This is a genomic window from Pseudooceanicola nanhaiensis DSM 18065 (genome assembly GCF_000688295.1).
GTDB classification, from domain to species: Bacteria; Pseudomonadota; Alphaproteobacteria; order Rhodobacterales; family Rhodobacteraceae; genus Pseudooceanicola; species Pseudooceanicola nanhaiensis.
Genome location: NZ_JHZF01000018.1, coordinates 57,672 through 139,568, shown reverse-complemented (window position 1 = coordinate 139,568; position 81,897 = coordinate 57,672). Strand labels below are relative to the sequence as shown.

At 61.4% G+C, this 81,897-nt stretch carries 80 protein-coding genes (1 of these 80 cut by a window edge); 39 read left to right on the top strand and 41 right to left on the bottom strand.

The window, feature by feature from the left end; genetic code table 11:
* Positions 1–286: 286 nt before the first annotated feature.
* Positions 287–1,264 carry an FAD-binding oxidoreductase gene (locus tag Q344_RS25780; protein ID WP_169739214.1) on the bottom strand — a complete coding sequence of 326 codons (978 nt, stop codon included), beginning with the start codon at positions 1,262–1,264 and terminating at the stop codon, positions 287–289.
* On the opposite strand from Q344_RS25780, the gene Q344_RS24700 reads away from it, so the two are divergent.
* Positions 1,215–1,871, top strand: a complete 657-nt coding sequence (locus Q344_RS24700) for an SDR family NAD(P)-dependent oxidoreductase (protein ID WP_051630973.1) — start codon at positions 1,215–1,217, stop codon at positions 1,869–1,871. The genes Q344_RS25780 and Q344_RS24700 overlap by 50 nt on opposite strands.
* A 10-nt stretch (positions 1,872–1,881) precedes the next feature.
* Here the strand turns inward: Q344_RS24700 and Q344_RS0121465 are convergent, their stop codons facing one another.
* Genes Q344_RS0121465 through Q344_RS0121455 form a run of 3 tightly spaced genes read right to left on the bottom strand, consistent with a single transcriptional unit; the run spans position 1,882 to position 5,108 of the window.
* Positions 1,882–3,048 carry an acyl-CoA dehydrogenase family protein gene (locus tag Q344_RS0121465; protein WP_036051588.1) on the bottom strand — a complete coding sequence of 389 codons (1,167 nt, stop codon included), beginning with the start codon at positions 3,046–3,048 and terminating at the stop codon, positions 1,882–1,884.
* Between the two features lie 16 nt (positions 3,049–3,064).
* Positions 3,065–4,303: a thiolase family protein gene (locus Q344_RS0121460; protein ID WP_027264384.1), complete on the bottom strand. Its 1,239-nt coding sequence runs from the start codon at positions 4,301–4,303 to the stop codon at positions 3,065–3,067.
* Between the two features lie 16 nt (positions 4,304–4,319).
* Positions 4,320–5,108 (bottom strand): enoyl-CoA hydratase/isomerase family protein, encoded by a 789-nt coding sequence (locus Q344_RS0121455; protein ID WP_028288592.1) that lies wholly within the window; start codon positions 5,106–5,108, stop codon positions 4,320–4,322.
* A gap of 113 nt (positions 5,109–5,221) precedes the next feature.
* On the opposite strand from Q344_RS0121455, the gene Q344_RS0121450 reads away from it, so the two are divergent.
* Positions 5,222–6,325: a CaiB/BaiF CoA transferase family protein gene (locus tag Q344_RS0121450; RefSeq protein ID WP_036540260.1), complete on the top strand. Its 1,104-nt coding sequence runs from the start codon at positions 5,222–5,224 to the stop codon at positions 6,323–6,325.
* Positions 6,326–6,350: 25 nt separating this feature from the next.
* On the opposite strand, the gene Q344_RS0121445 is transcribed toward Q344_RS0121450, so the two are convergent.
* The 18 genes from Q344_RS0121445 to Q344_RS0121360 all read right to left on the bottom strand — a co-directional run bounded on the left by Q344_RS0121445 (position 6,351) and on the right by Q344_RS0121360 (position 27,097).
* Complete coding sequence (locus tag Q344_RS0121445) at positions 6,351–7,139, bottom strand: SDR family NAD(P)-dependent oxidoreductase (RefSeq protein ID WP_028288590.1); 789 nt, start codon at positions 7,137–7,139, stop codon at positions 6,351–6,353.
* Positions 7,140–7,152: 13 nt separating this feature from the next.
* The gene (locus Q344_RS0121440; RefSeq protein ID WP_028288589.1) at positions 7,153–7,944 is read right to left on the bottom strand and encodes an ABC transporter ATP-binding protein; all 792 of its coding nucleotides are present in this window, start codon (positions 7,942–7,944) and stop codon (positions 7,153–7,155) included.
* A gap of 61 nt (positions 7,945–8,005) precedes the next feature.
* Positions 8,006–9,244, bottom strand: coding sequence for an ABC transporter substrate-binding protein (locus Q344_RS0121435; RefSeq protein ID WP_051630972.1), 1,239 nt, complete (start codon positions 9,242–9,244; stop codon positions 8,006–8,008).
* 34 nt (positions 9,245–9,278) lie between these two features.
* Positions 9,279–10,331 carry a branched-chain amino acid ABC transporter permease gene (locus Q344_RS0121430; protein WP_028288587.1) on the bottom strand — a complete coding sequence of 351 codons (1,053 nt, stop codon included), beginning with the start codon at positions 10,329–10,331 and terminating at the stop codon, positions 9,279–9,281.
* A 3-nt stretch (positions 10,332–10,334) separates the two neighbouring features.
* Positions 10,335–11,219 carry a branched-chain amino acid ABC transporter permease gene (locus tag Q344_RS0121425; RefSeq protein WP_028288586.1) on the bottom strand — a complete coding sequence of 295 codons (885 nt, stop codon included), beginning with the start codon at positions 11,217–11,219 and terminating at the stop codon, positions 10,335–10,337.
* Between the two features lie 15 nt (positions 11,220–11,234).
* Positions 11,235–13,232 carry an AMP-binding protein gene (locus tag Q344_RS0121420; protein WP_234163364.1) on the bottom strand — a complete coding sequence of 666 codons (1,998 nt, stop codon included), beginning with the start codon at positions 13,230–13,232 and terminating at the stop codon, positions 11,235–11,237.
* A 4-nt stretch (positions 13,233–13,236) separates the two neighbouring features.
* Entirely contained in the window at positions 13,237–14,016 is a 780-nt protein-coding gene (locus Q344_RS0121415) for an ABC transporter ATP-binding protein (protein ID WP_028288584.1), read from the bottom strand.
* 211 nt (positions 14,017–14,227) lie between these two features.
* The gene (locus Q344_RS0121410; protein ID WP_028288583.1) at positions 14,228–15,067 is read right to left on the bottom strand and encodes an HTD2 family dehydratase; all 840 of its coding nucleotides are present in this window, start codon (positions 15,065–15,067) and stop codon (positions 14,228–14,230) included.
* A 10-nt stretch (positions 15,068–15,077) separates the two neighbouring features.
* On the bottom strand, positions 15,078–16,241 hold the full coding sequence (locus Q344_RS0121405) for an acyl-CoA dehydrogenase family protein (protein WP_028288582.1): 1,164 nt from the start codon (positions 16,239–16,241) through the stop codon (positions 15,078–15,080).
* Positions 16,242–16,244: 3 nt separating this feature from the next.
* On the bottom strand, positions 16,245–17,039 hold the full coding sequence (locus Q344_RS0121400; protein ID WP_036540258.1) for a citryl-CoA lyase: 795 nt from the start codon (positions 17,037–17,039) through the stop codon (positions 16,245–16,247).
* Positions 17,039–17,953: an SDR family NAD(P)-dependent oxidoreductase gene (locus Q344_RS0121395; RefSeq protein WP_028288580.1), complete on the bottom strand. Its 915-nt coding sequence runs from the start codon at positions 17,951–17,953 to the stop codon at positions 17,039–17,041. Before Q344_RS0121395 ends, Q344_RS0121400 begins: the two co-directional genes overlap by 1 nt.
* A 12-nt stretch (positions 17,954–17,965) precedes the next feature.
* The gene (locus Q344_RS0121390) at positions 17,966–18,925 is read right to left on the bottom strand and encodes a hydroxymethylglutaryl-CoA lyase (protein WP_028288579.1); all 960 of its coding nucleotides are present in this window, start codon (positions 18,923–18,925) and stop codon (positions 17,966–17,968) included.
* Between the two features lie 4 nt (positions 18,926–18,929).
* Positions 18,930–20,936: an acetyl/propionyl/methylcrotonyl-CoA carboxylase subunit alpha gene (locus tag Q344_RS0121385; protein ID WP_028288578.1), complete on the bottom strand. Its 2,007-nt coding sequence runs from the start codon at positions 20,934–20,936 to the stop codon at positions 18,930–18,932.
* Between the two features lie 10 nt (positions 20,937–20,946).
* Positions 20,947–22,554 carry an acyl-CoA carboxylase subunit beta gene (locus Q344_RS0121380; protein WP_028288577.1) on the bottom strand — a complete coding sequence of 536 codons (1,608 nt, stop codon included), beginning with the start codon at positions 22,552–22,554 and terminating at the stop codon, positions 20,947–20,949.
* Positions 22,551–23,942, bottom strand: coding sequence for a phenylacetate--CoA ligase family protein (locus tag Q344_RS0121375; protein WP_028288576.1), 1,392 nt, complete (start codon positions 23,940–23,942; stop codon positions 22,551–22,553). The genes Q344_RS0121380 and Q344_RS0121375 overlap by 4 nt, the downstream gene beginning before the upstream one ends.
* A 27-nt stretch (positions 23,943–23,969) precedes the next feature.
* Positions 23,970–25,130, bottom strand: a complete 1,161-nt coding sequence (locus Q344_RS0121370) for an acyl-CoA dehydrogenase family protein (RefSeq protein WP_028288575.1) — start codon at positions 25,128–25,130, stop codon at positions 23,970–23,972.
* Between the two features lie 9 nt (positions 25,131–25,139).
* Complete coding sequence (locus Q344_RS0121365; protein WP_028288574.1) at positions 25,140–25,919, bottom strand: enoyl-CoA hydratase/isomerase family protein; 780 nt, start codon at positions 25,917–25,919, stop codon at positions 25,140–25,142.
* Positions 25,916–27,097, bottom strand: a complete 1,182-nt coding sequence (locus Q344_RS0121360; protein WP_028288573.1) for an acyl-CoA dehydrogenase family protein — start codon at positions 27,095–27,097, stop codon at positions 25,916–25,918. Before Q344_RS0121360 ends, Q344_RS0121365 begins: the two co-directional genes overlap by 4 nt.
* A 126-nt stretch (positions 27,098–27,223) precedes the next feature.
* Between Q344_RS0121360 and Q344_RS0121355 the strand changes: the two genes are divergently transcribed.
* Both Q344_RS0121355 and Q344_RS0121350 read left to right on the top strand, forming a co-directional pair.
* A complete protein-coding gene (locus Q344_RS0121355; RefSeq protein WP_036540255.1) occupies positions 27,224–29,224 on the top strand; it encodes an NADPH-dependent 2,4-dienoyl-CoA reductase in 2,001 nt (666 codons plus the stop codon).
* Between the two features lie 26 nt (positions 29,225–29,250).
* On the top strand, positions 29,251–30,771 hold the full coding sequence (locus Q344_RS0121350; protein ID WP_028288571.1) for a class I adenylate-forming enzyme family protein: 1,521 nt from the start codon (positions 29,251–29,253) through the stop codon (positions 30,769–30,771).
* A gap of 461 nt (positions 30,772–31,232) precedes the next feature.
* On the opposite strand, the gene Q344_RS0121345 is transcribed toward Q344_RS0121350, so the two are convergent.
* Together Q344_RS0121345 and Q344_RS0121340 are read right to left on the bottom strand one after the other, a co-directional pair.
* Positions 31,233–31,937: a glutathione S-transferase family protein gene (locus Q344_RS0121345; protein ID WP_028288570.1), complete on the bottom strand. Its 705-nt coding sequence runs from the start codon at positions 31,935–31,937 to the stop codon at positions 31,233–31,235.
* A complete protein-coding gene (locus tag Q344_RS0121340; RefSeq protein ID WP_028288569.1) occupies positions 31,934–32,368 on the bottom strand; it encodes a DoxX family protein in 435 nt (144 codons plus the stop codon). Before Q344_RS0121340 ends, Q344_RS0121345 begins: the two co-directional genes overlap by 4 nt.
* 98 nt (positions 32,369–32,466) lie before the next feature.
* Between Q344_RS0121340 and Q344_RS25775 the strand changes: the two genes are divergently transcribed.
* A complete protein-coding gene (locus Q344_RS25775) occupies positions 32,467–32,895 on the top strand; it encodes a MarR family winged helix-turn-helix transcriptional regulator (RefSeq protein WP_043753647.1) in 429 nt (142 codons plus the stop codon).
* A gap of 43 nt (positions 32,896–32,938) precedes the next feature.
* Here Q344_RS25775 and Q344_RS25770 read toward each other — a convergent pair whose 3' ends face one another.
* The 6 genes from Q344_RS25770 to Q344_RS0121310 form a co-directional block, all read right to left on the bottom strand.
* Positions 32,939–33,484 (bottom strand): DNA-3-methyladenine glycosylase I, encoded by a 546-nt coding sequence (locus Q344_RS25770; protein ID WP_425311632.1) that lies wholly within the window; start codon positions 33,482–33,484, stop codon positions 32,939–32,941.
* A 305-nt stretch (positions 33,485–33,789) separates the two neighbouring features.
* Positions 33,790–34,245: a PaaI family thioesterase gene (locus tag Q344_RS0121330; protein ID WP_027264411.1), complete on the bottom strand. Its 456-nt coding sequence runs from the start codon at positions 34,243–34,245 to the stop codon at positions 33,790–33,792.
* A gap of 21 nt (positions 34,246–34,266) precedes the next feature.
* Positions 34,267–34,971 carry an AraC family transcriptional regulator gene (locus Q344_RS0121325; RefSeq protein WP_229669253.1) on the bottom strand — a complete coding sequence of 235 codons (705 nt, stop codon included), beginning with the start codon at positions 34,969–34,971 and terminating at the stop codon, positions 34,267–34,269.
* Positions 34,972–34,975: 4 nt separating this feature from the next.
* The gene (locus Q344_RS0121320; protein WP_028288567.1) at positions 34,976–35,830 is read right to left on the bottom strand and encodes an SDR family oxidoreductase; all 855 of its coding nucleotides are present in this window, start codon (positions 35,828–35,830) and stop codon (positions 34,976–34,978) included.
* Positions 35,827–37,764 (bottom strand): AMP-binding protein, encoded by a 1,938-nt coding sequence (locus Q344_RS0121315; protein WP_028288566.1) that lies wholly within the window; start codon positions 37,762–37,764, stop codon positions 35,827–35,829. Before Q344_RS0121315 ends, Q344_RS0121320 begins: the two co-directional genes overlap by 4 nt.
* A gap of 113 nt (positions 37,765–37,877) precedes the next feature.
* Positions 37,878–38,639: a glucose 1-dehydrogenase gene (locus Q344_RS0121310; RefSeq protein ID WP_027264415.1), complete on the bottom strand. Its 762-nt coding sequence runs from the start codon at positions 38,637–38,639 to the stop codon at positions 37,878–37,880.
* Positions 38,640–38,808: 169 nt separating this feature from the next.
* Here Q344_RS0121310 and Q344_RS25765 point away from each other — a divergent pair, with 169 nt between their 5' ends.
* The gene (locus tag Q344_RS25765; protein ID WP_244881797.1) at positions 38,809–40,131 is read left to right on the top strand and encodes a TetR/AcrR family transcriptional regulator; all 1,323 of its coding nucleotides are present in this window, start codon (positions 38,809–38,811) and stop codon (positions 40,129–40,131) included.
* Here Q344_RS25765 and Q344_RS0121305 read toward each other — a convergent pair.
* Genes Q344_RS0121305 through Q344_RS0121280 form a run of 6 tightly spaced genes read right to left on the bottom strand, consistent with a single transcriptional unit; the run spans position 40,113 to position 45,098 of the window.
* Positions 40,113–40,514, bottom strand: coding sequence for a PaaI family thioesterase (locus tag Q344_RS0121305; RefSeq protein WP_028093915.1), 402 nt, complete (start codon positions 40,512–40,514; stop codon positions 40,113–40,115). The genes Q344_RS25765 and Q344_RS0121305 overlap by 19 nt on opposite strands.
* Positions 40,514–40,996: a PaaI family thioesterase gene (locus Q344_RS0121300; protein ID WP_027264417.1), complete on the bottom strand. Its 483-nt coding sequence runs from the start codon at positions 40,994–40,996 to the stop codon at positions 40,514–40,516. Before Q344_RS0121300 ends, Q344_RS0121305 begins: the two co-directional genes overlap by 1 nt.
* Before the next feature lie 12 nt (positions 40,997–41,008).
* Entirely contained in the window at positions 41,009–41,812 is an 804-nt protein-coding gene (locus tag Q344_RS0121295; protein ID WP_028288565.1) for an enoyl-CoA hydratase-related protein, read from the bottom strand.
* Complete coding sequence (locus Q344_RS0121290; protein WP_028288564.1) at positions 41,805–42,659, bottom strand: SDR family NAD(P)-dependent oxidoreductase; 855 nt, start codon at positions 42,657–42,659, stop codon at positions 41,805–41,807. Before Q344_RS0121290 ends, Q344_RS0121295 begins: the two co-directional genes overlap by 8 nt.
* An 11-nt stretch (positions 42,660–42,670) precedes the next feature.
* The gene (locus Q344_RS0121285; RefSeq protein WP_028288563.1) at positions 42,671–43,870 is read right to left on the bottom strand and encodes an acyl-CoA dehydrogenase family protein; all 1,200 of its coding nucleotides are present in this window, start codon (positions 43,868–43,870) and stop codon (positions 42,671–42,673) included.
* Positions 43,871–43,883: 13 nt separating this feature from the next.
* On the bottom strand, positions 43,884–45,098 hold the full coding sequence (locus Q344_RS0121280) for an acyl-CoA dehydrogenase family protein (protein WP_051630981.1): 1,215 nt from the start codon (positions 45,096–45,098) through the stop codon (positions 43,884–43,886).
* 133 nt (positions 45,099–45,231) lie between these two features.
* Between Q344_RS0121280 and Q344_RS0121275 the strand changes: the two genes are divergently transcribed.
* The 5 genes from Q344_RS0121275 to Q344_RS0121255 are packed head-to-tail and all read left to right on the top strand — an operon-like array spanning position 45,232 to position 51,433.
* Positions 45,232–46,017 carry an enoyl-CoA hydratase-related protein gene (locus Q344_RS0121275; protein WP_028288561.1) on the top strand — a complete coding sequence of 262 codons (786 nt, stop codon included), beginning with the start codon at positions 45,232–45,234 and terminating at the stop codon, positions 46,015–46,017.
* Between the two features lie 21 nt (positions 46,018–46,038).
* Entirely contained in the window at positions 46,039–47,838 is a 1,800-nt protein-coding gene (locus Q344_RS0121270; protein ID WP_028288560.1) for an acyclic terpene utilization AtuA family protein, read from the top strand.
* A gap of 12 nt (positions 47,839–47,850) precedes the next feature.
* Complete coding sequence (locus Q344_RS0121265; protein WP_028288559.1) at positions 47,851–49,320, top strand: acetyl-CoA carboxylase biotin carboxylase subunit; 1,470 nt, start codon at positions 47,851–47,853, stop codon at positions 49,318–49,320.
* Positions 49,308–49,823: an acyl-CoA carboxylase biotin carboxyl carrier protein subunit gene (locus Q344_RS0121260; protein WP_028288558.1), complete on the top strand. Its 516-nt coding sequence runs from the start codon at positions 49,308–49,310 to the stop codon at positions 49,821–49,823. Before Q344_RS0121265 ends, Q344_RS0121260 begins: the two co-directional genes overlap by 13 nt.
* A gap of 2 nt (positions 49,824–49,825) precedes the next feature.
* Positions 49,826–51,433: an acyl-CoA carboxylase subunit beta gene (locus Q344_RS0121255; RefSeq protein WP_028288557.1), complete on the top strand. Its 1,608-nt coding sequence runs from the start codon at positions 49,826–49,828 to the stop codon at positions 51,431–51,433.
* Between the two features lie 111 nt (positions 51,434–51,544).
* On the opposite strand, the gene Q344_RS0121250 is transcribed toward Q344_RS0121255, so the two are convergent.
* Positions 51,545–52,156, bottom strand: coding sequence for an acyltransferase (locus Q344_RS0121250; protein WP_028288556.1), 612 nt, complete (start codon positions 52,154–52,156; stop codon positions 51,545–51,547).
* Between the two features lie 253 nt (positions 52,157–52,409).
* Between Q344_RS0121250 and Q344_RS0121245 the strand changes: the two genes are divergently transcribed.
* The 11 genes from Q344_RS0121245 (at position 52,410) to Q344_RS0121200 (ending at position 63,780) form a co-directional block, all read left to right on the top strand.
* The gene (locus tag Q344_RS0121245; protein WP_028288555.1) at positions 52,410–53,594 is read left to right on the top strand and encodes a lipid-transfer protein; all 1,185 of its coding nucleotides are present in this window, start codon (positions 52,410–52,412) and stop codon (positions 53,592–53,594) included.
* A gap of 48 nt (positions 53,595–53,642) precedes the next feature.
* Positions 53,643–54,449 carry an SDR family NAD(P)-dependent oxidoreductase gene (locus Q344_RS0121240; protein WP_229669249.1) on the top strand — a complete coding sequence of 269 codons (807 nt, stop codon included), beginning with the start codon at positions 53,643–53,645 and terminating at the stop codon, positions 54,447–54,449.
* Positions 54,450–54,629: 180 nt separating this feature from the next.
* Positions 54,630–55,259 (top strand): TetR/AcrR family transcriptional regulator, encoded by a 630-nt coding sequence (locus tag Q344_RS0121235; RefSeq protein WP_028288553.1) that lies wholly within the window; start codon positions 54,630–54,632, stop codon positions 55,257–55,259.
* Between the two features lie 4 nt (positions 55,260–55,263).
* The gene (locus tag Q344_RS0121230) at positions 55,264–56,862 is read left to right on the top strand and encodes an acyl-CoA carboxylase subunit beta (RefSeq protein WP_028288552.1); all 1,599 of its coding nucleotides are present in this window, start codon (positions 55,264–55,266) and stop codon (positions 56,860–56,862) included.
* Positions 56,863–56,871: 9 nt separating this feature from the next.
* A complete protein-coding gene (locus Q344_RS0121225; RefSeq protein WP_028288551.1) occupies positions 56,872–57,666 on the top strand; it encodes a crotonase/enoyl-CoA hydratase family protein in 795 nt (264 codons plus the stop codon).
* Positions 57,663–59,666: an acetyl/propionyl/methylcrotonyl-CoA carboxylase subunit alpha gene (locus tag Q344_RS0121220; protein WP_229669248.1), complete on the top strand. Its 2,004-nt coding sequence runs from the start codon at positions 57,663–57,665 to the stop codon at positions 59,664–59,666. Before Q344_RS0121225 ends, Q344_RS0121220 begins: the two co-directional genes overlap by 4 nt.
* Positions 59,663–60,829, top strand: a complete 1,167-nt coding sequence (locus Q344_RS0121215) for an acyl-CoA dehydrogenase family protein (RefSeq protein WP_036540250.1) — start codon at positions 59,663–59,665, stop codon at positions 60,827–60,829. Before Q344_RS0121220 ends, Q344_RS0121215 begins: the two co-directional genes overlap by 4 nt.
* A gap of 48 nt (positions 60,830–60,877) precedes the next feature.
* On the top strand, positions 60,878–61,444 hold the full coding sequence (locus Q344_RS25760) for a biotin transporter BioY (RefSeq protein WP_043753595.1): 567 nt from the start codon (positions 60,878–60,880) through the stop codon (positions 61,442–61,444).
* A 201-nt stretch (positions 61,445–61,645) separates the two neighbouring features.
* Entirely contained in the window at positions 61,646–62,464 is an 819-nt protein-coding gene (locus Q344_RS0121210) for an MBL fold metallo-hydrolase (protein ID WP_028288548.1), read from the top strand.
* A gap of 211 nt (positions 62,465–62,675) precedes the next feature.
* Entirely contained in the window at positions 62,676–62,924 is a 249-nt protein-coding gene (locus tag Q344_RS24695) for a hypothetical protein (protein ID WP_036540248.1), read from the top strand.
* Between the two features lie 109 nt (positions 62,925–63,033).
* Entirely contained in the window at positions 63,034–63,780 is a 747-nt protein-coding gene (locus Q344_RS0121200) for a hypothetical protein (protein WP_211249941.1), read from the top strand.
* A gap of 242 nt (positions 63,781–64,022) precedes the next feature.
* Here the strand turns inward: Q344_RS0121200 and Q344_RS0121195 are convergent, their stop codons facing one another.
* Both Q344_RS0121195 and Q344_RS0121190 read right to left on the bottom strand, forming a co-directional pair.
* The gene (locus Q344_RS0121195; RefSeq protein WP_028288546.1) at positions 64,023–64,280 is read right to left on the bottom strand and encodes a helix-turn-helix domain-containing protein; all 258 of its coding nucleotides are present in this window, start codon (positions 64,278–64,280) and stop codon (positions 64,023–64,025) included.
* 157 nt (positions 64,281–64,437) lie between these two features.
* On the bottom strand, positions 64,438–64,758 hold the full coding sequence (locus tag Q344_RS0121190) for a hypothetical protein (RefSeq protein WP_229669247.1): 321 nt from the start codon (positions 64,756–64,758) through the stop codon (positions 64,438–64,440).
* A 144-nt stretch (positions 64,759–64,902) separates the two neighbouring features.
* Here Q344_RS0121190 and Q344_RS0121185 point away from each other — a divergent pair, with 144 nt between their 5' ends.
* The 17 genes from Q344_RS0121185 to Q344_RS25300 all read left to right on the top strand — a co-directional run bounded on the left by Q344_RS0121185 (position 64,903) and on the right by Q344_RS25300 (position 77,564).
* Complete coding sequence (locus Q344_RS0121185) at positions 64,903–65,259, top strand: hypothetical protein (protein WP_028288544.1); 357 nt, start codon at positions 64,903–64,905, stop codon at positions 65,257–65,259.
* A 43-nt stretch (positions 65,260–65,302) separates the two neighbouring features.
* Positions 65,303–65,908: a lytic transglycosylase domain-containing protein gene (locus tag Q344_RS0121180; RefSeq protein ID WP_028288543.1), complete on the top strand. Its 606-nt coding sequence runs from the start codon at positions 65,303–65,305 to the stop codon at positions 65,906–65,908.
* Between the two features lie 5 nt (positions 65,909–65,913).
* Complete coding sequence (locus Q344_RS0121175; protein ID WP_028288542.1) at positions 65,914–66,213, top strand: TrbC/VirB2 family type IV secretion system protein; 300 nt, start codon at positions 65,914–65,916, stop codon at positions 66,211–66,213.
* Positions 66,214–66,225: 12 nt separating this feature from the next.
* Entirely contained in the window at positions 66,226–66,504 is a 279-nt protein-coding gene (locus Q344_RS0121170) for a VirB3 family type IV secretion system protein (RefSeq protein ID WP_028288541.1), read from the top strand.
* Positions 66,494–68,857, top strand: coding sequence for a VirB4 family type IV secretion/conjugal transfer ATPase (locus Q344_RS0121165; protein WP_028288540.1), 2,364 nt, complete (start codon positions 66,494–66,496; stop codon positions 68,855–68,857). The genes Q344_RS0121170 and Q344_RS0121165 overlap by 11 nt, the downstream gene beginning before the upstream one ends.
* The gene (locus tag Q344_RS26435; RefSeq protein ID WP_169739213.1) at positions 68,854–69,021 is read left to right on the top strand and encodes a hypothetical protein; all 168 of its coding nucleotides are present in this window, start codon (positions 68,854–68,856) and stop codon (positions 69,019–69,021) included. The genes Q344_RS0121165 and Q344_RS26435 overlap by 4 nt, the downstream gene beginning before the upstream one ends.
* Positions 69,022–69,169: 148 nt before the next feature.
* Positions 69,170–70,162: a lytic transglycosylase domain-containing protein gene (locus tag Q344_RS0121155; RefSeq protein WP_418789237.1), complete on the top strand. Its 993-nt coding sequence runs from the start codon at positions 69,170–69,172 to the stop codon at positions 70,160–70,162.
* Complete coding sequence (locus tag Q344_RS0121150; protein WP_051630970.1) at positions 70,162–70,989, top strand: type IV secretion system protein; 828 nt, start codon at positions 70,162–70,164, stop codon at positions 70,987–70,989. Before Q344_RS0121155 ends, Q344_RS0121150 begins: the two co-directional genes overlap by 1 nt.
* Before the next feature lie 10 nt (positions 70,990–70,999).
* On the top strand, positions 71,000–71,653 hold the full coding sequence (locus tag Q344_RS0121145) for a VirB8 family type IV secretion system protein (RefSeq protein WP_156954780.1): 654 nt from the start codon (positions 71,000–71,002) through the stop codon (positions 71,651–71,653).
* The gene (locus Q344_RS0121140) at positions 71,654–72,349 is read left to right on the top strand and encodes a TrbG/VirB9 family P-type conjugative transfer protein (RefSeq protein ID WP_036540246.1); all 696 of its coding nucleotides are present in this window, start codon (positions 71,654–71,656) and stop codon (positions 72,347–72,349) included.
* Entirely contained in the window at positions 72,346–73,740 is a 1,395-nt protein-coding gene (locus tag Q344_RS0121135) for a TraB/TrbI/VirB10 family type IV secretion system protein (protein WP_028288535.1), read from the top strand. The genes Q344_RS0121140 and Q344_RS0121135 overlap by 4 nt, the downstream gene beginning before the upstream one ends.
* A gap of 1 nt (position 73,741) precedes the next feature.
* Complete coding sequence (locus Q344_RS0121130) at positions 73,742–74,731, top strand: ATPase, T2SS/T4P/T4SS family (RefSeq protein ID WP_028288534.1); 990 nt, start codon at positions 73,742–73,744, stop codon at positions 74,729–74,731.
* On the top strand, positions 74,728–74,919 hold the full coding sequence (locus Q344_RS0121125; RefSeq protein WP_028288533.1) for a hypothetical protein: 192 nt from the start codon (positions 74,728–74,730) through the stop codon (positions 74,917–74,919). The genes Q344_RS0121130 and Q344_RS0121125 overlap by 4 nt, the downstream gene beginning before the upstream one ends.
* Positions 74,916–75,320, top strand: a complete 405-nt coding sequence (locus Q344_RS0121120) for a hypothetical protein (protein ID WP_028288532.1) — start codon at positions 74,916–74,918, stop codon at positions 75,318–75,320. The genes Q344_RS0121125 and Q344_RS0121120 overlap by 4 nt, the downstream gene beginning before the upstream one ends.
* 6 nt (positions 75,321–75,326) lie before the next feature.
* Entirely contained in the window at positions 75,327–76,406 is a 1,080-nt protein-coding gene (locus Q344_RS0121115; protein ID WP_028288531.1) for a TrbL/VirB6 family protein, read from the top strand.
* Positions 76,407–76,738: 332 nt separating this feature from the next.
* Complete coding sequence (locus Q344_RS25755; protein WP_084178533.1) at positions 76,739–77,008, top strand: hypothetical protein; 270 nt, start codon at positions 76,739–76,741, stop codon at positions 77,006–77,008.
* Positions 77,001–77,564: a hypothetical protein gene (locus Q344_RS25300; protein WP_051630968.1), complete on the top strand. Its 564-nt coding sequence runs from the start codon at positions 77,001–77,003 to the stop codon at positions 77,562–77,564. The genes Q344_RS25755 and Q344_RS25300 overlap by 8 nt, the downstream gene beginning before the upstream one ends.
* Before the next feature lie 70 nt (positions 77,565–77,634).
* Here Q344_RS25300 and Q344_RS0121105 read toward each other — a convergent pair whose 3' ends face one another.
* Positions 77,635–79,659, bottom strand: coding sequence for a type IV secretory system conjugative DNA transfer family protein (locus Q344_RS0121105; protein WP_028288530.1), 2,025 nt, complete (start codon positions 79,657–79,659; stop codon positions 77,635–77,637).
* On the bottom strand, positions 79,659–81,897 hold the 3' portion of the coding sequence (locus tag Q344_RS0121100; protein WP_028288529.1) for a relaxase/mobilization nuclease domain-containing protein. It continues 89 nt past the right edge of the window; only the last 2,239 of its 2,328 coding nucleotides appear in the window; its start codon lies off the right edge, out of view — the gene reads right to left on this strand; it ends in the stop codon at positions 79,659–79,661. The genes Q344_RS0121105 and Q344_RS0121100 overlap by 1 nt, the downstream gene beginning before the upstream one ends.

Here is an 81,897-nt window from a genome sequence, read left to right as displayed (position 1 = left end):
CCTCCGAATAAAACACGTGCATAACGACGTCGTTATGCACGTGTCTTACCTCGGAACCCCAGCCTCAGGCAGGCGGCCACAATCGGTCGGTTACCTTTTAGCCGACACTGGCACGCGGGTTTTCGTGGACCCAAGACTTTCAACTTGGCGGAGGTCTTGGGGATCCCGGCCCCGCGCGCCCGTGGGGTGTCGCGGAAAGCGGCACAGGTCAAACGTGGTCGAAATCGACTGTCAGTTTTTTGGTTTTCGGACGGGCCTGGCAGGTCAGGACAAAGTTCTCCTTCAACTACCGAGGCTCCAAAGCATAGTTCAGCGTCATCTCTGCCTCGCCTTCGATAACTTTGGCGCGGCAGGTGGAACACATTGCGCCCTTGCAGCAATAGGGTAGTTCGATACCTGCTGCGGCGGCGGAGACCACGCTTTCCTGATCAGGTGTCATCACAAAGCTGCGGGCGGTGCCATCAAGGATCGCCGTGACCTGAACTCCTTCTCCAGTGGCGGCTTCCGCCGTAAGCGGCGCAAGCGTGACGGTGGCGGTATTGTCAGCATCGGCGGGAGCGAACAGCTCGTCATGAAAACGGTTCTCTTCAACGCCGAGGTCGCGGAGCGCGGTCTTGAGTTCCTGAATCATCTCGGCGGGGCCGCAAAGAAAAGCATCTTCTATTTCTGCCGGAGCGAACAGGGCACCGGAGAACTTGCGCAGCTTTTCCGCATCAAGCCGGCCCGAGAATAGTGGGGAATCGGTGCCTTCGCGCGTCAGTGTATGAAAAAGAGAGAACCGTCCGGGATAGGTATCCTTGAGATCGTTCAATTCGTCGCGGAAGATGATGGAACTTAGCGTTCGACTGCCGTAAAAAAGGATGAAGTTGGCCCCGGCCTCGGTGGCAAGCACCGAGCGGATGATCGAAATGATTGGAGTAGTTCCACTGCCCGGGGCCAGGGCGAGATAGGTGCGTGGTCCGCCTTGTCGTATCTTTGATCCGAATGTGCCTTCGGGCGTCATGACATCAAGTTCGGTGCCCGGTGGCAGTTCGCTATGAACGAAAGAGGAAAACGCTCCGCCTTCCAGCAGCTTGACCAGAACGCGCAACTCGCCATCGTCTCGGCCGGAGCTGACCGAATAGCATCGCCGCACACCATCGATATCACCGGCACGGCGCAGCGTGACGTACTGGCCCGGGATGAATTGATAGTCGTCCGCCAGATCTTCGGGATTGGGCGAGCATTTCGCCGAACTGCTGGCGGGGCAGGATGTCGACGTCACATTGGCCGCCCGCCGCGTCGCCCGCTTGTCTGAGCTTTCCGCAAAGATAGCGGCGGAAGGGGGGCAGGCCGATGTGATAGAGATGGACGTGGCGGACCCGGAGTCGGTGGAAGCCGCGCTGAAGGGACGGGTCTTTGACACTGTCATCAACAATGCCGGAACGACGGCATCTCTTCCCGCATTGGAACACGGGCCGGCCGAAATCGACGCGATCATAGACACAAATCTCAAGGGCGCATTTCATGTCGCACGTATCGCCGCCAAAGCGATGATTGATGCCGGACGCGGGGGCTGTATCGTCAATGTCGCCTCGATTCTGGGCACACGGGTGGCCAGCCATGTGTCCGCCTATGCCGCGTCCAAGGAAGGGCTGATTCAACTGACCCGGTCTCTGGCGCTTGAATGGGCGCGGAATGGCATCCGGGTGAATGCCATCTGCCCCGGTTATATCGAAACCGACCTGAACCGTGAGTTTTTTGCCACTGACGCGGGACAGGCATTGATCAAACGCGTCCCGCAGCGCCGGTTGGGGCATGATCCGTTGGCCGCCCCCCCGGACCGGGGGCCTACGATAAGGCGACCGGGAATCCCCGGCCGCAATTCTTAGAGTCACGATTTCAGAACGCGTTAAGCCCGGTCAGGTTGCGCCCGATGACCAGTTTTTGGATTTCGGTGGTGCCATCGGGAATCGGCATGACCTTTGCATTGCGGAAGTGCCGTTCAACGGGGAACTCTTTGGTGATGCCGTTGCCGCCGTGGATCTGCACCGCTTTGCCGGCGATTTCGACGGCCATTTCGGTTGCATACCATTTCGCCATCGAGGTCTGGGTGTCACAGCGCACGCCCAGGTCCAGAAGTTGCAGCCCGCGCTGGCACAACAGGCGCGCGGCATCCAGGTGCGTGGCCATGTCGGCCAAGTAGCCTTGAATCAACTGGTGCCCGCCGATCGGCTTACCATGTTGTTGGCGATCCTGCGCATATTTGACGGCACATTCCAACGCCGCCTGCGCTATGCCAATGCTCGTCAGGCCGACAAACACGCGAGCGCTCTCAAACAGTTTCAATGTCTGGAACAGGCCGCCGCCTGCATTACCCAGAACATGGTCAGCGCTGGTTTCGGCACGGTCGAAAAACAATTCGCAGGTCGATGCACCGACAAGCCCCAGCTTGCGCAATTCGCGGCTCTCGTAGTTGCCGGTATCGCGGTCGACGATGACCATGGAAATACCGTCGTCCAGATTGCAGACAACGATGGCGAAATCCGACTGGGCCCCATTGGAAATCCAGAGCTTCTGGCCAGTGACGAAAATCTTATCGCCCTCGCGGTCCGCACGTGTCTTGACCTCGCGTACGTTCGAACCGACCTCTGGTTCGGAAATACAGGTGGCACAGATCCGTTCGCTGCGCAGGAGCGGCTTCAGATAGGCCTCTTTCTGCGCCACATTTCCCAAGAGGTTGACCGCGAACACGGCATGACCCTGAATCAGCACCGCGATTGCCAGATCGGCCCATATCCGGGCCAGTTCCTCGTATAGGATGCCATAGGTCATGCGGTCGATTCCGGCACCGCCGTCCTCTTCGGGGATCAGGCCGCTGATCAGCCCGAATTCCTCGACCTTGGCGAACAGGGACTTCAGGGTTTTCGCATCGGGGGGGTGGCCGAGGTTCTCGTATTTCTCGGCCAGCGGCGCGAACTCTGCCTCGGCCATCTTGCGGAAGTTTTCCAGCAACATGCGTTGCTCATCTGTATAGATTGCCTGAGCGGCGGCGATCACGTTTTCCATGGTTCGTCTCCTTGTTTCAACGGCCCAGAATGGTGACGCAGGCGGCCGCTTCTTCTACCCCGTGCAACCCCCCGCCGTTTTCGGCGATGGCGTTCTTTGCCCCTTCGACCTGACGCGCGCCAGCTTCGCCGCGCAGTTGCGTGACCAGTTCGAAAACCTGCCCTATCCCTGTGGCACCGACCGGGTGGCCCTTGGATTCCAACCCGCCCGAGGGGTTCACCGGAATGCGTCCACCGATCTTTGTCTCGCCGCGCAGACTGGCGGGACCGCCCTCGCCGAATTCGACAAATCCGAGGTTCTCGATCTGGATCACTTCGCCCACGGCCGTGGCGTCATGCACTTCGGCCACCGATATATCCTCGGGGCCGATCCCGGCCTGTTCATAGGCCTCAAGCGCGGCAAGCCGGGTCAGGTGGTTCTTGTAATCTTCCGGCGGACGATCGGTGCCCGAGCGCAGGATCGCGGCCTTGACCTTGATCGCGCGCGCGGGATCTAGGCCCAGACGTTTTATCCCCTCGCCGGTGCATAAAACGGCCGCAGCGGCCCCGTCCGAGATCGGGGCGCACATCGGCAGGGTCAGCGGATAGGTGATCGGCGGCGCGGCCAATACCCGATCGACGCTCATGGCTTCTCGGTATTGCGCCAGTGGATTATGCACGGAATGCGCATGGTTCTTGGCGGCGACGGCGGCGAACTGTTCCTGAGTTGTGCCAAAGGTCTTCATGTGCAGCCGGGCGAAGCCTGCGTAGACATCCATGAACACGCTGTAGGGCTTGGGCGATTTCGATCCTTCGGGTTCCTCGACCCCTGCACCCAGATCGGCCAGCCGTTGCGCGACTTCTTCGCTGTTGCTGACGTCCCAGCCGCTGTCGAAGGCCGAAAACATCAACGCACGGTCGTCAGAATACATCTTTTCGGCGCCCACGGCGAGACAGCAGTCGCCATTGCCGGCCTTGAGGAAATCGACTGCCAGTTTGAACCCGGTCGAGGCGCTGGCGCAGGCGTTTTCGACATTCACCACCGGAATGCCCTGAATGCCCATTTCACGCAGCGCGATTTCGCCGCGGATCATGTGCTGGCCCTCCATGTGGCCCTGCACCGCGTTCGAGAAGAATGCGCCGTCGATACGATCTGCCGTCACTCGGGCATCGGAAAGCGCGGCGGCGACGGCCTCGCCGGTCATGTCCTTGATGGTTTTGTCCCGGAACTTTCCGAACGGCGTCATCCCGATGCCAACGATGTAAATGTCCTGCATCGTTTGTCCTCCTGACCTAGTATCCGCGAAACTGCGGTTTTCGTTTTTCATTGAACGCCGACAGACCCTCGTGCATGTCCCAGGATCGCATGTGCGCGCGCAGGTTCAGCATCTCTTCGGAAAGCGCGGCGGTTTCGTCCACGTCCAGCGACCGATTGGCAACCGTCTTCATGCGGCGTAAGACCGCCGGGCTTTTTTCTGCCAGCCTGTCGGTAAAGGCCTGCACCGCTTGTCGCAGGTCTTCGTCCGCGATGACCTTGTTCACCAGTCCCCAGTCCATCATGTCCCGTGCCGAAACGTTCTCGCCCGAGAACAGCAGGTATTTCGCGCGGTTCAGGCCAATCCTACGCGGCAGGATCGCCGCACCGCCGGCCCCGGGAAAGACGCCAAAGTTGGAATGTGCGTCGCCCAGTTGCGCGCTTTCGGCGGCAAAGACCAGATCGCAGGCCATCACCATTTCCAAACCGCCCGCCATCGCCAGCCCGTTCACTGCGGCGATCACCGGTTTCGGGCCATGTCGCATCAGCCCAAACGTGTGATCGACAAGATCCAGAAGATCCGGCTCGCCTGGTGCATGTTTGGCGCCAGCAACTTCTTTCAGATCGGCACCGGCGCAGAATGCCCGGCCAGAGCCGGTCAGGACAATTGTACGCACCCCATCGTCGGCCAGCGCCGATTCCAGTGCTGCCGCCATCTCGCGCAGCATCTGCGTTGACATTGCGTTGAGCTGTTCGGTGCGCTGGAAGGTAATCCATTCAGTTTTTGCGACCCGCTCAACGAATAGCGTCTGCTTTGCTTCACTCATGCTAAGCTCCTGATAATTATACATATTATTGGTTTTTCGCCTTGTCTTTTGCGGCGATTTGCGCTGCACTCGGGCGGACCCGCACGTGGAAAACAAAAGAGCTGGAGATTGATATGAGCACTGCACCCCTGGCCGGCCTGAAAATTCTCAGCCTTGCCGAACAGTTTCCCGGTCCCTATGCCACAATGCTGTTGTCCGACATGGGAGCCGAGGTGATCATGATCGAACGACCGGGTGTCGGCGATCCGGCCCGGCAATTTCCGCCCTTGTTCCGGGCACTGAACCGAGGCAAGCGCAGCGTTGCGTTGGATCTGAAATCGGCCGAGGGGCTGGCACGGTTTCGCGAACTGGCCAAGGAATCGGATGTCATCGTCGAAGGGTTCCGCCCTGGCAAGCTTGCGGCCTTGGGTGCCGGTTTCGAGGACATGCGTAGTGTCAACTCGCGGCTGGTTTATGTATCGATTTCGGGTTACGGGCAGGACGGCCCCTATCGTGACAGGGCTGGCCATGACCTGAGCTATGAAGGGGTTGGCGGTTTGCTGGCCGATCAGGCCGATGCAAAGCAGCCCGGCCCTGTGCCGCCGATCCCCCTTGCGGATGTTGGCGCGGCGTTGTTCGCGGCGATCGCAATCCTGTCGGCGGTCGTGTCGAGCCAGCGCACAGGGCAGGGGCGTTACGTGGACGTGTCCATGTCGGATGCGGTGGTTTCGATGTTGACCGCATTCCTCGTTCCCGCCGCCAATGGAACACCGCTGGGCGAATTTATCGCCGAGCCGGGCTATGGCGTGTTCACCTGCAAAGACGGCAAGCTCTTGACCTTGTCCATCGCGCATGAGGACTGGTTCTGGAAACCGTTCTGCGATGTGATCAACAGGGCGGATCTTGCGCCGTTGACAGGCCGCGACCGTGTCGCCCGCAAGGCCGCGCTGCGCGAAGAAATCGCGGCGATTTTGGTCAACAAGACGCGCGCCGAATGGGGCGACCTTCTGGATAAGGCGGGGGTGCCATGGGGTCCGGTCAATTCCCTGGTCGAAACGTTGGACGACCCCCATGTGCGTGCGCGCCAGCTGCTGCGCAAGATTACGCATGACGGCGGCAAGGCCGAGACTTTTATTGTCCAGCCGTTGAAATTCGATGGTTTCGAAACCGCGATACCGGATCTGCCCCCCGAGCTCGGGGCAGATAATGACAGCGTTTTTTCGGACAGCTCCAACTAGAGGCGGCAGCCGTCCGATGGCGGCTCTAGCAGGCAAAAGAATACCCGCCATTCACCGGATAAGTTTGACCGGTGATCCAGCTGGCAGCATCCGAGCAGAGGAACAGGATCATTCCGGCGGGGTCTTCCGGCTCGCCCAGACGGCGGATCACGTATTGCGACAATGCCCGCTTCTCGGTCTCTGCATCCGGGATCAGGTCGGCGACAGCCGGAGTTCTTGTGCCCCCCAAGGCGACGCAATTCGCGGTGATCCCGAACCGACCACCGGCTTTTGCAATTGCCCGCATGAAGCCGGCCGCGCCGGCCTTGGCGCCGGAGTAGACCGCCAGATGCGGCTCGCCCACGCGGCCCGCGTCGGAGATGACCGTCACGATGCGCCCATAGCCGCCCTTGACCATCAGGGGCATTGCGTGACGGGTGCAGTTCAACACGCCGTCGAAATTGGTCGCCATCCAGCGCTTCCATTCCGATGGGTCTGAGTCCCAGAAGGGCACCAGATCATCGAGCCGCGAGGTCGGCCCCGCGTTCCCGGCGTTGTTGACCAGGATATCCACGCCGCCGAACGCGGATTGCGCCTCGGCGAAAGCTGCGCCGACCGCCTCGAAGTTCGAGACGTCAAAGGCGATTGGCAATGCCTTGGCGCCAGCTGCTTCAACTTCTGCGGCAACGCTTTCCGCCCGATCGGCGTGAAAATCATTGATCACAACAGCGCCTGCGCCATGTTCCGCCAGATAAAGCGCGACCTGCCGGCCCACGCCCTGTCCGGCGCCGGTCACCAGCGCGGTGCGGCCCTTGATATCCAGGATGGTGCTCATGAATTCCTTCTCCTCAGCCCAGCCATCTCTTCCGGCGGCGATAGTGTTTGATATCTCGATAGCTTTTGCGCTCGCCCGATGCGGTGACGCCGAGATAGAATTCCTTGATGTCCTCGTTGTCAGCGAGCTTGTCGGCAGGGCCGTCCATCACGATCCGGCCGTTCTCCATCACATAGGCATAGTCGGCGATCGATAGCGCCGCGGCGCTGTTTTGTTCGACCAGGAAGAAGGTCGTGCCTTCTGACTTGAGCTGCTTGAGCACTTCATAAACATCCCGGATCATCATCGGGGCCAATCCCAACGACGGTTCGTCGATCGCGATGATCTTGGGGCTGGCCATCATGGCCCGGCCGATCAGCAGCAGTTGTTGTTCGCCACCAGACATGAAGCCAGAGGTGCGGTTGCGCAGGTCCGCAAGCCGGGGCATCAAGGTGTAAACATGGTCCAGGCGCTTTTTCAGCTCGGCGGAGTTGGGCACCATGTGCCCGCCGACGATCAGGTTTTGCTCTGACGTCAGATGCCGCAAAACGCGCCGCCCTTCCATCACATGGATGAGACCGTTCTTCACGACTTCCGAGGCTTCCATGTTCTGAATGGGAGTTCCGTCCAGAACGATGGACCCCGCCGAAACGGTTCCATCCTCGGATTTGAGCGTTCCCGAGATGGCTTTAAGCGTCGTGCTTTTTCCTGCGCCATTGCCACCGAGCAGAGCAACACATTGTCCCGCACGGACTGTCATGGACACGCCTTTGAGCGCCAGGATGACGTCGGAATATGTCACCTCTACGTTGTTGAGTTCCAGCATGGTCATATTGCCCGGGGCTAAGGATCAGAACGGGCGCCGCGACTGCGGCGCCCGGATTAATTCACCATTTCTCAACTTGCGGAACGTCGACACCCGTTGCCGCGATGGTGATTTTCCCATCTTTGACGGTGCCCACATTCACTTTGAGGCCTTCCAATGGGAACGGCGCTTCTGGCGTAAAGGACAAGGTCGGCAGGAACCCATGGGTTTCTTCGGTGGTGATCGGTTTGGCAAAAAGCGCCTCACGTACCATCTCTCCGGTCAGGCCCTCGGCGCCGTTCGCCTCGATCGCGTGATCGATCACGGTCACGGTATAGAGACCCTGAGATACGCCCATTGCGGTCACGACGTTCCAAGGTGCTTCGAGTCCGTAATCGGCAACCAATGTCTCGTAGAATTGTCGCGCGGGAGTGTCCTCATCGGCCGCAATCGCCATGCCGTAGGCTTCAAAGTCCCCCTCCATTTGCTCAAGCCCGCCAAGCGCGCCACCCGAGGCTGGAAGCCCGTTATGCGAACTCATCATGATCGGGATGTTCGCCCCGTTGGCCTGCAGCCCACGTTTCGCGGCAACCACGATAGAGGTGTTCGTTTGGATTACCAGCGCCTCGGCCCCGGCTCGTACAACGCGGCGCATTTGCCCCGTCAGATCGGTGGGTTGAACTTCGGTATAGATGACCTCGACGAGGTCGATCTCCTCGGGGTGCTCTTCGGCATAGAGTTCAAGGCCCTTTGCCATGTCGACATAGGCAGGCGATGCTTCGGAGGCGAGGATCGCAACCTTGAGCGGTTCGTCTCCTCCGCGCTGTTCACGCATCCAGTTTAGAAAGCCGACACTTTCGTGCGAATAGGTCGGGCGTGGGTTGAAAATCCAGGCATCCGGTTGCCAGGCAAAACCGTAGGCCGCTGTGGCCATGAACATCGGGATTTTGTCTTCCGGCAGGCGTTCGGAAAGGGCCGCGACGTCAGGCCCGCCGAGGCCGACAACCGCAATCGGGTCCAGTTCCGATTTGATCCCGGGCCAGAGACTTGCCACCTGTGCCGCGTCATAGCGGGTTTCGTAGTTTTTGTAGTTCAGCGTGACGCCAAGTTCCTTGCCGCGGGTTTCATTCCACCAGGTGAACACAGCTTCGCGTCCGCCTGCCAGGATGGGCATGATGTCAGCATAAGGGCCGGAAAAGTCCGACAGCAGGGCCAGATTATAGGTCTCTTCGGCCTGCGCCTTCAAAGGCATGGTCGCCGCGGCCGCCAAGGCAGCCGCTGCCAGTAAGCCGCGAAGACCTCGATTCGATTGGTAAGTCATATTCTTCCTCCCAGGTTTAGAGCCGCTCTATTTCTCAGTAAGGAAACGGCCAGATACGGTATGACGACTTCAGGATGTTCCAGCGGTGCATCAGCCCCTTGGGTTCGAGGATCATAAACAATGCGATCACGCCGCCAAGAACGACATTCATGCCAGCGAACACGATGTCACCGCCAAGGAATGATACCGAGTCGGCGATATTGGGGCCGACCGTCGCGATAATTTCCTGGATGATGCGGATAATGAAGACGCCGATCAGGGCCCCCACGATTGAACCCATCCCGCCGACGATGATCATCGCGACGAAGAAGATCGAGTGAAACAGGGTGAACTGGTCTACCCCCACGAAGCGGATCAGATAGGCCCAAAGCGCCCCGCCGACGCCCGCATAGAAAGCGCCGATCAGGAAGGCATTTGCCTTTGTGGCCGCGACATTGATCCCCATTATACCCGCGGCCACGTCATCATCCCTGACCGCCACGAAGGCACGGCCGAAGCGTGACCGAACGATCCCGAACGCGCCCGCCACCATGATCGCGGTCACGGCGAAATTCAGATAGAACTGCGAAGATTCGCTGACAAATCGCTGCCCGAAAAGCTCGGCCGGGGGCACGGTGATACCGTTCGATCCACCCAGCCAGGTTGACGGCAGGTTCAATACGGCAAAGTGGAACAGGAACTGAGCTGCAATCGTGGTCAGTGCCAGATAGAACCCCTTGATCCGCGCCGCGGTCAAGCCAAAGAGAAAGCCGAACAGCGCAGCCGAGAGCCCGGCCAGAGGAATGGTCAGCAGAAACGTAAGGCCGGTCTTCGAGGCCAGTATCGAGGCCGTATAGGCGCCGACCCCCATGAACGCCGCCTGACCCAGGTTGATCTGGCCCGCATAGCCGGTGCAGATCTGAAGCCCGACGGCGATGACGGCGCTGATCATCATCATATTCAGGATAGCGATGATACGGCTGCTCACCAGGTAAGGCGCCAACAGCAGTAGAGCCATGAATACGACGAGGGCCAGAAACTGCCAGCGCGTTCGGATCAAACGTCTGTCACTGCGATAGCTTGTCGGGAATACGCCAGAAGGATCCATGGATTACACCCGTTCGATTGTGCGCCAGCCGAACAGGCCGGTCGGCCGGATCAGCAGAATGGCAAGCATTATGATATATGGAACGACACTGCCGAGCGAGCCACCGATCAACGGATCAAGGTAGTTGGTGGTCAAGCTCTGCGCGATGCCGATGATTATTCCTGCCAGGATAAGCCCGCCGATGGATTCCAGCCCGGCAAAGAGCGCCACCGGCAGGGCCGCGAACCCGATATCCGAGGCCAGGAAGGTCAGCGATTTGCCGCTGAGAAAGATCATCGCACCAATTGTGGACAGGATTGCCCCGAGAACCCAGGCAACGGCAATCGAGCCTTTCACCGAAATGCCCATCGAGGAAGCTACGACGTGGTCCTCCGCCACAGCGGTCATACGGAGGCCGGACCGGGTCCGGTTGAAGAACCACGACAGGCCGACGGCCGCGACAATGGTGATGATCCCACCTATCAGGAGGTTCATCGGGATCAACATATCGCCGAGGAACAAGGGTTTCAGCGGAAAAATGATCGGGAAGGGTCTTACCGCGGGACCGAACACAAGCAGCACCAAACCGCGCAGCAGGATCAAAAGGCCGACGGTGACCATGACCATCGAGAAAACCGATTCACCGATCAGCTTTGTCAGGAAAATCCGTTCGATTGCGTACCCGACCAGCCCGGCCAGAACCAGCGAAAGGGGTATCGACAACCAAAGGCTAAGCCCCGCTTGCATCGTTGTGAACCAGACGATGAACCCGCCGATGATCACAAGCTCGCCCTGCGCGAAGTTGAACACCTTGCTGGCGCGGTAAATCACAACAAAGCCCATGGCCACCAGCGAATACAGAAGGCCGATCAAAGCCCCGGTAATGATGTCATTGATGAAATAGACCATTGTCGCCGACCTCCTTTAAGATTTGGACTGCCGCTTGGCAGCCTTCGATGCGTTTTCAACATCCGACACGCGAACCGTGGTCTTGAGAACGCCTTGACGGCCGTCCTGATAGGTCACAGCGATTTCGAGATCTGTCTCGTCATCGCCAGCATAGATCGCCTCGACGAGCTTGGCATACCGTTCCTCCAGAAAGGCCCGGCGAAGCTTTCGGCTGCGGGTCAACTCGCCTTCATCCGGGTCGAGTTCCTTGGGAAAATTCGCAAAACGTGCCACGCGCGAGCCTTCGGGCAGGAGCGCATTGATGCGCGCCACTTCGCCTTTGATAAGGTCCAGAACTTCGGGTTTCTGCGAGAGATCGGTGTAGGTCGAAAAGCTGATCTTGTTCTCTTCCGCCCAACGCCCGAGAACTTCCATATCGATATTGATAAGCGCGCTGACGAAGCTCCGGGTTTCGTCGCCCAAGGTCATGAGATCCTTGATGAAGGGGCTATACCGCAACCGCGTTTCGATGAATTGCGGCGGATAGCTGTGCCCATTTGCCAGGCGGCGCATATCCTTGACACGGTCAAAGAACAAAAGCTCGCCGTCGTCGGTCATCGACACCGCGTCACCGGTCTTGTACCAACCGTCTTCGGTCAATTCCTCTGCGGTCTTTTCGGGCTTGCCGTGATAGCCACCGAAGCCCGATCCGCCACGCACCTGAAGCTCCCCTTCGTCCGAGACCCTGTATTCCAGCGGTTCGCCGTAGTTCGTGTTGCTTTGCATCCAGCTGCCGCTGGTTTCCAGCTGATAGCTTTCGCCGACATGCGCGGTCAGAAGGCCGATTTCGGTCGCGCCATACACGTTGCGCAGCTTAACCCCCATCGCGTGGAACATACGAAAGACGTCAGGTGCCATCAGGGCGCCGCCGCTCATTGCGTTTTTGGCCTTACCAAGGCCAAGATTGTCGCGCAGGTGATGCAGCACCAGAGCTTCGGCAAAGGGAAGCTGCAGGCGTGCGGCAAGGCTGGGGCTACGCCCCTCCAGCCGTTCCACATAAACGTCGTGGCCGACCTTCATACCCCAGTTGTACATCGCATTGCGGATTTTACCCGCCCCCAGCATCCGGGCCTGAACGATGGAGGCGAGATTTTCCCACTGGCGCGGGCTGAACACCAGTGCGTCGACCGCCAGTTCGCGAATGTTGGTCAGTACGTCTTCAGGGCCTTCGGGGAAGTTGACGACCATGGGCGCGATCAAACCGATCGACAGGCCGAAAATCTGTTCCGTGACCCAGGCCGGCGAAATGTAGGTCAGGTATTCGGTGCCCGGCGCGATTTCGATTGCCCCCATCACCCGCGAGCAATTGTCGAACAGGTAGCGATGGCTGATGACAACGCCCTTGGGTTTTCCCGTGGTACCCGAGGTATAGGACAGCAAGGCGGTATCGTCCGCCCGTCCACGTTTTACGTGTTCTTCAAATCTGGCGGGTTCCTTGGCGTGGATCTGACGCCCTGCCGCGCTCACACTTTCAAACGAATGCAACAGGGGATGATCATAGCCCCACAGACCGGAATCGTCCCAGTAAACGACCGCCAGGGCGCCCGAGTACTTGCCCGCAATCTCGATGCATTTATCGACCTGCTCCTGATCCTGTGCCAGAAAAATCCGCGTTTGCGAGTCTTCGGCCAGATACAGAATCTCTTCAGCGTTTTGATCCGGATAGACAGACAGGACTTTGCCGCCTAACGACTGGACGGCGTATTCAGCCCAGAAATGTTCGGGTTCGTTTTCGCCAATCATCATGACGGATTCGCCAGCCGACAAGCCCAGGTTCTCCAACCCGAGAGCCAGGGCGCGAACCCTGTCAAGAACATCGGCCCAGGTGAATTCACGCCAGATGCCCAGGCGCTTGTGCCGTTCGGCGAGGTTGGTCGGTGTGGATGTCGCTCGCGCGAGCAAAACCTGCGGCAGGGTTTCGCTATGTGTCACTGCTGGGTCCGAAAAGACCATTGCTGTCCGTTGTTTGACCATGCCGCTACCCCAGATATGCCTTTATGACAGCCGGGTCCTTCTGGATTTCTTCCGGGGTGCCTTCAGCGATGACCCGCCCGAAATCCAGCACCACGATCCGGTCGGCAAGGTCCATCACGACGCCCATGTCGTGCTCCACCAGAACTACCGGAATCTTGCGCGCCTCGCGCACATCGAGAATGAAGCGCGCCAGGTCTTCTTTTTCCTCCGAGTTCATGCCGGCCATCGGTTCATCCATCAGCAGGATCGACGGTTCCTGCGCCAATGCACGGCCCAGATCGACACGCTTGCGCAACCCATACCCCAACGTGCCCACGGGCCGGTTGCGGATTGCCTCGATCTCGAGAAAATCGATGATCTCCTCTGCGGCTTCACGATGTTCCGATTCCTCGCGCATCACGGGACCGAACTGGAAAAAAGCCTGGACTACATTCGATTTCATCAGCATGTGGCGGCCGATCATAATGTTTTCCACCACCGTCTGCCCGGCAAAAAGATGGGTGCCCTGAAACGTCCGCGCCAGACCGCGCCGGGCGATCTGGTCAACACGCAGGCCGGTCACGTCCTGCCCGGACAATTCGACACGGCCCTTCTGCGGACGGTAGAAGCCCGCAGTCACGTTTAGAAGTGATGTTTTTCCGGCTCCGTTCGGTCCGATAATTGCAAGCAATTCATCGTCGGCCACAGAAATGCTCACATCGTCGAGCGCGGTCACACCGCCAAATTTCAAAGTTGCACCACGCACCGCAAGCGGTGAGGATACGTGCCCGTTATTCGTGGTCATGTTGCGGCCCGTGCTTTTGCCCCACACCTCATGGAGGCGCGCATAGCCTGACCGCACGGTTTTTCGTTGGTTACGAGTTTTCCTCGCATTGTTCCTCCTCCCACCTCTAAATTCAGAGGTTTGCCTGGTTTATTTACCAAGTCTCTCCGCGAAGCCTAACAGATGTTAGAAAAATTGGTCAACAACTGAATTCGCTACCGAAGAAGACCGATCAGACGGCCGCGTACTCTGCGGAAAAGCTTCGAAGACCTTTTTGATCCTGACACCAGACTGTCCCGGAGGTGCCGGTCCCTTCATTGTGCAGTTGCAATTCGCAGGGCAGGGTGAGTGGCGCGAGGCCACGGAACGAAAACCGGTGGGGCGATGTTTTCAACGCACCCGCCGCCAGATTCAGAAGCAGCGTGGCCTGCAATGGGCCATGCACAACAAGTCCGGAATAGGCTTCGGTTTCGGTGGCGTAGACGTAATCATAGTGAATGCGATGGGCATTGAACGTCAGCGCCGAATAGCGAAACAGAAGAACAGGATCCGGTGTCAGCGTCGATCTAAGCGTGTTGGGGTCACCCGCGTCAGCTGCGCTCTCGCCCGTGCGGGGGGTGGAAATCTCACGATAAACGATCGTTTGCTGCTCCCGGATACAAAGCCGGTTGCCACTCAGATACTCATGTTCGACGGTCACAAAGACCAATGGTCCACTACGGCCCTGCTTGGCCACAATATTCCTGATCGAAGAGCGTCGGGTGATGGTTTCGCCGATTTTCAGCGGCGCGATATGCGTAACATCGCCGCCAGCCCACATGCGGGCGGGCAGCAGAACAGGGGGCAGAAATCCACCCCTCGCGGCGTGGCCATCTTCTGACAGGGCGGCAGCTGGCACGGTATCAAGGGCAAGGCACCAATGAACCCCCAGCGGGACATCGCCGGCTTCGTCCCAAAGATGCGGACCGAGCGTGGCGCGGAATTTGTCGATCAGCCCCTGCGTCAGAACATCTTCCTTGGTCTCGGTGCGTCCCAGCCAGGGCGCCAGCGCGTCAAGGTCGATCTCACCCATGTTTCTGGCCTCAGAAGGATCGGGGCATGCCGAGGATATGTTCGCCGACATAGGAGAGGATCAGGTTGGTCGAGATCGGGGCGACCTGATAGAGGCGCGCCTCGCGAAACTTGCGCTCAACATCGTACTCCCGTGCGAAACCGAAGCCGCCGTGGGTCTGGATGCAGGCATTGGCCGCTTCCCAGCTGGCTTCCGAAGCCAGCAGCTTGGCCATGTTCGCCTGTGCACCACAATCCAGTCCGGCATCGAACCGCCTGCAGGCTTCAAAGCGCATCAGATTGGCGGCCTCGATGTTCACATAGGACCTGGCGATAGGGAATTGCACACCTTGGTTCTGGCCGATGGGACGGTCAAAGACCACGCGGTCGCCGGCATAGGCGCGGGCCTTGTCAACGAACCAGTATCCATCACCGATGCATTCCGCCGCAATCAGGGTCCGTTCGGCGTTCAGCCCGTCAAGAATATGGTAAAACCCGCGCCCCTCGGTGCCGATCAGGTTCTCGGCGGGGATTTCCAGGTTGTCGAAAAACACTTCATTGGTTTCGTGGCCGGGCATGTTGGCGATGGGGCGGACCTCCATCCCGTTGCCGATTGCCTCTTTCAGATCGACCATAAAGATCGACAGGCCCTGCGACTTTTTCTTGACCTCGCTCAGCGGCGTAGTGCGGGCCAGCAAGATCATCAGGTCAGAATGCTGGATACGGCTGATCCAGACCTTCTGGCCATTGATCTCATACCGGTCACCCTTCTTGACTGCGATGGTCTTCAGTTTGGTGGTGTCGGTCCCGGTTGTCGGTTCGGTCACGGCCATGGATTGCAGGCGCAACGCGCCGCTGGCAATACCGGGCAGGTATGTCTGCTTTTGCTCATCCGAACCATGCCGCAGCAGCGTGCCCATGTTATACATCTGCCCGTGGCAATGGCCCGCGTTTCCGCCGCAGCGGTTCACCTCCTCCATGATGATCGAGGCTTCGGTCAACCCCAGACCCGAGCCACCGTATTCCTCTGGGATCATCGCGGCAAGCCAGCCCTCGCGGGTCAGCGCATCGACGAATTCCTCGGGGTAGGTTTCGTCTTCGCCGAACTTGCGATGATACTCTGGCGGAAACTGCGCGCAAAGTGCGCGCAAGGCATCGCGCAGATCGGTGTGAGTGTCTGGGGCTGACGTCTGCATCGTTCAAGCCGCTCCCGGGCCGGAGGTTTCGAGGATTTCCTCTTCGGCGCGCTGCCACAATTCATAGGAGATCGGGTTTTCGCTCTCTTCGAGGATATGACCGACCAGGCCGATGGCGCGCGCCATGACGCCAAAGCCCCGCACGATCTTCCAGGGAAAGCCGAATTCACAGCAGATCGCTCCGATCGCACCAGTGGCGTTAATCGGCAGCATCTTACCCGATTTTTCTTCGGCAACGGCCTGAATTTTCTGGATCAACTCGATGTATTCACCGGACTTGCCGTTCTCGGCAGCGATCTGGAACAGGCGCGGGGTGCGCGGATCGACCGGTTTGTGCACCGGATGTCCGAGCCCCGGCACGATCATCTTGCGGGCGCGGAATTTTTCTACCGTCTCGACGGCCAGCGCATCCAGATTGACACCGGTGCCCAACTTGTCCTGTGGCAGTGCCTCGTAAAGCATTTTCGAGGCACCTTCCATAGAACCGACAAAGACGGTGCCCAGCCCACACAAGCCAGCCGCCACAGCCGCCTGAAGCGATTCCGGCGCCCCCATATAGGTCATCCGCGCCGCCAGGGCCGAGGGCGTGATACCATGTTCGACCAGGGTAATGACGATGGCGTTGAACACCCGGCTTTCCTCGGGTGTGGCCTTGCGGCCCGTCAGTTGCAGGAACGCCAGATCGCCGAGGTTCATGTGGCCCAGGATCTCGTTGGGCAGGTCGAGGCCACGCACGCTGATCTTGTCAGGGGTGCTCCAGGCAATGCTGGAGCTGATTTTTTCTTTGCGTTTTCCCATTAGACCGGATCCCATGAAAAGACATCCGCCGAAACTTCGAGCGGCGTGAACTGCGATTTGAGCGCGGGAATGGCGCGATCGGCGATTTCATCGGCGGTCCAGCCATCACCGGAATGAACCGACCGCACCGGGCGGGGCTGGTTGAACAGGAAGATCTCGTTCTTGCGAACCGCAAAGATCTGTCCTGACACGTCAGCCGCGCGGTCGCTCATCAGGAAACAGGCCATCGGTGCAACCTTGGCCGGTGTCATCTCCTTGATCTTTTCGACCCGTGCCACCTGTTCCGGGGTGTCTGTCTTGATCGACGAGATCATCCGGCTCCAGGCGAAGGGCGCGATGCAGTTTGACCGCACGTTCCAGCGCTTGAGATCAAGCGCAACAGATTTTGAGAAGGCCGCGATGCCCAGCTTCGCGGCAGAGTAGTTCGCCTGGGCAAAATTGCCGATCAGCCCCGAGGTCGAGGTCATGTGCACGAGCGCGCCGCTTTCCTGTTCGCGGAAATAGTCGGCGGCCGCGCGGCTGGTATTGAAGGCACCATAAAGATGGACCTTCACCACCGCGTCGAAATCCTCATAGGTCATCTTGTGGAAGTAACCGTCGCGCAGAATGCCGGCGTTGTTTACCACCGCGTCGATGCGACCGAATTCCTTGACCCCGGCTTCGATCATCGCGCGCGCGGCATCGGGATCGGTGACAGAGCCGCCATCGGCAATGGCATCGCCCCCAGCGGCCCTGATCTCTTCGACGACTTTCTGCGCCGCAGTTTCTGTCTGACCGGTGCCTTTCAGGGATGCGCCCAGATCATTGACCACCACGGCGGCGCCTTCGGTAGCTGCCATCAAGGCGATATCACGCCCGATCCCACCGCCGGCCCCGGTGACCAGAACGACCTTTCCGTCAAGTGCTTTTGTCATCTTCTTGCTCCCTCAGAGTGACTTGCGGTATTTGTCCAACCCGCCGGTGTGCATGACCCGGCCCATGAGCGGCACACCGATGATCTCTTCTGCTTTGACCGCCGCTGCGATCAGCTTGTCCAGATCAATGCCGGTTTCGATGCCGAGCTCGTGACACAGGAACACTGCATCCTCGGTGCAGACATTTCCTGCGGCGCGCGCGTGGCCGTGGCCCGCGAAAGGACAGCCGCCAAGACCGGCGACGGAGCTTTCGAACATGTCCACGCCCATCGACAGGGCCGCATAAACGTTGGCGATCCCCAGCCCACGTGTGTCATGGATGTGCATACCGATGCGCGCCTCGGGCGCCAATTCGCGCAGGGCGCCGATCATCCGTTTGACCGCCTCGGGGTTTCCCCAACCCATGGTGTCGGCGACCACGAGGATCGGCACGGGGATGTTCTCTTCTTCGCATAGCTGAAGGATAAAGCGGAAATCGTCCAAGATGCGTTCTTGGGGGATGGGGCCCTCGAGGTTGCAGCCGAAAGCGGTCATCACATAGGCCGCGTCGACGGTATATCCCTCTTCCTTGTAAAGACGGACCCAGTCACGTTGTTTTTCCCGCATCTCGGCCGAGGAACAATTGTTGTTCGATTGGGCGAATGCTTCGGAAGGATAGAACAGCAGACGCGGGTCGATATCGACCTCATGCGCGGTCAGGGCCTTGCGAAACCCTTTGTCGTTCAGCCACAGCGATGTGTAGTTCACGCCCGGTTTGCGCTTGATACGCTGGAACAACTCGCCGGTGTCCGCCATCTGAGGAACGTATTTCGGGCTGACAAAGCTGCCGACCTGAATGCGTTTCAAGCCGGTTTCGCTGAGCATGTCGATCAGTTCGATCCGCTCTTCGATCGGGTAAATCTTCTTTTCGATCTGAAAACCCTCACGCGGGCCTTCTTCACGAAATTCTACGAATTTGGGAAAGTCGCTCATTTCATCACTCCTCGGATGGCAGGATCTCGGCGATGACCTGGCCGCGATCGACCATGTCCCCATTCGAGACGGATATATTGCTGGCGATCCCGGCCGCGGCCGCCCGGATCGAGATTTCGAGTTTCATGGATTCCATGACCGCGACCACGTCGCCTTCGGCCACGCTCTGACCATCGGAGACCTTGATTTCGACAATCATGCCGGTCAGCGGAGAGGTCACGGCGCGATCCGCCGCGGCATCGCCGCCGGCAAAGGCAAGGGGCGCGGCGGGCCGAAAGACCAGGCGGCCTTCGGGCGTATCCAGTTCGATCACGCCCGCGTGCAGGCGCGCGTCGATCAGATGGACGGTGTCGCCTTCGCCGACACGCCAACGGCCCGGGGTCAGTTCACGTGCCGACAGTATCAGCGCCTCGCCTTTCTCCGAATGGATGGTGTACTTGGCACCCGGTTTGACTGGACTGACGCGCAGTTCTTCGGATACCTCGTCAGAATCGGTAAGCGTCACGCGCTGCCCCGCTTCAATCGCATCGCCGCCCAGTCCAAGCCGCCAGCCGGTAAAGGCATCACGGTTGGTCCAGGGATTGGCGTCTGTGTCGCTGCGCGACTGGGTCACGAAGAGAATGGCAGCGGTCGCCTTCCACAGATCTGGGCGGGTCAGGCCGGGTGCCTGTGTCAGCTCATCCAGCCTGCCGTCGATCCAGCGGGTATGCACCTGCATCCGTTCGAATTCATGGTTTCGCGCCAGCGCCGTTAGAAAGGCGCGATTGGTCTCGACACCTTCGACCGCGACATGATCAAGCGCCGTGGCCAGACGTGCCAATGCGGTTTCCCGGTCGGGCGCGTGCACGATCAGCTTGGCGATCATCGGGTCGTAGTAGGGCGTGACGGCATCGCCTTCTTCGACGCCGCTGTCGACGCGCAGGCCCGATGGCAGGCTGAGCGTGGAGAGCGTGCCCGTCGACGGGGCGAATTGCATCGCCGGATCTTCGGCGTAAAGCCGCGCCTCGACCGCGTGGCCGTTGATCGTCAGATCGTCCTGCACCAGTCCAAGGCCCGCGCCTTCGGCAATCCGCAGGTGAAGCGCGACAAGGTCCAGCCCGGTGATCGCTTCGGTGACGGGATGTTCCACCTGAATGCGCGGGTTCACCTCAAGGAAGAAATACTCGCCACCCGCGACCAGAAATTCGACCGTGCCCAGCCCGCGATAGTCCAGCGTTTCGCCCAAGCGCACCGCGTCGTGTGCGATGTCGTCCAGAAGCGTTCGGGGCAGACCCCAGGCCGGGGCTTCCTCGATGACCTTCTGGTGGCGGCGCTGAAGCGTGCAATCGCGTTCGAACAGATGCACCACATGGCCCTTGCCGTCACCTGCGATCTGCACTTCAACATGGCGCGCCTCGGGCAGGAAACGCTCCAACAGCAGCCCTTCGGAGCCGAAGGTGGATTTTGCTTCGCGCAGCGCGCCTTCGATGTCCTCGACCAGCGTGGTCTCGTCAGTGACGAGCCGTTGTCCGCGCCCACCACCGCCGCCGACCGCCTTGAGCAGCACCGGCAGGCCCATTTGGCGCACCTCCTCGGCAATCTGCTCGGGATCGGACCGCGCACCTTCGGCGCCCGAAATCACCGGGACGCTGGCCGCCACGGCGGCCTCTTTGGCGCTGGCCTTGTCGCCGAAACGTTCAAGCGTTTCCGGCGTCGGCCCCATGAAGATCATGCCGGCGGCTTCGACCGAACGAGCAAAATCCGGGTTTTCGGCCAGAAAGCCATAACCGGGATGGATCGCATCCGCGCCCACTGATTGCGCAGCGGCAATCACCGCGTCGATTTTCAGATAGCTCTCGGATGCAGGCCCGGCACCGATACAGACAGATTTGCCGATCTCGCGGACATGCAGGGCATTGGCATCGGCCTGCGAATGCACGCCGACAGGGGTGATACCGCTGGCCCGCGCGGTGCGCGCGATCCGGCAGGCAATTTCGCCGCGGTTGGCGATCAGAAGCGTTTTGATTTTCACGGTTCGCTCCTCACATCCTGAACACGCCGAAGTTGGTATCGACCTTGGGTCTGCGCGATGTCACATCCAGCATCAGCGCCATGACGTCACGGGTCTCACAGGGCTCGATCACGCTGTCGATCCAAAGGTTGGAAGCAAAATTATAGGCTCCCTGAAAATCTTCGTATTCCTTGCGGATCGGTGCCTTGAAGGCTTCCTCCTCCTCGGGGGTCCAGCTTTTGCCTTCGCGTTCGTTGATCTGCGCGCGGACCTGAGCCAGCACGCTGGCGGCCTGTTCCGGCCCCATGATTGCCGACCGTCCCGTCGGCCAGGCGAACATTGCGTCCGGCTGGAACGGGCGGCCCAGCATCGCCAGGTATCCGGCCCCGTAAGAGCCACCGGTGATGATTGTGAATTTCGGCACCCGGGCCGAAGACATGGCCGTGATCATCTTGGCGCCAGCCTTGGCAATGCCCATCTGCTCGACCTCGCGGCCCACCATGAAGCCGTTCACATCGGCCAGGAACAGCAGCGGAATATCACGCTGGACGCAGAGATTGATGAAATGCGTCGCCTTCAGCGCGGCTTCGACGAAAAGCACGCCTGTATTGGCGATGATCCCGACCTCGTGGCCGTGGATGCGCCCCCAGCCGGTCATGATCGTGTCGCCATAAAGCGGCTTGAATTCGTGAAAATCGCTCTCATCGACCAACCGAGCCACGATTTCGCGGTTGTCGGTCGGCACCTTGGGGTCGCGGCTGATGAGCCCATAAATCTCTTCGACCGGGTAGGCGGGCGCACGGGGCGTTTCGGGCGTCTTGCGGGGTTGGGGTTTTTCGCCAAGATGGCTGACAATTTCGCGCGTGATGGCCAGAGCGTGGGCGTCATCTTCGGCCAAATGGTCGGTCACACCGGAAACGGACGAATGCATCTTGCCGCCACCCAGTTCTTCGGCTTCGACCTTTTCGCCGGTTGCGGCAAAGGTCAATTCCGGTCCGCCCAGATACATAAAGCCCTGACCGCGCACGATCACCACTTCGTCACAGAGCGCGGGGATATAGGCACCACCCGCGGTGCAGGGCCCCATGACCACGGCGATTTGCGGCACACCATCGCCAGACATGCCGATCTGTTGGTGAAAGATGGAGCCGAACTGGCCTTCGTCGGGGAAAAGGTTGGCCTGGTCGGGCAGGAAGGCACCGCCGGAGTCCACGAGGGTGATGACGGGCAGGCGGTTTTTCCAGGCAATTTTCTGTGCCCGGACGTGTTTGCGGCAGGTGATCCCGAAATAGGTGCCGCCCTTTACGGTGGCATCATTGGCGATGATCATGCACTGACGGCCTTCGATCACGCCAATACCGGTAATGATGCCGGCGCCGGGTGGAACTCCCTTGTGCATATTCAGTCCGGCCAACTCGCCGAGTTCCAGAAATGGTGTGCCCGGGTCGATCAGCCGTTCGATCCGTTCGCGCGGCAGGATTTTGCCTTTGTCCACATGACGTTTGCGCGCCATTTCGGGGCCGCCGACGCGCTGTAAGAGCCGGAGGGCATGTAGTTCATCGACCTTTTCGCGGTAAGACACGTCGTTGGCGCGGAAGTCGTCCGACCCGCTGTCGAGAAGGGATTTCATTCTAGTCATGGCAGGTCTGGATATTTCCTGAGAACGAAGGCGACCTTAGCGGCGCCAGGTTTTTCGAAAGTGTCGGCCGCAACCAGGTGAACGTCGGCCTTGAAGACCAAGGAGTCGCGAAGCCGCTGCTCAATTTTCTTTTTGAGGGTGACGTCATCGGCCGGATCGCGATCGGGGCCCCGTTCGACAATCACCGTCAGCGCGCCCTGCGTGGTATGGCCCTCGAAATCGGCCACGATGCGCATGACGCCGTTGGTGTCCGGCACCATTTCGGTAACGATGCTGTTGATCGCCGACGGGAAGACATTGGCCCCGCGCACGATCAGCATGTCGTCGGTGCGGCCGGTGCAGCGGATCTTCGGTCCGGTGCGGCCGCAGGAGCATTCGGTATCGATCACTTCGATATAATCGCCTGACCGGAACCGCACGAGCGGGCTCGCCTGGCGGCCGAGCGCGGTATAGACCATCTCGCCTTCTGCGCCTTTTTTCCAGGGAATGATCCTGCCGCTCTCCGGGTCGAGCAGCTCGGTCAGGACATAATCCATGTTGACCATGTGCATACCCGACTGGGCGTCGCACTCGGCCCAGTATGTCACGCCCAGATCGGTGCCGCCCAGCATCTCGGTGCATTTCGCACCCCAGGCCTTTTCGATCTTTGCCCGAATTGCGGGAATGCCGCCGCCGGGTTCGCCGCCGACGATCACGCGCTCGATACCCAGTTCGCTGGCCTTGCAGCCAAGTACCTCGGGAGCCTTTTCGGCCAGGTGCAGCACAAAGTTCGGGGCGCCGACCACGCAACGCGTGCGGGTGTCGGCGCAGGCGCGCAGCAGCCGTTCCGCACCGCCATCGGCGCCCACCGGGACATCGATCGTGCCCATGTACTGCAATCCCTGCATCACGGGGATGCCGCCGACAAAGCCCTTGGCGAGCGAAAACGCGTGCAGCACCATGTCGCCCGGCCGCACGCCATTGGCAAAGAAACAGCGTGCCGTCATCTCGTGCCACATTTCGGCGTCGGATTCGGTCAGGGCCACATATGAGGGGCTGCCGGTCGTGCCCGACGATGCCTGCATTTGGATGATCTCGTACATGGGCGCGGCGCGGTGTTTGCCGAACGGCGGATCGGCGGCCAGGCTTTCGCGGATCTCGGTCTTGTAGGTATAGGGCAGTTTCTGCAGGTCTTCGATGGTGCGGATATCGTCGAATTCCACACCGGCTTTCGCGAACTTCTCCTGATAGAAAGTCGAGTTTGCCTTGAGATAGGCCATCTGATCGCGCAGTCGCTCTTCCTGAATACGGCGCACCTCGTCGAGCGGCGTGCCCTCGATCGCGTGCCAGAAGCGATCATTTACCTTGTCGGCGGCATCTTCCCGCCGGAAGCGCATTCCAAATTGCATGTCGTTCTCCGTTCCTAGCCGTGGCGATCAATAGGATCGTGGCAGGCCCATGACCTTTTCGCCGATAAAGCTCAGGCACAGTTCGCGGTTCACCGGCGCTGTGCGCAGCAGGCGGACCAGCGGGTACATTTCGTAAAGTCCCGTATCTTCGGTAAAGCCCGATCCACCATGCGCCTGAAGCGCCGCGTCGACCGCTTCGATCCCGGCTTCGGCGGCGGCATATTTCGCCATGTTCGACGACGCACCGGCAGGCAGCTTGTTGTCGAACTCCCATGCCGCGCGCCGGGTCATCAGACTGGCCATTTCGACTGCCGTATGCGCCTTGGCCATCGGATGCTGCACGCCCTGGTGCGCACCGATGGGTTGGCCGAACACATTGCGCTCGGAGGCATAGGCCACGCCCTTGTTCAGGGCGAACCGGCCGATGCCGCAGCACAAGGCGGCCAGGATAATACGCTCGGGGTTGAGGCTGTCGAACAGGATCGAGAACCCTTCGTCCACCTCGCCGACCACATCCTCGGGGCCGAGATCCACATCGTCGAAGAACAGTGTCCACTGCTCCTCGGGCAGGGGGATCGAGATCTTCACCCGCTGCTTGTGGACGCCTTTTTTCTTCAGATCCACGGCGAACAGGGTAAAGCCGTCGGTCTTGCGGCTGACCTCGGTATGCGGTTTGGTCCGCGCCACCACGAGGCAGTAGTCGGCCACTTCGGCCCCGGTGATGAAGGTCTTTTCGCCCGACAGGCTGAACCGGTTGCCTCGACGCTTGGCCAGCGTAGTGGCCTTCATCGTGTTCGACCCGGCCCCCGGTTCGGTGATCGCGAAACAGAACTGGATATCACCGCGGCAGGCGGCCGGCAGCAGTTCTTTCTTGTGGAACTCGCTCCCGTGGCTGGCGATATGGGCCAGCGACATGGTCGGCCCGACCACCATCATCAAAAGCGGAATGCCGTGATTGGCGGTGCCCTCCATGAACAGGGCCATTTCAGTCATACCAAGGCCCGCGCCGCCGAATTCCTCGGGCACCATGATGCCCAGGAAACCGTCATCGGCAATCTGCTTGAACATCTCGTGCGGGAACTCATGCCTGCGCGCGTGGTCCAGCCAATACGCATTGTCGTATTTCTGCGCCAGCTGGCCGCCATACTCGTAAATCTGGCGTTGTTCGTCGTTCAAAATGAAATCCATGTTTCGTCCTCAGGCCTTGAATTCGGGGGCGCGCCGGTTCTCGAATGCGTCGAGGCCCTCGGCCACGTCATCGCTGGGCAGTGCACGCACCGCGGCATCGCGCTCAAGCCGCATCTGCTGGTCGATACCAAGGTCCGCACCTTCGCGCGCCAACCGCTTCATCTCGGCGATGCCGGGACGCGAGCGGGTGGCGATCTTCTGGCAGTATTCCAGCGAGATCTTGTGCAGGTCCGCATCCGGCACGATGTAGTTGACCAGGCCGGCCTCTTTGGCCTCGTCCGACTTGAGCCAGCGGGCCGAGAACATCAGGTCGAGCGCCCGGCGCTGCCCCATCAACCGCGTCAGCCGCTGCGAGCCACCCCAACCGGGAATCAGCCCGAATTGCGCATGCTGATCGCCAAACTGGGCGCTTTCGGCCGCAAAGCACACGTCGCAGGCCAGCATCAGTTCGATCCCGCCGGCCAGACACAACCCCTGCACTGCGACTACGACAGGGAGGGAGGAGGTTTCGAGCGCACGCAGGTTTTTCATGCCAAAGGCGATGAAATGGTCCAGCGCGGCGGGATCGTTCAATTTACCTTTCACTTCCACCAGATCGGCACCGGTGCAAAAGTGCTTGCCCTGCGCCCGGATGAGGATCGCCCGAATAGCGGGGTTCGCCTCGAATTCCGCACGCGCGACAGAAATACGCTCATGCACCTCAAGTGACAGGCAATTGAATTTCTCGGGGCGGGCCAGTTCGATGATGCCGGTGTTGCCCTCGGAAGTGACGAGGATGGGGTCGCTCATTTCGAGGCTCCCTTCGCCTTCTTGTCATACTGCAGCGCCATGCGACCGACCTTCTCGCGGGCGATCACCAGCTTCTGGATCTGCGCGGTGCCGTCACCGATCTGCAAGCCGAGCACATCGTTGTAGCGCTGGTGGTGGGGCAGGTCGGTGGTGTAGCCGTAATGTCCGTGCAGGATCAGGCACTGGTGCAGGATCTCGCAGGCGGTTTTGGGCAGGTACCATTTGCACATGGCGGCCTGAGAGGTGTGGGGCAGGCCACGGTCGCGCAGGTCCAGCGTGTAATAGCAAAGCTGGCGCATCATGGTCAGTTGGGTCTCGGCCTCGGCCAAGGGAAAGCTGACACCCTGATACTGCACGATCGGGGCTCCGAATGCCTCGCGCTCCTGAACGTAGGCCCAGGTTTCATCCACCGACGCTTGCGCGGCCCCCAGGCACTCCAGCCCGATCAGTGCGCGGGAATAGTCGAAGCCCGCCATGATCGTGCCAAAGGCACGGTCCTGTTCCGCCATCATGTTTTCAGCCGGCACGAAAACATCGTCAAAGAAAACCGAGCCGCGCCCGACAGGCTTGGTGCCGATGTCGTCAAAATGGGTGCGCTTGATGCCTTCCTGGTTCAGATCGACGAAAAAGGCGCTGACCCCGCGTGAGCCGCCGTCAGGATCGCCGGTACGGGCAAAGACGACCGCCGCATCCGCCTGACTGGCAAAACTCATGGATGTCTTTTCACCGTTCAGCCGCCAGCCGTTGCCGGATTTCTCGGCCCTCAGAATCAGGTTCGCCGCATCCGAACCGCCGCGCGGCTCTGTCAGGCCCAGGCCAATGACCGCATCACCCGAAACAACCTTGGGCACCCATTCCGACGCGATGTCCTTGGAGGCATGTTTGGCAACCATTCCGCCCATGAGAGAGCCCAGAAGCTGCACGTAACTTGCGTTGAAATCGGCATAGGCGATCTCTTCGACGATCAGCCCTGACGTGACAGAGCTTTCGCCGAGACCCCCGAATTCCTCGGGCAGATCGGCCCCGATCAGCCCCAGTGCGCCCATCTCCTTGATCAGCGCACGGTCGAATGTATGGCCGCTGGCGCGTTCTTGATATGTGGGCGAAAGCCTTTCAGTTGCGAAGCGCTTTGCGGTCTCGCGAAACGCCTTCTGATCGTCTGTAGGCTGGAATTGCATCGGTGCTCCTCCTCGTGAGCGAAAATCTTCTTTCCAAAAATCTAACAAATGTTAGAATGTATATCAAGTGCAGTTTTGAGGAGGAGAACCAAAGTGAAAAATAGACCAGATGGAAGCTTTGAAACCATGCTCTCGCCCATCCGCGCAGGCCAGCATACATTGCGAAATCGTGTCATCATGGGGTCGATGCACACGCGGTTGGAAACCGAGCCTGACGGCATAGCCAAACAGGTCGCTTTTTACTCTGAGCGGGCGCGGGGGGAGGCGGCGATTCTGGTCACCGGCGGGTTTTCGCCCAATGCCGAGGGCATATTCGATCCAGAAGGTCCGAGAATCGATGACCCGGAAGAAGCGCTTGACCTGCGCCCGATCTGCGAGGCGGTGCAGGCCGAAGGCAGCCTGATCTGCGCGCAACTCCTCCACGCCGGGCGCTATGCCAAGATCGAAGGGTGTGTGGCCCCGTCGCCGATCCGCGCCCCGATCAACCGTTTCATCCCGCGTGAAATGACCGAAGCCGACATTCTCCGTACCATCGAGGATTTTGCCGTGGCGGCCGCCAATGCGCTGGCCGCAGGCTTTGATGGCGTCGAGATCATGGGGTCCGAGGGATACCTGATCAACGAATTCACCGTCACCCACACCAACAAGCGCCAAGACGACTGGGGCGGCAGCGCCGCGAACCGCCACCGATTCCCGGTCGATATCGTGCGCGCGGTGCGCGAACGTTGCGGCCCCGACTTTCTGGTCATCTACCGGATTTCGGCGGCCGATCTGGTCGAGGGCGGCGCGCCCGCCGATGAAATTGCCGCACTGGCCCGCAAGATCGAGGCTGCGGGTGCGGATATCCTGAACACCGGCATCGGCTGGCATGAGGCCCGCGTGCCGACGATCGCCTACCCGGTGCCGCGCGGTGCCTGGCGCAAGGCGGCAGCCAACGTCAAAGCGGCGGTGTCGATCCCGGTAGTCGCCTCGAACCGGATCAACACACCCCAGCTTGCAGAAGACATACTTGCCTCTGGCGATGCGGACATGATCTCGATGGCGCGCCCGTTTCTGGCCGATCCGCATTTCGTGAAAAAGACGCGCGAGGGCCGCGCAGACGAGATCAACACCTGCATTGCCTGCAACCAGGCCTGCCTGGATTTCATTTTTTCGGACCGGCCGGTCGGATGTCTGGTCAATCCAAGGGCCGGGCGTGAAACGGAATTCCGGGATACGCCAACCGACACGCCAAAGAAAGTGGCCGTCGTTGGCGGTGGTGCCGCGGGCATGGCCACAGCCGCCGAGGCGGCACGGCTGGGCCACGATGTCACCCTGTTCGAAGCGCAGGACAAATTGGGCGGTCAGCTGAATCTGGCCCGCGCCGCACCAGGCAAGGACGAATTCGACGAAACCCTGCGGTATTATGCCGGTCAGATGCAGAAACACGGGGTCACGCAGCGTCTGGGACAGCGGGCAGAGGCGAGCGATCTTGAGGGATTTGACCATGTGGTCATCGCCACCGGGGTCACGCCGCGCATTCCCGACCTGCCGGGTATCGACCATCCCAGCGTCGCGACCTACGCCGAAATTCTGTCCGGTGACCGCGAGGCGGGCGACCGTGTCGTGGTGATGGGGGCGGGGGGCATCGGTCATGATGTGGCCGAGTTCCTAGTGACCAAACCCGCCGAGACCGCGAATTCCGACGTCTTTTGCGAAACCTGGGGAGTGGACCCCGAATTTGTCTCCTCGGGTGCCCTGGCGGGCGACCCTCTGGCACCGAAGCCGTCGCGCCGCAAGGTCGTCATGCTGCAGCGCAAGACCGCTAAACCGGGCGCGGGGCTTGGTGTTTCGACAGGGTGGATCCTGCGCAACGCGCTGCGCAAACATGGGGTCGAGGCAATGGGCGGGGTGACCTATGAACATATCGACGATGCGGGGCTGCACATCGTCGCGGACGGAAACCCGACGGTCATCGCAGCCGATACAATTGTGCTGTGCACCGGTCAGGAACCGGAACGGGCCCTGGCCAAAGAGGTTGTAGCGCGCGGCGTCCTGGTTACGATGATCGGCGGGGCAAAGGAGGCCGCCGAACTGGATGCGCTGCGCGCCATTGATGAGGGCGTGCGCCTGGCGCAGGATCTCTGAACCGAGGCTCGGGCAAGGGGGAAACTATGCTGACCGGCGTCATCCGCGCGGGGCGCGCTGATCTGTATTCGATCTTTCGAACCCGCGCACATGACTGCGCCCGCGCCCTCGCCATCGAGGACGGCAGCAGGAAACTGACCTATGCAGAACTGCTGGAGCGGGTCGATCGTCTGGCGGCTGTCTTTCTGGCACGAGGCGTGGCGCCCGGAGACAGGATCGCGATCCTGTCGCATAACCGCTCAGAATACCTGGAGGTCGAACTTGCAGCAGCGGGAATCGGCGCGATCGTCGCCTGTCTGAACTGGCGGCTTGCCCCCGATGAACTGCGGCACTGCATCGATCTGGTCGAGCCGGTTCTCGCGGTTGTCGAACCGGAACTTTCAGAAGCTTACCGCGCCGTCGCGTCGACACCCTGTCTAACCGTCGGGCCAGACCTGGAAACGGCCATTGCCGGGGTCGAGCCGGACCCGCGCACCGGAACCATGGTTGACGACCCCGAGGCCGGTCTGACGATCCTCTATACCTCGGGGACCACGGGCCTGCCCAAGGGGGCGCATATCAGCCACCGCGCGCATATCGCCCGATCCATGGTTTTTGCGGCCCAGCTGGCGCTGGATCCCGGCGACGGGTTCATCGCCTGGGCGCCGATGTTCCACATGGCCTCCACCGATCATGCGCTGGCAACGATCCTGCGGGGTGGGACCGTGGTGATGGTGGACGGGCTGCAGCCCGCCGTCATCAACGAGGCGCTGTCACGCCACAGGATCGGCTGGTTCGTGATGATGCCCGGGGCACTGGAGGCTTTTATTAACGAACGGCACGCCAACCCTTTGCCGCTGAAGGGGATCAAGGTTTGCGGCGCAATGGCTGATCTGGTGCCGCCGCATCAGATCGCGGAACTGACCGGTCTTCTGGACACGCCCTATCTGAATTCCTTCGGGGCGACCGAAACCGGCCTGCCGCCGGGAACCGCCGATCTGATCGCGCCGGGTGTGACCCCGGACCGGCTGTCCAAGCGCATCAGCGCCTTTTGCGAGGTGCGGCTGGTCGATCCCGACGACCGCGAAGTCCCCGATGGAACGCCGGGCGAAATGGCGCTTCGGGGTCCGACGCTGTTTTCCGGGTACTGGAACGCCGACGACACCAATGCCCGTGACTTTCGCAACGGCTTTTTCCACATGGGCGATCTGTTCCGGCGCAATGCGGACGGCACCGTCGACTTTGTGGATCGGGCGAAATACCTGATCAAGACCGGAGGTGAAAACGTCTATCCGGCGGAAATCGAACGTGTGCTTCTTTCTCATCCCGATGTGATCGATGCCGCCGTGGTAAGGGCCTTCGACGCGAAATGGGGGGAAAGCCCGGTGGCCTTTGTCGCCTGTGACGATGACGGGCCGGATGCCGAGGCGCTGCTGAACTTGTGCCGCGAAAGCCTCGCTGGCTATAAGCGACCACGCGAAATTCGCTTCATCGCGTTCGAGGATTTTCCCAGATCGACCAGCGGCAAGATCCAGCGGCATATCCTCGAAGCCCGGCTCGCAGATTAATTTTCGCTCTGACCCGATCGTCAGCCAGCCACGCCAGTTCGCCCCAATAGCGATAAAAGCGTTCTTATCCTCGTTGCCACGAGTTTCTTATCCCCGCCCTTTGGAGTAACCCCCTGAAAGTGATCCACCATCTGGGATAGATTGACCCGCGATTGAAGCGCAGCCCTCTGTCGGACTACACGGCTAGGGTTTTCCGGGTGTTTGAGCTCAGGAGGATTCGTAGATCCCTGAGCCATTCATCAATGCGATCGGTGGTTTGTTCCCGGTTTCGCTGTGGGGGCAGCAGTAACCCTGCGCATCGCACGGACGGGCATGGACTGCCGGCAATTGCCGGTTGGGGCTGCTGCGGGCCTTCAAGGGAAAGTCGGCGACTATCCGATGTGCGGGACAAAGCGGACATTCGCCAAGCGACCTCAAACGTCCGGTTCTGTACTGCGGCCCGACAAAACGATATCAAGTGATCAGCGGTCAGCCGATCGCACCTGTGTAACTGTCTTCTTCGGCCCTCCTGTCTGCATGATCTGGGACAGGTAAGAATTGCGCCGTCTGATGAAGTCACGCAGAAGGGTCGGGTAATCTTCACTGACGGCATTCTTCACAGAAACCCGACGCTCCAGTTCATGTCGCCAGGCCCTTACACGGGCAAGCCCTGTGAAGACGCCAAACTCTCCGATGGTGTCAAAAACGTCGAAATAGCGGAAGACCGGGCCGAATACGATATCGACGAGGCTGAACCGGTGGCCATCGAACCATGGTCCCTCCCCAAGCTCCGCGTCCAGCCGAAGGAACTTTGCGCGGAGCGCCGCCACTTTTTCTTCCAACGCTTTCTCGTTCGGCGCCGAGTAGAACCCCGCAATGTCGTTCAAGACAGCAGATCCAAATTCAATCCAGGCACGGTGGCGGGCGCGATCGAGAGCGTCGTGCGGATGAAGCGCGTGGGGTTGTGTATCCTCAAGATATTCGAGGATAACCGCAGATTCGAAAATCGGCGTCCCGTCCACAACCAGGACAGGCGTCTTGCCCAGCGGAGATATGGCAAGAAACCAGTCGGGCTTGTTCGAAAGATCGATGTCAGTTCTCTCGAACGTGACACCTTTCTCAGTGAGCGAGATCGCCGCGCGCTGCACATATGGGCAGAGCGCATGGCTAATGAGGTGGAGGCTCATGTTGTCTCTCCCTCCATCTGCACGTTACCGGGCGCGAAGGAAGGGCTGAGGGCGAAACGGCCGTCGCCCAGAAGCCCTTGCACGATGGCAAGCAGCGTCAGATAGGCCGGGTATTCCCACCCGCCGTTCTCGTATCCGAACATCCAGCCGTTTCCGGAGTGAGCCCAGGTCGCTCCGGCCAGGATGGGCACGGTCGCCGACGCGACCCACCGCGCCTGTATGCCGAGGACCAAAAAGGCACCGGCAATCGCCTCGACTGCAAAGACCATATAAGCAAACCAGCCGGGCAGCCCGATCGAAATGAAGAACTGCGCCGTTCCGGGAAGTGTGAAAATGAAGAGCTTGAGAAACAGGCTGTGCGCCAGGAACATGATACCGAGTGCTATACGGAGCAGGAATATCCCAAATTCTGTGAGGTGCGATTTTGACATGATATGATCCTATATGTCGATGCACTTGCATCTATATATAGCGCGTTACATGCGACGTCAAGGTTGATGCACTTGCATGCACATGATAGGTGCTGGATATGAACGAGATTGACCATGCTACTGAGGCCGCCTGGACAGCCCTCATGACTAAAAGCCGCGTTTTGCTTGAGGCTGTCGAATCGTCTCTGAAATCGGCAGGATACCCGCCACTTGCATGGTATGACGCGCTTCTCGAACTCGAGAAGGCAGGCCCGGACGGACTCCGTCCATTCGAACTCAAAGACCGGATATTGTTACCCCAATACGGTACGTCGCGGTTGCTGGACCGCATGGTGAAAGCAGGGCTGGTGGACCGACGGGACTGCTCGGAAGATGGGCGAGGTCAAAACATTTCTATCTCTGAAAAGGGTAAATCTGTCAGGAGGGCGATGTGGCCGATCTATGAACGGGTTCTGTCGGAAAGGATCGGCGCAAAGCTGAAACCCAAAGACGCCGCTCAATTGGCCACGCTACTCTCAAGGCTCTGAAGTCTCGGTCGACTGACGCGAAACCTGTCTGTGACTTTCCACGCTAAGTGGCCTTGAATTTTTTCACGTTAATTGGCCGACAGTTGCCTATGTCGGTGTGCGAAGGGTATTTCGGGCTGTTTCGACGTCCTTTCGCATCCAACAGACTTCTGCGTGATCGTTGATACATCCCATGGCCGGCATGAATGCATATACGGTGGTCGGTCCCACGAATTTGAAGCCAAGCTTTCGTAGGTCTTTGGAAAGGGTCTCGGACGCTGTTGATTTGGACCGCATTTGTGGCAGTGCGTCGTCCTTGGCAGGGTTCATATAGCCAGATGAATGCGGCGAAGGAGCCTTCCTCTTGGACGACCTCGAAAGTACGGCGAGCGTTGTTGATCACGGCTTCGATCTTGCCTCGATAGCGAACAATTCCTTCATCGGCAAGTAGGCGCTCAATGTCGTTGTCGTCAAAGTTCGCAACTCCCCGAAAGTCGAACCCGGCGAAGGCAGCACGAAAGTTCTCGCGCTTGGCCAGAATGGTGCGCCAGCTCAGCCCTGACTGGAAACTCCGGCGTGACGGCAGCCCATCGGCACCGTGGGCGTCCATCCGTTCCAATTACGGTTGCAGCATCAGGCCGCTGCCGCATAAACTTGAACAGAAACCGAACCAGATCCTCCGTTACGATACAGTCTCAGCTCTCCGAAAAACCCTGACGACGGACAATCGGCGACCGCACTGCTAAAAGCTAACATTCCCGCTTGACAGGTCTGAGCCTGCTGGCGGCGACCTGGATACCGCGCGCGCCTACGGGAAACGGTTGGCCGAGGTCGCGAGCCGCTGGAACAGCTGATCCAGCTGTCTGAATAATCGGCCCGGCCGCCCGGATCGGATGTGCTGCGGCCGGGTTGCGCTCAGTCCGCGACCCCCGCCCGCCCGATCAGCGCCATGAGCGTTCCGGTCATCGTTGCGACGAGCTTTTCATCCTGGCCCTTCACGGCATAGGCACGCGCCTCGCATATGGTCAGCGTCCTGCCTGGTTTCACCACGTCAGCGACGAAGCGAAACCGTTCGCCGTCCGCCGGGTTGAGTAGGTTGATCTTGAATTCGGCCGTCAACACTGCCGCGTCCGCTGGCATCAGCGAAAAGGCCGCGTATCCGCAGGCGCTGTCCAGCGCTGTCGACACGATTCCGGCATGCAAAAACCCATGCTGCTGGGTCAGTGCAACCTGATGTGCCATTTCCAGAACGATGCGGCCGGGTAACAACTCGGCAATGCTGATCCCCAACGTGTTCATCACCTTCTGGCGATCGAAACTGTTGCGCACGCGTGCGTCATAGTCGGGGTTTTTCGGTTTGAATTGTGTCATGGCGGGTCTTCCTCTTCGATTTCATTCGTCAATGACCAATCTTAGGCGGTCTTTGAGGCGCGTATCTTGTAGCGAAAGGTCAAAACGACGCGGAATAGACAGAGCGCGCAACGCGCCGGGCGGTTTGCCGGCGAAGATCCGGCAAGCGGCGGACAAGTGAGATTGATCGTAATATCCGGCGTCCAGCGCCAGATCGCTCAGCGGCAGGGTCTTTGACGCAAGCTGCCCGAGAGCCCGGCGAAAGCGTCGCAAGGTCGCAAGCCGCCGCCGCGACACGCCGGTTTCCGCCCGCACCTTTCGACGTTTGGTCCGGTCGCTGTAAGCTCCGGGTGGTGCGGCAAAGCGCAGGTCTCTCGCAAGGCCGTCAAGCACCGCGATGAGCGCAGGCAGGTCATCGTCCCCGGTCTGAACCCGGGCCAGTTCTGAGGCCAGCATGTCCAGCCCTTTGGAGTCGGGAAATCGCTGCGGTCGTGACGACAGTCGCAGCCCGGCCACGACACCCTGGAATGGCCTTGGGCGGGGCGAAAAATAGGGGCGCGGTTCTGCCAGCGATACGCGCCCGCCGCCGCTGTCGTCGCGCGTTACCGAAAGGGTAAAGAGGTCGGTTGCGAACCGCCCGCGTCCACCACCGCTCAGCACACCGGTATCGCGGAACACGAACAAATGGTCGATCTGTTTGGCCGCTTCCTCAGGCGGCGCCAGTTCGAGATAAAGCGGCGCCGCCATCAGGTTACTTGACGAAAGCATCCCGGTTCTCGGGGACGAAATCGGCAAATCGGCGCGCCGGGCGTCCCATCACATCGCTGACCGTGGTCTCGATGCCGGCAAGGTAGCCCTTGGGCGCGATGGAAGCCAATTCGACCATGGCTCTGGCGACCTCGTCCTGCATTCCGCCAGCCACCATGCCCGCCTTGGCATTTTCGGCCGACAGGGGTGCGCAGGTGACAGTGCGCCCGGTCACCCTGGACAGGAGGGCGGCGATATCTTCTCCGGTAAGAGCTTCGGGCCCGGTCAGACCAAGAGCCTTGCCTTCGTAACCCGGAGCGGTCAGCGCCTCGGCGGCGACATCCGCGATGTCGCGGGCGTCGATCCAGGCCACGGGGCCGCCCAGATCGTCATAGTACACGGCGTCCTTTGCAATGTTACCGGCCTGCCACAGCAGGTTCTGCATGAAATAGGTCGGCTGGACAAAGGTCCAGTCAAGGCCGCTTTGCTTCAGCAGCTCCTGGGTTTCGGAATGCCACTTTCCAAAGGTCAGCCCCGCCTTGGGCGACGCGCCAAGCCCCGTGGCCACAACGATATGGCGCACGCCCGCGGCCTTGGCCGCCTCGATCACGTTCGCCTTCCACTGGCGCATGTTCAGATGGGCAGGCGTGACCAGGTATATCTTTTCTGCCCCGTCACAGGCCCGCGCCAGCGCGGCAGGGTCCGTGAAATCCGCGACGACCGCCTCGCATCCTTTGGCCTTTAGCGCGTCTAACTTTGAGAGGTCGCTGGTGACAGCGCGCACGGTCGCGCCTTTTGCCAGAAGCGTGTCGACGAGGGGCGCACCAGTCGTGCCCGTGGCTCCGAAAACAGTGATCATGACTTTTCCTTTTGCAGGTCTGCGATGGGCTGAATGGTTTCCGGGTTGCTGATCGACGACAGATCGCCTGGATCTTCACCGAGAAAGGCGGCGCGCACGACACGGCGCATGGTTTTCATGCTGCGGGTCTTGGGCAGCGCTTCGACAAAGTGGATCTCGCGCGGGCGGAAGGGTTTCGAGACGATTTCCCCGACACGATCCTTGAGCCGGTTCACGAGCTCCGCGTCCGGCGACACATTTGGTGCCGCCACGCAGACGCAGACGACAGCCACGCCCTTGATGTCATCAGGTGCCGCGATGGCCGCGGTGTCCACCACCTCTCCGGTTTCGGTCAGGGCCGCCTCGATCTCGGGCGGGCCGATGCGTTTGCCGGCGATGTTCAGCGTGTCGTCCGACCGGCCCAGGATATACCATGTCCCGTCCGGATCGCAGCGCACCCAGTCGCCGTGCCGCCAGAGGCCGGGGAAGGTGGACCAGTAGGTGTCAAGGTAGCGATCGCGGTCCCCCCTGATGGCCGGGGTCAGACCCAGAGGCGGCTGGGTCACGACCAGTTCGCCGACCTCGCCCGGTGCGGCTTCGCTGCCGTCCTGGCGCAGAACCTTGGCCCCGACACCCAGGGCCTGGGCCGAAAATCCGCCGGGCTTGAGCTCGTGCAGCACGGTCGAGGTCAGGATCGCGCCAAAAAGCTCGGTCCCGCCCGAGATGTTCAGCGGCACGGCGCGGCGGCGACAGATATGATCGAGCTGCCAGAGCCAGGCATCCTCGGTCCAGGGCTCGCCGGTCGAGGCGAGGATGCGCAGGGACGACAAGTCGTAGCCCGACAAAGATTCAGTATCCTGCGTCATGAACTGCCGTACCAGGGTCGGGGCCACGCCGAGATGCGTGACCTCCATCTCGGACGCAAGACGCAGCAGCCTGAAGGGATCGCCGGGCATTGATGGTGCGCCCTCGGCCAGCACCAGAGTCGAACCGGACAAGAGCACCGATAAAAGGGTGAGCGGTCCCATGACCCACCCCATGTCGGTCATCCAGAGGTGCCGGTCATCCCGTTTCATGTCGAGGCAAAGCAGGAAATCGGCCGTGGCCTTGGCCTGCACGCCCAAATGGGTATGCACGACACCCTTGGGCCGCCCGGTGGTGCCCGATGTGTAGGCGATGAGAAAGGTGTCATCGGCACTGACGGGAACGGCGGCAAACTCCGGACTGGCGCGGCCCACTGTTTCGGTCCAGTCCAGATCGCGGGCCGGATCGGCCACCGCATCGCCGAACCGTCGCAGGCTGATCACGGTATGAACCGATGGTACGTCGGTCAAAGCCTGGGCAAGGGTCGCTTCCATCCAGACCGGCTTGCCTCGCCGGGGTGTGGCATCCGCCGTCAACACCGCCACGGCATCCGCGTCGTTCAGGCGCGATACGATGGCATGGGGCGCAAAACCGGAAAACAGCGGCACCGCAACCGCGCCCAGCCGGGCAATACCCAGAAGCGCGGCCTCGATTTCGGGGATCATCGGCATATAGATGCCCACCGCCTGACCGGGCCTTACACCGCGCGTGGCAAGGGCCGAGGCGACGCGGGAGGCTTCGGCGGTAAGGTCGGAATAGGTCCAGCGGCGGCGGCTTCCGTCTTCGCCGACCCAGTCGATTGCGACCTTGTCGCCCAAGCCATCGGCAATTCGGGCGTCAAGACAGGTTTCCGTCAGATTCAAAGTACTCCCGACGGCCCACCGGATCGATTCGGGCCCTTCGGAGATATCTCGCAACCGGCTGTAGGGCCGCGCGAACCGTATCCCGGCATGGTCAATGATCTGGCCCCAGAACCAGTCTGGGTCTTCATTCGAACGGCGGACGAGTTCCTCGTAACTGTCAATGCCGCGGCCCTTCAGAAATGAGGTCAGCGTGCTTGTCCGCTGGATGTCAGAGCCTGGCTGAAACATTCGCAACCTTTCTAGAATGAAAAAGGGCCGCACATAAGGCGCGGCCAGTCGGGGAGGTAACTCTTGGCACGGTATGGCAGCAGCGCCTTGAGTCCGGCGCTGCTGCCAGCGTTTTAACCGTGCATGGACAGGCCGCCCGAAACCGAAATCACCTGGCCGGTAATGAACCCTGCGTCGTCCGACGACAGGAAGCAGATGATGCCAGGGTAATCCGTCGGCTGCGCAAGACGCTTCATCGGAATCGCCCGCTTGAGACCTTCGGCGATCTTTTGACCGGCCTCGCCCTCGGCAACCTGAGCGAACAGCGGCGTATCGGTCGGGCCGGGGGCGACCGCATTCAATTGAATACCTTTACGCGCCAGTTCGCGCGCTACGGTTTTGGTGAACGAGATGATGCCACCCTTGCAGGCCGAATACACGGCTTCGCCGGATGATCCGACGCGTCCGGCGTCGGACGCGATGTTGACCACACGGCCGCCGCCGTTCTTGACCATGCCCGGAAGCACCGCGTGATGCATATTCAGCGGACCGTAAAGATTTATGTCGATGACCTTTTTCCAAAGGTCGGGATCGGTGTCGAGGAACGGTTTGATCACGTCCCAGCCGGCATTGTTCACCAGCACATCGACCGGACCCCCGGCCTCGAACTCGGCTACAGCCTTGTCGACCTGGGCACGGTCGGTGATGTCCACCTTGAAGGCCTGCGCCTTGCCGCCGGCCTCGGTGATCAGGCGAACCGTTTCCTTCGCCCCGTCTTCGCTCATGTCAAAGATCGCAATCTCGGCACCTTCTTCGCCGAACCGTTCGCACACCGCGCGCCCGATGCCGCTGCCGCCGCCGGTCACGATCACGCGTTTTCCACTCAACCCTCGCATATGGAGGTCCTCCTCTTCCGCTATCATCTTGGCAAAGAACTTGATTCGGAACGTTCCTTGCGTTATTCTAACATTTGTTAGATTTAATGCAATGGACAGTCTCGTGTCCCGCAAGTATCGAAATGGAATGGTACACAAGACTGACCCACCCAGGACACTGAGCGAAGACTTGAGCAAGTCTGAGAGGACACGTGAGGGTATCCTTTCGGCGGCTGCGCGACTTTTTCGGTATGAAGGCTATCACGCAACGACTATGCGCGACATCGCGCAGGAAGCTGGCATTGAGGCCGGCAGCATTTATTATCATTTTCAATCCAAGGACCAGATTCTGAGCGATGTTCTCGATCTTGGCGTCCGTCAACTATATCAGGCGGTCAGTGAAATCGTTCGGTCGGCACCGACAAGTTCGGAGGATTTTCGCAAGACTTTCAGACTGCTGATTGAAACACACCTTACCTACCTATTGACCGACAGCGACTTCACGTCAGCCAATATTCGGAACTATCCGATGTTGTCGGACGAAACACGCGCCCCGCATCGCGAATTGCGTGCATCATATGCAGGGGCCTGGGGCAAATTCCTGAATGACGCCAAACGCGCCGGCCACCTTCGAAGCGACATATCCACTGCTGTGATCCGCCAGTTCATCCTAAGTGCCATGAACTGGACCGTAGAATGGTACGATGTCGACAAGTATCCGGTGCGCATCCTCGCGGAACGAATGAGTAAGCTGATACTTGACGGAATGTGTCCACATCGCAAGGCGGGTACCGGAGGCTTGAAGCTGTGCCCCGCCACTCCCGCCAAAACCCCGGATCCCGACGGCAAGGCGGCTAAGACCCGTGCAGAAATTCTAAAGGCCGCAGCGCGCGTTCTGAGGGACAATGGCTACAAGGCGACCACGCTGAGAAAGATCGCGGAAGAAGCGGACATGAAAGCGGGAAGCGTCTATTACCATTTCAACTCCAAGGAAGCGATCGTTGACGAAGTTCTAAACGCCGGACTGAGGGACTTGCTAGCAGGTGTCGAAGCCGCCGTTCGGAAATTCGATGCCCCGTACGATCATCACGCCAGGATAGCGACTGCAATCTGGGCGCACCTGGATTTCCTCTTCAAGGCAAGCGAATTCACCTCGGCGAATATCAGAAGCTATGGAATGCTCCCCAATCATTTCAGGGAGAGGCACAGGGGTATTCGCCATGAGTATGGAAAACTCTGGGATTGGATACTCCGTGAAGCTCAGGACGACGGTGCCATACGGTCGGATATCAAGATCGTACCCTTGCGCCAGGTGATGTTGGGTGCCTTAAACTGGACGGTGGAATGGTTCGACCCGAACAAGGCAGGAGTGGAAGGATATCTATCACTGCCTGAATTCTCCAGCATGCTCATCAATCTGTTACTGGAAGGCATTTGTAACCGGGAAGCGGCCCCGTCCACAGGACAAGGTAACCCTGAAAGCGGTTGCCCCGGTCAGACCAGAAGGAAGTGATACAGCCCTTCGGCAACCGCCTTTTCCCGATCCGTCTGCCAGCTGAGCACGCTGACGCTTGCCATCCGCTTGCCTTTGCGCGTGACGTTAGCGCGCGCAAAAAGCGGTCCCTTCACACCGGGTCTGAGGTAATCGACGGTCAAGTTGATCGGCTTGGCCGGAACGTCGGCGAAATCGGGCTGTACCGCGATGGCGGCAGTGGCCTCCATAAAACTCGCGATTATGCCGCCATGGTAGTACTCCATGATCGGGTTACCGATATGGCGGTCATCAAAGGTCATTTCCGCCTCAGCATGGAGACTGTCTAGACTTCTGACCTCAAAGTTGAGAAATCGGAAGAACGGCACCCGGGATACATTGGCATTGACAGTTTGCACGTCCATCACGAGGTTTTTCCTTTTGTCATTGCGTCAAACAGGCTGGTTTCGCCGCGCGTCAATGCAAACGAGGCGGTTCCCCTGGCTATTTCAGCATCCTCATGGCCCGCGAACCAGACGCTGCCGGAATTGAAGGCGATGTGACGGGTCTTGCGAAAACAATGCGCTTGAACGATGACATCCGCGCGCGAACGGGCCGGGCGCAGGTAATCAACTCTGAGGTCAAGAGTGGCCATGGTACTGACGCCTTCGATGGCAACAAAGTTCGCCAGTCCAAAGACACTGTCCAGAAGTGCCGTCAGGATACCACCGTGGAGCAGCGATTGTTCCGCATCGACGCAAAAGTCCGGATTGAACGGCATCCGAACCCGAACACCTTCGGTCGAGACCTCTTCGATCTCAAGCGCCATATGCGTTATCAGACCCTTGCCGCGCGCATTCCACATCTGCGCGATTTGCTCCATCTTCTTTTGGGTGATGTCTGACATGCGATCTTTCCTTTAACGCCCCGTGAAATTGGGTTTTCGTTTTTCGACGAACGCAGCAACCGCCTCGTGGTGGTCTTCGGTCTGATGCATGAGCGCCTGATAGGCCGCCGCGGAATTCAGGAAATCCGGCAGGTCCATCCGTTCGGCATTGCGCATCAGACGCTTGGCGACCCGCACCGCGCGCGGCGGTTTCGCGGCGATGCCAGCGGCCCGTTCGCGGGCCCGTTCCATCAATTTTTCATGAGGCACAAGTTCAAGCACCATACCAAGCTCCAGCGCTTCCTTGGCCTCGACCATGCGCCCTGAGAAGGTCAGATCGGCGGCCTTCTGGTGGCCCAGACGACGCAACAGGAACCAGCTGCCCGCATCGCCCGGAATGATTCCGAGATTCAGAAACACCTCGCCGAACCTTGCTTTTTCCGACGCGATGCGCATGTCGCACATCATGGTCAGGTCGCACCCCGCGCCCACCGCCGGGCCGTTGACTGCGGCGATGGTCGGAATATCCATGTTGTAGAGCGCAAGCGGCAGCCGCTGCACCCCATCAACATAGCTCTGGGCCGCCGCCAGCGGCTCCTTGCGGAACACACTGTCGGGATCGTTCATCTCCTTGATGTCCCCGCCGGCACAAAAGGCGGGGTCGGCCCCGGTCAGAATCATCACGCTGACCTGCGGATCGGCCTGCACCTTGGCGAAGGTCTCCAGAAGGGCAGCGATCATGTCGTTCCCGGTAACCGGATTGCGACGCTCGGGGTCGTTCAGCGTTACCGTGGCGATCCTGTCGGAAATCTCCAGAAGGACGGGCTGTTTATTCATTCTTGCCATCTCCGCGTTCGCGTTTCTCGAACATCGCGGGGTTGATCATGTCCCGCGCGTCATGACCCATATGCAAGGTCTCACCGCCGTCTACATAGATGTCCTCGCCGGTAATGAAACCGCCAAGTTTCGAAGCGAGGAAAATGATCGTGCCAGCGATGTCCTCGGCCGCCCCCATCCGGTTTAGCACTGAGCGGTTCAGCTTTTTCCACTGTTCCGGCGGAATCGGATAGCGGCCAAGCGCATCGGTCTTGATCGTGCCGGGCGCGACACAGTTCAGGCGGATGCCGTATTCGCCCCATTCGGCGGCCAGCGTTTTCATCATGCCCGTCACACCGGCGCGGGCGGCGACGGTGTGTGTAAAGCCGGTAAGCGCGGTGCGCGCCGAGATGGCGGTGACAAACACAACCGATCCCCCATTGTCGTACATGAAGTGATCGGCAGCGGCGCGTGTCATTTGCCAAGACCCTATCAGGTTGTTGCGGATCACGGCTTCGAAGCCCTTGTTGGTGATATCGCGGGCGGCCGCGATATACTGGCCGCCGGCATTGTTCACCAAGACATCCAACTGCCCGTAGTGGTCCTTGATGCGTCCCATCGCGGTTTCGATACTGTCCTCGTCGCGGGTATCTCCGGGCACGACAAAGGCCTCGCCCCCCGCCGACCGGATCATCTCGGCGGTCTCCTCCAGCGGCTCTTCCCGGCGCGCGAACAGCGCAAGCCTGGCCCCGCAAGAGGCCATTTCGATCGCCGTCGCCCGGCCCATTCCAGATCCAGACCCCGTGACCAGGGCAACCTGGCCCGCCATGAGATCCGACGCGTAACGCCTTGATTTCGCTTCGCTCATGTTCCGCCCCCTTAGTTCTTCAGCAATTCGCCGGAGATGATGAGTTTGCGAACCTCCTGGGTGCCCGCGCCGACCTCAAGCACGCGACCGGTTCGGTACAGCCGGTTCACTTCGGTATCACGCATGTAGCCTGAGCCGCCGTGAATCTGGACAGCTTTGTCCAGCACGAAGGATGTCGCCTCAGCGGCCTTGTAGATCGCCGCAGCGGTGAGCTTGTGGATTTCGCCGCGCCCGCCTGCGCCCTCTTCGAGGCCCTCACACATGGCTGCGGTGCGCAAGGACAGGCTGCGCGCGGCCTCGATCTGCGTATACATGTCGGCCAGCATCGCCTGAACCATCTGAAAACTGGCGATCGGTTTGCCGAATTGCTGGCGTGTCTTGGCGTAGTCGATGGAAATATCCAATGCCCGCTGAGCAATACCCAAGGCGTTGAAACAGACGATGGCCCGTTCCAGATCAAGCCCGGACATCGTCACGGCAACGCCGCCATCAAGTTTGCCGACCATGTTTTTTGCGGGCACCCGGCAGTCCTCGAACACCAGTTCGCCGGTGGGCGAGCCACGGAAACCCATCTTGTTGAGCTTCTGCGCCACCTTGAAACCGGGCGTGTCGGTTTCCACGATAAAGGCGGAAATGCCCTTGGCCCCTTTTTCGGGCGATGTTTTGGCATAGACCAGCACCAGATCGGCAATCGGCCCATTGGTGATATAGATCTTGGCGCCGTTCAGGATGTAGTCGTCGCCATCCTTTTTGGCCGTGGTCCGCATCGAGCCAAGCGCATCGGATCCCGCGCCAGGTTCGGTCAGACCCAGGGCGCCGATCAGCGTGCCGTTGCAAAGCCCCGGCAGGTATTTGCGGCGCAATTCGTCATTGGCGTTGCGGTAGATATTGTTGACGCACAAATTGTCATGGGCCACATGGGTCAGTCCGATGGCCGCCGAGGCGCGCGACATTTCCTCGGTGATGATACAGGCCGAAGTAAAATCCAGCCCCGCGCCGCCAAATTCCGGCGGCACGTTCAGGCCGAGATATCCCATCTCGCCCAGCTTGGGGAAAACCGAAGGCGGCAGGTCATCTGTATCGTCCATTTCCGCATTCAGATGGTGGAATTCGGACATGAAGAACTTGCCGGCCTGATCGGCCAGGGCCTGCTGTTCGTCCGTCATGAAATGTGTTGGCAGAGCGGTGTCGTTGCGCAGTTGCTTGTTCATGGTCTCGTCCCCCTCAGGCGCGCAAAAGTTCTTCGGCAATGATGATCTTGCGGACTTCGCTTGTTCCCGCGCCGATCTCCAACAATTTGTTGGCGCGGAACAGCCGGTTGATCTCGGTGTCCTGCATGTAGCCAGAGCCACCATGAATATGGCAGGCTTCGGTCACCGCCTTGTTGAATGCCTCGCCTGCGTAAAGACAGGCCGCCGCGGTCAGTTTGTGGATTTCGCCACGGCCCCCGGCCCCTTTTGGTAGGCCCGTACAGGCGGCCAGTGCCCGATAACCGAATGCGCGCGCGGTTTCGACCTCGGTGTAGATCTCGGCCAGTTTCGACTGCATCATCTGGAAACTTGAAATCGGTTTGCCGAATTGTTCGCGAATCTTGGCGTATTCCAGCCCTAGTTCCAGGGCGCGTTCGGCCATGCCAACGCAGACTGAGGCAACCATAGCACGCTCCAGATCCAACCCGCTCATTACCACCGAAACGCCGGTGTTTTCCGGTCCAACCATGGCGGATGCGGGTACGCGGCAATCCTCAAACACCAGTTCTCCGGTTGGCGAGCCGCGAAAGCCCATCTTGTCAAGCTTTTGCGCCACCTTGAAACCGGGATTGTCCGTCTCGATGATGAAAGCAGAAATGCCCTTGGCGCCCTTCGACTTGTCGGTTTTGGCATAAAGCAGGATCACATCGGCAATGGGGCCGTTGGTGATGTAAATCTTCGAGCCGTTGATGACATAATCATCACCGTCGCGGCGGGCAGTTGTGGCCATGGATCCGAGCGCATCGGATCCCGCACCCGGTTCGGTCAGGCCCAAAGCACCAACCAGCTCGCCCGAGCAAAGGCCCGGCACGTATTTCTTCACATGCTCTTCGGATCCATTGCGCAGCAGGTTATTCAGGCACAGGTTGTCATGCGCCCCGTGTGAGAGGCCCACAGCCGGATTCCACTTCGAAATCACCTCGGACACCAGCGCCTGGGTGAACTCGTTCTGTCCCGATCCGCCCAGCTCTTCGGGTGCGGTAATCCCCAGCAGGCCCAGCTCGCCCATCTGCTTGAACAGATCATCGGGCCACCATTCCTCGTCATCCATACGCGCTTGCAGCGGGTGTAGCACGTCGCGCGACACCCGATCCACGTGATCGACGATCTGGCGTTGCTCATCAGTCAAAGAATAGTTCGCCCTGATTGCTTCCAGATCAGCCGAGATGGCCTCACTTTGAGTGGTCATATCATCCTCCCGAAAAATGTCGTCCGCCGTGTTGACCAAAATCAAACACATGTTAGAAAATAGATCAAGCCAAGCTTTTGACGACCTGACGTAAGAAAGCGCGGTGTCCTAAATGCAGGGGGGAGCTTCGGAAATGACTGAGAGCGTTGTTCAATCGCAGGCACTCGGCAAAGAAGTGCGTATCACGATTCGACGTCCTGACAATCGAAATGCCCTCAACCGTGAGGTCGCAGACGGGATCATGGCCGCCATATGTGCTGCCGAGAGGGACAGCGACTGCCGCGTGATCGTTCTGACCGGCGAGGGCGAGCGCGCCTTCTGTGCCGGGGGCGACATCAAGGCGGGGGCGGATGGCGGCCCGTTTGTTCAGGATCCGGCGGACCCGGATCATTTTGCCGGAAGGTTGTTCGAGACGATACAGGCGTGCCGAAAGCCAACGATCGCGCGCATCAATGGCGTCGCGATGGGGGCAGGAGCGGGCATCATCTGTGCCTGCGATCTGGCTGTGATGGCGGATCATGCCCGCATCGGAACGCCGGAAGTGAAGGTGGGTCTGTTTCCCATGACGATCGTGCCACCCATGATACGCGTGCTGCCCCGGCGGAGGCTGATGGAGATGTTCATCACCGGCGTTCCTCTGACGGCCGAGGAAGCCCTGCAGTTCAATCTGGTCAACTATGTGACCGATGCCGCGGGGTTGGACGACAAGGTTGCAGAACTGGTTGCCCAGATTGCTGCGCAGTCGCCGAGCGCGATCCGGCTGGGAAAATACGCCTGTCACGCGATGGAGGATATGACCTATCCGCAGCAAATGCGGTTTGCAGAAACACTTTTACCGCGTGTGGCGCAGACCGAAGACGCGCGCGAAGGCTTTGATGCCTTCATTGCGAAGCGCAAACCTGAATGGACGGGCCGCTGATCAAGCGAGGAGGAGAGGAATATGTCGGAACGAAAGCTGCGCATCGGATGCGCGTCGGGCTTCTGGGGCGATACGCCGGAAGCGATCGGTCAACTGGTTTCAAAGGGCGAGATCGACTATCTGGTGTTTGACTATCTGGCAGAGGTGACAATGTCGCTGATGGCGCGGGCCCGCGCAAAAGCGCCCGAGTCGGGCTATGCGCCGGACTTCGTCAAGGCGCTGGCACCCTGGTTGCCGGATATCAAGGCAAAAGGGATCAAGGTCGTTGCCAATGCAGGGGGCGTGAACCCGCGTGGCTGCAGCGATGCGCTTGCCAAAGCCGCCGCCCAGGCCGGGATCGATCTGTCCATCGGAGTCGTGCTAGGCGATGACCTGTTGCCCAGGGCCGATGAAATTCGCAGAAACGGTCAGACGGAAATGTTCTCGGGTGTCGCATTTCCAGATGATATCTGGAGCATGAATGCCTATCTGGGTGCCCGCCCCATCGCTGCCGCGCTGGATGCCGGGGCCGACATCGTGATCACCGGACGCTGCGCCGACAGCGCGGTCGCGCTTGGTCCCCTGATGCATGAATACGGCTGGGGCGACGATGACTGGGACAAGCTCAGCCAGGGATCGCTGGCCGGCCACCTGATCGAATGCGGCCCCCAGGGAACCGGCGGCAACTTCACCGACTGGCAGGACGTGCCGGGTTGGGACAATATGGGCATGCCCATCGTCGAGGTGTCCGAAGACGGCAGTTTCATCATGACCAAGACGCCTGACACCGGCGGGCTGGTCGTGCCCGGGTCAGTCGGAGAGCAGATGCTCTATGAAATCGGGGACCCGCGCGCCTACCTGTTGCCCGACGTGATCTGCGACTGGTCCGGGGTCACCCTGGAACAGGTCGGACCCGACCGGGTGCTGGTCAAGGGCGGCAGGGGGCTTGGGCGCACCGACAGCTACAAGGTGTCGGCGACCCATGCCGATGGCTGGCGCGCGGTCTCTACCCTGACACTGGCTGCGATTGACGCACCCGCCAAGGCCGAACGTGTGGCCGAGGCGATCCTGACCCGCTGTCGCCGGATTTTCCGCGACCGCAACATGGGAGATTTCCGGCAGGTCAGCGTCGAGGTGCTGGGGGCCGAGGCGGCCTATGGCGCAAATGCGCGCGCCCGGACCCGCGAGGTGGTGCTCAAGATCGGCGCGGTCCATGATGATCGCGCCGCGCTGAACATCTTTGCCGGCGAAATCGCACCGATGGCGATTTCGACCGCGCAGGGTCTGACCGGGTTCTTCGCCGGACGGCCAAAGGTGCAGCCGGTGGTCCGTCTATTTTCCTTCCTTCAGAGCAAGGCCGAAACCCCCGTCGCGGTCGAGGTCGACGGCAAGGATGTGCCCGTGAGCGTGGCCACTACGCCAGTCCACCTTGATCCGCCTGCCGCACCGCCCGCAGATAGCCGCGAGCCCGGTCCGGACGTTGTCGAGGTCCGCCTCGTCGATTTGGTCTGGGGCCGCTCGGGCGACAAGGGGGACATCGCCAATATCGGCATCCTCGCGCGCAAACCGGACTACCTACCATATATCCGCTCGGCTCTCAGTGAAGAGGTGGTGAAGGACTATTTCTCCCATGTCTGCGACGGCAGGGTAGAACGGTTCGACTTGCCTGGAAGCCATTCGCTGAATTTCCTGTTGCATGAATCGCTTGGCGGTGGCGGCATCGCCTCGGTCCGCATAGACCCGCAGGGCAAAGGGTTCGCGCAGATGCTGCTTGATATCGAAATTCCCGTGCCAGCCGATCTGGCCGCACGTGACGGACTGAATGCCGCGGCCCGGAACTAAGAGGACGACACCATGACCATTTCGAAACTCCTGGTCGCCAATCGGGGCGAGATCGCGGCGCGCGTGTTGCGCACCGCTAAGGCCCGCGGGCTTGCGACTGCCGTGTTGCGTCATGTCGCCGAGCAAGAGGGGCCAGCGCATCTGATCGCAGATGAGGTCGTGATGATCGAGGGCCCGACGCCCGTGGCCGCCTATCTCGATATTCCTCAGATCGTCGAAGCCGCCAAAGGGATCGGCGCGGACGCGGTTCATCCCGGCTATGGCTTTCTGTCAGAGAATGCCGGTTTTGTCGCGGCGCTGGAAAAAGCCGGAGTGACCTTTGTCGGCCCGACGTCCGAGGTCATCGACCTGATGGGGGACAAGGTCCGCGCCCGCGCCTTCGTCGAGGAACGCGGGTTTCCCGTCGCCCCCTCGGCCATCGAGGATGATGATCCGGCGAGCTTTGTCGAACGCGCCCGCGCCGTTGGCTATCCGCTGCTCATCAAGCCCTCGGCCGGCGGTGGCGGCAAGGGCATGCGCGTCGTACGCGAGGACAGCACGCTGGAGACCGAAATCGAAACCGCGCGCCGCGAAGGCGAACGATATTTCGGCGACGGGCGGCTTTTCGTCGAACGCTATATCGAACGCCCGCGCCATATCGAGGTGCAGGTGATGGGCGACGGACAGGGCAACGTGGTCCATTTCTGGGAACGTGAATGTTCGATCCAGCGCCGGTTCCAGAAGATTATCGAGGAAACGCCGTCACCGGCGCTGACCCCCGAGCAACGGGATGAGATCTGCGAGACCGCTGCCGGAATTGCCCGCGCCGTCAAATACCGCGGGGCAGGGACTGTCGAATTCATCTATGCACAGGATGGGGCCTTTTATTTCCTGGAAATGAACACCCGCCTTCAGGTCGAACATCCGGTGACCGAGATGGTAACCGGCTTTGATCTGGTTGCCGAGCAGTTGCGTGTCGCGGCGGGCGACGGGCTGAGCGCCGTACAGGCGGATATTCCCCAAACCGGACACTCGATCGAACTGCGCATCTGTGCCGAGGATGCGACCGCCGATTTTCGCCCCGCGATCGGCAATATCCTGCTGCTGGACGAACCCCAGGGCGAGGGGATCCGCGTAGACAGCGGCATTCTGGATGGCGGCAAGGTAACGACCGACTTCGACCCGATGTTGTCCAAGCTGATCGTGCATGGCCCGGATCGCGCGCAGGCCATCGCCCGTGCCCGGAGCGCGGTGCAAAGCTATGTGATTCTCGGGGTAACGACCAACACCGGTTATCTGGATGCAATCCTTGCACATCCGGATTTCGCCTCTGGTGACGTTTCAACTGGCTTCCTGGCTGAAAAATCCGAAACGCTGACCGCGCCGGGCGAAGATGTCTCTGACTTGCTGATGGCGGCGGCGGCCCTATCGGACGAGCGCCTGGTGAGTGACGTAATGCAGATACCGGAAATGTACCGCAAGATGGGTGGGTGGAGAAACTGATGCAACGGATTTTTCAGATGGACGGAGAAGAGACTGATTGCTGGCTGGGTCATGATGGCAGCCGGTTCGTGCTCAATACCCCCACTGGCGCTGTTGCCTGCCAATTGGACCCGACGGGTCTGCCGGGCGGTTACAAGCTGAGGGCCAAGGGTGTTGTGCGCGAATTGCGACTGGCCGTGGGGCCGGAAGCAACTTTTGTGCACATGGACGGGCGAACCTACGAAGTCGGGCGGGTTGATCCCGCCGAACGCCTGGCCGGAAGCGACGGTGGCGCGAGCGACGACCGATTGGTGGCGCCCATGCCGGGTGTCGTGGTGTCGGTTGCGGTTAAACCCGGCGATGCGGTTGAAGAAGGCCAGCCGCTTCTGGTGATCGAAAGCATGAAGTTGGAAACCACACTGACGGCCCCGCGCGACGGGGTCGTTGCCGAAATGCCATTCGCCGAAGGCGACAGTTTTGGTCTGAAAGACATCCTGGCCCAATTGGCCCCGGAGGAGGAGTGACAATGCGCAGGATTGAAAGTCTGATCGACACCAATGCCGCCGACTACAAGGCAAACTATGCCGCCATGTCTGAACGGCTGAAGGAATTCCACGCCCGCCAGCACGCGGCGCGTTTCGAACGCCCGCAACGCGATATCGACCGCCTTGCCCGCCAGAACAAACTGGGCGTGCGCGAGCGGTTGAAACTGCTGCTGGACCCCGGCACTCCGTTTTTGGAGTTTTCCACACTTGCCGCCTGTCGCGAATACGATGGCACCGTGCCTGGCGCCGCTGTGGTGACGGGCATCGGTATTGTGCAGGGTCGCGAGGTCGCCATCCACGCCAACGACGCTAGCGTCAAGGGCGGGGCTTGGTATCCACATACGGTCAAAAAGGTCGTGCGTCTTCTGGATGTCGCGCTGGAAAACCGTCTGCCGGTCATCCATATCTGCGACAGCGCGGGCGGTTTCCTGCCGCTGCAGCACGGGGTGTTTCCCGACCGGTATCTGGGCGGGCGGGTGTTCCGCAACCAGGTCAAGCTGAGCCAGGCCAATATCCCGCAGATTGCCGTGGTCGGCGGTCACTGCACGGCTGGCGGCGCCTATGTGCCGACGCTGAGCGACTACAACATCATCATCGAAGGCACAGGGGCGATTTTCCTTGGCGGTCCCCCGCTGGTCAAGGCGGCTACCGGCGAAGAGGTCGGTGTTCAGGAGCTTGGCGGCGCGGTCATGCACACCTCGGTATCGGGCACCGGCGACTATCGCGCCGCGACCGAACAACACGCCTTTTCACTGGCCCGCGAGATTGTCGGCCAGTGGAAGCGCACGCCGAAAACGATCATCGAAACCGCGGCCTATGAAGAGCCTTACTATGACCCCAAAGAACTCTACGGGATCATTCCAAAAGACCGGAAAACCCAGTTCGACATGCGCGAGGTTCTGGCCCGGATCGTGGACGGCTCACGCTTTCACGAATACCAGCCGGACTATGGCACCACGATGGTGTGCGGCTTTGCCCATATCTGGGGTTACAAGGTCGGCATCCTTGCCAACAACGGGGTGCTGTTCAACGACAGTTCGCTCAAGGCAGCGCATTTCATGCAGTTGTGCAACCAGAACCGCACGCCTCTGGTCTTTTTCCAGAACATCACCGGCTATATGGTGGGCCGCGAATACGAAGAACGAGGCATCGCCAAGGATGGCGCCAAGATGCTGATGGCGCAGGGCGGCTCGGTCGTGCCGAAGTTCACAGTGATCGCCAATGCGTCTTACGGGGCCGGCAACTACGGGATGTGCGGACGGGCCTGGGACGCGCGCACGCTGTTCATGTGGCCCCAGGCCGAGATCGGCGTGATGGGGGCGGATCAGGCCGCAAATACCATGGCGGACGTCAAGATTCGGCAGCTTGAGCGCGAAGGCAAAGAGCTGACCGAAGAAGAAATCGCCGCGATCCGCGAACCGGTGCTGGAAAAATACAAGCGCGATGTCGAGGCTTATACCTCGACCTCGGAATTGTGGGACGACGGCATCCTCGACCCGGCGGACACACGCAACGCGCTTGGCATGTCGATTTCTGCCTCGCTCAATGCACCGATCGACGATCCGCACTACGGGATCTTCCGTCTGTAAAGGCTTGAGGGACGGCACACCGGGTCGGGGGGTGCCGTTCCGCGTCAAGGCGCTTGCATCTGGCGCTTTCGGAATCTGAAGTAGTCCTGACCGGTCCGGTTCCCGGACAGGTCAGGACGATGTCCGCCGCGCCTCCTTAATGGAGACGACGTCAGAGGCCGCCATGCCGGGCCGGTCTGCCTCGACCGCCTTCAGCGGCTCGACCGGCGTCAATCCGGCCAGACAATCGCGCGCAAGTTGCTGGTATTCCCCGGTGCCGCGCGTTTTCCACGCGATTTCTTTCTCGCTGACCTCGCGGATCACCTTTGCCGGCGATCCCACCACCATCGAACGCGGCGGAATCACGGTTTCGCCACGCACAAACGCCTGCGCGCCGACAATCGATTCCGCCCCTAGCTCTACACCGTCCATAATGACGGAATTCATTCCGACCAGAGCGTTCCGGCCCACCGTGCAACCGTGCAGGATCGCGCCATGGCCGATGTGGCCGTCGCTTTCCACCACGGCGTCGCGGCCGGGAAAGGAATGGATGATGCAATTGTCCTGAACATTGGCTCCATCCCCGATCACGATCCTGCCGAAATCGCCCCGCAAGCTTGCCCCGGGGCCGATGTAGCACCCATGACCCAGGATGACATTCCCGATCAGAACGGCCTGAGGGTGGACATAAGTATCCTCGGGCACAACGGGTATAAACCCCCTGAATTCATAACAATACGCCATTCCGATCACCTTTCGTAAGCTGAGTGCTAAACGCTTGTCGGCGGTTGCGCCGGGACCAGAATCCCTCAATTGTGTCGCCGATCAGGGCGTGTGGCCCGAAATCAAACACAAGTTAGAAAATAGCGCAAGCTCTCTACGTCACAGCTTGGCGATATTGACACTTCCCAAGGTTAGGATTAAAAATCTAACAAATGGTAGAAAATAGGCTGTCGGACCGATTAGGGTGGCCTGACCGAATTTGGGAGAGAGAGAAATGACAGACAAAGCCTATGTTGCAGGCGTTGGGATGGTCCCGTTCCAGAAGCCGGGAAAATCCGAAAGCTACGATGTGATGGCGACCGCTGCGACCCGGTCCGCTCTGGCAGACGCGGGGTTGGACTATGATAAAGTCCAACAGGCCTATGTTGGCTATGTCTATGGCGACAGCACCTGCGGTCAGCGCGCCCTGTACCATGTCGGAATGACAGGCATCCCGGTTCTGAATGTGAACAACAACTGCTCGACCGGATCGTCCGCCCTGTTCCTGGCCAGGCAGGCAGTTGAAAGCGGCGCGGTCGAATGTGCTCTGGCACTTGGGTTCGAACAGATGCAGCCCGGCGCAATCGGTGCGATGTTCCATGACCGGGTCAGCCCGTTTGCGGCATTCGACAGAGAAACCGACGAACTGGTTGGCAGTGCCGAGATCCCGCTGGCGCTGCGGTACTTCGGCGGTGCGGGCAAGGCGCATATGGACGAGTTCGGCACCCCCCTGGAAACCTTCGCAAAAATCCGCGCCAAGGCCAGCCGACATGCTGCGAAGAATCCGGTTGCCCTGTTCCGGCAGGAGGTGACGGCGGAAGACGTCATGGCCGCCCAGGTCGTCTGGCCCGGCATCATGACCAAGCTCATGGCCTGTCCGCCAACCTGTGGCGCGGCCGCCGCGATCATTTGTTCCAAGGAATTCGCCGACAAGCACGGACTGGACAGTTCGGTTCGGATCTCGGCGCAGGCCATGACGACGGACGGCCCGGAAACTTTCGAAGCCCATGACATGCGCGAAGTGGTCGGCTTTTCGATGGCCAAGCGCGCCGCCGATCAGGTCTACGAGGCGGCGGGCATCGGGCCCGAGGACGTGGATGTGGTCGAACTGCACGACTGTTTCGCCCACAACGAGCTGATCACCTATGAAGCGCTTGGTCTTTGCGGTCGCGGCGAAGCGGCGAAATTCGTTGATGATGGCGACAACACCTACGGCGGAAAATACGTGACCAACCCGTCGGGCGGTCTTTTGTCCAAAGGCCATCCGCTTGGGGCGACCGGCCTAGCGCAATGTACCGAGCTCGTTCAGCAGCTTCGCGGCCAGGCAGATGCGCGCCAGGTTGATGGCGCACGTCTGGCGCTTCAGCACAATCTGGGCCTCGGCGGGGCCTGCGTCACCACGCTTTATGAAAAAGCCTGATAGCGCCTTTCGGGAGGAATCAATATGACTGGAAAACTCGACGGGCGCGTGGCGCTGGTCTCGGGCTCGGGCCGGGGCATTGGCCACGAAATCGCTCTCAAACTGGCCTCGGAAGGGGCCCGGCTGGTGATCAACGATCTGGATGCGGATCCGGCCAATGAAACCGCCGAGGCGGTGCGCGCAACGGGAGCCGAGGCCGTGGTCTGTGCCGGCAGCGTCACCGAGGACGGTTTTGCCGAACGGTTCATCAAGACCGGCATGGACAGCTTTGGCGGGCTGGACATCATCGTGAACAATGCGGGCTATACTTGGGACAGCGTCGTTCAGAAAATGACCGACGAACAATGGCAGGCGATCATCGACGTTCACCTGACGGCACCTTTCAAGATCCTGCGCGCCGCGCAGCCGGTGATCAGCGCCAAGGCCAAGGAAGAGGCCGCTGCCGGACAGGAAGTGTTCCGCAAGGTGGTCAACATCTCGTCCATCGCAGGGACCGGCGGCAATGCTGGCCAGATCAACTATTCCGCCGCCAAGGCCGGCATTCTGGGTGTCACCCGGACGATGGCCAAGGAATGGGGCCGCTACAAGGTCAACGTCAATGCCGTGGCTTTCGGCCCGATCCGCACCCGCCTGACCGAGGGCAGCGCCGACGGAGACAGCACGATCCAGGTCGAGGAAAAAGAGATCAAGGTCGGCGTGAATCCCGACCTTCTGACCCAGATGGAGCGCATGATCCCGCTGGGCCGGGTCGGCACGCCGGAAGAGGCAGCCGGTGCCGTCTATCTGTTCTGTGCACCCGAATCGAACTTCATTTCAGGCCAGCACGTCATCTGCGGTGGCGGTTTCGTGATCTAAGGCATTTGCCCGGACCCGATGACGGGGTCCGGGCAAGCACATTAATGTCTGGGCGGCCTCTTGGCGGTCGCCAATGCGGAATTTTCCGCAAACTCTAGTCTGGCACGATCACGACGATTTACTCATTTGCGTTATTACCCTAACAGGCGTTAGTTAGGTGTTGGGGCGATACGAAAGTATATGGCACAAAACACGGCAATCAAAGTCAACGAGACATCGCGCAGCGCGGTTGGACGGGATGGGGTGCTGGACATTGCCGCGCGGCTTTTCCGCGAACAAGGCTACGGGTCCGTTTCGCTCCGAAAAATTGCCGAGGCCGCCGGGATCAAGGCGGGTAGCATATATTATCATTTCGGTTCCAAGGACGAGATCGTCGCGGCCGTTCTTGATGCAGGGATTCGAGTCGTTCACGAGAACATGAGAGACGCCGTCACCGACCTGCGGGCCGATGCCGACGGCGAAACGGTACTGCGCGCCGCGATCCGGGCGCATCTGCGCGCGCTTATTGATGTGAGCGATTATACATCGGCGAATGTGCGTATTTTCGGGCAGGTGCCGCAATCCGTCCGGGATGCCAACTTGCCCACGCGCAGGGCCTATGAGGCAGAGTGGGACAGTCTTCTGTCCCAGCTTAAGAAAGATGGCACGCTGAAGCAAGACGTCGATATCCGTCGCCTGCGCCTGATGCTGATCGGTACATTGAACGCCACGCTCGATTGGTTCGACCCGGACCGCGGTAGCGCCGATGCGTTGTCACGCACCTATGCCGATGTGTTCCTCAACGGGATACTCCAAAGACAGGATACCTGACTTCATGGCACGTCTTGAAACAGCGGTGCTGACCGCATCAGAGACCTACACCCGCAACCACGCCGCACAAAGCGAGCGCGTCGAAACGCTGCGTGCGCGGATCGCCGAAGCAACGGCTGGCGGCCGCCCCGATATGGTCGCGCGGCATCGCAAGCGCGGCAAGCTGTTGGTCCGCGAACGGATCGACCTGCTGGTGGATCCGGGCACTGCGTTTCTTGAGCTGTCGTCGCTTGCCGCCTACGGTCAATACGGGGGCGAGGTGCCCGGTGCGGGGATCGTGACCGGTATCGGGATCGTCCACGGGCTGCCCTGCGTTGTGATCGCCAACGATGCGACAGTGAAGGGTGGGTCTTTCTATCACGAAACCGTGCAGAAACACATCCGCGCCCAGGAAATCGCAGCCGAGAACCGGCTGCCCTGCCTCTATCTGGTGGATTGCGGCGGTGCCTATCTGCCAGAGCAGGACCGGGTTTTCCCCGATGCCCGCCATTTCGGCAATTCCTTTTATCGTCAAACCAACATGTCCGCGAGCGGCCTGCCGCAGATCTCGGCGGTCTTTGGAGGCTGCACGGCCGGTGGGGCCTATATCCCGGCCCTGTCGGACGAAGTCATCATGGTACGCGGCAACGCACGCATCCATCTGGGCGGCCCCTCGATCGTCAAGGTGGCGATCAACGAAGAGGTTGATGGAGAAACATTGGGGGGGGCCGAGATGCATTCGCGCTTCTCCGGTGTGTCTGACCATCTGGCCGAGGACGAGTATCATGCGCTTGCTCTGATGCGCGACATCGTATCCGAACTGGGCCTGTCGCGCCCGATGGGTCCCGATGCAACCTGCGCGCCGCCGGCGCGCAACCCAGAGGAACTGCTTGGCGTCATCAGCGCCGATCGCAAACAGCCCTATGACATGCGCGAGGTTCTGCTGCGCATGATCGACGCCGGCGAATTCCGCGAATTCAAGCCCGGATGGGGTGAGACGCTGGTCTGCGGCACCGCGCGGATTCACGGCTATCGAGTGGGCATTCTCGCAAATAATGGGGCGCTTGTGTCCGACAGTTCGCTCAAGGGCGCGCAATTCGTGTCGATGTGCGATCAACGCAACATCCCGCTTTTGTTCCTCCACAACATCTCGGGCTTCATGGTCGGCACCGAAGCCGAGCGCGGCGGCATTGCCAAAGACAGCGCCAAGCTGGTCTATGCCATGTCGGTTGCCAAGGTGCCGCGCCTGTCGGTCCTCTTAGGCGGCTCATACGGGGCAGGCAACTACGGCATGTGCGGACGTGGTTTCGCCCCGAATTTTCTCTTCGCCTGGCCCACGGCGGAACTGGCCACCATGTCTGCCGACATCGCCACAAATGTGATGCTGGAACTGCGCCGCCAGAAAGGGGGCGACCCGGGCAAGATGGAGGCCGACATGAAGCTAATCGAGGAGCAGGTTCGGGCCCAGTACGGTGAACAGTCCGATCCCTATTATGCCACCTCGCGGCTTTGGGATGACGGGCTGATCGAACCCGCGCAAACCCGCGATATCCTTGGCCTGTGTCTGGCCATCGTGACATCGGTGCCCGAAGCCGGTCGCCATACGCCTGTATTCAGAATGTGAGGCTTCAAGTTGACCAATACCTACAACACGATCCTTATCGAAACCGATGCGCGTGGCGTCGCCACGCTGACGCTCAACCGCCCCGACAAACACAATGCGCTGAATGGCGAATTGATCGCAGAGCTATACGATGCCGCCGAAAAGCTGGCTGCAGATGACGATGTGCGTATTGTGGTCCTGACCGGCGCGGGCAAGAGCTTCTGCGCGGGCGGCGATTTCAACTGGTTCGCCTCTAATGTCGAGAAAACCCGTAGTGAAAGGGTCGCACAAAGCGCCACGCTGGCGCGGCTGTTGCGCCGCCTTGACACGCTGCCCAAGCCCTTGATCGGGCGGATCAACGGCCCGGCCTACGGTGGCGGTGTCGGCATGATCTCCGTCTGCGACTACACCATCGGCGCCGAAGGCGCGCGCTTCGGTCTGACCGAGGTCAAACTGGGCCTTCTGCCCGCGAATATATCGCCTTATGTGGTGGCCCGCATCGGCAAGGTGCATTCGCGTGAAACCATGCTGTCGGGGGCGTTGTTCGACACGGCCCGCGCCGAGCGGATCGGTCTGTTGACCGAGGTTGTCGCGCCGGGCGACTTGGACGCCACGGTGAACCGGGTGGTGCATGATCACCTTCAGGCCGCGCCGGGTGCCGTGGCCGATACCAAGGCGCTGATCGCCTATGTCGCGTCCCACGATCTGGAGACCAACATGATCTACACCGCCGACCGGCTGGCCGATGCGTGGGAGACGGAGGAAGGTATCGAAGGCATCAACAGCTTCATCAACAAGGGCGTTCCGTCATGGCGGGTGAAATGAGCTTCACCCGCGTTCTGATCGCCAACCGGGGCGAGATTGCCCGGCGCATCCAGCGCGGGTGCCGCAAACTGGGGCTGGAAAGCGTAGCGGTGTTTTCGGACGCGGACCGCGACGCGCCCTTCGTGGCCGAGGCCGATCATGCCGTCTGCATCGGTGGGGCCGCCCCGTCAGACAGTTATTTGAACGTCGAGGCCATCCTTGAGGCCGCGCGGGCGACGGGCGCGGGTGCGGTGCACCCGGGATATGGTTTTCTGTCTGAGAATGCCGGTTTCGCGGCGGCGGTCGAGGCGGCGGGCCTTGTGTTCATCGGGCCGGAACCCGACGCTATCGCGCGGATGGGCTCCAAGATCGAGGCCAAGGCTGCCGCCGAAGCCGCAGGCGTGCCCGTCCTGCCCGGCTATCGCGGCGAGGATCAGTCCGACGCGCGCCTGCTACAAGAGGCCGAGGCGCTTGGCACCCCCTTTCTGGTCAAGGCCAGCGCCGGCGGCGGCGGACGCGGGATGCGGCTTGTCTCCGATCTGGGCGACGCACCCGAAGCGATTGCATCTGCCCGGGCCGAAGCGCAGAGCGCCTTCGGCGATCCGGCGGTGTTCCTCGAACGCTATGCGCCCCGTGCCCGCCACGTCGAAGTGCAGGTTCTGGGCGACACTCACGGCACCGTGCTGCATCTGGGCGACCGCGATTGTTCGCTGCAACGCAACCACCAAAAGCTGATCGAAGAAGCCCCCGCCGCCGATCTTCCCGAGGCTGTGCGCGACCGCATGCGTGCGGCAGCGGTGCGGTTGGCGCAGGCGATCGGCTATCGCTCCGCCGGGACGGTGGAATACCTCTATGACCCCGGGCGCGGTGAATACTACTTTCTGGAAATGAATACCCGGTTGCAGGTGGAACACCCCGTGACCGAGGCGATCACCGGCATCGATCTGGTCGAATGGCAGTTGCGCATCGCGCGGGGCGAGCCGCTGGCGCTGACGCAAGGCGATGTGCAGTTTGACGGGCACGCCATTGAAATCCGCATCGCCGCCGAAAACCCGGCCGAGAATTTTCACCCCGAAACGGGCGAGATCACCCTTTGGGCGCCGCCTGCGGATGTGCGGCTGGACACTGGGGTAGAGTGCGGTTCGGTCGTCGGCCACCACTACGATTCCATGATTGCGAAGCTGATCGTCCACGCGCCGGATCGGACCGGGGCGATCCGCCGGGCGATCACCGCGATCGATGCTTTTGCCGTCGGCGGCGTCGGCCTGAACCTGGCCTATCAACGCGCGTTACTGGCACACCCGGATTTTGCGGCGTTCCGTCACCATACCTCGTACCTGCCGGAGATGTTTCCAGGCGGCTGGACTGAATCGTCCGCTGATCCCCGGGACATGGCCTTTGCCGCGATGGCGCTGCATCTGCGTCTCGTGCCGGCGGGCGCGTCGCCCTGGGAAAGCCTAGGGTCATGGCGACTCACAGCCCCTGCGGGACAGTCCGGCGCGGCCTTCTATTGGGACACAACCAAAGACGAACCGATCCGCATGTACGGCTCCGGGTCGGGGTTGACTGCCATTCAACCGGACGGCCAGACCATCACGGTCGAGAGTGCCGCTTTAACAGGATGCCGTCTGAGCGGACGCATCGACGGGGTTCCGTTTTCGCGCATCGCTTACGTCGTGCGCGCGCCGAGTCACTGGCGAGTGCACCTGCAAACCCCTGCTGGAATGACCGCGACAGACCTGCGTACGCTGGAAGACCAGCATCTGCAACGTGCCACCGGCGGGTCTGGCGTCGCTGACCTGTTGTCCGCACCCATGCCCGGCGCCGTGGCCGAGGTGCGCGTCGCACTCGGCGACCGCGTCAAAGCCGGAGACACGCTGGTGGTGCTTGAGGCCATGAAGCTGTTGCAAAGCCTGCCCGCGCCGGTCGCGGGCGTGGTGACTGAAATCTATTGTGCACCCGGCGATACGGTCGCCGGGCACGCCCCACTTATCAAACTCGATCCAGAGGAAAACACATGACCAGACAAGACAGCATTACTCAGGTCACCGGCCCGTTCAACGAAGACCTCGAGATGATCCGCAACCAGTTGCGCCGGTTCATTGAAGCCGAGGTGACCGCCAAGGCCGAGCCTTGGGAGGAGGAGGGCAAGGTACCCCGCGACGTGCTGCGCCGGATGGGTGATCTCGGCGTGCTGGGGATGCGCTATGACGAACAGTATGGCGGCGCGGGGCTGGACGTGATGTCCAGCGTGGTTTTGGCCGAAGAGGTCGGGCGATCCACTTTCGGCGGGTTCTCGGCCACGGTTCTGGTCCACACCGACATGGCCTCGCCGCATCTGGAAAACGCCGGCACGCCCGAACAGAAGGCGCGCTGGATGCCGTCGATCGTCTCGGGCGAAATGATCACCGCCGTTGCTGTGACCGAACCGGGCGCGGGCTCGGACGTGGCGGGCATGCGCTCCCGCGCGGTGCGGGACGGGTCGGATTGGGTGCTGAACGGCACCAAGATGTTCATCACCAACGGCGTGCATGGCGATCTCTACTTTGTCGGTGCCAAGACCGATCCGGATGCCAAGGGGTCGCGCGGGATCACCATATTTGCGGTCGAAAAAGGCACGCCGGGCTTTTCGGTCGGACGGGCGTTGAACAAGACCGGCTGGCTGTGCTCGGACACTGCCGAACTGATCTTCGAAGATGTCCGTATCCCGGCCGAAAACGTCTTGGGCGAGGTCAACCGCGGTTTCTATTCGGTAATGAAGAACTTCCAGAACGAACGCATTGTGCTGGGTGCGATGGCCTGTGCCGAAGCGCAAACCGCGCTGGACATGACCGTGGATTATGTCAAGCAGCGCAGGGCCTTTGGCGGCGTTCTGTGGGACAAGCAGGCCGTGCGCCAACGGCTGGCCGACTGTCAGACGCGGATCGCGGCAGGACGTCAGCTGGTCTATCACGCCGCCGGTCTGGATGCCGCGGGCGGTGACTGCGTGAAAGAGGTCTCGATGGTCAAAGCCTATTGCGGCGAACTGGTGAACAGCGTGCTTTATGACTGCGTCCAGTTTCACGGCGGTATGGGTTATATGCGCGAAACACCGGTGGAACGCATGTCACGCGATGCCCGTGTGCAGGCCATCGGCGGCGGGGCGAGCGAAGTCATGTTGGAAGAAGTCGCCAAGCGCATGTGAGCTTACTATCCAAAAAATTAACAATCTACAGAAACAAGGACGAAAAAGATGAATCTGGAAACCACTCAAAGCCAAACACTCGCAAAACTTACCCAAGAGATCTCGATAATTCTCGTCGGCACAATTCTTCTGACACTATCCGCCAAAATCGTGGTGCCGTTCTACCCGGTTCCCATGTCTACACAAACCCTGGTTGTCTTGGGTCTGGGCCTTTTCCTGGGGCCGGTGCGCAGTAGTCTTGTTGTTGTGACATACCTTTTTGAAGGTCTGCTTGGCCTGCCGGTCTTCGCAGGCACGCCTCCGGCTCTGGCCGGACCGGCGTATATTGCGGGTCCCACAGGCGGATACTTGGTAGGCTTCGCACTTGCGGCGGCCGCCGCCGGGTGGATTGTTCAAGCACTGCAAGGACTTCGGCCTGCGTTCAGAGCATCTGTCGCGGTCTTTTTGGGTTCGATAGTCATGTATTGCGCAGGGCTGCTCTGGTTGGGTGGCTTTGTCGGCTATGGCGAAAAGTTGCTGAACGCCGGTCTTTACCCGTTCCTTCTCGGGGATCTGACGAAGGCGACAATTGCTGTAGTTCTGTATACTGCTTACCATAATCGCCGCGCTGTGTGACTGCCAGCCCAAGACTGTATCAGACTGTTTCAGTCTCATACGGGCCTGGTCCAATGTAAGTTGAAATAGTCCGATGCCGGATTTGACAGGCATCGGACGCCAGCCTGAGGTTTCCGGCGCCATGCGAGAGCAATGCGCAAAACTGTGCGAACCAAATTGTTCGCAATCAATACCTGGTCGCACACAATGAAAAGAAGCAGCATGTTTTTCTCAGAGCCGGAGCCTTGCCGCGCGAAGGGAGTCGAATTGGCCCCTGGAATTCTGAGGATCGTCGCGAACAATCCCGGAAAGATGACCTACCACGGGACAAATAGCTACATCATTGATACGCCTGATGGTCGGTTCATAATCGACCCCGGCCCAGCAGAAGACAGTACACATTTCGGGGCAATCATCGAAAATTTGGGGGCCAAACCATCTGGGATTCTGCTCACACACCACCATTCTGATCATTTTGGAGTCGTCCCAGCCCTGCGAGCACGGACAGACGCACCTGTTTATGCCTCACGGGCATTCCCTGACGATGCATTTCGACCTGACCGGTTTCTGGAGGACGGACAGGTCATTGCCGGTCTTACCGTCCTGCACACACCTGGTCACGCGAGCGACCACCTTTGTTTCGCGAGACCTGACGGAGTGCTCTTCACGGGCGACCACGTTATGAGTTGGAACAGTTCGATCGTCAGCCCCCCTGACGGAAACATGCACGACTACTGCGCGCAGCTACAGCGGCTGATTGAGCGCGACGATAGGATCTACTTTCCGGGGCACGGACCTATACTCCGGGATCCGCAACCTTACGTCAAACGGTTGCTTTCCAACCGCATGCGTCGCGAGGCGGAGATCCTCGCCCACCTCTCAAACACCCCGGATTCGGTCCAGAATATCGCCGCTTCCGTCTACAAGAAAACCGACCCACAAATCGCAATGGCCGCAGGACGAAACGTTGCGGCGCATCTGGAGAAGCTGTTGTCTGAGTCGCGGGTGGTACAAGATGGCGGGGTCTGGAAATTAACATAAGACGGATTATCGGTCTTTACCTAATGCGTTGTTTCAAATTAGAATTCGTCCTCTATCACCTCCCTGTGGACGAATACCTGGCGGCACCGGAGCCCACCTCCGGTGTCGCCCTTTTCCAGCGAGGCGTAAGGAGCCCAGCCAAATACCGAACACGTCCCTGACACGCACAGTTCGGGTGACCACCGCAGTCGGCACAGAAAGGCAGGTACCGATGAACACCAGACAGGACGAAGGCACGGCGATTGCCCGTTTGGTCGGTGGCTCCTCGAGTCTGACGGTCGGCTGGATTTATCTCTGGAACACATTCGAGCTTGGCATCTTATGGGTGCGCAGCGATCTCGCACCCGAACGCATTGAACCGCCCCTGGACCCGGAGTATCTTGCAAGGGCCAAGTCTGTGACCTCCGACGAGATCACCGCGCTTCTTGATAGGCTCGCGGCAGGCGAGCCACCCAAGTAGATTGAGAATGTCGGACGCCAAGCCCGACCATTCATTCATATATTTTACGTGACATAACTATATTATTGATGCATCATGCGGGAAACCTCCATCGTGACGGACCTCGCCAATGCTTCGCTCAATCACCCGCTTCATTGTCGCCTCCGTCATCGGCGCTCTCCCGATCCTGGGCGGCGCGAACCACGCCTCGGCACAATCCTACCCGATCGATTGCGCGATCCTGCTGTGCCTGTCCGGCGGATGGCCGGCATCCGTGCCCTGCGCGCGGGCGCGCGCCGAGTTCATCCGGCGGATCACGCCCTGGCCGATAGAACCGCCGCTGCAGATCTGGCGCTGCCCGATGGGCGCATCTTATCACCCCAACGGTGACAGCGACCATAGCCATCGCCTCTACGACATCCTGTTTGACGGCGCCCCCCTGCCCCAAAGCCGTCCTGTAAACCAGCAGCGAACCGGGACTGACGCCACACCGGCGGCACTTACTCTGAACCCGGATCGAGATGCCAAACTGCCGAACGGGCTCGCACTGCATCTGGCACAGGACCGGGCGGACATCGATATCAGCGGTCCCGAGTTCAATTTCGTGCGCTCGATCCGGGTCTATGACGTGCGATACGCTCGACAGCATGAATCCGGCCGGGACAGCGATTGCAATCGAACCGCGACGGTCCGCCTCGGAACCTACGGGGGTCAGGGCGATTTCGCCTGGGCGCCATCCACTCCGACGGCCCTGCCCGAGGCCCATGTCGGCCTTGAACGGTGGGGCGAGCATTGCCCGGGCATCTTTCACCGGTCGGTCTTCGTCGACTGGCGCGACTACGAGGGCAACTATGGATATGAACAGGTGAACTACTAGCCGCTAGTTCCTGTCCGCACGTCCCGTGAGAATGGACGAAGCGCCTGTTCGACGTGACCCTACCCCCTTCCAACGGAGGCATTGGCATGCATGCGTCGCCAACCACGGACCGAACCAATACAATACTATAGGGACGTCTCCAAAGCATTCCGCGAATTCGTAGCTGCGGCAGTTCTTTGCCTGAGATGACCCTGCCGCGGACCCTGCGTCCGCGTCCCATCGACTGACGCCTACCTCTCCCTTCAGATCCTATGATCCGGCTCCGTCGCGCCCTCGGCAACCGACAACAGTTCGACAGCCTCTATCCCCAGGGCCCGCGCCAGCACGATCAACTCGATGACGTCGATCCTGCGCTCGCCGCTTTCGACCCGTGCGACGAAGGACTGATGACACTTCAGCCTCCAGGCGAGTTGCTCCTGCGTCAGCGCAGCAGTCTTTCTCGCCGCGATCAATGCATCGCGCAGCGCCTCATGTCCCGAACTCCTGATCGTCTTAGCCACGCGTCACAAACCTCTTGTGAACGGGCTAATCCAGTTTGTAGATTATCTAAAAAGTGGATATTGTGGGCACAACATGGATTCTGCGGTCAAATCTGTTCTTCCGTATGGCTTCGTGGGCCTTGCCAATAGATCCACGACCTGTTGGCGCTTCCGGGCGTCACCGATCGATCGTCTCCAGGAAACGCCCGTATTCCTCGCTCACCTCGCGCGCTTCCTCGAAGGCCCGCGCGCGCTCCGCCTCAAGGCAGCGGAAATAGCTCTGGATGTCGCGGATGTAGAGCTCGAAGTCGCGCCGGATGAGATCGGCATAGTCGCGCGCGGCCCGGGCGTCGCCCGGCACATAGGGACGAATCGGGGCAAGGCAGGATTCGGCCGAGGCATGTCCGGTGGATAGAAAGAGCAGAAGTATAGCCTCTGATACGCCGGCCCCACTCAACCGGAGGTTACGCAAGTCCCCTATTTCCTTGATCAATCGCATGCGCCCGGTCTATCCATTGCGTGAGCGAGAATCCGCTTGTCGCGCGTCCAGTATATCTTGTGCGCCAAAGCTATATCATTGTATGTCTGGGCTTCAACATACTTGGCCCGGTCATTCGCCTTTGTGGAGAACGTGATCCGGGTGATGGACCTAGAAAAAGAAGCCCCGAATGTGGTCACCGAACCCAGATTCCGCGATCTGGTCGCCAGCGGCTATCGCGTCGAAGTTGTCTGCAAGGAGGACGCCTTCAAGAAAGGCCCCAACTGGCATGGGGTCTGGATTCTGCGCGCTGTCAGCGACGAAGGCGTCGAAAAACTCCTTGTCACCGCCCGAACCCGTACCTCGCGCAACGACATCAAGATCCGCGAGATCAGGACCGTCACCGGCGTCATCTCCTTCCTGCAGGGCATCGGCTTCTCCCACGCCGACATCCCGCTCGAGGAAGGCAAGCGGACGGTCCAGAAGCTCTCGGGCGAGGAGATCGCTGCCAGCCGGGGTTAACGCCCTTCTTCTTGTCGTCCTGAGCTTTCCGGCGTCAGCCGAGATGGTGCTGGTGATGGGGAGCGACGGTTCGCTCTCCCCGTCACGCGCGCAATCTGATTTCGCCCGCACCTACAATGATGGAATCGGGCAAGGATCCGCTTCGGACGGGTTGCGCATCTTTGGCGAGGATGGCGACGAGGACGAGGCGCTTCGGTTCGCGGCTATCGCACCGAATGCGCCCGCGCCTCGCCCGGACATCCTCGCGGCGATCCAGGAGACCGGACTGCGCTATGCGAGCCACCCTGGGCTCCGTGCAGCCGATATCACCGTCACGGGTTGGCTGAACCTCTATCGCGCCAATATCGAGATCGAGAGCGCCTATGATCCCCGCGCCGTCTCCCATGCCGGGGCCATCGGGCTCGGGCAGCTCATGCCCGACACGGCCCGCGCGCTCGGGGTCGATCCGCATGACTGGCGGGAAAACCTCGACGGATCGGCCCGCTATCTCGCGCTGATGCTGGCGGAGTTCGGAGACATACGCCTCGCGCTCGCCGCCTACAACGCTGGCCCCGACGCCGTGCGCGCACACGGCGGCATTCCCCCGTTTCAAGAGACCCATTCCCACGTCCAGCGGGTGCTGGCCGTCCTCACCCGGTTGGAAGGATAGATGTTATGAAAAGCCCCATCGCAACCCTTGGCGCGCTTGCCACATTCCTTGTCGTCCTCGCCGAACCGGCACTCGCACAAAGCATCGACCTCTCACCGATCCAGAGCCTCCTGCAAGGCATTGTGGACGCGTTGACCGGGCCACTTGGTGTGGTCATCGCCACCCTCGCCGTCCTCGGGGTCTTCCTGAGCTGGTTCTTCAACATCATCGACCTCCGCCAGGCCCTCTGGGTGCTGGTCGGCATCGCGGGCGTCGCCGCCGCGCCGACGATCGTTGCCGCCGTCTTCGGTGGTGGTACGCCGTAAGGAACCCGCAACGTGGCTGAGCGCTCCCCCCTCTTCCTGGGCCTTGTCCGCCCGCCGAAGCTCCTCGGCCTGCCGATCATGTATGCGATGGTCTGGCTCTTCGGCTCGGTGCTGCTCTTCGTCTGGGTGCAGCACATGGCGGTGCTGGCGGTCGCGGCGATCCTCTACCCCGTGCTCTGGAAGGCGGCCGACTGGGACCCGCGCTTCATCGACGTGATGATGACGTCACTCCAGGAGACGCCGCCGACACGGAACCGCGCCATCCATGGGGGCGACAGCTATGCCCCGTGATGAGACCTACGACGAGCGCACCCTGCTGCCAAACTGGTATGCGCGCGAGAAGCGCCTCGCGCACATGCTGCCCTATGTCAGCCTCGTCGATGACCACACGGTCCGGACGCGGGTCAGCGAGCTCTTCCAGTGCGTCCGCCTCGGCGGCGTGAACAGCTACACCACGGATGACGCCTATCTCGACAAGGTCACGGCCCTCTTCGCCCGGATCATCGCGCAGCTGGGCCCCGAGTTCAGCTACTATGTGCACAAGGTTTCGAAGTCGATCACGCCGGACCTGCTCCCGGTCCGAGGCGACAGCTTCGCGGCGGCGGTGGATGACGCCTGGCGCGCGAAACTCGCCTCGGCAGGTCTGCGCGACAAAACCCTGACGCTGACCGTCATCCACCGCCCGCCCCCGAAGAGTTTTCTGGGCTTCGTGAACCATTCCGCGCCTGAGCGGTTCAAGGAGGAAACCACGAAACGGCTCCGGCGTCTCAGGGAGGCGGTCGGCGTCTTCACTTCCGGCCTCGCCGAGCTCAAACCCCGCCTCCTCTCGGCGGCCTCCGGAGAGTTGGTCGGGTTCCTCGGCGCGCTCAACACGGGCCGTGAGCTGCCACTCTATCCGGCGGGTCGCTACGGGTTTCTCGCCACCAACGTCGCCAACACCCGCGTGACCTTCCTCGAGGATCATTTCGAGCTCTCGGGTGGGGTGGTCGGTCACCGGTTCGGCAAGAGCTTCACGATCGGCGAATATGCCGAGGCCACGACCTGCACCATGTTCGACATGTTGAACCTGCCCGTCGACATGATCGTCACCCATTCCTTCACCCCGATCAATTCGAACATGATGGCGGGCAGGATCAAGCGCCAGAAGCGGCAGATGCGGGCCTCCCAGGATGCCGCGCTCTCGCTCCTCGAAGCCCTCGACATCGCCCATGACGATCTCGAGGCCAAGCGCCAGAGCTTCGGCGAGCACCATATGGTCGTGACCGTCTTCTCGGGCAGCCTCGACGAGCTCCAGACCCTCGGCGCCGAGATCGTCAACGCCGCGGCCGCCGAAGGCGTGAAGATGATCGGCGAGCGCATGGCGGCGAAATCGCACTACTTCAGCCAGCATCCGGGCAACCAGCCGAAGCGGGTCCGGGCCAGCGCCGTCACCAACCGCAACTTCGCGGATTTCGCGGCGCTGCATCGGACTCAGCTCGGCAAGGGAAAACATCAGCTGCCCTGGGGCCAGGAGATCACGCTCTTCCCGACCCCGGAACAGAGCGCCTACCGCTTCTCCTACCACGAGCAGGGCAGCCCCGAGAAAGAACCCACCAGCGGCCACACCCTGATCCTGGGCCGTCCCGGCTCCGGCAAATCGGTCCTTTCCGCCTTCCTGATGACGCAAGCCCGGCGCGTCGGCGCCCGCGTCTTCGTCTTCGACTACCGTCTCGGCATGGAGATGGCCGTGCGCGCCAATGGCGGACGTTACGCCTCGATCAAGGCGGGACAGGCGACCGGTCTCAACCCGCTCTGGACCGAGATCGACGGCCGCGGCACGGCCTGGCTCTCGGACTGGCTGGGATCGCTTCTTCATCGATCCGACAAACCCCTCACCCCGGCCCAGACCAACCGTATCCAGGAGGTGGTCCGCCAGAACGCCACCGCAACCGACCCCGCTTTGCGAAACTGGCGGGATTTCGCGTCGCTCTTCGTCTCCACCGATGACAATGGCGACTTGCACCACCGCCTCCTCGAATGGACGGAGGACGGCCGCTACGGCTGGATCTTCGGCCAGAGCCTCGAGGACACATTCTCGCTCGAGGGCGATGTCGTGGGCTTCGACCTGACCGGCATCCTCGACAGCGAGAGCGAGAGGGAACGCATGGCCGTCCTCTCCTATCTTTTCCGCCGGATCGAGCGCGAGATCGAGGACCGGCGGCCCACGATCATTATCATCGACGAGGCCTGGAAGGCGCTCGACAACCCATACTTTGCCGAACGGCTCTCGAACTGGCTGGTGACCGCCCGGAAACAGAACACGGTCGCGGTGATGATGACGCAATATGCGAGCCAGCTCGAACGCACGCGGACCGGCAAGACCATCGTCGAGGCGGTGCCAACCCAGATCCTGCTCCCCAACATCCGGGCGCACGCCTCGGATTACGCGATGCTGAACCTCTTCGAGAAGGAGCTCGACGTGCTCCTGAACACCGGCAGCGACAGCCGCCTCGCGCTCATCCGTGACGACGGTGGCTCGGTGGTGGTCGATGCCGACCTCTCCGCCCTCGGCCCCCTCCTCACCATCCTCGGCGGCATGGAGAAGGGCGAGGCCCTCGTCGGGGCCGATTACCGCGACAGACCTGATTTCTGGAGGCTCTCATGATCCGCATTCTCGCCCTGTTCGCCGCATTCGGCGCATTGGCCTCCTGCGCGCAATACCGTGAGCCCCAGGCCAATTGTTTCGCCTTCCGCGCCTCGCTCGATGAGGCCGAGCCCGATTGCGTCTTCACGCCCATCGGAAACCCGGACAACGGCGTTGAGGTCTAGGGGCGCCCATATCCTTCTGGCGGCTCTCCTGCCGGCGGCCGCGCTCGCCCAGGGCGTTCCCACCAACGATTCCGGGCTCACGGCGCGCGATATCGTCGAGACGGGAGACCGGGACGCCGACCTCGCCCGGCAGCGCGAAAAACTCACCTTGAAGGAATTGCTGACCGCGATCGAGCAGGAGCAGCTCGCCGTTCTGCGCAACATCCTCGACGCCCAGACCAGCTTCGGCGGCCAGGGCCTGCCGGGCATGGTCGCAGACCTCGAGGGCGGCGGCGATCCCGACCAGTCCGCAGAGGCGGTCTATGGCTCCGGCGATGTCGATCCCAACCCCGGCGGCGCGAGCATGTTCGGGGATGCTGCGGAGAATATCGAACAGTTGATCATCCGGGCCGCCCGGGAGACATCCGGCCTCGAGGGCGTCGGACGCGCCGGTCTGTCGGTCGTGCAATGGCGGGCGCTCCTCCAGGCGCTGATCTGGCAGGAGAGCCGGTTCTCCATCGGCGCTCGTTCCCCCGTCGGGGCCTTCGGCCTGACCCAAATCATGCCGGACACCGCCAGCGATCTCGGGATCAATCCGGAATACTACGACAACCCCTACCTGCAGGTCGAGGGCGGCGCGCGCTACCTCGCGGCCCAGCTCAACACCTTCGACGGCAACGTCGTCAACGCGCTCGCAGCCTATAACGCGGGTCCGGGGCGGGTGTTCGAATATGGCGGCGTGCCGCCCTTCAAGGAGACCCGGCACTACGTCACGGTCATCCCAGAACGCTACAACCTCTACCTCGCGCGGATCGGCGGCATCGAGGCGCTCGGCACGATCGATCCGGTGCTCCTCGCCAACTCCAATCTTTCTTTCATGGGTCACGGCGCGGCCTTCTACGGCAACAATTCACCCGTCGCGATCCGGCAGGCAGCGCTGCGCATCCAGAACATCGTCACCCGGATCGGCAGCACCGAAGACCTCCAGGAGAGCATGGCGCTCAACACCTATGCCCGCGCCGAACTGGTCCGCGTCATGGCGGCGCGCATTCGCCTCAAAGCCGCACGGACCCGGCCGCTGAGCGCCGCCCAACTGGCGCAAGCGGCGGCGCGTCTGGCCGAGAACGAATTTATGGAGTTCACATTGGAGGACCTGGATTGATGTCCCACAGATTTGTCACGGCAGCACCGCTCCGCGCCCTGGCCCTTGCCAGCACCCTGGCGCTCAGCGTGCCGGCTCTGACCCTCACCCCAGTAAAGGCCCAGGGCGTGCCGGTCGTCGACACCCAGAACATCGCCCAGAATATCCAGCAGCTCCGGCAGATGATCGAAGACGAGATCCTGCAGAACGAGCAGCTCGTGCAACTCCGCGAACAACTTGCCACGCTCACGGACCAGCTCGCGGAGTTGCAGCGGACATACGAGGCGCTGACCCGTCTCGCCGAACTCCCGGAAATCATCCGGACCCAGATGGAGGACGAGCTGAACGGTCTGCTCGACCAGGAGTTCGGAGACATTCTCGCAACGATTCAAGCGATCAAGACCGGGGATTTCACCGGGCTCACCGGATCCGGCGCCGGCGAGATCGAAACCCAGATGGACCGGGTTCTGGCCGATCTCGGCTTCGACGAGGACACACTCTCGGAGATGGCCCGGAGCGGCAATCCCGGCGCGGGCCGCGTGGCGACCATGGCCACGACCGGCGCGCTGGTCTCCGCCGCGGCCCAGAACAGCTATGAGGATGCCGGGCAGTCGCTCGAACGTGTCGACCGGCTCGTCGGGCTCATCGACGACATGGACGAGCTGAAGGAGAGCGTCGATCTCAACACGCGGGTGACGGCAGAGCTTGCCATCGCGCTCGTCGCCATGTGGCAGCTCGAAGCGATCCAGACCGTAGGAGATGGCACCGGCGGCGTGATCGATGCCGCCACCATCGCCGAAGAACAACGCTTCATGGAGTTCACGCTTCCGGAACTGAGCGCGGATTGAGGACTGATTGTTGGACGAAGAAACCGCCATCATCGAGGAGGAACTGGTCTACGGCGCACTGAGACGGGAACGGCTCTGGCAGCGCCTGGGGCTCATCGGCCTCGGCTTTGGCATCCTGGGCTGCCTCAGCGCGGCCGCCGTGGCCATCCTCGATGTCGATCCGCCCCCAGTTGTTGTGCCTTACGATCCCGCCACCGGCTTCGCCCTGCCCGAAGCCTCGGTCGGCGCCACCACCGTCACCGAGAACCGGGCGATCATCGAGGCGGAGGTCTTCCGCTATGTGACCGACCGCGAGGTCTATAACCAGCTCGACAACGACCTGCGGATCCGCGGCGTGTTGCGCCGGTCGGACCGTGCGGCCGGGGCCTCGCTGCGCCAGATCTGGAACTCGGCCAATGCAGAGTATCCGCCGTCAGTCTACGGGCCGAACGCCCGGCTCGACGTCGAGATCCTCAGCATCAATCTGATCGGCAGCAACCGGGCGACCGTGCGGCTCCGCAAGCGCCTGACCTCGATCCAGGGCGTGCAGGCGGGCCTCTTCACCGCGACGCTGCTCTTCGAGTTCCGCCCCGAGACCCGTCGCACAATCGACGAGGTCTGGACCAACCCGTTCGGCTTCACCGTCGTCGAATATTCGATCCGGTCGGACAGATTGGAGAACTAGGTGAAGCTTTACCTCATAGCCCTTCTGTCCGTTCTCCTCTCGACCGCGCTCGCCCTCGCCGAGGAGATCCCGCGCGGCGGTCCGAATGATGCCCGTGTCCGGATCGCCACCTACCAGGAGGGTCAAGTCTACCGGCTCAGCGTCTCGCTCACCCATGTCACGACCATCGAGTTCGGGACAGGCGAGAGCATCCGGTCGATCATCGCCGGCGACACGGAAGGGTTCGAGATCGACGGCGTGCCGGGCGGGCGCGCCTTCGCGATCAAGCCCCTGGCGCGCGGGGTCCACACCAACGTCACCGTCTACACCAACCGGCGGAGTTATTATTTCAACGTGAACGAGGTCTCGAGCCCGACCTTCTATGTCGTACAGTTCCGCTACCCCGAGGACAACCGGCGCCCGGCAAACGCCATCGCGCAGGCCGCCCCGAACTATAACTACGGGGCCAGCGCGCGGACCGAGTTCACCCCGACCCGCGTCTGGGATGACGGCACCTTCACCTATTTCGCCTTCCCGCGGAACGCGCCGGTCCCGGCCATCTTCCGCTTTGCGGGCGGGCGCGAGCGCACGGTGAACACCGGCGCCGTGGAGGACGGCGTGATCCGCGTCTCCGGCGTCGGCCGTCAATGGGTGCTGCGCCTGGGCGAGGAGGTCGTCTGCATCGAGGCGGCCCCGCCCCGGGGAGGCACGTCGTGAGTGACACCCCGAACCCCGATCTCGAGCGGCGTCTGGCCGCCCTCGAACAAGGCAACAGGCGCCCGGGCGCATCCACAAGGCGGCGGTCCCCGCTCCTCGCATTCCTGATGATGGGCCTCATCCTTGCAGGCGGCCTGGTGCTCTACCTGTTCTCGCAGCCGGAAGACGAGGTCGCCCTGCCGACGGCCACCCCGGACGAGTTCCAGCTCGAGGGCGACGGCTTCGGAGAGATCGAACCCTTCGTGCCGCCTCCCGCCCCAGACCCGGAAATCGTGCTAGTCGAACCTGCACCGGCCGAGCCCAATGCCGAACTCCTCGCACAAATCGAAGCCTTGCAGGCGCAGATCGAAGAGCTGAAAAACGCGCCGGAGCCCGTCGTCGAAGGGGACAGCGCCGCGGCTGAGGCGATCGAGGCGCTGACCGCGAGGATCGCGGCACTGCAAGCGGCGTCCGAGAGCGCCCAGGCGCTGTTCCAGGAGGAACTCGCGGCACGAGATCGCGAACTCCAGCAATTGCGGATGGACCTGGACCTCGCGCTCCTGGAGGTCAACAAGCCGGCGCCCGCCCCGCCCGGTCCCAGCGACGAGGAACTCCGCGCCCGCGAAGAAGAGCGGCTTCGGCGCGAGGAAGAGGCCCGACGGCTGGCGGAGCTTCAGCGCCGGGCCGAGGAGGAGCGTGCGTTCCAGGAACGTCGGATTGCCTCCCCCGTCATCGCTTTCGGCGGCACGGGCGGCGCCAACTCAGGTGAAACAGAACTCACCGAACGCACCTTCGGCGAGGTGACAGACTTCGTGCTGAACGGCGCGCTGCCGGTCACGGTCACGCAGGCCGAGGTCATCGCCAACCCCTCGAACACCGTCATCCAGGGCACGATGATCCAGGCCGTGATGGAGACCGCCCTCGACAGCGCGCTCCCCGGCCAGACCCGCGCCATCATCTCCGAGGATGTGTTCAGCTATGACGGCACACGGCTTCTGATCCCGCGCGGGTCGCGCCTGATCGGGCGCTATCGCTCCGGCATCGAGATCGCGCAGCGCCGCGTGACCATCGCCTGGGACCGGATCATCCTTCCCAACAATCAGACCGTCCGGATCAGCTCCTTCGGCGGCGATGAGCTCGGGCGCTCAGGCGTCACCGGTTTCGTCGACACCCGCTTCGACGAGCGCTTCGGCTCCGCCGCGCTGATCTCCATCATCTCGGCCGCGCCGAACGTGGCGTCGGCGCAGGTCGAGGATGAGGCCACCGCCGAGGTCCTGCAAGATGTGGGAGACGACCTGGCGGATGCCACCGATTCCGTGATCGGCGACTACCTCTCCATCGGGCCCGTCATCTATGTCGATCAGGGCGCCCGCGTCACCGTGATGGTCGACCGTGATCTGGAGATTTTCTGAGATGACGCTCTCCTACCTCCAGACCTCGCTCGATAAGCTGAAGGACGCCGCCCGCGATGACGTCATCGAGATATGCATCAACCCGGATGGCACCTGCTGGGGCGAGTTCCAGGGCGATCACTTCATGCGCGCGCTGGACCAGCGCCTGAGCGTCACCGAGCTGCGCGATCTTGGCAACCAGATCGCCTCCTCAGCCAACACGACAATGAGCAAGGACAAGCCCATCGTCTCGGTCTCGATCACCTATCGCGACCGCCCCATCCGGGCCCAGGTCGTAACCCCGCCCGCGGTGCTCGCGGGCATGTCGATCTCACTCCGCTTCTTCTCGAGCCTACCGCTGGACCAGATCGAGCTACGTTTCCTCTATGGCGAAGAGCGCAAGCTCGAGGAGTTGCGCCAGGAGAAGAACCGCGCGCTGCGCGAGGTCGTGGCCGCCGGCGACATCTATGACGCCATCCGCTTCTGCGTCGAGAACAAGCTAAACATGATCGTCTCCGGCGGCACCTCGACGGGCAAGACCGTCGCGGCCCGGAAAATCCTCTCCTACGTTCCGGGCGAAGAACGTATCGTCACCATCGAAGAGGCGGCGGAACTGCTTCCCGCCCAACCCAATGCTGTGACGCTCATCGCCAACCGGGACGCGGAGTTCCAGTCCGCCGACGTGCTCCTGACCGCGACGCTCCGCATGCGGCCCGACCGCATCATCCTCGGCGAGGTCCGCGGCAAGGAGGCCATGACCTTCCTCGAGGCGATCAACACAGGTCATGGCGGCTCGATGACAACGCTCCACGCCGAAACCCCTCAGCTCGCCGTCCAGCGTCTCGCCATCGCCGCGCTCAAGACCGAGATCCCGATGACCTACCAGGACATGGTCAAATACATCGAAAGCTCGATCGACGTGATCATCCAGGCCGGGCGTGAAGACGGCCAACGCGGCATCACCGAATTCTATCTCCCCGGAGCCGGATTGCAGGAAAGGCAGAAGGCATGAAGCGGTTTGAATACGACATCCTGTTCTGCAAGGTGAAGAAGCAGAAGGACTACGCCGAGATGCGGCGCGCCCTGAACGAACGGGGCGCCGAAGGCTGGGAGGTGATCTCCGCCGAGGCGGGCGACTATGGCTATACCGCGTTCCTCAAGCGTGAGGTCGTGGACCGGCCGGAGGAGGCGGTGACATGACACGCGCGACCACTCTCGTCTGCTCATTCCTTCTTTTGTCGGGAACCATCGCATCGGCCGAGCGCGACCTGGTCCCGACACTCGACAATCAACCCGATGTCTGCCCCGATCAGCCGCCCGAGCCGAAGTGGATGCGAAACACCGAGGCGCGCGACGCCTACAAGCGGCTCCTGGTCCAGCAAATCTACCGGTTTCAGAGCATGAGACGCATCGTCGACGCGCAAAGCTGCACATGCACCACCCGGTATCCGTCCTGGGAGGCCGCGGAGGCGGTCTATTTTGATCGCTATTCCTCGGCAGACTATTGGGACGTGGTCGAGGCGACGTCAGACTTTCGGCGGCAGGCGAACGAGCTCCGGAAGGAAGCGCTCCCGATCTGCGAAACGGCGGGCAACTGGTAGCGGGTCATGAGCGTCGTCGCGTATTTCGTGGAAACGGCCGAAGGCTATCTGGACTCGGCGGCCGAGACCCAGTTCGGGGCCGTGGCCGCCACGGTCGGAACGATGCTGGTCCTCGGGACGACGCTCGTGATCATCCTCGTCTGTCTCAACATGATCTACCAATACCGGTCCATGGACGGCCGGACCGCCTTCTGGCTCGCCGTGAAGATCGGCCTGATTGGCATATTCGCGACGAACTGGGTCCAGTTCAACGCCCTCGCATCCGCCATCCTGAACGGAATAGACAGCATCGCCGGATCGCTGGTCGCGTCGGTCGGCGGCGGGACGCCAGGCCCGTCGGGGACCTTTGCGGAGGAGTTCGATCAGCTCATAGCGGCGCTCGGGGATTACCTGAACGCTGCGGGGTCCGAGCTGAACTGGATGGCCGGCGCGCTTCTCGACACGCTCGGCGTTCTCCTGCTCTCGATCCTCGGAGGGCTGGCCGCCTTCATCGTCGTCGCCTCCAGGCTCATGATCACGCTTCTGATCGGGATCGCGCCGGTGATGATCTTCCTGACCCTCTTCGAGGTGACCAAGGATTATTTCGCGCGCTGGCTCTCCGCCCTGATCTCCTTCGCGATCTACCCTATCGTCATCGCAGGCGTCTTCGCGACGATCACCGGGGTCTCGCGCGCACTGCTCGCCGAGCTGGGTGATCCGGAGGGGGCTTCGAACATCGGCGCCCTCCTGCCCTTCTTCATGATGGTGCTCATGGCCAAGGGGTTCATCATCGCCACGCCTTTCATCGTCCGGTCGGTCTCCGGAAACATCATGATGCCTGCGCTCTCGGCAGGCTTTGGCGGAAGCTATGCTTTCGCCCGGGGCCTGGCAGGAAGCCAGCAGGTCTACAACCGATACGCCATCGGTGGCGCGACCGGTGCCGAATATGCCGCGCTTCGGGCCAGGCAGTTTCTCGGCGTGCAGGCTCTCCCAACCCGCCCGAATGCCGCGGGGGGCGCGCCGGCCGCACCTTCCAGCGGCTCATCCGGCACCGGCGCGCGGATGCTTGCGCAACTGGCACGGCTGAGCAGGCTGGGCCGGCGGTAGCGCTTACCGGAGGTAGCATGTCCGGCGGGCACAGGCTGTTCGCGGGCCAAACCTTTGCTGCCTGCTGGGATCATGACAAACAGCGTGAATGGTTTTGCGTTGGTGGCGTCGTGCCGCGTCTGGGGACGGCACACTGCTACAGGATCAGGCGGAACCGCATCAGCGCCGGTGTTGCTGCCTGGGACGCCGATCCTGTATCCCCTTCTCAGATCGAAGCGCGTGATTGCAAGCTTCCTAAGGGGATCTGCCGGTGGCGGGCAGCAGATTGCAGCGATGTTTTCGCTGAAAATTTAACTTGTCACTTGACAATTTAAGCGAGTGGAGTATCTAAGGTGCCAAGGAAGAAGCACACGTCAAAGGAAATCGAGGCTGTCATCCAGGAGCTCGAAGAGTTGGGATGGGACCTTATTGAAGGCAAGGGGCACGCGTGGGGGATCCTCCGTTGCCCGGCCAACGATAAGGAATGCCGCTGCGGTGAATTCTGTCAGATGTCAGTCTGGTCTACCCCGAAGAACCCGCAGCAGTTCGCGAAGCGGATCCGACAGAAGGCTCTGGCCTGCGTGAAGCTTCAGAGGAACGGCGAAGGTAAAGCAGATGGCTGAAGAATTCGAATTCGAACTGGTCTTTGCGCTCCCCGACGGGGAGCACGATGCGTTTGCGCTCTCTGACGCGGTCTTCGAGGCGGGCTTTGAAGATGCGCTCGTGGGCACTGGCCATGCCGGTCTGCTGGGTGTGGAACTGGAGATTGAGGGGGATGAGGCCGAAAGCGCGATCCTTGAAGCGGCGCGGGCGCTGATCAAGGCGCTGCCGGCGGGCACAGTCCTGCGCGAGGTCCGTCCCGACCTGGTGTCTCTCGCGGATGTCGCCGAGAAACTCGAGGTTAAGCGACAGGCGCTGCAGCAGCGCAAAATGCCCCTTCCCGTAGCCGGTGGCCTCTACCGCATTGACGAGATGATCGAGGTGCTGATCGAGGCCTCAAAGCCGGCAAAGGGGCAGCGTCGTCCGCGCTTTAACCTGGCTTCCGCCGCGAAGTGGTTTCGTGCGGGCCCCGCGGCCCGCAGGGTGAACGCCCAGTTGACGATGCGTGAGATCGACCCTGCGACGATTGAGCGAGCCCCTCGACCAGAGCGCGACGACCCTGGCTTTCTTCACCCGTGACAATGGTCGGCTCAAGGCCGTGGCCACAAGACACCATCGCGGCATGCTTTCGTGTCGCCCGCATGGCGGCTCAGCCAAGCCCGAATTTCTCGCCCGTCTCGCTGACGTTTGCTTCCGAACCGGACATCTCCGCCTCCAACCGCTCGAGATCACTCACGGCGTCCTGAACTCGGGCGACGTCGTTTTCGGACGCAGCCTCCACCTCCAGATCTGCCTGCCGCCCGAACTCCATCTCCATCTGCCGCTGATCATCCGCAAGAACAGCGGCGCGGCCGCGCCGAGGCGCTTGAGCCGGACCGGACTCAAGGGGTGCAATCCCTCCGCCTTCTGTTAGCCCCATCCTGGCCTCGAAATCACGTTCCGTGAGACCTGACCCCCGCGGCGCCGTGGGCATCGCCCTGACGCTCAGGGGCAATTCCCCCATCGGAGGGACCGGCCCCGTCGGGAAGGGTAGCTCCCCCTCCTGGGCGGCATGGATGCCCTTGAAGAATGGGTCCTCGAAATACACCACGCGCTTGGCCCGGACCGGCATCTGGGCGTCCACGACGACGACGATCTCGTCGAGCGGCAGGCGCCGCGCCTCATCCTCGGGCAGGAGCGACACCTCCTCCGTCCGCTCCGATTGGCTGCGGCCCTCGAACGGGTTCTTCCCGACCGCGCGGGACCGCGTGACGACGGTTTTCGTGGTCTTGCCGACCGCCTTGCTCAGCTCCTCGACGGTCTTCTCGTCGGAGGGCGTCAGGTAGAGCTTGATCCCGGCGTTGCCCTGCAAGGCGCGCCGCGTGTTCTCGCCGTAGATCTCGTCGATGGCCGGGATGGTCTGGGTCACCACCGCGAGATGCCCGCGATAGGCGCGCAGCACCTCGATGCTCTCGGCCACGATCGGCATCTTTCCGAGCCGGTTGAACTCGTCGAGCATGATCATAACCGGCCAGGGCTCGTCCGGACCCGGTTCCTTGTCCTGAAGCGCCGACAGCAGGTCCGAGAAGAAGAGCCGGATCAGAGGTGCGAGGGGTTTCACCATGAGGGGCTGGACGACGAGGTAGACGCTGAAGGGTTTCTTGCGGATCGTCCGGAAGTCGAAGTCCGAGGTCGCCGTCGCATCGTCGATCGCCGGGTTCTGCCATTGATCGAGGCCCGAGGTCATCAGGAGCGAGACATAGGATGTCAGCGTATCGTTGTTGGTCGAGGCCAGCCGTGTGAAGATCAGCCGCGCCGCGGCGTTTTGGACCTCATGGGCGCGCGCGAGATATTCCTTCTGCTTCTGCCCGCCCGAGGCGGCAATGCGGTATATCTCGCCGAGCGTCGGCCTGCGGCGTTGGAACGCGAGTAGCCCGGCCGCGACGAAGAGATCGATCCCGCCCTTCAAAAGACCTTGCACCCGGTCGTTGTCGTTCTGCAGGAAGAGCGTGGCCAGGAGCTGCAGCTCCATCTGCTGGCGGGCCGGGTCTTTAAGCTCATAGATGCGCAAGAGTGGATTGTAGCGATGCGTGCGCCTGTCCTCCCAATCCGTGGGCGCGAAGCGGAACACCGCGTCACCCTGTGCCGCCCGGTGGCGGGCCGAGGCCTCGAAGCATTCGCCCTTCACGTCCAGAACGACCGCCGAGCCCTGCCAGGTCAAGAGGTTCGGGATGACAAAACCGGTGGTCTTGCCGCGACCGGTCGGGGCCACGATCAGCGCATGCGGGAAGGTCCGGGAGCAGAGGAACGGTGCACGCGATCCGGGCTTGCCCAGCTTGCCGATGACAAAACCCGTGCCCGGCGCGCCGAAGAAGCCGTTCCGCTTCATCTCGCGGCGGGTCTGCCAATGGGTATAGCCGAACCGGGTCAGGGCCGAGCCCGACATCGCCAGGCTCATCATGAGGCCCGCCACCCCGGCCCCGCCCATGATCAGGTTGATCAGGCGAAAATCATCGGGGCGGGCGGCCCCGATGGCGCGGTAGTTCTGGGCGATATAGAAGAAGTCGATCTCGGCCCGGAAACCCAGGTCCCGGAACGTCACGACAGCCGAGGCGATGACATAGCCGATCGCGATAGCGACCAGTGTGACCAGCGCGACGCCGAGGGCGAGGCGGCCCTTCCCTACTCCTCCCATCAGTGCGTCTCCCCGCGCTCGGTCTCGCCATCGACAAGATCGGCGCGGTGGAGCTCGAACTCGCGGTCGGCGATCTCCTCGACCACGGCGCGGGTCGCCTCGCTGTTGGCGGTGGCCGCGTCCGACTGCAGGTAGGTCTTCGCGGCGTAGAGCCGATCGAGACGGTCTTCGATCTGGGTCTTCAGCACGTCGACATCCCCGTCCCGCAGCCGGTCGATCTGCGCCGCGTCGAGCTCGCGCTCGACGGCGTCGCGGTAGGTCAGTCGCTGACCGTCGTCCTGGAACGGCGACTGCAGATTGCCGGCCCGTTCATGGTCGACGACCCGCCGGATGTCCGGATCGGCGATCGGTGCCCCCTCGACAGCGTCCCCCTCGCGCGCGTCCGAAAGCCGCCCGTCGCGCAGGTCGAGCGCCACCTCCCGCAACTCGTTGTCGCGGCGGACCTGGTTGAGGGCCTCGGTGTCGCGCAGATCGGTGACGGAAGCATAGGTCGCGCCAAGCCCGCGGGCGAGATGCGACGGCATATCGGGATAGCGCGCGCGGAACTCGTCCGTGACGGCATCCGCAACGGGGGTCCGCGCGTCGCGACCTTCCATGATCCGGTCGACTTCGCGGGTGATCTCGCGGGCCCGGGCCTCGTCGGTGATGCGCTCCCGGTAGGGCTCGGACCGGTCGATCACCTCGCCCGGGCGCGCGAGCAGTTCGGGATGCGCATCGAGGTAGCTGCGTTGCTCTTCTTCGATACGCCGCTCCGCGCGGGAGACGATCTCCCACTCCCGCGCCTCGATCTGGTCTTCGGTCAGACCTTCCGAACGCATGTCCTGGCGGATGGCGCGCTCCATGTCCTCAGTGGCGTCCCGATGATAATGGACCCTCTCCGTCACGGTGCGATCTTCCACGACACCGTCCTCACGCAAGACCCCTGCCCGCTCCAGCGCGACGCCGAGCTGGACATGGGCCCGGTTGAGGGTCTCGCGCGCCGTCTCCAGATCCGCGCGGCGCTCGAGGTTGAGACCGTCCCTCTCGGCCACCCGCGCCAGATCGTCAGCGATCCATTGCCGCTCGAGCGCCGCGTTCTGCGCGCCCGTCTCCATCCGCGCGACGACGACGGACGAACTGATGCCGGTTCCGCGCAGCGCGGTGTCGACCTGCGCCCGCACCTCGGGGTCGCGCAACCGGTCGAGCCGGGCCGCATCGATATTCGTCTCGGAATAGACCCCGCCGTCGGACGGCTTTTCGGTCAGTGTCACGGAGCGGAGCCCCAAGGGCTGCATATGCGCGAGCCGCGACTGGATCTCGTTGAGGCTGCGCTCGAGCCTCGGCCGTTCGGCCTCCGGCTTCGCATCGATCATGCCCTGGACGCGCGCGACCTGATCGGCATAACGGGTCCGCAGATCCTCGAACGATTGCTCCTCTGCCATGTAGACGCCTCCTTCCGATGTGAGTTTGCCGCCCTTCGCCAGAAGCTCTCCCGAGCGGAACAGCGCATCGGCGATATCTTCGCGGTTGTCCGCGGAGGCCTCGGCGGCGAGCGAGTGATAGATGATCCGTGTATTGGCGATCTCTTCCAGAGCGCGATCCAAGTCTGCCCCGACCCGTGGCCGTGGTTCCGCGGCCCGCCCCTCAACCTTGGCCGCATAGACCTCGCGGGCGCGCGGCGGGTAGTGCACGACACCTCGGTCGAGCCGCCGCGTGGCCTCCAGACGCACGCCGAATTTCTCGGCTTCCTCGACCATGCCGAGGCGGAAATCGTCGTAGTTGAACCGGTGGTCCCGGCCCAGGAAGAAGAACTCGCCCTCCTGCGAGCGGCGGTTCAATACTATATGGGCGTGCGGGTGATCCCGGTCCTCATGCACGGCAATAATGTAGTCGAAATGCCCCTCGTCGGACTGAAAGAACCGCTCCGCGACATTGGCGGTGATGTCGCGCACATCCTCGCCCCGGGTGCCGATCGGATAGGACATGAGCATGTGGGTCGTCTGCCCGAGCTTGGGCTTGAACCCCGCACTCCAGCGCTTGGCGAACCGCTCCGTCAAGTCCTTGATCTCCAATCCCTCGAGCATCGTCTTCCCGTCCAGAAACCCGCTTGAGTCCACGATATGCGAGGACTTCGTGGTGAGGTATTCGAGTTGGTTTATCAGCTGCGATTTGGTATGCGTGCCCCCGCCCCGGATCGCCTTGAAGACCGCCGCACGATGCCCCGCAGCGGCGCGCACGAGCTGCCTCTGCCGGGACGCC

What these genes read in the sequence shown, in the direction of transcription:
- Q344_RS0121200 (WP_211249941.1), top strand. Translation starts at nt 63,034, where the DNA reads ATGCTTCGCTCAATCACCCGCTTCATTGTCGCCTCCGTCATCGGCGCT.
- Q344_RS0121365 (WP_028288574.1), bottom strand. Translation starts at nt 25,919, where the DNA reads ATGAGCGACCCCATCCTCGTCACTTCCGAGGGCAACACCGGCATCATC.
- Q344_RS0121420 (WP_234163364.1), bottom strand. Translation starts at nt 13,232, where the DNA reads ATGGTCAAACAACGGACAGCAATGGTCTTTTCGGACCCAGCAGTGACA.
- Q344_RS0121350 (WP_028288571.1), top strand. Translation starts at nt 29,251, where the DNA reads ATGCTGACCGGCGTCATCCGCGCGGGGCGCGCTGATCTGTATTCGATC.
- Q344_RS0121180 (WP_028288543.1), top strand. Translation starts at nt 65,303, where the DNA reads ATGGTGCTGGTGATGGGGAGCGACGGTTCGCTCTCCCCGTCACGCGCG.
- Q344_RS0121345 (WP_028288570.1), bottom strand. Translation starts at nt 31,937, where the DNA reads ATGAGCCTCCACCTCATTAGCCATGCGCTCTGCCCATATGTGCAGCGC.
- Q344_RS0121120 (WP_028288532.1), top strand. Translation starts at nt 74,916, where the DNA reads ATGACACGCGCGACCACTCTCGTCTGCTCATTCCTTCTTTTGTCGGGA.
- Q344_RS0121220 (WP_229669248.1), top strand. Translation starts at nt 57,663, where the DNA reads ATGAGCTTCACCCGCGTTCTGATCGCCAACCGGGGCGAGATTGCCCGG.
- Q344_RS0121255 (WP_028288557.1), top strand. Translation starts at nt 49,826, where the DNA reads ATGCGCAGGATTGAAAGTCTGATCGACACCAATGCCGCCGACTACAAG.
- Q344_RS0121150 (WP_051630970.1), top strand. Translation starts at nt 70,162, where the DNA reads ATGTCCCACAGATTTGTCACGGCAGCACCGCTCCGCGCCCTGGCCCTT.
- Q344_RS0121130 (WP_028288534.1), top strand. Translation starts at nt 73,742, where the DNA reads ATGACGCTCTCCTACCTCCAGACCTCGCTCGATAAGCTGAAGGACGCC.
- Q344_RS25775 (WP_043753647.1), top strand. Translation starts at nt 32,467, where the DNA reads ATGAACGAGATTGACCATGCTACTGAGGCCGCCTGGACAGCCCTCATG.
- Q344_RS0121265 (WP_028288559.1), top strand. Translation starts at nt 47,851, where the DNA reads ATGACCATTTCGAAACTCCTGGTCGCCAATCGGGGCGAGATCGCGGCG.
- Q344_RS25770 (WP_425311632.1), bottom strand. Translation starts at nt 33,484, where the DNA reads ATGGACGCCCACGGTGCCGATGGGCTGCCGTCACGCCGGAGTTTCCAG.
- Q344_RS0121425 (WP_028288586.1), bottom strand. Translation starts at nt 11,219, where the DNA reads ATGGTCTATTTCATCAATGACATCATTACCGGGGCTTTGATCGGCCTT.
- Q344_RS0121325 (WP_229669253.1), bottom strand. Translation starts at nt 34,971, where the DNA reads ATGGCGGCGCCGCTTTATCTCGAACTGGCGCCGCCTGAGGAAGCGGCC.
- Q344_RS0121250 (WP_028288556.1), bottom strand. Translation starts at nt 52,156, where the DNA reads ATGGCGTATTGTTATGAATTCAGGGGGTTTATACCCGTTGTGCCCGAG.
- Q344_RS0121245 (WP_028288555.1), top strand. Translation starts at nt 52,410, where the DNA reads ATGACAGACAAAGCCTATGTTGCAGGCGTTGGGATGGTCCCGTTCCAG.
- Q344_RS0121415 (WP_028288584.1), bottom strand. Translation starts at nt 14,016, where the DNA reads ATGACCACGAATAACGGGCACGTATCCTCACCGCTTGCGGTGCGTGGT.
- Q344_RS0121410 (WP_028288583.1), bottom strand. Translation starts at nt 15,067, where the DNA reads ATGGGTGAGATCGACCTTGACGCGCTGGCGCCCTGGCTGGGACGCACC.
- Q344_RS0121290 (WP_028288564.1), bottom strand. Translation starts at nt 42,659, where the DNA reads ATGAGCGAAGCGAAATCAAGGCGTTACGCGTCGGATCTCATGGCGGGC.
- Q344_RS0121190 (WP_229669247.1), bottom strand. Translation starts at nt 64,758, where the DNA reads ATGCGATTGATCAAGGAAATAGGGGACTTGCGTAACCTCCGGTTGAGT.
- Q344_RS0121210 (WP_028288548.1), top strand. Translation starts at nt 61,646, where the DNA reads ATGTTTTTCTCAGAGCCGGAGCCTTGCCGCGCGAAGGGAGTCGAATTG.
- Q344_RS0121285 (WP_028288563.1), bottom strand. Translation starts at nt 43,870, where the DNA reads ATGAACAAGCAACTGCGCAACGACACCGCTCTGCCAACACATTTCATG.
- Q344_RS0121380 (WP_028288577.1), bottom strand. Translation starts at nt 22,554, where the DNA reads ATGACTAGAATGAAATCCCTTCTCGACAGCGGGTCGGACGACTTCCGC.
- Q344_RS0121455 (WP_028288592.1), bottom strand. Translation starts at nt 5,108, where the DNA reads ATGAGTGAAGCAAAGCAGACGCTATTCGTTGAGCGGGTCGCAAAAACT.
- Q344_RS0121435 (WP_051630972.1), bottom strand. Translation starts at nt 9,244, where the DNA reads ATGACTTACCAATCGAATCGAGGTCTTCGCGGCTTACTGGCAGCGGCT.
- Q344_RS0121270 (WP_028288560.1), top strand. Translation starts at nt 46,039, where the DNA reads ATGTCGGAACGAAAGCTGCGCATCGGATGCGCGTCGGGCTTCTGGGGC.
- Q344_RS0121310 (WP_027264415.1), bottom strand. Translation starts at nt 38,639, where the DNA reads ATGCGAGGGTTGAGTGGAAAACGCGTGATCGTGACCGGCGGCGGCAGC.
- Q344_RS0121185 (WP_028288544.1), top strand. Translation starts at nt 64,903, where the DNA reads ATGGACCTAGAAAAAGAAGCCCCGAATGTGGTCACCGAACCCAGATTC.
- Q344_RS25300 (WP_051630968.1), top strand. Translation starts at nt 77,001, where the DNA reads ATGGCTGAAGAATTCGAATTCGAACTGGTCTTTGCGCTCCCCGACGGG.
- Q344_RS24695 (WP_036540248.1), top strand. Translation starts at nt 62,676, where the DNA reads ATGAACACCAGACAGGACGAAGGCACGGCGATTGCCCGTTTGGTCGGT.
- Q344_RS0121355 (WP_036540255.1), top strand. Translation starts at nt 27,224, where the DNA reads ATGCTCTCGCCCATCCGCGCAGGCCAGCATACATTGCGAAATCGTGTC.
- Q344_RS0121320 (WP_028288567.1), bottom strand. Translation starts at nt 35,830, where the DNA reads ATGATCACTGTTTTCGGAGCCACGGGCACGACTGGTGCGCCCCTCGTC.
- Q344_RS0121440 (WP_028288589.1), bottom strand. Translation starts at nt 7,944, where the DNA reads ATGCTGGAACTCAACAACGTAGAGGTGACATATTCCGACGTCATCCTG.
- Q344_RS0121450 (WP_036540260.1), top strand. Translation starts at nt 5,222, where the DNA reads ATGAGCACTGCACCCCTGGCCGGCCTGAAAATTCTCAGCCTTGCCGAA.
- Q344_RS0121105 (WP_028288530.1), bottom strand. Translation starts at nt 79,659, where the DNA reads ATGGGAGGAGTAGGGAAGGGCCGCCTCGCCCTCGGCGTCGCGCTGGTC.
- Q344_RS0121275 (WP_028288561.1), top strand. Translation starts at nt 45,232, where the DNA reads ATGACTGAGAGCGTTGTTCAATCGCAGGCACTCGGCAAAGAAGTGCGT.
- Q344_RS0121370 (WP_028288575.1), bottom strand. Translation starts at nt 25,130, where the DNA reads ATGGATTTCATTTTGAACGACGAACAACGCCAGATTTACGAGTATGGC.
- Q344_RS0121235 (WP_028288553.1), top strand. Translation starts at nt 54,630, where the DNA reads ATGGCACAAAACACGGCAATCAAAGTCAACGAGACATCGCGCAGCGCG.
- Q344_RS0121300 (WP_027264417.1), bottom strand. Translation starts at nt 40,996, where the DNA reads ATGTCAGACATCACCCAAAAGAAGATGGAGCAAATCGCGCAGATGTGG.
- Q344_RS0121465 (WP_036051588.1), bottom strand. Translation starts at nt 3,048, where the DNA reads ATGGAAAACGTGATCGCCGCCGCTCAGGCAATCTATACAGATGAGCAA.
- Q344_RS0121460 (WP_027264384.1), bottom strand. Translation starts at nt 4,303, where the DNA reads ATGCAGGACATTTACATCGTTGGCATCGGGATGACGCCGTTCGGAAAG.
- Q344_RS0121445 (WP_028288590.1), bottom strand. Translation starts at nt 7,139, where the DNA reads ATGAGCACCATCCTGGATATCAAGGGCCGCACCGCGCTGGTGACCGGC.
- Q344_RS0121430 (WP_028288587.1), bottom strand. Translation starts at nt 10,331, where the DNA reads ATGGATCCTTCTGGCGTATTCCCGACAAGCTATCGCAGTGACAGACGT.
- Q344_RS0121405 (WP_028288582.1), bottom strand. Translation starts at nt 16,241, where the DNA reads ATGCAGACGTCAGCCCCAGACACTCACACCGATCTGCGCGATGCCTTG.
- Q344_RS0121125 (WP_028288533.1), top strand. Translation starts at nt 74,728, where the DNA reads ATGAAGCGGTTTGAATACGACATCCTGTTCTGCAAGGTGAAGAAGCAG.
- Q344_RS26435 (WP_169739213.1), top strand. Translation starts at nt 68,854, where the DNA reads ATGATCCGCATTCTCGCCCTGTTCGCCGCATTCGGCGCATTGGCCTCC.
- Q344_RS0121305 (WP_028093915.1), bottom strand. Translation starts at nt 40,514, where the DNA reads ATGGACGTGCAAACTGTCAATGCCAATGTATCCCGGGTGCCGTTCTTC.
- Q344_RS0121375 (WP_028288576.1), bottom strand. Translation starts at nt 23,942, where the DNA reads ATGCAATTTGGAATGCGCTTCCGGCGGGAAGATGCCGCCGACAAGGTA.
- Q344_RS0121165 (WP_028288540.1), top strand. Translation starts at nt 66,494, where the DNA reads ATGCCCCGTGATGAGACCTACGACGAGCGCACCCTGCTGCCAAACTGG.
- Q344_RS0121295 (WP_028288565.1), bottom strand. Translation starts at nt 41,812, where the DNA reads ATGAATAAACAGCCCGTCCTTCTGGAGATTTCCGACAGGATCGCCACG.
- Q344_RS0121175 (WP_028288542.1), top strand. Translation starts at nt 65,914, where the DNA reads ATGAAAAGCCCCATCGCAACCCTTGGCGCGCTTGCCACATTCCTTGTC.
- Q344_RS0121330 (WP_027264411.1), bottom strand. Translation starts at nt 34,245, where the DNA reads ATGACACAATTCAAACCGAAAAACCCCGACTATGACGCACGCGTGCGC.
- Q344_RS25760 (WP_043753595.1), top strand. Translation starts at nt 60,878, where the DNA reads ATGAATCTGGAAACCACTCAAAGCCAAACACTCGCAAAACTTACCCAA.
- Q344_RS0121340 (WP_028288569.1), bottom strand. Translation starts at nt 32,368, where the DNA reads ATGTCAAAATCGCACCTCACAGAATTTGGGATATTCCTGCTCCGTATA.
- Q344_RS0121115 (WP_028288531.1), top strand. Translation starts at nt 75,327, where the DNA reads ATGAGCGTCGTCGCGTATTTCGTGGAAACGGCCGAAGGCTATCTGGAC.
- Q344_RS0121230 (WP_028288552.1), top strand. Translation starts at nt 55,264, where the DNA reads ATGGCACGTCTTGAAACAGCGGTGCTGACCGCATCAGAGACCTACACC.
- Q344_RS0121390 (WP_028288579.1), bottom strand. Translation starts at nt 18,925, where the DNA reads ATGAGCGACTTTCCCAAATTCGTAGAATTTCGTGAAGAAGGCCCGCGT.
- Q344_RS0121280 (WP_051630981.1), bottom strand. Translation starts at nt 45,098, where the DNA reads ATGACCACTCAAAGTGAGGCCATCTCGGCTGATCTGGAAGCAATCAGG.
- Q344_RS0121215 (WP_036540250.1), top strand. Translation starts at nt 59,663, where the DNA reads ATGACCAGACAAGACAGCATTACTCAGGTCACCGGCCCGTTCAACGAA.
- Q344_RS0121360 (WP_028288573.1), bottom strand. Translation starts at nt 27,097, where the DNA reads ATGCAATTCCAGCCTACAGACGATCAGAAGGCGTTTCGCGAGACCGCA.
- Q344_RS0121400 (WP_036540258.1), bottom strand. Translation starts at nt 17,039, where the DNA reads ATGGGAAAACGCAAAGAAAAAATCAGCTCCAGCATTGCCTGGAGCACC.
- Q344_RS0121315 (WP_028288566.1), bottom strand. Translation starts at nt 37,764, where the DNA reads ATGTTTCAGCCAGGCTCTGACATCCAGCGGACAAGCACGCTGACCTCA.
- Q344_RS0121395 (WP_028288580.1), bottom strand. Translation starts at nt 17,953, where the DNA reads ATGACAAAAGCACTTGACGGAAAGGTCGTTCTGGTCACCGGGGCCGGC.